Genomic DNA, 87,855 nt, shown 5'->3' with positions numbered 1-87,855 from the left:
GCCGGCCGCGGCGCCGCGCGCCGCGAGCGCGAACGCAAGCGCGGCCGGCGCCGGGCGGCCGCCGCCGCGGGCCTCGCCGTGGTCGCCGTCACCGGCGGCACCTTCTACCTCACCACCGGCCCCGACGGCGACCCGGATCCGGCCGACGTCACCACGGCCGCCGCGCCCGACACCGCCGCCGGCACCTCGATCAGCCCGGACGGCGCCGACCCCGCCACCACCTCCAGCAGCCCCACCGCGAGCCCCTCCGCCCGGCCCTCCAGCCACCCGCCCAAGCCCTCGCCCAGCCGCACCACCACCAAGCCCGCCCCGCCGCGCACCACCGCGCCCGCGCCCCGCCCGCAGCCCACGCGTCCGACCAGCACCTCGGGCAGCGGCGGCGGCACCAGCGACCCGAACGCCACCGAGGCCCAGCAGGTCATCGACCTCACCAACGCCGAACGCGCCAAGGCGGGATGCGGCCCGGTCACCGCCAACTCCCTGCTCACCCGCGCCGCCCAGGGCCACTCCGACGACATGGCCGCCCGGAACTTCTTCGACCACACCAACCCCGACGGCGCCGACCCCGGCGACCGCGTCACCGCCACCGGCTACCGCTGGTCCACGTACGGCGAGAACATCGCCAAGGGCCAGCGGACCCCCGCCGAGGTCATGGACGCCTGGATGAACAGCCCCGGCCACCGCGCCAACATCCTCAACTGCTCCTTCAAGGAGATCGGCATCGGCATCCACGACGCCGGCGGCCCCTACTGGACGCAGGTCTTCGGCGCGCAGTAGGGATCCCAGGGTCCCGCCGGGGCCTCCGGTCGGCGGATCGTGCCGCGCCGCGCGGCGTGCTCCGCAGGCCCGGCGCGGCAGGGCCGCCTACCGTGATCCGATGCGACGCGTTCCGAGATGGGCCCTGCTGCCGTCGGGCACCGCCCCCGTGGTCCTGGTCGCCGGCTGGACGACCGCGGCGGCGCTCGAAGGCCCTTCCTACGACGCCGTGCGGCAGACCATCAGCGTCCTCGCCGCCTACGGCGCCGCGGGCTTCTGGGTCATGACCAGCGCCCTCTTCGCCGTCGGCGTCTGCCACCTGGGCACCGCCTGGGCGCTGCGCCCCGCCGCCCCCGCCGGGCGGGTCGCGCTGGCCGCCGGCGGCCTGGCCGCCGTGGTCGTGTCCCTGGTCCCCGCGCCCACCAGCGGCGGCTCGCTGCGGCACGGCTCGGTCGCCGCCACCGGCTTCGCGTTCCTCGCCCTGTGGCCGCTGCTCGCCGCCGTACGGGGCGGGGCCCGGGCCCCCTGGGCGCTGCGGCCGCTGCCCGCGCTCCTGGCCACGGCGTCGATGGGCGCCGGCGCGCTCTGGTACCTGGTGGCGACCGACAGCGACGGCCCTGCGGGCGTCGCCGAACGCCTCGTCACCTGCCTGCAGTCGCTGTGGCCGCTGGTCGTGGTCCTCTCCTGCCTGTGGCACCAGCGGCGTGCGGACCCCGGGCCGCCACCGCCCCCACTGGCCCCGCCGCCCCCGCCGCCGCCCCCGCGGGCGGCCGGTTGATCCGGCCGCTGTCAGTGCCCCGTCGTAGGGTCGGCCGCATGAGCACTTCCGACGACGTCCGCGCGCTCGCGCTCGCCCTCCCGGAGACCACCGAGAAGGAGGCCTGGTCGATGCCCACCTTCCGGGTCGCCGGGAAGATGTTCCTGACCCTGCCCGAGCAGGAGACCTCGATGGCCGTGCGCTGCCCCAAGGAGGAGCGCGACGAGCTGGCCCTGGCGGAGCCGGAGAAGTTCTGGGTGGCGGACCACGAGGCGGCCTTCGCCTGGGTACGGGTGCGGCTCGCCGCCGTCGACGACGCGGACGAGCTCCGTGCGATCGTCGTCGACTCGTGGCGGCAGGCGGCCCCGCCCCGGCTCCTCAAGGAGCACCCGGAGCTCGCCGCCCCGGCCTGAGCCGGGACCGCCGGGGACTCAGAGCCAGCCGTTGCGCTTGAAGCCCCGGTGCAGCAGGAAACAGGCCGTCGCCATCACCGAGAGGACGAGGGGGTAGCCGTAGGTCCAGCCCAGTTCGGGCATGTGCTCGAAGTTCATGCCGTAGATCCCGCACACCATGGTCGGCACCGCGACGATCGCCGCCCACGCGGTGATCTTGCGCATGTCCTCGTTCTGCGCGACCGTCACCTGGGCCAGATGCGCCTGCAGGATCGAGTCGATCAGCCCGTCGAAGGCGTTGATCTGCTCGGTGGCGCGCGCGAGATGGTCGGCGACGTCCCGGAAGTACGGGCGTATCGCGGGGTCCAGGACCGCGGGCGGCCGGGCGATCAGCGCTTCGAGCGGGCGGGCCAGCGGCACCGTGGCCCGCTTCAGTTCGAGCAGTTCCCGCTTGAGCTGGTAGATCCGCCCCGGGTCCGGCGGGGTGCCGGTCCGCGGCGCGAACACCTCCGTCTCCACCAGCTCGATGTCGTCCTGGACGGCGTCCACCACCCCGAGGTACTCGTCCACGACATGGTCGGCCAGCGCGTGGAGCACCGCCGAAGGCCCCTGGGCCAGCTGCTCGGGCCGTGCCTCCAGGGCCTCGCGCAGCGGGCCGAGCGAACCGTGCCGGCCGTGCCGGACGGTCACGACGAAATCCGGTCCGGTGAAGACCATGAGCTCGCCGGTGTCGACGACCTCGCTGGTGGCCGTGAGCCGCTCGTGCTCGACGTACGTCACCGTCTTGAACACCGCGAACAGCACGTCCCCGTACTGCTCCAGCTTCGGCCGCTGGTGCGCGTGCACGGCGTCCTCCACCGCCAGCGGATGCAGTCCGAACAGCTCGGCGACCCCCTCGAACTCCGCCTCGCTCGGCTCGTGCAGCCCCAGCCACACGAAACCGCCGCGCCCGGTGTGCTTGCGCAGGTGCCGTACGGTCTCGGCGACTCCGCCCGCGTCCGCGAGCCGCTCGCCGTCCCGGTACCCCACACAGTTGACCACGGTGCTGCCGAGCGGCGAACGGGCCGGGTGACTGAGGTCCACCCGGCGCATCCGGCGCGCGAGCCGGGCCATCCTGCGCAGGCCGCCGACCATCGACATACGGTCTCCTTCGCTGAGGTGGCCGCTCAGTCTGCCAGGCGATCCAACGGGAGCGCCGCGTAGGCCGCCCGGAGCTCCGCGAGCACCGGATCGTCGGCGGGGAAGCGGTGCCCGTCCACGGCGTGGACGGTGCGCACGCCGATCGCCGCGTTGGTGGCGAACGCGGCCCGCAGGGCGGGCAGCTCGCCCATGCGGACGGGCCGGACGAGCGCGCCCGGGTGGGCCTCCCGTAGCAGTCGCATGGTCACCCCGGGCAGCACGTCCGCCGCCGGCCACACCACCCGGCCCGCCGCGTCCACGAACCCCACGTTCCAGGTGCAGCCCTCGGTGACCAGCGCGTCCCCGCCGTGCCCGGTCCCGGTCCCGGGCCCCGGCCCCGGCTCGGTGAACAGCACGTCGTCGAACCCGGCCCGCCGCGCCTCGCGCCGCAGCGCCAGCGGCCCGAAGAGCCCCACGTGCTTCACGGCGGGCACATCGCGCCGGTACGGCCTGGCCGTCACCCGCAGCGGCGGCGGAAACAGGCCACCGGCCGGCCGTACGGTCACCAGCACCCGCGGGTCCGCGGCCGGCTCCGCCGGGCGCACGATGTCGAGCGCCGGATCGAAGACGGTCACCCGCACGTTCAGGGCCCCGGACCGGCCGTCCGCCGCCTCCCGTACGCACGCCGCCCGTACGTGGCCGCGGACCCGCTCCGGATCGAGCGCCGCCCCGAACACGGCGGCGCAGTCCCGCACCAGCCGCTCCAGGTGCAGCCCGAGGCCGCGCACGCCGCCGCCCTCCTCGACCCGCAGGGTGGTGAAATGCCCGTAGTTGGTCAGGGCGAGCGCCGCCAGCTGGGCGGTGGACGCGGGGACTCCGTCGACAGTTGCCATGCGCCCAGTCTGGCGAAGGGCGAGAAACAATCCCATGATCCGCTCGCGTGTTACCTACGGGTACGGAATGATGGGGCGACCAGGCACAGGCATGCGGACGGGCGGGGGCTGAGGCAGCGGTGACGACTTCCGAGGAACGGACCAGGGTGCACGCCTTCCGGGACGACGCCCTGGGAGAGCGCGACGCGGTGGGACTCGCCGCCGCCATCCGCAGCGGCGAGGTCGGTGCCGCCGAGGCCGCCCGGGACGCGGCGGCGCGGGTCCGCGAGGTCGAGGCCCGGCTGCACGCCGTACAGGTGTACGCCGAGGACGCCGAGACCACCGCGTCCGGCTCCGGCGACGGCGCCTTCGCCGGCGTGCCCAGCTTCGTCAAGGACAACACCGACCGGCGCGGACTGCCCACCGGCCACGGCAGCGCGGCCTTCACCCCGCGCCCGGCCCGCCACGACGCGCCCTTCGCCCGCCAGTTCCTCAGCACCGGCGTCACGGTCCTCGGCAAGACCCGGCTGCCCGAGTTCGGCTTCAGCCCGACCACGGAGTACGACGACGCCGAACCCGTCCGCAACCCGTGGCACACCGACCACTCGGCGGGCGGTTCGTCCGGCGGCAGCGCCGCCCTCGTCGCCGCCGGCGCCGTGCCGATCGCCCATGCCAACGACGGCGGCGGCTCCATCCGCATCCCGTCCGCCTGCTGCGGACTCGTCGGCCTCAAGCCCACCCGCGGCCGGGTCGTCGCCAACGCGCAGAGCGGCCGACTGCCCCTCGACCTCGTCACGGACGGCGTCGTCAGCCGTTCCGTCCGCGACAGCGCCGCGTTCCTGGCCGCCGCCGAACGCCACTGGCGCAACCCCGCGCTGCCGCCCGTCGGCCTCGTCGAGGGCCCCTCCGGACGCCGGCTGCGGATCGGCCTGCTCCTCGACTCGCCCAACGGCGTGCGCCCGGACGCCGCCACCCGCGCCGCCGTCACCGAGACCGCGACCGCCCTCGAACGGCTCGGCCACACCGTGGAACCGGTCATGCCCGCCATCGACCCCCGCTTCACCGAGGACTTCCTCACCTACTGGGGCCTGCTGTCCTTCCTCATCGGCACCACCGGCCGCACCCTCGGCGCCGGCTTCGACCGCCACCGCATGGACCCGCTCAGCCGCGGCCTGCGCGAGACCTACGTCGAGAACTGGCACCGCACCCCCGGCGTGCTGCGCCGGCTGCGCCGTACGAAGCTGGCGTACGCGGCGGCCTTCCGCGGCCACGACCTGCTGATGTCGCCGGTGCTCGCCCACACCACACCGCCGATCGGCCACCTCAGCCCCTCGGTGCCGTACCGGACCCTGGTCAAGCGGATCCTCGCCTACGTCGCGTACACCCCGATCGACAACGTGGTCGGCACCCCCTCCCTGTCCCTTCCGTCCGCCGCGACGACCGACGCCGGACTGCCGATCGGCGTGATGTTCTCGGCCCGCCCGGGTGCCGAACGCACCCTGCTCGACGTCGCGTTCACCCTGGAGGCCGAGCGGCCCTTCCGTCGCATCCAGGACGGTGCCGGCCGATGAGCATCCCCGCCGTACGCGTCGAGCGGGACGGGCCGGTGACGACCGTCGTGCTCTCGCGGCCGCAGGCGCGCAACGCCGTCGACGGCCCGACGGCGGCGCTCCTTGCCGATGCCTTCCGGGAGTTCGAGGCCGACGACGACGCCTCGGTGGCCGTCCTGTGGGGCGAGGGCGGGACCTTCTGCGCGGGCGCCGACCTCAAGGCGGTCGGGACGGCGCGCGGGAACCGGGTGGATGCCGGCGGGGACGGGCCGATGGGGCCGACCCGGCTGCGGCTGAGCAAGCCGGTGATCGCCGCGGTCGCCGGACACGCCGTCGCCGGCGGCCTCGAACTCGCCCTCTGGTGCGATCTGCGGGTCGTGGAGGAGGACGCCGTGTTCGGCGTGTTCTGCCGCCGCTGGGGCGTGCCGCTGATCGACGGCGGCACGGTGCGGCTGCCCCGGCTGATCGGGGAGAGCCGGGCCATGGACCTGATCCTCACCGGGCGGCCGGTGCCCGCCGCCGAGGCGCACGCCATCGGGCTCGCCAACCGCCTGGTGCCGCCGGGCGAGTCCCGCGCCGCCGCCGAGGAACTCGCCCGGCGGATCGCCGCGTTCCCGCAACTGTGCCTGCGGCACGACCGGATGTCCGTCCTCGAACAGCACGGGCTGCCCGAGGGCGAGGCCATGGCCGGTGAACTCGCGCACGGCATGGTGCCGTTGACCGCCGGGGAGACCTCGGCGGGCGCCGCCCGCTTCGCCTCGGGGGCGGGCCGCCACGGCACCTTCGCCGACTGACTCCCTGTGTCCGACGGTCAGTTGACCGAGCGGCCGAAGAACTCCAGCTCCGCGACGGCGACCTGCTTGCGCGGGTCCGCCCGCCAGGCCGTGCCCAGGACCAGCCGCACCGACAGGGCATCGCGGACCCGCAGGTCGAGGCGCTGTGTGCCGCCGTCGTTCAGGCGGTGGTGCGTGACGCGCGTGGTGCCCGAGGAGTCCGTGACCGCGAGGTCGAAGGTGCGCGGGGCGGCCTGCCCGTCGGCCTGCGTGGTGTTCTTCGAACTGCCGGGCGTGATCAGGACGTTCAGCAGATCGGTGGGCTCGCCGAAGCGCGCCTCCAGGAACTGCCCGGCCGAGTCGCCCCCGTACCCCGTGCCCCACCAGGTGTCGGAGTAGCCGTCGCCCGCGAGCTTCGCGTCCCGCTTCGGCGCCGTGTGCGAGGCCGTCCAGGCGACCGGATGCACCGGGACGCGGGTGGCGAAGTGGTCCTGCACGGCCCGCGCGGCCGGCGGACCGCCGACGATGCCGCCCACCACCACGGCCACCACGCCCGCGCCGATCAGCGCCCGCACGATCCAGCGGCTCCGGTCGCGCACCAGACCCGGGCGCCGTCCCGCGTACGGGCCGTCGGCCGTGTCCAGGGTCTCCGGCACCATCGGCGTCGCGCACGACCGGCAGAAGTGCCGGCCCCGCTCGTTGACGCTCGCGCACGCCGGGCACGGCACACCGTCCCGTACCGGCGCGGGCGCCGCGGCGGCCCGGACCGCCGGCGCCGCCGCCCCGGGCCGGGCGGGCAGCACGGGCGCGGCGACCGGCGGCGCCTCGTCCCCGGCGTGCTCCGGCACCGGTACGAGCAGCGAGCGGGCGACGGTGTTCCCGGCGCCCGACGCGGGAACCACCGGGTCGGCCGCGGGCGTGGCCGGCAGCGGCGCCGTGTCGTCCTCCGCGCCGGCGGGCGGCCCGGGCTCCGAACGCACCGGATCCGAACGCACCGGCTCCGGATCCGGTTCCGGATCAGCCGCTTCCGCCGGATCCGCCGCCTCCGGGGCGGGGCCCGTCGAGCCCGACGCGGGCGTGTCCCAGCGCAGGAACGCCCCGCAGCCGTCGCAGAAGGACTGGTCGTGCTTGCGGACGGGGTTCCCGCACTCCGGACACGCCCGGGCGGGGGAGGGGGACGGAGGGGCGGACGAGGTCGCGTCGCTCATGGGGTTCAGGCTCCTTCGGAGGTACGGGACGTGGTCACGGCGACCGTGAACGGCAGGTGGGCCGGGCGGGCCGCGGCCACCACCGCGCGCAGCCGGTGCGGGTCCACCGCGGCCGGGTCGGCGACCCGGAGGACGACGTGCACCCCGGCCGCGGGGCTGCCGGGGAACGGGCCGAGCGGCCGGGCCGACCAGCTCGCGCCGCCGCTCTCGGTGATCTCGGGATCGACGCCGAACGCGAGGCGCACCGCAGCCGCGAGCCCCTGCCGGGTGCCGCGGACCCGGTGCAGCGCCACCGCCGAGGCCACCGCCTGTCGGCGCAGCGCCAGCGGCTCGGTGCCGGTCAGCTCGGTGCCCACCCAGCCCGCCAGGTAGTCGACGAAGTCGGCGGGCGCCAGCCACGGCGAGAAGTACGCCTCCAGGGAGTCGAGCACATGGAACAGCGGCGCCAGGACCACGTCGAGACCGGCGACGAAACGCTGCCCGAAGTCGTCCTCCGCGTACACGGCGGGCAGCGCCGCCCCCAGCGGGTGCGGCGTCGCGAGCCCCGGCACCGTGCCCCGCGCGGATCCGCTCACCGGGCCTCGACCACCCGGACGCGGTGGTCGAACGGGAAGAGCAGCGCCGAAGGCGCCAGCTCGATCCGGTCGGTCGCGTCGCCGCGCCGCCCGGTCAGCGGGTCCGCCGGGTGCAGCAGTACCTCGTCCACCAGCTCCACGCCCGGCACCCGCTGCAGCGCGGCGAACACCTCGCCCGCCCGCAGCGGCCGCCCGAACGGCCAGCCCTCGCCGTGCGCGCCGCCGGTCAGCGGATCCAGGTACGCGTAGAGGGTGTCGAGCGCGTCGGCCCGCACCCGCTCCGCCTCCGCCGCCCGGAAGGCGTGCAGCGTCGCCACCACGGTCACGCCCTGGTAGTACGGGGGACCCACGGCCAGCCGGGTGCCCAGCGGGCGCCGCTCGTCGAGGAACCCGGTCACCCGGGCGAGCAGTTCGTCGCCCGGCACCAGCTGCTCGAAGCGCAGCCGCCCGCCCCGGTCCGGCACCGCCTGCGGCACCACCAGGACCCGCACCGCGTTCTCCCCGACGCCCGACTCGGCCCCGGACGCGGCCGTGTCCGCCGCCAGGCAGGCGATCCGCGCGGTCTCCGGCGCCGCGCGCCGCGCCAGCTCCTCGTAGTCGCGGGCGGTCACCGCCCGCTCCTGGGCGCGCAGCGTGATGGGCGCCCGGGCCTTCGCCTCCTCGACGGTCTCCCCGTCGACGCCGCCGCGCGCCGCCTCGCGGTTCTCCACCCGCGCGATGTACGGGATGGAGCTGCGCAGCACGGTGATCGTGCCCCGGGCCACATTGCCCGCCCGGCCGCCCCCGGTGCCGTACCGTACCGCCCGGATCGCCGCGCCCTTCGGTGGAACGGCGCCGAACTGCCGTACCGTACCGTCGGGTTGGCGCACCGCCGGGCCGAAGGCCAGCTCGCCGGTGGCCGCGTCCAGGGTGAAGTGCCGGTCGCCGGGGCGCGAGGCGGCGAAGTCGGCGACCGCCGTCCACTCCTGCCAGCCCGACTCCGGGGCGTCCTCGTCCGCGCCCCCGCCGGCCCGCTCGGCGACCTGGAGCAGCAGCGGCGGCCGGTCCACGACCGGCGCGTGTGCGAGCCGCAGCCGCTGCCCCGGCACGCCCTCCGACGCGCCGAGCCCCTCGTCCCGCACGGTCTCGGCGTGCGCGGCGCGCACCGTGCCGCCGATGGTGAACGCCCGGGCCGAGCGCACCGTCGGCGACTCGGAGTACGCGGGCAGCCCGGCCGCCGCCTCCACCACCCGGCAGCGCACCCAGCCCGCGTCATGCCCGCCGAGCCGCGACACCGCGTGCCCGGACGGCATGTGGAGCACCACCTCGCCCGGCCGGTTCAGACCGCCGGTGGAGTCCTCGTCGACCTCGACCTCCGTCCAGCCGGCGCCGGTCGTCCACGCCTCCCACACCAGCGGCGGACGGCGCGGATCCACGCCGACGCCGTCCACCCGGCTGTCCAGGTCGAGCACGAGCACACAGTCCGGCACCGCCGCCGAGAGACCGAACAGCAGCGCGTCGCCCACCTGTGGAAGCGCCGTGAACGCGGGCACGTCCTCCCCGCCGAGCACGTCCTGCGAGCGGTCCTCGGGCGTCCCGCCCGCCTCGTGCCGCAGCATCCGGTCGAGGGCGCAGGGCACGACGGTCAGATCGGCGGTGGTCGCGAAGACGACCGCCTCCTCCGTCTCCGTACGCCCCGTCGCCACCTCCGTGCCGGTCGGAAGGAGCACCGGCTCGGGCTGCGGCGCCGACAGCCGGAACGTGATGTCGGCCCGCGCCGCGGCGGGCGGGAAGAGCGTCACGCCGAGCAGGTCGAGGAAGGCCAGATGGTTCTTCTCCGGCACCCGGTTGAGCCGGTAGACCAACTGGTCCGCCATGTGCGCGACGGCCTCGATGAGGGTGACGCCCGGGTCGGAGACATTGTGGTCCGTCCACTCGGGACACGCCTGCTGGACATAGCGCTTGGCGTCGTCGACGAACTGCTGGAACCGCCGGTCGTCGAGATGGGGTGAGGGCAGGGCCATGGCGGATCTTTCAGTCCTCGGAGGGGATGACGTAGAAGGGGAAGACGAGATTGCGCGGGTTGTTGGCGCCGCGCACCCGGTAGCGCACGTCGATGTGCAGGGTCGTCGGTTCGCCCGGCGCGGGCGCGACCGAGACCTCCTCGACCTCGATCCGCGGCTCCCAGCGGTCGAGCGAGGACATCACCTCGTACCGGATCCGGCCCATCGTCGCGTCGTTGACCGGCGCGAACACCAACTCGTGGACCGCGCAGCCGAATTCGGGCCGCATCGGCCTCTCGCCCGGCGCCGTCGCCAGGACGAGCCGCATCGACTCCTCGATCTCGCGGTCGCGCCGCACCAGGGCGATCGCCCCGCTCGGCCCGGTGCGCAGCGGGAACGCCCAGCCGGCGCCGACGAAGTGCTCACTCATCAGGGATCTCCTCGGACTCCTCAGAACGGCAGGTTGGCCGCGACCGGGTTCGGCATCGGCACGGTCGAGGTGATCAGGGCGGGCGCGTTCAGGACCGCCTGGGTCAGCGCCGTCACCTTGAACTTCGCCCCGGCCTTGATGTCCACGCCGAGCTTCGCGTCCATGTTGATCCGGCCGCGCGCCGACAGCGTCAGGTCCCCGCCCGAGTCGACCGTGACCCCCCGGGCGCCGGTGATGGTGACCGTGCCGTCGCTGTCGATGGTCAGGGTCGTACGGGCCTCGTTCAGCTCGATGCTGAGCTTGCCCTGCCCGGTGCGCAGCCGCACACCGTGCGAGGCCCGGGTCCGCCCGGCGTTCTCGCGCAGCTCGACCGTGTGCCCGGAGCGCGAGGTCAGCGCCCGCCACTGCACCCGGCCGCTCGTCGGATCCACCGCGGCCGCCTGGTCGGTGGCCGGAGTGTGCCGGTCCACCCCGTTGTAGAGCCCCGCCAGGACGTACGGATGCTCCAGCGACCCGCGGTCGAAGGCGCACAGCACCTCGTCGTCCACCTCCGGGAGCATCAGCCCGCCGCCGCCCCGGCCGCCGAGCTGCGCCACCCGGCACCAGCCGCTCTCGTACGTGTCCGAGAGCCACGGGAAGCGCAGCCGCACCCGGCCCAGGTTCAGCGGGTCCTTGGTGTTGGTGACCAGGGCCACCGCCACCCCCGGCATCGGCGGCGCCGGCTCGCCGCCGCCCGAGGCCGTCCCGTACAGCGAACGGAACTGCCGCCCCGAGACCGTCAGCCAGGTCGCGAACTGCCGCCCCGACGTGAAGACATGACGCACGCCGGTCGCCGTGTAGCGCCCCTCGAACGGGAACCCGGCGCCCTTCACCGCCACCGGCTGCCCCGGCTTCAGCGCCGGATTGCCCGTGACCGCCACCTCCACCTCCGCGAACGAGCCCGTCACGTCGTCCGCGAGCGCCGAGGCCGCCTGCTTCACCTCCGACTGCGTGGTGAACGGCGTGCCCGTGGCGGTGAGTTCGGCCGGGCCGAACGGCGTCGACAGCTGCGCCGGAGTGATGTCCGAGACGATCTCCCGGCTCGCGAGCGCGGGTGTGGGGGAGGACAGCGCCTGCTTCGTTCGCGGATCCCAGCCCCGCACGTCGACCTGGCGGACCTGCCCCGCGGCCGTCACCGACACCCTGCTGTGCAGCGTGTTCGCCCCGAAGTCCAGGACGTACGGGCTCTGCGCCGCCGGCGTCGTGTCGGCGGGCGCGCCCGACGCCGGCGCCAGGGCGGCGAAGACGAGCCGGCCCGCCGGGTCGAGCGACAGCCGGACGTCGTTCTCGCGGGCGAGGCGCGACAGGAAGTCCCAGTCGGTGAGGTTGGGTTGGGTCGCCAGCTCGTACACCGAGGGCGTCGCGTCGATCCGGCCGACCGGAACGCCGTTCAGCGCCGCCAGCTTGCGCGCGATGTCCGAGGCGGTCATGTTCGGATAGCCCGCGACCCGCCGGTTGCGCAGCAGCCGGTGCCCCGGATCGTATCCGCGCAGGATCAGATAGCGCCCGTGCCCCGGCGCCGCGTCCACCTCGACCGCCGTCACCTCGCCCGTCAGCATCGGCTCGCCCCGCTTGCCGTCGGCGAACGGCGAGAGCACCGCCATCGCACCGACCTTCAGGAACCGGTACTTCTCGGTGAGCGTGCCGTCCTTGTCCGCGAACGTCAGCTGGAACGCCGACGGCACGTTCACGCTGGAGTCCACCCAGCCCTCGGTCAGCCGCGCCGCCAGCGGCTCCGGCAGCGGAGTGCCGTCGAGCTGGACGTGGAGGACGGTGGTGAAAGTCTTCTCGCTCATGCGGTGCCCTCGGTTTCCGGCGTGTCATGGGGCGTGTAGTGGGGCGTGTAGGGGTGGGGCCTGTGGTCGGGCGAATAGTCGGGTGTGTCATGGGTGGACGGCAGCAGCAGTTCCGTGCCCGGGCGCAGCCGCATCGGGTCGTCGATCCCGTTCGCCTCGGCGATCAGCCGCCAGCGCGTAGCGTCCCCGTACTCCCGCCAGGCCAGGGACGCCAGCGAGTCCCCGGCCACCGCCCGGTGCACCCGCCGCGCCGACAACGCGCCCGAGGTCGGGTTCTGACGCTTCGTCGCCGACGAGATCTCCGTCAGCGACAGCGCGCACGTCGCCCGCAGCGGCACCCCGCTCGGGCTGAACAAGGTGTACGTCGCCGACACCGAGGTCACGTAGGCGACCAGCCGCACCGTCGAGAACGACCCCCACGAGAACGACACCCAGGGAGGTGACGGGGCCTTCGCGTCGATGCTCTGCTGCGTCACCTCGCAGCAGGAGAGCAGAAGCTCGACCTGCTGCTGCACCGCCGTCGACGACGGCGTCCCCGACGCGTCGAGGAACACCTCGACCTCCATCGACGCCGGCTCGGCCCCGGTGAACTTCGGCGGCGCGCCCCGGTCGTACGCCACGTTCGGCTCCGTGAACCAGTGTGCCGACCTGCTCAGCCTCAACTGGTCCGGATTGAACTGGAACTTGACCTCGCCCAGCATCCCGCCGAGCCCGCCGTCCAGATCCGTCGGCGGCTGATGGATCGCCAACGACGCCCGCGAGAGCCCGCGCGCCGCCTTCCCGCCCGAGACCGCCGCCATCGCTACAGACCCCCCGCGTCCGTGAACCCGTGATGCGCGATCTCCAGCGACTCCGTCGCCACCCCCGGACTCGCCGGATCCAGCGACGGCCCCGTCCACCGCACCGGCAGCACCTCCACAAGCCCCCACTGCGCCACGACCGACCCGTCGGCGCGCAGCGCCGCGATCTGCGCGGTCGGCCGGGTGATGCCGGTGGCGAGCGACGAGATCCACGCGGCCACGCGGGCGGTGTCCGAGGTCAGCGGCCGTGTCAGCCGGATCGTCGAGAACGTCACCCGTGTCGGCAACTGCCACACGAACCCGTTGTTCCCGCCCTCGTGCCGCTGCTCCACCTCGACCTCCGAGGACAGCCCGTCACAGCCGTTGAACAGACCGAGGTCCTGGCCGTCGATCGTCAGCTTGAAGAAGACGGTGGAAGCGGGGTCCTGGAGCAGGGGCATGGCGGCGGTCTCTCGGTAGGGGGTGGCTTGGTCGGAGGGTCAGTGCTGGTGGTCGCGGAGCCGGCCCACCCGCTCACGGTCCGCCCGCAGCTCGGCGCGGAGCAGCCGGGACAGCGGGGCGACGAGGCGACGGGCCAACTCGTCGAGGTGGGCGGGGGATTCGGCGGGGGCGGGGTTGGGCGCGGGAGCCGGTGGTGTGCTGGTCCGCCGGACGGGGGCGGGCGGAGCGGTTCCCGCGATGGGTACGGAGGTACGGGCGAGGGGCGCGGGCGCGGCCTGGCGCTGCACGGTCGGCACCGCCATCGGTGCGGCTTCCGGCGCGCTCGGCGCGAGCGGCCGCGCCGTGGCCAGTGGCCGTACGGAGCTCCGCTGCACGGCGGGCGCGGTGGCGGGCGCAGGCGCGGCTCGGCGCTGTACGGTCGGCACCGGTGCCGGTACCGCCATCGGTGCGGCCTCCGGCACGCTCGGCGCGAGCGGCCGTGCCGTGGCCAGTGGCCGTACGGAGCTCCGCTGCACGGCGGGCGCGGTGGCCCGCGGCACGTCCGTGACGGTGACGACGGGGAGCGGTGCGGCCGGCACGGGCGCCGGCGGCGCCGGTACCGGGGCCTTCTGGACGGGCGCCGGGGCGGGCGTGACCGGTGCCCCGATGGGGGACCGTCGCGCCGCCTGCGCCTGGGTGTTCCAGTCCGCCCCGGGCGCCCGCCGCGACCTCCGCACAGCGGGCCCCCGACGCGCCGCACCACTGTCGTGAACCCCGGGCCCGGCGGGGGAGTCCGGGCCCGGGGAGTTCTGGATGGTTTCGACAGGGGTGGTCCTGGGCGCCGGCTCTGCCCCGACCGGGTCAAGTCGGCGGGCGGGGGGTACGGCCCGCGCGGAGAGGAGCGGCGAGCGCGGGGTGCTCAGGGGCCGGACGACCGTCTGTGCCGCCCTGTTGGCCGCGCGCCGCTGGACGGGAGCCGTCGGCGCCGGTCCGGGTCCGCTGCCCTGCGGGCCTACGGCCTCACGCTGCGCTGCGGGCCGCGCGTCGGCGGTTGTTCGCGGACTCTCGGCGGCTCGCTGGAGCGGTGCCTTCGGCCTTGCGGCTGCGGTGGGCGTCCGAGGAGTGGCATTGTCGGGACGGGGGTCCCCTGCGGGTCCGGCCCCCTCGGCCCGTGCGGGCCTGCCTGGGGCTGTTCGCTCGTCTTCGACGGCTCGCTGGGCGGGGGCTTGCGGGCCTGGGCCTGTGGCGGGCGTCCGAGGCGCGGCCTTCGGCTGGGCCGGGGCGGCGCGCTGGACGGTGGGTGCCAGCCGCGATGCGCCGCCCTGCGGGCCCTGAGCCCCACGGTGTGCCGTGGTCTCCGGCTGCCGTGTCGGAGACGGGACACCAGGTACGGGCGTGGCCTTGGCCGTGGCAGCTCGCGCGCCCTCCACCTCACGCTGGATCGGGGCCTGCGGCCCTGGGCCTGCGGTGGGCGTCGGAGACGCGGCCTGCGGCTGGGCCGGGGTGGCGCGCTGGACGGTGGGTGCCGGTGTCGGGACGCTGCCCTGTCGGCCCTCGGTACCTCGGCGTGGCATGGCGGCGGCGGTCGGGTGACCGGTTGCGGGTTCGGCCTCGGCCCGGACCGGGCGTGCCACGCCGGGCCGCGTGCCCTCGGCCGCTCGCTGGAGCGGTGCCTGCGGCCCTGTGCCTGTGGCGGGTGTCCGGGGTGTGGGGTTGTTGGGGCCGTGGTCCTGCGCGGCTCCGGCCTGCGGTCGAGTGGGAGTGGCGCGCTGGACGGTGGGTGCCGACGCAGGCTGACCTCCGTGGGATCCCTCGTCCCCACGGCGTGCCGTGGCGTCCGGCAGCTGTGCCGGAGACGGAGCACCTGACACGGGCTTGGCCTTGGCCTCGGTCGGTCGCTGGACCGGCGTCTGTGGTCCCGCGTCTGCGGTGGGCGTCCGGTGCGTCGCGAGGTCGGGTCGGTGGACCTGAGCGGCGCCGGCCTCCGGTCGGGCCGGGGTGGCGCGCTGGACGGCGGGCGCCGGTGCCGGCCGACCGCTCTGCGGGCCCTCGTTCCCCTGGCGCGGCATGGCTGCCGCACTCGGGTGACCGGTTGCGGGTTCGGGCTCGGTCCCGACCGGCCGTGCCGTGTCGGCCCGTGCGCCCTCGGTCGCTCGTTGGACTGTGCCTGTGGCGGGCGTCCGGGGTGCGGTGTTGTCGGGTCGGTGGTTTTGCGCGGGGGTGGCGCGCTGGACGGCGGTTGCCGATGCCGGGACGCTGCCCTGCGGGGCTTCCGCCCCAGGGCCTGCCAGCGGCGCGTCAGCGCTGTTCGGCCCACCAGTCGCAGGTACGGCTTCGGCCCGGGCGGGCCGTGCCGCGCCGGCCCGTGCGGCCTCGGTCGCTCGCTGGATTGTGCCTGTGGCGGGCGTCCGCGGTGCGGCGCTGTCGGGGCGGTGGTTCTGCGCGGGTGCGGCCTGCGGCAGGGCCGGGGTGGCGGGCTGGGCGGGGGGTGCCGGTGCCGGGACGCCGCCCAGCGGGCCCTCGGCGACACGCGGTGCCGAGGACGGCGCGCCCCGCACGAGCTCAGCCGCAGCTGTCCGTGTGCCCTCCACTTCGCGCTGGACCGGCGCCTGCGGCGCCTCCGCCCCGTCCCGTACCGCCCGCTGCACCGACGTGCCCTCCGTACCCGCCACCGGCAGCCGGAACCCCGGCAGTTCGGAGGTGGTCGGCGGCACCGGGCGTACCGCGTCCAGGAGGAGGCCGGCGGGGGCGGCGGGGAGGGAGGCGTGGGTCAGGTGGGTGTGGAAGGAGGGGTTCCAGTGGGTGGCGAGGGATGAGGCGAAGGCGGGTTCCGCGACGGGGGTCGGGGGTGTGAGGACGCGCTGGACGGGGGGCAGGGCCTGCCACGCCGTGCCGGACGCCGTCTCCGGCACCGCAGTCGCCGGTACCGTCACCGGCTCCTCCCGCGAAGCCCGGTTCCGGCGCCCGCGCCATCGGTCGAACACGTTCATCCTCATCCTCTCCAACCCCCCTTCTCCGTAACGCCGTTGTTCCGGTCAGCCCTGCTCCACCAGCGCCCGCGCCCGCGCCACGTACCCGCGCCGGTCCGCGTGCTCCAGGTCGAGGACGGCGTCCATGCCCCAGTGGAAGTGGAAGGCGAGGTACGCGGTCTCCTCCTCGATGAGATCGGCCGCGTACGTCACGATTCCCCCAGGCGGCTCCCGGCCAGCTCGACCTCGAAGGACTCCTCGCAGTGCGGGCAGGCCACGGCGGCCCGGGTGTGGCCCTCCGCGTTGATCTGCCGGTAGAAGTCCTGGAGGAACGCCAGGTCGGAGGCGAACATGTTCTCCACCGTCCCGTCGTGCACCGACGGGAGCGAGCCGAGCCGGGTGATCACCCGGCCGAGCAGGACCACCGACAGGTACGCGGGGTTCTCGCGGACCCGCACGTCCCGCAGCGGCACCAGCTCGTCCCGGGCCGTGGCCAGCCGCATGGCGCCCCGGCGGTGCACCGTGCCCGACTCGTCGACGTAGCCGCGCGGCAGCTCGAACTCGAACTCGGTGCGCAGCGGCTCCTGTCGGGGTTCCGGCCCCGACGGGGCACCCGGCCCCGTTCCTTCGCGTCGCACCGGATCAGCCGAGGGTCAGTTCTTCGAAGGTGATGGTCACCTGCTCGGTGAGCGCCGCGGCGTCACCGGCCTTGGTGCCGCTCAACTCCACCTTCGTGCACCAGGCGTTGCGCAGGTTGTAGCGCTTCACCTCGTTGAGCTCGTAGTCCATGAAGATGATCGACGCGTCCTTGCGGGCCTGGCCCATGTTGCCCGCGATGGAGGCCGCGATCCACTCGGTGAAGGCCTGCGACTGCGTGGCGCCGCGCGTCACCGTGCACTCGCCGGCCTTCTTCACGCCGGGGAGCTTCTTGATGATCGGCTTGCCGTCGGCCGAGACCTGCTGGTACTCGATGACGTCCTGCTCCATGGAGAGGCTGCTGATCTCCTGCAGGGTCTCGACCATGACGCCGTCGATCTGCAGGCCGAAATTGTGTGTGGTGAGCGCGTCACCGGTGTCCAGAGCCATGCGGGGTCACTCCTGTTCGTGCGGGATCTCGTACGGGATGGGGAAGGGGAAGCAGAAGGTTCGGGCGGAACGGCGGGGGGCTACTCCTCCAGCTCCCCGCCACCGCCCTGGAACTGCGCGAGCCGGAACACCACGAACTCGGCCGGCTTCACCGGCGCGATGCCGATCTCGCAGACCACGCGGCCCAGGTCCACGGACTCCGGCGGGTTCGTCTCGGCGTCGCATTTCACGTAGAACGCGTCTTCCGCGCGCTGCCCGAACAGCGCGCCCTGACGCCACTCGTTGACCAGGAACGCCGAGATGTTGCGGCGGATCCGCGCCCACAGCGACTGGTCGTTGGGCTCGAAGACCACCCACTGGGTGCCGACGAGGATGGATTCTTCGAGGTAGTTGAAGTAGCGGCGGACGTTCAGATAGCGCCAGGCCGGGTCGGACGCCATGGTCCGCGCGCCCCACACCCGGATGCCGCGGCCCGGGAAGGCGCGGATGCAGTTCACGCCGACCGGGTTGAGCAGGTCCTGCTCGCCGCGGGTGATCTGGAGCTCCAGGTCGACCGCGCCGCGCACGATCTCGTTGGCCGGGGCCTTGTGGACGCCGCGTTCGGCGTCGTTGCGGGCCCACACGCCGGCCATGTGGCCGGACGGCGGCACCGTACGCGTCTGGCCGGTGGCCGGGTCGAAGGACTTGATCCACGGGTAGTAGAGGGCCGCGTAGCGGGAGTCGTAACCGGCCGTCTCCTGGCGCCACTTGCGCACGTCCCGCGCGTTGAGGCCCGGCGGCGGGTCGAGGATCGCCATCCGGTCGCCCATCAGCTCGCAGTGGGAGATCAGGCCGAGCTGCACGGCCTTGACCTGCTCCGCGTCGATCAGTCCCCGCTCGTACGCGGCCATCAGGTCCGGCACGGCGACCATGCTGATCTCGTCGAAGGCCTCCAGGCCGCCGAAACCGGTCCGGTCGGCCGAATCGCCGATGAAGCGGGCGGAGTCGAGGGCGGCCACCGCCCCGGTCGCCGCGCCGGCAGCTCGGTCCCCGGCCCGGGCAGGGAGCGCGGCCGGCGCCACCGGCGGGGCGAGCGTCACCGACTGGGCGTCCGGGCGGGCGAGTTGTCCGCCGGCCGCCGCCTCCTCGACCACGATCGTCTTGGAACGCTGCTTGACCTGCGTGACGACATAGGTCCGCGAGCCCTTCTTCGCGGACGCGTCGAAGCTCTCGACGACCTTCTCGCCGTCCTTCACGAGCAGCTTGAAGCGCTCGCCGTCCCCGCCCTCGACGTCCTGCACCTCGACGGTCAGGGCCCCACCGGCCTCCGAACCGGCCGCGATCGCCGCCACCTTGAAGGTGCCGAGCGCGACCGCCTCACCGGCCACCAGCTCACGCGGCGCCCCGGCCCCAGCTCCGGCACCCGCCGCCGCGACGGCCGTCCCCGCCCCGTCGGCCTGCTCGTCACCCTGGGCGTCCCCGCCGCCGACCCGTACGACGTACGCCGCCGTGCCCCCGTTGTCGAAGAAGCCGTACACGGAGTGCGCCAGGTAGTGGCCCTCCGTGAACTCGCCGAACGACGCCACATACTGCGTCCAGTTGGTGACGAGCACCGGCTCGTTCAGCGGGCCGGTCGGCGCGAGGCCCACGAACGCGGCGACGGAGGTGCCCACGCCCTCGATGGGGCGGGAGCCGCTGGCGATTTCCTCGACGTAGACACCGGGGGACAGATAGGTGGGCATGGGCGATCGCTCCTAGGGGAAGAACGTGCGGGTGCGGGCCGGCGGCCGGCCGGCCCCGTGGCCGTCGTCGGCGTCCGTGACGCGTACGCCATCGACTCTTCCCGCCGCGCGCGCCCGTGACCAGGGAGGCAAGGGCCGTCACGAGGGCAGGGCCCACCGCTTCGGCCGGCGCGTCAGGGCATCCGAGCGTGCCCCCGACCGGGGACTTTCGGGCAACCGCCGGGGCCCTCCGGGCACTTAGCCTGCGCCCATGACCATGTGGACCTCTCTGGACCCGGCCGACGTGACCGTCGAGCCAGGGACCCGGACCTCCGCTCGGCTGCGTGTGCGCAACACCGGGGACACCGTCGAGGAATACCGGCTCTCCCTCGTCGGCAAACCCTCGGGGTGGTCCCGGGTGGAGCCGGACGTCCTCCGCCTCTACCCGGGCAGTGAGGGGACCGCCGAGATCTCGTTCGCCCCGCCGCGCTCGCCGGACGTGCCGGCCGGACCCCTCCCGTACGGCATCCGCGTCGAGCCCCGCGAGAACGCCGCCGCCCGCGACGTCGTGGAGGGCCGGCTGACCGTCACGCCCTTCACCGAGGTGCGCGCCGAGCTGCTGCCGCCCGCGCTCACCGGCCGCTTCCGCGGGCGGGCCCGCGTCGCCGTCGACAACCTGGGCAACACCCCGCTGACCGCCTCGCTGCTCGTACGCGACGAGGCGAACCGGCTCACCTTCGACATGCGGCCCAACGCCGTGCAGATCGCGCCCGGCCGGGCCGCGTTCGGCGACCTCGTGGTGCGCCCGCAGGCCGTACGGTGGACCGGCGGCGAGGAGTCGCACCGCTTCACCGTGGCGGTGCGCCGCTCCGGCGACGACACCTCGCTCGACATCGACGCGACCTTCGATCAGCGGCCCGTCCTCGGCGCCTGGCTGATGGTCGCGGCCGGCCTCCTCGTCACCGGCGTCATCGCCTTCGTCGCGCTCTGGATGAGCTTCTCCCCGAAGATCACCAGTGCGGCGAAGGAGACCCGGGCGACCGGCGCCCCCGCGCCGCTGCCGCAGGGCGACGGCGACAAGCTCCCCGACGCCCCGCCCCCGCCGAGCACGGCCGGCACGCCGCCGCCCGACGCGAACCAGACCGGCGGTGGCGGGGACCTGCCGCCCGGTGACGGCGGCTCCGGGTCCGGCGACGGCGGAGGAGGCGACGGCGGCGGTTCGGCCTCCGGGGGCGGCGGCGGTGGCGGCACCGGAGGCGGTGGGCAGGCGCCCCCGCCGCCGAGCGCCCCGCGCGAGGTCCCGCCGTGGGGCCCGGGGTACCCGAAGGACGTCGTCGTCGAGTTCGCCCAGCAGCGCCTGGCCGCCCTCAACAACGACTGCACCCTCAAGGGAAGTTGGAGTCCGGGTGTCATCGACGGACCGACCCGTGCCTCCCTCGTCTGCTACCAGCGCAAGGTCGTCTCCGTCGGGCAGCGGGACGGCACCAACACGGCCGCGATCTTCAAGACCGACACCGAGGGCATGCTCGGCCGCGCCACCCTCACCTCCCTCTGGGCCCAGGGCATCACCCCCGACGAGGTGAAGGCGGGCAGCCGCACCTGGGAGAACACCGCGCTGATCGCCGCCTTCTGGTGGGCGATCAACCGTGACTTCACCGACCCCGGTGACATGGACCGGGCCCGCAACCAGGCCCGGCTCGGCATCGCCCACTTCCGCTCCGGCCAGGACACGACGACGACCTACACCAGCCAGGTCGCCGACCACATCCGCACCTATCAGCAGGCCGTCGGCCTCCCGGCCACCGGCACGGCCGACTGGAAGACGCTGAACGCGATGGTCGGCGGCAGCGTGAAGTAGCGGCGGCGGAAAGCAGATCGGGGGGCGGTCCGTACGCGGACCGCCCCCCGACTCGTATCGCTTCGAGGCTACGTTACGGGGACCAGGGCGCCGCCGTGTCCGCGACGAGCCGCCCCGCCTTCCGGTACTCGCGACGCGCCCCGGCCCGCAGGTCCTCGCCCGTCACCACCGCGCCGGAACCCCGGGCCGCCGCGAGATAGCCGGCGGTCACCGCGGCCGAGCGGATCGCGCCGCCCGCGAGCTCGAACTCCTTGGCACAGCCCAGGATCTCCTCCGCCAGGCCCTCCGCGCGCGGCACGCCCGCGAGGCAGGAGTGCCAGAGCGCGACCCGCTGCTCGGCGTCCGGGAACGGGAAGTCGACCACGAGGTCGAGCCGGCGGGTGAAGGCCTCGTCGATGTTGGCGCGGAGGTTGGTGGTGAGCACCGCGATCCCGTCGAAGGCCTCCAGGCGCTGCAGCAGATAGGCGCTCTCCAGGTTCGCGTACCGGTCGTGCGAACTGCGCACCTCCGACCGCTTGCCGAAGACGGCGTCCGCCTCGTCGAAGAGCAGCACGCAGTCCGTGCGGTCGACCTCGGCGAAGATCCGCTCCAGGTTCTTCTCGGTCTCGCCCACGTACTTGTCGACCACCGACGACAGGTCCACCACATAGAGATCCAGGCCGAGTTCGCCCGCGACGACCTCCGCGCCCAGCGTCTTTCCGGTGCCCGACTCGCCGGCGAACAGCGCGACGACACCGCGCCCGCGCCCGCCGCCGGTGCGCAGCCGCCACTCGCCGAGCACCCGGTCCCGGTGCCGGGCCCGCCCGGTCAGCTCGCGCAGCAGGTCCAGCGGCTCCTCCGGCAGCACGATGTCCGCGAACCCCACCGCGGGCCGCACCCGACGGGCCCGGCTGTCGAGCAGCGGCGCCGACACGAGCCGCGCGCCCCGCTGGACGTGGGCCCGGGTGAGCGCGCCGCCCTCGAACGCCGCCAGGGCGCGGGCCGCGCTCGCCGCGCGCCGGATCTGCTCCCCGCCGAGGCGGTACGGCGCGACCGCCTCGGCCAGGTCGAAGTCGCCCCGGCCGGAGCCGGGTTCGCCGCCCAGCGCGTGGCGCCACAGCTCGACGGAGGAGGCCTCGGCTGCCCCCGGCGCCTCCAGGGCCACCAGCGCCGCCGCCGGCACCCACGTCGGATCCGGCGCCTCGGCCCCGGCCAGGACCACCGTCGCCCCGCCCGCCGCCAGCGCCCGCACCAGCGGGCCGGGCTCCGGCGGCAGCGGCTCGACGACCACCGCGGCGCCCCGCAGCCGGGCCTCCCGGAGCAGCACCCGGGCCGCCTCCGTGTCCACGCCCTCCGGCCGGTACCGCAGCACCGGCCGCCCGGCCGCCCGCAGCGCGGTCACCACGGCGTCCGTCGCAACCCCGGGCACCCGCTCCCGCAGATGCACGGTCACGGGACCGGCCGCCGCGATCCGCGCGGCGACCTCTCCGACGGCCGGCCCGGCGTCCGCACCGGCGGGCGGCAGCAACTCCACCCCCGCGCCCGCCAGTCGGGCGTCCAGCCGGCTGTCGTCGCCGAGCAGATGGGCGACCACCCGCTCCGGCACCCGCAACGCCCGCCCGGGCAGCGGCCGGCCCTCGTCCTCGTCGTCGACCTGAAGCAGCCCGCCCGCGCGCAGCGGCGCGGCCGGGTGGAAGCGGTCCCGAGCGCCCGCGTCGGTCGGACCGGTCCCGGCCAGGTCGAGCGCCAGCCCCACCGTGGCGCGACGCCGCCCGACATCGTCGTTGAGGTACCCGTACAGCGCCTCGAACCCCCGGTCCACCTCGGGCGCAACCGCTGCGAGAAGCACCTGCACATCGAGCCCTGACAGCCCGAACGCGCGCCCGAGCGCGGCCAGCCGCCCCGTACCGCCCTCATGGCCGGCGGGCACCGGCCCGGCCGTGCCCGGTGTCGCCGTCGCGATCCGCAGCGCCGTCTCCCCGGTCACGTACAGGCCGCGCAGCGGATCACCCGCCGTCGGGTCGTCGGCGCTGCGGGTGGCCACCAGGGCGGCGACCCGGGTGCGCAGAGCGGCGATCAGGTGCAGCAGGTCGTCGCTCATGCCCGGCCCCCGCGTGCCGCGATGCCGCCGCCCGGGCGGCGCAGCATCCGTGGGGACGAGTCGTTCGGGACGCCGTCGAGGCCGCGGACCACGACCTCGGCGCCCTCGGTGACGGGCGGGGCCGCGCCGTACACCGGGGTGACCGGGAAGGGGGTGGTGATCACGACGTCGAGGGAGGGTTTCAGCTCGCCGCCGAGCGCGGACCAGATCTCGGCGAGGGAGCGCGAATCGCCGGGCGGCACCGCGACCGTGAGCGGCAGGGTCGGGGTGATGGCCCGGACCGACTCCGGGACGGCGTCGCCGGACAGGACCTCGTGCGGGAGCAGGAGCGCCAACGCGCCGGAGAGCAGCCGGTGTTCGTCCTCCGGGCGGGCGGTCCAGGCCGTCACCAGGTACGAGAGACGGAACCAGCGCGGCGGCTGGCGGCGGCGGGTGACGACGCCCTGGGCGTCGCGCTCGGCGACGGGGCCGCGTTCGCGGCGGGCGACGTCCTCGCGGATGTCGTAGAGGTACGCGTTGAGGGTGGGCGCGTTGCGCCGGGCCGCCCAGTCGCGGGTCGGCGCCTCGAAGGCGATGTCGCCGGTGACGGCCGGCGCGAGCAGCAGACGCAGCGACGCGTCGATTTCATGGATCATCAGATGTAGCCCTCGCGGAGCGCGTACGCGACGGCATGCGCCCTGTTGGTGAGTTGGAGCCGGGTCATCAGCGCGTGCAGGATGTTCTTGACGGTGCGTTCCGAGTAGGCGAGCTTCTCGCTGATCTGCCGGGTCTCGAAGCCCTCCGCGAGCAGCCGCAGCACGTCGACCTCGCGCGGTGCCATGCCGAAGAGCGGCACGGTGCCGCCCGGGCCGGTGCCGGCGGCCGTGGCCCGCTGCAGCCGCCCGACCTGGTCGAGGAGCCGGCTCACCAGGTCCGGCGGCAGTTCCCCCTCGCCGCGGGCCGCGCTGTGGACGGCGCTCAACAGGCGCTCCTCGGTGGCCTGATGGCGCCAGATGATGGCCCGCACCCCGTATTCGACGACCGTGAGCAGATCCGGCTCGCGCAACTCCCGGGCGACCAGCACGACCCGCTGGTCACTGCCGGCGCGCAGCAGCCGGCGCAGCTCGGCGGTGGTCGGTTCGTCGATCCGGTCGGCGAGCATGACGGCGACCGCCGGCGCGTCCGCCGTCCCCCGCGGCGCCCCGCCGCCGCCGTGGCCTTCGCGGCCGGCCATCACGTCGATCGTCGGCTGGTGCCGCAGATGACTGATCAGCCCGGCCCTGCTGAGCGGATCGGATGCGTGGACGGTGACCGTCACGCGTGTGGTGAGCATTTCCCCTACCTGCTCTCTCGCTCGGCTCGACCCGTCCGTGCGCGGGCCGTCGGGGCACGGGGTCGAGCCGCTGGTCGAGCGGCCGTACGTACCGTGTCCCCGCGGCCGGTGGCATGTGACGTGAGCCCCCCGTGGTGCGTGGTCTGCCGGTCCGTGGCGACGCGTCGGCCACGGTGACCGCGCCAGCCTCGCAGCTCGTACTCACGTTCCACTGCCGTCGCGCTAACGTCCTCCTGCCGCCGGGTGCGCCGGATACGCCGGCGGCACGGACGGAAGGCGGTGGCGGAGCGGTGGTGCGGGAGCTCTACAACGTACGGGTGCTTCCCGGCGAGGGCGCGGGCGAGGACGATGCGGCCGCGACGCCGCTGACGGCGGACGAGGAACGGCGCTACCGCGGGCTGCTCTTCACCGAGCTGGGCAACGAGATCGCGGACCGCGGCTGGGCGCGCCACCCCGCGTACACGCCGGAGGACCGGCGCCGTCTGGTCGACGTGGCCGAACGCCTCACCGCGCACTGGGGGCAGCGGGTCTTCGTCGAGGCCGAGGACCTCACCCGGCTCAGGCTCTGCCTGGCGTCCCACCGCACGCCCTGAGCGGCGCCGGCCGCCGGCCGCGGCCACCGCGAAAATGCGTGGCGTGAACGGCGGCGGGGCCGGACACTCGACCCATGGCTGACATGGGGGCGTTCCGGGAAGCGGTCACCGCGTGGGCGGCGGGCGGCCCCGGCGACCCCGCACGGGAGCTCGCCGAGCTGCTGCCCGTACGGACCGTGGTCCTGCTCGAAGGACTGAGCGACGTGGCCGCCGTCGAGGCCCTGGCCGCCGCCCGGGGACGTGACCTGGCGGCCGAGGGCGTCTGCGTCCTGTCCATGGGCGGCGCGATGAACATCGCCCGCTACGCCCGGCTGCTCGGCCCGCCGGGCCTCGGCCTGCGCCTCACCGGTCTGTGCGACGAGCGCGAGCGCGACTACTACGCCCGCGGCTGGACCCGCGCCGGGCTCGCCGAGGAGGACCACGCCTTCTTCGTCTGCGCTGCCGACCTGGAGGACGAACTCATTCGCGCCCTCGGCCCGGACCGGGTCGCCGAACTGGTCCGCGCCGAGGGCGACGACCGTCCGCTGAGCACCTTCCTCCGCCAGCCCGAGCAGCGCGCCCGCACCCCGCGGCAGCAACTGCGCCGCTTCCTCGGCACGAAGAAGGGCCGCAAGATCCGCTACGGCCGTGTCCTCACCGAGGCGCTGCCCCCGGACGCCGTCCCGGAGCCCCTGGCCGCACTGCTGTCCACGGTCTGACCGCACGGGACCGCACCGGACCACCCCGGGCGAGCGCGCCCGGGGCGGTCCGGTGTCGTCGGGTCCGTGGCCGGCCCGGATCGGGTCAGGCGGTGATCCAGTCGCTGGTGGCGATCACCGGCTGGACGCCGTCACGGTGGATGGTGCCCTCGATCAGGCCGTACATCCGGTCGGCGGCGTAGTACACCTCGTTGTCGTTCTTCAGGCCGAACGGCTCCAGGTCCACGAGGAAGTGGTGCTTGTTCGGCAGGTTGAGCCGCACCTCGTTGACGCTCTGGCAGTTGTCGAGGACCCGCTCGGCCATCGCGTTGAGGGTCTGCTGCAGGGAGTAGCTGTAGGTCTCCGCGAAAGCCTCCAGCATGTGACGGCGCACGGACTTGTACGAGCGGTCCCAGTCGAAGTCCTCGGCGCCGGCGGCGAGCGCGGAGTGCGCCCAGCGGGCCGTGACCTTGGTGGCCAGGATACGGTCGTAGGCCTCCTGGAGGGTCGTGTACCTGTCCTTGATGAAGCCGTGGAACTCGGAGTTGGTCGAGTTCATGACGGTGAGGTCCTTCAGACCGGAGATGACCTGCAGCTGACCGGTCTGGCCGCTGTAGGTGACCTGGGCGGTGCGGACCTCCTGGCCCTTGCGGACGAAGGAGTGCTGCTCGGCGCGGGTGGGCACGGAGATCCGGTCCCAGGCGTACTCCTCGACGCGGATCTGCGCCTCGTGGATCACGGCCTGCGAGTGCACGAAGTGCTTGGCGAGGAGGATCGCGAACGCCTCGGGGGAGGCGATGCCGTGCTCCTTGGCGAAGGCGTAGACCGTGTTCTTGGTGGTGTCCGTCGGCAGACAGTTGGCGTTGTCGCCGGTCAGGTGCACCTGGCGGAACTCGCCGCGCAGGGCGACGGAGACGTTCAGGTCGCGGATCTCGTGCCAGGCGCCCTCGTTGCCCTGACGGGTGATCTTGACGATGCGGTTCTCGGCCTTGCCGTACTGGTTCTGGGCCAGGACGTGCTTGCTCATGGCGATCGCTCCTGCGGGTACGTGGATGGGTTGTCCCCGTACGCCCGGCGTCCAGCGCCGGGCCGAAACCGCCCGCGCTCCCCGCCGTCCGGCCCTCGCGCCCTGGACCGCCCCGGGACTGACGAGCATCCCGGTCCGTAGGTGTTCGTCACGGATTGGAGCACAGGCGCCCGCCGGACGACAAGGGGTCGGGGCGAGGGCGCCCGGATCCGGGACCGACGGGAGGTGAATTGCCGGGGATGCCCGGACCGCCCCGCGCGGGGTGAGCCGTGTCTCACCGGCGGCGCCCGCCTTGCTATGCAACTCGTTGCATAGCAAGATCGGCGGCATGGCGCTCGAACACGCGATCCTCGTCTCGCTCCTTGAGCAACCGGGCTCCGGATACGAGCTGGCCCGGCGCTTCGAGCGGTCCATCGGCTACTTCTGGACCGCCACCCACCAGCAGATCTACCGCGTGCTCAAGCGCATGGAGAACGACGGCTGGGTCGCCGCCCGGGACGTCCCGCAGCAGGGCCGGCCGGACAAGCGCGAGTACTCGGTGGCCGACCTCGGCCGGGCCGCGCTCTCCTCCTGGCTGCACGACCCCATCGAGCCCGAGTCCGTCCGCCACGACCTGGCCGTGAAGATCCGGGGCGCCGCCTTCGACGACCCGGCCGGCCTGATCCACGAGGTGGAACGGCACCGGCAGGCCCACCGGGACCGGCTCGCCCACTACCTCGCCGGTGAGACCCGGGACTTCGGCACCGGCCCCGACGGCGGATCGGACGGCCCCCACGGCGGCTCCTCCGACCCCGGCGACCACTCCTACGGGCCCGCCGACGCCGAGCGCGAGCTGCAGCACGTCGTGCTGCGCGGCGGCATCGCGTACGAACGCATGATGATCGCCTGGCTCGACGACGTGCTCGCCACCCTCCACCGGTTCAACGCCGAGCGCTGAACCCCCCCCACCATCCTCACCGAAAGGCGGCACCCTCCATGGCCGACCCGCTCCTCTTCAACCCGCGCACCTACGACCCCGCGCACTTCGACCCGGAGACGCGCCGGCTGCTGCGCGCCACCGTCGACTGGTTCGAGGAGCGCGGCAAGCGGCAGCTGATCGAGGACTACCGCACCCGCGCCTGGCTCGGCGACTTCCTCGCCTTCGCCGCCAAGGAGAACCTCTTCGCCACCTTCCTCACCCCGGCCTCCGCCGCCGGCGAGGGCGAGACCGACAAGCGCTGGGACACCGCCCGGATCGCCGCCCTCAACGAGATCCTCGGCTTCTACGGCCTCGACTACTGGTACGCCTGGCAGGTCACCATCCTCGGCCTCGGCCCGGTCTGGCAGAGCGACAACACCGCCGCGCGCGAGCGGGCCGCCGAACTCCTGCGCCAGGGCGAGGTGTTCGCCTTCGGTCTGTCGGAGAAGACGCACGGCGCCGACATCTACTCCACCGACATGCTGCTCACCCCCGACGGCGAGGGCGGCTTCCGCGCCACCGGCTCCAAGTACTACATCGGCAACGGCAACGCCGCCGGCCTCGTCTCCGTCTTCGGCCGCCGCACCGACGTCGAGGGCCCCGACGGCTATGTCTTCTTCGCCGCCGACAGCCGCCACCCCTCCTACCACCTCGTCAAGAACGTCGTCGACTCCTCCAAGTTCGTCAGCGAGTTCCGCCTGGAGGACTACCCGGTGGCCGCCGAGGACGTCCTGCACACCGGCCGCGCCGCCTTCGACGCCGCGCTCAACACCGTCAACGTCGGCAAGTTCAACCTGTGCACCGCCTCCATCGGCATCTGCGAGCACGCGATGTACGAGGCCGTCACCCACGCGCAGAACCGGATCCTGTACGGCCGGCCGGTCACCGCCTTCCCACACGTGCGGCGCGAACTGACCGACGCCTACGTGCGGTTGGTCGGCATGAAGCAGTTCAGCGACCGCGCCGTGGACTACTTCCGCACCGCCGGACCCGACGACCGCCGCTACCTCCTCTTCAACCCCATGACGAAGATGAAGGTGACCACGGAGGGCGAGAAGGTCATCGACCTGATGTGGGACGTCATCGCCGCGAAGGGCTTCGAGAAGGACAACTACTTCGCCCAGGCGGCCGTCGAGATCCGCGGCCTGCCGAAGCTGGAGGGCACGGTCCACGTCAACCTCGCGCTGATCCTCAAGTTCATGCGCAACCACCTCCTCGCCCCCGCCGCCTACGAGCCGGTGCCGACCCGACTCGACGCAGCGGACGACGACTTCCTCTTCCGTCAGGGCCCGGCCCGCGGTCTCGGCGCGGTCCGCTTCCACGACTGGCGCCCGGCCTTCGACACCTACGCGCACCTCCCGAACGTCGCCCGCTTCCGCGAACAGGCCGACGCGCTCTGCGAGTTCGTCACCACGGCCGCCCCCGACGAGGAGCAGAGCCGCGACCTCGACCTGCTGCTCGCCGTCGGCCAGCTCTTCGCCCTCGTCGTGCACGCCCAGCTGGTCCTGGAGCAGGGCGCGCTCACCGCGCTCGACGAGGACGTCCTCGACGAGCTCTTCGCGGTCCTCGTCCGCGACTTCTCGGCCCACGCCGTCGAGCTCCACGGCAAGGACTCCGCGACCGCCGCCCAGCAGAGCTGGGCCCTCACCGCCGTCCGCCGCCCGGTCGTCGACCAGGCCCGCACGGACCGCGTCTGGCAGCGCGTGGAGTCGCTGTCCGGCGCGTACGAGATGGCGCAGTAGGCGCGGCCCGGCCACCCCCCTGCCTCCGGCCCGCCCGGACCACCCCCCTGGGCGGGCCGGTGAACGCCCCCGTTCACCGCTCCACGCGACCGGCCTGGCAGGATGCCGTGATGGACTCCTCCCTGGTCGAAGCGTGGATGCGCGGCATCGCGAGCAACTCCGGTGCCCCCGCGGACGTCCTGGTCAGGCTGCTCGACCCCGGCGCGAGCACCGCCTGGAAGACGCTCTGCCAGGAACGGGCCCTGCCCGACGCCGTGACCGAGGCGGTGCTCACGCATCCGCGCCGGGAGGTGCGCCGGGCGTTCGCCCGGAACGGGCACATGGCGCCGGAGCTGCGGGGCCGCCTTGTGCGCGATCCCGACGCGCTCGTGCGGGCCGCGCTCGCCGGAGGGCCCGTACCGCCGCGGGAGCGAACGGAGCCGCTGCCGGACGAGGTCGTGGACGTCCTGCTGACCGCGCGCGACGAGGAGGGGGCGGCCGGGGCGGTCACCGCCGAGGAGATCAAGCAGGAACTCCTCTCCTCCCGGCAGGTCTCGCCCGGCCACGTCCGGGCCATGGCCACCCACCCCGACCCGGCCCTGCGGGCCGTCGCCACCGACGACTGGGCCGCGCTCACCGCCGAACGCCGCGCCGCGCTCCTCGCCGATCCGGACCCGGCCGTCCGCGACCGCGCCCACCGCAACGCCCGCCTCCTGGACCCGGCCGCCACGGCGGCCGATCCGCCGGAGCGGGACGGCCACCACCGCACCGGCCTCCTCGTCGACCACGTCCTCGCCCGCACGGTCGTCGACGCCTGCCTCGGCGCCGGCCGCGACCTGCGGGCCCTCGCCCACCACCCGGACACCCCAGCCGACGCCGTCGCCCGCCTCGCGCGGGACCCCGACCCCGGGGTCCGCGAACGCGTCGCGAGCCGCGCCGACCTCGACCCGGCGCTGCTCCCGGCCCTCGCCGAGGACCCGGACGAGCGGGTACGGACCCGGGCGCGCGTCCAGCCGTACCAGCGCACCTGGGCACGGCGCGCGGCCGTCGACCGAGTCGCGCGCGGCACCGCCGACAGCATCGGCCCGCTCCCGCGGACGGCGCCGGACCCCGACTGGTACGCCGAGTGCGCCCGCTCCGAGCACGCCCTGCTGCGCCGGGTCGCCGCGACCTGCGCCGGGCTCCCCGCCGACCTGGCGGCCCGGCTGGCCGACGACCCCGACCCGGACGTACGGCACCTGCTCGCCCACCACCACCCGCTCGCGCCCGCCGCCACCCTCCTCGCCGCCTTCCTCGCCACGCCCCGCCGGCGCCGCCATCTGCTGACCCTGCCCCGGATGCCCAGGACCGGCCTCGGACACCTCCTCGACCACGAGGACCCGGAGGTACGCGCCCTGGCCGCCGCCGACCCGACGCTCGACCGGCCGCCCGTGCCGCAGCTCGGCGACCCCGACGCCCGGGTCCGCCGGGCCGCCGCCGCCAACCCCGTACTCCCCGGCTCCCTCCTCTCGGCCCTCCTGGAGGACCCCGCCGCGCCGGAGCTCGCCGAAGGCGCCGCCGCGAATCCGCGGCTGACAGCCGCGGAACTCCATGCCCTCCTCGACCGGTGCGGCCTGCCCGGCTCCCCGGCCGCCCACGGCACCGCCGGCCACCACCCCCTGGCCGAGGACGCGATCGCCGCCCGCGAGATCACCGAGGCCTGGCGGCGCGTCACCGACTGGCTCGGCCGGCACGCCCCCGACTCCCGGGCCGCACTCCGCGCCGGCGCGCGCCCCGCCGGGATCGACGCCGTCGAGAGCGAGCTCGGCGGCGTCCGCCTGCCGGCCGCCCTGCGCGCGCTCTGGACCCTGACCGCGGGCGACGACGGCGCCGCGGCCGGCACCGGCGCTCGCGTCGGCTGCCTGCCGGGCGGCATGGCGCTGATCCCGCTCGACGCCGTCGCCGCCGCGTACCGGTCGCTGTCCGGCACGCCCGGCTGGCGGCCCGCCTGGCTCCCGGTGATCTCGCTCGGCCCCGCCGACCGCACCTCCGGCCTCTTCCTGGACACCGGGACCGGGCACCTGGGCCGCTGGACCCGGCACGGCGCGGACGTCGACGAGGACACCCCGGACAGCCTCGGCAGCTATCTGGAGGAGACCGCCGACACCCTTGAGCACCCGGCCCTCGCCACCGGCGCCCGACCCGGGCTGCTCGGCGGCACGGTCGTCTGGGAGAGCGGTACCGGCTCAGCCGCGGAGGCGTCCACCATGCGCGACGGCCGGTAAAGCGCGGTAAAAGTCCTCCCGGGAGCGCTGCGGTTCCCGTACGGAGCATTCACGCCGTCTTGGCGCGTTGTTAACGTCCGATCGCCCCGCCGAACCCGCCCCCGACGACGGATTCCGCAGCCATCAGGCCATTGACCTGCGGATCCGTGCGGGCTTCCATTCAGCCCGGGAGCACACGAACACCCGTCACACCCCACCCCTCACATCACCGGCACCCCACCGGCCGCCCCGGAGGCGATACCGCTCCCGCTCGCAAACGCACCGCACGCATCGATCGGAACCGCCTGATGACCGACACCCTCAGCGCACCACACGCCCTGGCCCCCCAGACGGCCCCCGTGCCACAGAAACTCAAGCGCTCCATCGGTGTCGTCGGCGGCACCCTGCTCACGCTCTCGTGCGTCACCCCCGCCTCGACCCTCTTCGTGGTCGTCCCCGACCTCTTCGGCAGCGTCGGCACCTTCACCGCCCTCACCATCGCGATCGGCTCGCTGCTCTGCATCGGCGTGGCCTTCGTCTACTCCGAGCTCGGCACCCTCATCCCCAGCGCCGGCGGCGAGTACGCGATCGTCTCCACCCTCGCCGGCCGCCTCGCCGGCTGGCTGGTCTTCGTGCTCTCCCTGCTCGTGGTGATGATCGTGCCGCCGGTGATCGCCATGGGCACGGCCGACTACCTCGCGCCGCTCGTCCACATCCCCGCCCCGATCGCCGGCGCCGGCGTCATGCTCCTCGCCACCCTCGCCGGACTGCTCGACCTGCGCGCCAACGCCTGGATCACCGGCATCTTCCTCGTCCTCGAAGTCGTCGCGGCCGGCCTCGTCGCCGTCCTCGGCTTCAGCCACTCCCAGCGCGGCCTCGGCGCCCTGACGCACGGCCAGGTCGCGGGCGACGGCGGCACCCACTCGCTCGTCACCGGCGCCCTCGTCGTCTCCGGCCTCGCCATCGCCCTCTTCGTCACCCAGGGCTTCTCGACCGCCGTCTACCTCTCCGAGGAGCTGGAGAACCCGCGCCGCAGCGTCGCCCGCACCGTGCTCGCCACGCTCGCCATCTCCACCGCCGTCATCCTCGTCCCCGTCGTCGCCATCACCCTCGGCGCCGACGACCTCCAGGCCCTCACCGGCGGCGACATCAGCAGCATGATCACCGCCTGGTCCAACTCCGCCGTCGGCACCTTCATCAGCCTCTGCGTGGCCCTCGCCATCATCAACGCAGGCATCGTGATGGTCATCCAGAACTCCCGCGTGCTGTTCGCCTCCGCCCGCGACAAGGCCTGGCCCGAGCCGGTCAACAACGCCCTGTCCCGCCTCGGCCGCTTCGGCTCGCCGTGGGTGGCCACCCTGGTCGTCGGCATACCCGGCGCGGCCCTCTGCTTCGTCAACCTCGACACCCTCTACGGCGTCACCGGCGTCTCCGTCACCGGCATGTACCTCCTTGTCGCCGTCGCCGCCCTGTTCAGCCGCCGCGGCGCGCACCGCGAGGTCGCGGCCTGGCGCATGCCGCTGTGGCCGGCCGTCCCGGTCCTGCTCATCGGCGTCCTCGCGTACGTCCTGTACATGCAGGACACCGAGTACCTGCTGTGGACCGGCGGCATCACCGCCGTCGCCACCCTCTACTGGGCGCTCTACCTGCGCCCCCGCCAGGACACCCGCTGGCTGGTCAGCATCCCCGAGGACGCCGACCACGTCTGACCCGGCGCGAGCCGTGGAGTGACGGATCGACGGACGGACGGTCGGGACGGCGGACGCCGCCCCGGCCGTCACCGCGTGATCGGCGGCGGCAGCTCCTGCTCGCCCCAGATCGTCTTGCCCGTACGGCTGTAGCGGCTGCCCCAGCGCGTGGTCAGCTGTGCCACCAGGAAGAGCCCGCGACCGCCCTCGTCCGTCAGCTGCGCCCGCCGCATCCGGGGATGCGTGGCGCTCGGGTCGGAGACCTCACAGATCAGCCGGCCCGCCCGGACGAGCCGCGCCTCGACCGGCCCGCCCGCGTACCGGATCGCGTTGGTGACCAGCTCGCTCAGCACCAGCTCGGTCGTGAAGACCAGCTCCTCCAGGCCCCAGGCGCGCAGCTGCGCCGCCGCGGCCTCCCGCACCGCGCCGACCGCCGCAGGATCCGCCTCGACCTGCCAGGTCGCCGTGGACTCGGCGGGCACCTCGCGGGTACGGGCGAGCAGCAGGGTCACGTCGTCCGCGAGCCCGCCGGCGGGGCGGCCCGCCACGATCTCCCGCCCCAGCTCCCGCAGCGGCAGCCCCACGGCACCCGGCCGGGCGAGACAGGCCGCGAGCTCGGCCATCCCGGCGTCCAGATCACCGCCGCGCCCCTCGATCAGCCCGTCCGTGTAGAGCGCGAGGACACTGCCCGGCGCCAGCTCCACCTCCGTCGTCTCGAACGGCAGCCCGCCGACGCCCAGCGGCGGACCGGGATCCACCTGCAGATACGCCACCGAGCCGTCCGGGGCCGCCACGGCGGGCGGCGGATGCCCGGCCGAGGCCACCGTGCAGCGCCGCGTGACCGGGTCGTAGACGGCGTACGCGCAGGTCGCGCCGGTCGGCGACGAGGGATGGCGGACCTGCCAGGCCTCGCCGGCCTCGCTCTCCGCGTCCGCGTCCTCCGCGTCCTCGTCCTCCTCGCCGGTCTCCTCCGGCTCCGCGAGCAGCTGGGTGACCAGGTCGTCGAGATGGGCGAGCAGTTCGTCGGGTTCGAGGTCGAGGTCCGCGAGGGTCCGCACGGCGGTGCGCAGCCGGCCCATCGTGGCGGTGGCCGCGAGCCCGTGCCCGACGACGTCCCCGACGACCAGCGCGACCCGCGCCGAGGACAGCGGGATCACGTCGAACCAGTCGCCGCCGACACCGGTCCTGGTCTCCGCCGGCAGATACACCCCGGAGGTCGTCACCGCCGGCGTCTGGGTCTGCGTCGGCGGCAGCATGCTCCGCTGGAGCCCCACCGCCGCCCGGTGCTCCCGGGTGAAGCGGCGGGCGTTGTCCAGGGCGAGGGCCGCCCGGTCGGCGATCTCCCGCAGCAGATCGCGGTCCGCGTCCGCGTAGCGGCCGAGCGCCGTTCGCCGCCCCACCGTCAGCCGCCCGAGCAGCGTGCCGCGGGCCCGCAGCGGCGCCGTCATCCGTATGGGATGCCCCTCGGCCGGCGCGGCCTCGCCTTCGCGCACGGCGACGAGCACGACGTCCGGCGCGGGTGTCCGGGGGCCGTTGCCGGCGCAGGCGCCGGGCTGGCCCGCGACGGCCGTACGGCGCAGGAGCAGTCGTCCCTCGGCGTCGGGCGCCGGCTCCTCGCCGAGCGGGACCGCGTCGGCGAGTTCGACCACCGCCAGGTCGCCGAGGCCCGGCACGAGGGCGTTGGCCAGTTCGCGGGCGGCGTCCGTGACGGAGAGGGAACTGCCGACACGCGCCGTGGCGAGATGGAGCAGGGCGAGCCGTTCGGCGGCCCGGCGGGTCTCGGTGACATCCGTGAAGAGCGCGGTCACGCCGAGCACTCGGCCGTTGGGATCCTGCAGCCGGAACGCGGAGATCGCGAGGCTCACCCCGCCGCGGGGGTCCTCGATGGTCCGCAGCAGCTCTTCCGCCTGCACCAGCGGCAGCCCGGTCGCGAGCACCATGCGCAGCTTGTTCTCGATGCCCGCCGCGTCCTCGGGCCGCAGGAAGTCGGAGAGCCGGCGCGCGCGCAGGTCGGCGGGCACGCCGGTGTACGGCAGGAGGTGGGTGTTGGTGCGCAGCAGCCGCAGCTCCGGATCGAACACGGCGAGCCCCACCCGGTCCTGGAGGAACAGTTCGCGGATGAAGGCGTGGTCCTGGAACCAGCCCGCGGCCAGCGCCGCCGGTGCGACGAGCACGAAACAGCCCGTGGCGCCGGCCTCGCCCGTCCCCGCGCCGCCCGTGGCGAGGGCCGCTCCGTCCTCGGTGAGGCCGAAGGTCTGGAACACCACCGGCACGTCCTCGCCCCGCCCGGAGCGCAGCACCGCCTCGCCCTCCCGTGCCCCGCGCGCGTACCGCCGTACGAGCTCGCGCCAGGCCGCCGGATCCGCGAGCAGCGCCCGTACCGGACGGCCCACCACCTCGGCGGCGGACCGCCCGAGCAGCTCGCGGGCCTCCGGGGTCCAGGCGGCGACCCGACCGTGGCCGTCGACCAGCGCGCCGGCGATGCCCTCGGTGAAGGGCAGGATGCGGGCGGCCGGTTCCGGGACGCCGTTCACGCCGCTCCCTCCTTCCCGTCCCCGTCCTTGGTGTTGTCCTTGTCCCCGTCCCCGCTCGCGGGGAGGGGGCGCGCCCGCGCGATCAGGAGGGCGACGTCGTCGGGGGCGTCCGGCGCGCGCAGGGCGTCGAGCAGCAGGTCGCAGGTCTCCTCCAGGGAGCGGGGCGGCCCGTCGAGGAGCGCGGTGAGGGCGGCGAGCCGTACGTCGATGTCCTGGTCACGGGTCTCGACCAGGCCGTCGGTGTACAGGACCAGCGAATCGCCCGGCCGGAAGGGAACCTCCTCGGTCTCGAACGGCACACCGCCCACGCCCAGCGGGGCCCCGGTCGACAGGTCGAGGAGGCGGGGCAGTCCGTCGGCGGGGACGTGGACGGGCGGCGGATGCCCGGCGTTGGCGATGCGGCAGCTGGCGCTGCCCGGGTCGTACACCGCGTACAGACAGGTGGCCATCTCGTCCAGACCGGCCACCGTGCGGTCCAGCTCGGTGAGCACCACCGACGGAGCGAGGCCGAGCCCGGCGAGCGTGCGGGCCGCGGTCCGCACCTGCCCCATGGTCGCGGCGGCGTTGATGCCGCTGCCCATCACGTCGCCGACGACCAGGGCGGTCTTCCCGTCGGCCAGCGGGATCGCGTCGAACCAGTCCCCGCCGACCTCGACCGCCGCCGAGGCGGGCTGGTAGCGGTAGGCGGCGTCGAGGCCGTTGAGCCGGGCCGGGCCGTGCGGCAGCAGATGCCGCTGCAGGGCGAGGGCGGTCCGCTGCTGGTGCCGGTACCAGCGCGCGTTGTCGATGGCGACCGCCGCGCGGGCCGCCAGCTCCACGGCGAGCAGCACGTCGTCGCGGTCGAAGGGCACGGCGTTGCGCGCCCGCTTCAGGTCGAGCACCCCGAGCACCACCCCGCGGGCGCGCAGCGGCACCGCGAGATACGAGTGGACGCCCGCCTCGCGCAGCAGCCCGGCGGCGGTCGCGTCGCGGGCGATGTGCGCCAGATCGGCGTCGGTGACATGCGCGACGAGCACCGGCCGGCCGGTCCGCGCGCACCGGGTGACCAGCCGCTCCGCGCCGTAGCGGGCCGGATCGCCGACGGGGTCGGCGGCGTCGCGGGCCACCGTCGGGTACGCCGTCTCCACGGCAAGCGCCCGGAACACCGCGGGCCCCGAGGCGTCGGTGCCGCCCGGCCGGGGCCCGGTGAGGACGTCCTCCAGGACGTCGACGGCCGCGATGTCGGCGAACTCCGGCACCACCAGCTCCGCCAGCTCGTGCGCGGTCAGATCCAGGTCGAGGGTGGTGCCGACGCGCTCCGAGGCGCTCGCGATCACCGCGAGCCGGTTACGGGCGCGGGCCGCCGCCCGTTCCGCCCGGTGCTGCTCGGTGACGTCGACGACGGCGGCGGCGACCCCGACGACCCGGCGTCCGGTGGTCTCCAGGCGGTACAGGGACACCGACCAGACCGACTCGGACTCCGACTCCGCCGCGGCCTCGTCGGTGTCCGGGCGGTCCGTGCCCTGTGGTGCGTCCCGGCCGGCCTCCCGCACCGGGCCCCGCACCCGGCGGGACAGCACCGGCACCCCGGTCTCCAGGACCTCGCGCAGCGCCCGCTCCACGGCCGGTGCGTCGGGCGACGGCACCGCCTGCCCGAAGCCGCGCCCCAGGTGCCCGGTGGCGGGCAGTCCGGTGATCCGCTCCAGGGCGGGGTTGACCAGGACGAACCGGAGGTCGAGGTCGAGCACGGCCAGGCCGATGGGGGAGTGGGCGACGAGCCGCGAGGAGAGCGCCAGGTCCTGCTCCACCCGGCGCACGGTCGCCCGGTCGGTGGCCAGCCCCAGCGCGTACGCCTGCCCCTGGTCGTCCTCGAGGCGCGTGTTGCGGAACTCGACGGGGACCGTACGCCCGTCCCGGCGCCGGATCGGAAAGACCCCGGCCCACGGGCCGCCGCCCGCCATCACCCGGGCGAACAGCGCGAGCACCTCGTCCCGGTGCGCCTCCGCGACCAGCAGGGTCACGGCCGGCCGGCCGAGCGCCTCGGCCGCCGAATATCCGAACACGGTCTCCGCCTGCGGGCTCCACAGCACGATCCGGCCGCGGGCGTCGAGCACCACGGCGGCCACCCCGAGCACGTCGAGGAGTCCACCGGCCTCCATGGCGAACGCGCCGCTCACCGGAGCCGGGCCGCTCACCGGGGCCGGGCCGGCCGGCAGGTCCGCCGTGCTCATCCGGACCGCATCCCTCCTCCGTGTCGCCGCTGCTCGGGGCCCGTACGGGCCCGAAGCCCTCCGGGGTCTCCTCCATCATCCCGGCGGGGCATCCATCGCGCGACGCGTACGGCGCCGCCGGGACCGGCCCGGCGGCGCAGAGTGGGGTCGTGGACGTCGAGCTGATCACCCAGGAGCTGTACGGGCTGCGGCCCGCCGAGTTCGCTGCGGCGCGGGACGCGTATGTCGCCGAGGCGCGCCGCCGCAAGGACCCGGAGACGGCGAAGGCCCTCGCGGCGCTGCGCCGGCCGGTGCTCGCGGCGTGGGCCGCGAACCTGCTCGCCCGGGAGCGGCCGGAGGAGGCGGAACGGTTCCTCGCCCTGGGGGAGACCCTCCGGGTGGCCCACCGCATGCTGGACGGCGAGCGTCTCCGCGAGGCCGCCCGCAAGCAGCACCAGCTCGTCGCCACCCTCGCCCGCACGGCCGCCGACCTCGCCGCCGAGGCCGGCCAGCCGGTCAGCGACACGGTCCTCCGCGAACTCGAACAGACCCTCCACGGCGTCCTCGCCCGCCCCGACGTCGCCCGGGAATGGGCCCGCGGCCGCCTGGTCAAGGTCCCCGAAGCCGCCGTCGACTTCACCGCCGTCGCCCCCGACGAGGGCGCCCTGCCTGTCCCGGAACGGAAGCGGGAAGCGGAGCGCGAGGCGAAGCGACAGGCGGAGCAGGAAGCGGAGCGGGAGGCCGCGCGTGAAGCGGCTCGCGAAGCCGCCCGGGAGGCCCGAGTCGCCGCCGCGGCGCGGGTCGAGCAGACGGAGGCGGAGGTCCGCCGCCTGGAGCAGGCCCTGAAGTCGGCCCGCCAGGCGGCCGAATCGGCGGCGGAGGAGCTGGCCCGGCTCCCGGCCGCCGACGAGGAGTAGCGGCCGGAAGCGACGTCCAGGTCGGCGACGAGGGAGGCGACCCACACGAGTTGGCGTCCCCCGTCCACAAGCACAGGGCGCGCGCGATAGGTTCACCTCGCCTTCACAAACGGAATGCCAGCGAGGAACCATGAGCCAGCAGTACCCCGGGCCGCACCAGCCTCCCCACCCCTCCCAGCAGCCCGGCCCGTGGGGCCCGCCGCCCCCGAAGAAGAAACTGTCCACGGGCGCGATCATCGGCCTGTCGATCGGCGGTGTGTTCGCCTTCCTGGTGGTCCTCGGCGCCGTGGTGGGCGATCCGAAGCAGGACGACGGAAAGCCGGCCGCCAAGGAGGTGACGGCGAGTCCGACCGCCACCAGCGCCCCCGCGCCCACGACCCTGCCCGCCACCACCACGGCACCGGCCACCCCCGCCGCCCCCACCGCCTCCGCCACGCCGAGCAGGAAGCCGGAGACCGGAAAGCTGCCCAGCTTCGTCGGCAAGGGGCTCCAGTTCGCCCAGGACGAGGCCCAGTCCCTCGGCTTCTACGGGCTCCGCTCGCACGACGCCCTCGGCCGGGACCGCCTCCAGGTCCTCGACCGCAACTGGAAGGTCTGCTCCCAGACCCCCGCCCCCGGCACCCACCCCACCGACGTCGTCATCGACTTCGGCACGGTCAAGCTGGAGGAGACCTGCCCCGAGAAGGACGTGGCCGCGCAGCCCGAGACCGAAGCGGGCGGCACCATGCCGGACTTCAAGGGCAAGTCGGTGAACGTGGCCCGCGCCGCGCTCCCCGACAACGCGAGCATCACCGTGACGGACGCCGCCCAGGACCGGATGGTCCTCATGGAGTCCAACTGGAAGGTGTGCACGCAGACTCCGGCGGCCGGAACGAAGATCGACGGCAGGCCGATCACCTTCAAGGCCGTGAAGTTCGAGGAGTCCTGCCCGTAGGAGCGGGGGGAGGGGGGAGACGCGCGGGCGCGCGGGTCCGGTGGGCGCCGCCGCCGCGAATATTGGGTGGCGTCAATTTCCTTACGGACTACGGTGGGAACCACAGCACCTCCCGGTGCGCAGGTCAGCGGCTACTTCTTTCCGAGAAATCTCGCCGTGGACCGCTTTCGATCTCGGGAGGCGCACAGCGCCGGGGTGCCCGGTGCGCAGGCGGGGGATACTTCCACTGTTAATGGAGAGACGCGGGTTCGAATCCCGTCCGACGCTTCGGGCGTCGGTAGCTCAGCGGCCCAGAGCACTACGTTCCCCCACCGATCCGATCTCGGGCACCCCGGCGCTGCCGTCGCCTTCCCTCCCATCCGCGAGGGGATTCCCCATGGCCCGCTTCAACGCGCGCGGCACCCGTCCGTCCGCCGTCTCGCCCGTGACCACCACGGGAGAGCGCACCCGGACGCACGAGGGTGCGGGCGCGCACCTCCGCGACGCGAAGAGCGAGTTGTTCCTGCTGGCCGTCGCCAACACCGTCGGCACCGACACCTTCTACGAGAAGGCCGGCGCCCGCGACGACCGGTACACCGCCCTGATCCGCCGGCTCGCCGTCGAGGACCCGGCCTGGACCGCCGGCCTGCTGCGCTGGCTGCGCGGCGAGGGCAACATGCGGACCGCCTCGCTCGTCGGCGCCGCCGAGTTCGTCAAGGCACGCCTCGACGCGGGCTGCCCGACCTCGATCGACCCCAACGGCACTGACAACACCGGCAGTTGGTCGAACCGTACCGTCGTCGCCTCCGTCCTGCGCCGCGCCGACGAGCCCGGCGAGCTGCTCGGCTACTGGACCGCCCGGTACGGCCGGGCGCTGCCCAAGCCGGTGAAGCGCGGAGTCGCGGACGCCGTCCGCCGCCTCTACGACGAGCGCTCGCTGCTCAAGTACGACACGGAGTCGCGGAGTTACCGCTTCGGCGACGTCCTGGAGCTGGTGCACGCCGCGTCCGACCCGGCCAAGCCGTGGCAGGGCGAGCTGTTCCGGCACGCCCTCGACCGCCGCCACGGCCGCGGCGACACCGTCCCCGAGCCCCTGGCGACCCTGGCCCTGCGCGCCCGCCTCATGGCGCTCCCGGTCGCCGACCGGCGCGCCGTCCTCGGCGACCCCGACGGCCGCGCCGAGCTCGCCCGTGCGGGCATGACCTGGGAGGCCCTGGCCGGCTGGCTGCCGGGCCCGATGGACGCCGCCGCCTGGGAGGCGGTCATCCCGTCCATGGGCCTGATGGCCCTCGTCCGCAACCTCCGGAACTTCGACAAGGCGGGCGTCTCCGACGCCGTCGCCGAGCGGATCGCGGCCCGCCTCGCCGACCCCGACGAGGTCCGCGCCTCCCGCATGTTCCCGTTCCGGTTCTGGGCGGCGTACAAGGCGGCGCCCTCGCTGCGCTGGGGCCACGCCCTGGAGAAGGCACTCGGGCACTCCCTCGCGCACGTGCCCGTGCTCACCGGCCGGACGCTGATCCTCGTCGACCGGAGCCCCAGCATGTTCCCCGGCTACGGCTACTCGACGCCCAACAGCTCGGACATCAGCCTCGCCGAGCAGGCCGCCGTCTTCGGCGCCGCGCTCGCGGTGCGCGCCGAGCGGCCCACGCTCGTGGAGTTCGGGCAGCAGGCGCGGAAGGTGGACGTCCGGCGCGGAGACAGCGTGCTGCGGCTGGTCGAGCGGTTCGGGCAGATCGGCGGCACGGACATCCCGTCGGCGGTCCGGCGGTTCTACGCCCGCCACGACCGGGTCGTCATCGTCACCGACGAGCAGACCCGGCCCGGCTGGCTGCCGTCCAACTGCCACGGCTACGGCGGCATGCCCGAGACCCCGGTCGACGACCTGATCCCGAAGGACGTACCGGTCTACATGTGGAACATGGCCGGCTACCGCGAGGCCGCCATGCCCTCCGGCGGTGCCAACCGGCACGCCCTGGGCGGCCTCACCGACGCCGCCTTCCGCATGATCCCGCTCCTCGACGCGGGCCGCGACGCCCGCTGGCCCTGGGAGTAGCGGACCGGGCGGGCGCCGCGCAGGAACGGTCTCAGTAGCGCAGGGCGCCGGCGATGTGGCCGGCGCCCGCCAGCAGTTCGTCCGGTACGAAGCGCACCTCGGCGCCCGTTTCGAGGGCCTGCTCGACGATCTCGTCGACCATGTCGTCGCGGGTGTCCGCCGTCGCGGCCTCGGCCGGTTCGAGGTGCCCGCCCTCGTCCCGTACCACCGTCTGGTAGTGCTCCTCGACGGCCAGCAGCCGGATGCGGCCGTCCTTCACGGCCTGCCACACCTCGTCGATGCCGCCGGCGAACTCGCGCCGGCCGCGCGCGGTGTCCAGCTCGGCGACGATCGTCGCCGTCGCGGCCGCCTCGCGGGCGGTGCGCAGCGGTTCGACGGCCTCGTGGACGGCGGCGGCCGGGCCCGCCGCGAGCCCGCCGCGCTCGATCGTGAAGGTGTCGCGCGACAGCGGTCCGATCTCGGACAACGCGGCGAGCGCGGCCGACGAGCCGATCACGTACAGCGGACGCGGCTCGGACGCGAGGACCGTCCGCAGCTGCTCGTACGCCTCCCGCAGGAACCGCAGGGTCGTCTCGTCCCGGAAGGTGCTGGGGACGTCCCCGATCTGCTCCTCGCGCTCCACGTCCGGGTTCTCCATGCTGAGCGTCAGCGGGAAGCCGTCGGCCGTGTGCTCCTCGGTGTGCTCGGGGTTGCCGTTCCACAGCGACACCCGGTCGGCGGCCACGGCGAGCGCCCAGTAGGGCTGCTCGGCGGCGTGCGCGGCCACCAGGTTGCGGGTGAGGAAGGTGTCGGCCAGGACCACCCGCTCGGGCACGGTGCGCGCCACCGACCACACATGGTGCTCGCCCTCGGCCACGAAGATCACCAGACCGTCCTCCGCATGGCGCAGGTCGACCTCGGACACCGCCCGGCGCAGCCGGTCGACCAGCTCCATCCGCCGCTCGCGCGAGATCCTCGGGTCGTCCTGCACCGCCTGCTCCGCCTCGGCCAGGAGATTGCGCAGCCGCACCGGGTCCTGGGCGTTGTCCGGCTCCCGGCGATGCGTCGGCATCAGGAGCGACACGGCGGGGTACGGGCGCGGCTGCCGCAGCTTCGCGAGCACGTCCGGGGTGAGCACGGGGTCCATGGCATGGCCTTCCTGACGCTGTGCGGCGGCGGGGCGGGCGGGTCCTGGTCACGCGGCCGGTTCCGCGCACGGAACGCGGCCACCTCCGTCGCCCCGGTCGGGCGCCCGGCCGGTCCGGCGGGCCACCCGGCACGTGGGCGCGACAAGGGCCCACGGAAGACCATCCTGGCTCGAAGCGTGCTGTTCCGCGACTCGTCGCTCACCCCGCGCACACCACACCCGGGCCCTGCTCCGGCCCCGGGTCAGCGGCCCTCGAACGCCCAGGACTCGATGTCGCGGTAGCGGATCGGCCCCGGCCCGCGGCCGAAGTTGCTGCCGACCAGATGCAGCCGGGCGGCCGGCCAGCGGCGGCCGGTGAACCCGGCGAGCGCGGCCGCCGTCCCGGTCACCGGCCCGGTGTCGCCGCGCCGGGCGCGCGCCAGGGTCAGATGCGGGTTGAGCGGCCGGTCCTCGAACGGGATCCCGCACTCCTTGACCACCGCCCGCACCTCGGCCGCCAGCAGCCGCAGCCCCTCGACGTCGCCGTCGACACCGCTCCACAGCACCCGCTCGTCGAAGTGCCCGCCGCCGCTCAGCCCCAGTTCGAGCGGCGGACGGACCGCGGCGAGCCCGGCGAGCGGCGCCCGCAGCGGCGGCACGGCGCCGACCGGCAGCTCGCCGAGGAAGGCCAGGGTGATGTGCCAGTCCTCGATGCGGTTCCAGCGCAGGGACGGGTACGTGTCCCGGGCGGGGCGCAGCTCCCGCGCCAGCTCGTCCTTCGCGTCGTCGGGCGGGGCGAGGGCGATGAACACGCGGGTGGTCGCGACGCCGGTCACGTCCGGGGTCACGGAGCTGGTCGCGTCCGTGGTCACGTCGAGGGGCAGATCACTCACGCCGCCCTTCGTACCCCATTCGGGGGTGTCCGGTCACCTTCGAACGCCCCGGCCGCGCGTTTCGGCGGGCGCGGGCGGGTTACCCGCCGGGCATGACGATCTTCCAGGGTCTCCCGTGGTCCGGTCCGCCCCCGGTCCGCGGGCCCGGCCCCGCGCTGAGGGCGATGGACCGGCTGGCGGCCTCCGCACGGGCCGACGGCGTGATCGACGCGATACGGGACACGGTGCGCCGGCTGCCGCTCGGCGCGGCCCGCGACGTACTCCACGGACGCCCGCTCGGGCACCCCGCGCACCCGCTGCTCGTCCAGCTGCCGATCGGCGCGTGGCTGTCCGCCGCCCTGCTCGACCTGTCGCCGTACGGGCGGCGGGCGGCCCGGCTCCTCGTCGGCGCCGGGCTCGCGACCGCGGGACCGGCGGCCGTGGCGGGCTGGGTCGACTGGGCGGAACTGCGGCGCCCGCAGCAGCGCGTCGGACTCGCGCACGCCGCCGCCAACATCACCGGAGTGCTCTGTTACGCGGTCTCCCTGCGCCAGCGCTGCCTCGGCCGGTACGGGCGGGGCCGGCTCTGGGGCTTCTGCGGCCTGGCCGCGATCGGGACGGGCGGTGCGATCGGCGGGCATCTGGCCTACCGCATGGCCGCCGGAGCCGACCACGCCGAACCCGTCACCGCCCTCGTTCCGCCCGGCTGGCACCCGGTCGAGGAGCTGCCCGACCTCCCGGAGGGCAGGCCGCTGAGCGGACGCGTGGGCGAGGTGCCCGTGGTCGTCGTGCCGACGGCGGCCGGTGACGGGGCGGGGTTCGCGGTGCTCGCCGGCCGGTGCTGCCATCAGGACGGGCCGCTGGCGGAGGGCGAGGTCGTGGACGGTTGCCTGGTGTGCCCCTGGCACGGCAGCACCTTCCGGCTCGCCGACGGCTGGAACGTGACCGGCCCGGCCACGGCGCCGCAGCCCGTCTTCGACACGCGGCTCGTCGACGGGCGGCTCGAAGCCCGGCTCCGCACCCCGTGATGTCACAGTCCCGGCGGCTGTGTCGTCGTATCGCCGGAACCGCAACACCGTCCAGCAGGACGACGTGCGCGCACAGAGGAGACCTCGCATGCCGGCAGCCGAGAACACCCGCCACACCGAGACGCTCGCCCGCTTCCACGCCGCCGTGAACAGCGGCGACCTCGACGTCATCGGCAGGGCGATCGACGAATTCGTCGCGCCCGACGTCGACTTCGTCGCCCCGGTGCCGATGGGGGCGTCGGGGCCCGAGGCCCTGAAGCGGGTGTGGGCAGGGCTGATCACCGCGTTTCCCGACATCCACGTCGCCCTGGAGGACACGGTCGTGGAGGGCGACAAGGTGGCCGCCCGCAACACGGTGACCGGCACGCACCTGGGTACGTACCAGGGCCTCGCGCCCACCGGGAAGAGCGTCCGCTACGGCGAGATGTTCATCCTCCGCTTCGAGGAGGGCCGGATCGCCGAGCTGCGGGGAGTCGTGGACGTCCTCACGATGCTCCGCCAGCTCGGCGCCGGCCCGGCCTGAGAGGGCGGCCGGGCCCGGTTCCTCCCAGGCGGTGCAGATCGAGGGTGGCCTCGGTCGCCGCGAGGAGGGCGGCGGCCGGTACGGCGAGGGCGGCGGCCGGGCCGCGGCGGCCGGGCGTCGAGGACCGAGCGCATACGGCGGGCGGCGAAGCCGGCGTCGTTCGTGACGGGCGCGTAGTGCGTAGGGCCGGCCGCGCGGGGAGTGGCGGAGCATCTCCTTGGCGTGCATCCGGGTCAGGATGGTGACCACGGTGCTGTACGTCAGCTCGCCGTCGAGCCGCTCGACCACCTCGCCGGGCGTCAACGCGTCCCCCTCCCTGCCCCCTCACTCAGACAGGAGCCCGATGAGCGCCATCAGCCTCGGTCAGGCCACCGTTCTCGGCATCGTCGAGGGCATCACCGAATTCCTGCCCATCTCCTCCACCGGGCATCTGAAGATCACCGAGGGGCTGATGGGCATCCCGGTCGACGACCCGGCGGTGGTGGGCTTCTCCGCGGTGATCCAGGTCGGCGCGATCGCCGCCGTCCTCGTCTACTTCTTCAAGGACATCGTCCGCATCGTCACCGCCTGGGTGCGCGGCCTCAGGGACAAGGAGGAGCGCTACCACCACGACTACAAGTTCGCCTGGTGGATCATCTTCGCGACCGTCCCGATCGTGGTCGTGGGCCTGGCGGCCAAGCCGCTGATCGACGGCCCGCTCGCCTCCCTGTGGGTGGTCGCCGCCTCGCTCATCGTCGGCAGCGGCGTGATGTGGGCGGCGGACCGGATGGGCCGGCACAAGCGCGGCGAGGACGACACCGACCTCAAGGACGCGATGCTGGTGGGCGGTTCGCAGATCCTCGCCCTGCTCTTCCCCGGCTTCTCGCGCTCGGGCGCGACGATGTCCACCGCCCTGATGCTGGACCTCGACCGGGTCGCCGCGACCCGCCTCTCCTTCTTCCTCGGCATCCCCGCCCTCACCGGCGCCGGCGTCTACGAGCTCAAGGACGCGGTCGGCACCGGCGCGGCCACCGGCCCGCTGATCGTCGGCACGGCCGTCTCCTTCGTGGTGGCGTACGCGTCGATCGCCTGGCTGCTGAAGTACGTCGCCCAGCACTCCTTCAACGCCTTCGTGATCTACCGCCTGGTCGTCGGCGTCCTCCTCCTCGGCCTCCTGACCACGGGCGTCCTGTCCGCCTGAGCCGGCGGCGCCCCCAAGGTTTCACCGGTCCGACAAATGGCGGCAACGACGCGTGGTTGACGCGCGTCGACCGCGTCGGCCAGCCTCGGGGGCGGCCCGGATGCGCAGCTCGATCGCGCGGGTCGGTTCAGGCTCGTTCAGGCTCCCTCGGTGATGGAGGTCCGATGCCCAGATCCACCGCTCAGTCCCGCCCCGTACGCCTGTTGCTCTCCTTTGTCATGCTCCTGTCGTCCGTCGTGCTCGGGGTCCTCGCGACCGCCGGCCCCGCCCAGGCCGACGCCTGCTACACCTGGTCCCGCACCCTCTCCCAGGGCGCGAGCGGCGCCGATGTGACCGCCCTGCAGATCCGGGTCGCCGGGTACCCCGGCTACGGCGGGGTCCTGGCCATCGACGGCTCCTACGGCCCCGCCACCGCCGCGGCCGTCAAGCGCTTCCAGTCCGCGTACGGCCTGGCCGCCGACGGGGTCGCCGGGCCCGCGACCTTCAGCAAGATCTACGCCCTGCAGGACGACGACTGCACCCCCGCGCACTTCTCGTACGCCGAGCTCAACACCTGCAACACCACCTGGGCCGGCGGCGCGGTGAGCGCGGCCACGGCCAAGTCGAACGCCCTGCGCACCATGTGGAAGCTGGAGGCCCTCCGGCACGCCCTGGGCGACGCGCCGATCCGCGTGACGAGCGGCTTCCGCAGCACGGCCTGCAACGCGGCCGTCGGCGGCGCCAGCACCAGCCGTCACCTCTACGGCGACGCCGCCGACCTCGGCGCGGGCTCGCACTCCCTGTGCACCCTCGCCCAGCAGGCCCGCAACCACGGCTTCAACGGCATCCTGGGCCCGGGCTACCCCGACCACAACGACCACACCCACGTCGACCACCGCCCCAGCCGCTACTGGTCGGCCCCGAACTGCGGCATCTGACGCCCCACCCCGTCCATGGCCCCGACACATGGCCCCGGCCCCGCCCGCGCGGCGGGCCGGGGCCCCGGTGATCCGGTCGGTACCTTCCCCCTGGTCCTTCCACCACGCCGATCGGAGCGCCATGACCAACGACGCCACCACCCCCGGACCCGACCCCGAGACCCGGCCGCGCCTCGTCGACCCCGAACCCGTCACGACGGCCGTCGTCCGCGGGACCGTGGCACCCGCCGAGCTGCGCGGGTTCTTCGACGGGGCGTTCGGGGCGCTCGGGCGGGTGCTGCACGAGCAGGAGATCGCCCCGGAGAGCGCCGCGTTCGGGCTCTACCGGGGAGCGACGGGGGAGAAGCTGGACCTGGAGGTGGGCTTCGCCGTCGGCCGGGAGGTACGGGGCGAGGACGGGGTGGTCCCCGGCCGGCTGCCCGGCGGGCGGGTCGCCCGGGTGACGCACCGGGGCGGGTTCGACGGGCTCGGCGCGGCCTGGGAGTCGCTCGCGGGCTGGATCCGGGAGCAGGGACTGCGGCCCGGCGAGCTGCGCTGGGAGGTCTACGTGACGCGCCCGACGCCCGACATGGACCCGCGGGACCTGCGTACCGAACTCAACTGGACGCTCGCGGACTGACGACGGGCGCGACCGCCGCGACCGGCGCCACGGGCCCCAGGAAGCGGATGTGCGGGCGCCCGTCCGGGTCCGGGCGGGACACGGCGGCGCGGACGCCGTACACGTCGGCGATCAGCTCCTCCGTCAGGACCTCCGCCGGCGGGCCGCTCGCCACCACCCGCCCCGCCCGCAGCACCACCAGATGGTCGCAGTACATCGCCGCCAGGTTGAGGTCGTGCAGCGCGATCACGCTCGTGAGGCCGAGCCCGGTGAGCAGCGCGAGCAGCTCCAACTGGTGCTGGATGTCCAGGTGGTTGGTGGGTTCGTCGAGGAGCAGCTCGCGCGGCTCCTGGGCGAGCGCCCGGGCGATCTGGACGCGCTGGCGCTCGCCGCCCGACAGGGTGCGCCACGCCCGGTCCGCCCGGTCGCCGAGCCCGGTGCGGGCCAGCGCCGCCCGTACCGCCGCCTCGTCGCCCGCCGAGGCCGGCGCCCACGCCCGGCGGTGCGGGACGCGCCCGAGCCGTACGACGTCCGACACCGTCAGATCGACCTGGGTGTCGGCGTGCTGCTCGACGGTGGCGAGCCGGCGGGCGACCGTCCGGCGCGGCAGCCCGGACAGCGGGTCGCCGTCGAGCGTCACCACCCCGGCGTCCGGCGCCAGCACCCCCGCGAGGATGCGCAGCAGCGTCGACTTCCCCGAACCGTTCGGCCCGAGCAGCCCGGTGACCTCCCCGGGGCGCGGCGCCAGGCTCACGCCGTCGAGCAGCAGCGCACCGCCGGCCGTCCGGGTCACCCGCTCGGCCCGCAGCCCCTCCACCGCCACCGGAACCCCCGTCATCGGGCCGTGCCCCTCGCCCGGTAGAGGACGAGGACGAACGCCGGCACACCCACCAGCGAGGTCACCACACCCACCGGCACCTCCTGCGGATCGAGCACGGTACGGGCCAGGGTGTCCGCCCACACCAGGAACACCGCGCCGGCGAGCGCGGTCAGCGGCAGCAGCCGCGAGTGCCCGGGACCGGCGAGCATCCGCACCGCGTGCGGCAGGACCAGGCCGACGAAGCCGATCGCCCCCGCCGACGCGACCAGCGCGGCCGTCAGGAGCGCCGTCACGCACAGCAGCACCACCCGGGTCCGGGCCACCGACACCCCGAGCGAGGCCGCCGCGTCCTCGCCGAACGCGAAGGCGTCCAGGGTCCGCGCGTACCCGCCGCAGATCAGCAGCGCCGCGGCGAGCACGGTCCCGCACACCGCGACGTCCGTCCACCCCGCCCCGGTCAGCGAGCCGAGCAGCCAGAACAGCACGCCCCGCGTCGTCTCGGCGTCCGCCGCCGTCATCACGACGAACGACGTCAGCGCCGAGAACAGCTGCATCGCCGCCACCCCGGCGAGCACCACCCGGTCCGTCGACCCGCCCAGGACATGGCTGAGGAACAGGACGAGCGCGAAGGAGCACACCGCCCCCACGAACGCGCCACCGGTCACCGACACCGCGCCCCCGCCCACCCCGAGGACGACGACCGCGACCGCGCCGGTCGAGGCGCCCGACGACACCCCGAGGACGAACGGATCGGCGAGCGGATTGCGCAGCAGCGACTGCATCACCGCGCCGCAGACCGCGAGCCCCGCGCCGCACACGGCGGCGAGGAGCGTACGGGGCAGCCGCAGGTTCCACACGATCCCGTCCCGGATCGGGCTCAGCACCGCCGTGTCCCCTGTGGCCCCCAGGTCCCCTGCGCCCATATGGGTGAGGACGACCGACCACACGTCGGCCACGGAGATGTCCGCCGGGCCGATCGTGATCGCGACGGCCACCGACCCGCACAGCAGCGCCAGTCCGCCCGCCCCCGAGAGGGCGGCGACCCGGCTCACTTGGCGAGCCCGTACGACCGCAGGGCGGCCGCGACCTTCTCGACGCCCTCGACGGTCCGGACGGTCGGGTTCATCGCCTGGCCGCTGAGGATGACGTACCGCTTCCCCTTCACCGCCGTCATGTTCCTCGTGACCGGATGCGACTCCAGGAACTCGATCTTCTTCGCGGCGCTCTCCGCCGACTGCGCCTGGCGCGTCAGATCGGCGATCACCAGCACGTCGGGATCGCGGTCGGCGACCGTCTCCCAATTGATCTGCGGCCACTCCTCCTTGGTGTCGTCGAAGACGTTCCGCACCCCGAGGGTGGTGCTGACGATCCCGGGCGCACCGCAGCACCCCGCCATGTACGGACCCTGGGAGTCCGAGAACCAGTAGAGGACGGACGCGCCCTTGAAGTCCGCGCCCGCGCGGGCCTTCGCGACCCGCGCCCTCAGCTCGCCGATCAGCTTCTCGCCGCGCTCCGGCACGCCGAACACCCGTGCCAGATCACGTACTTCGCCGTACACCGTCTCCATCGTCAGCGGGCGCGTCCGCACGCCGTCGCCGTCCCCGCTGTTGTCCTTGTCGACGCAGTCGGTGGGGGAGAGGTACGTGGGAACGCCGAGCTGGGTGAAGCGCTCGCGCGGCGCCACGCCGCCCTTGCCGAGGGTGTAGAGGAAGGAGGCGCTGACGAAGTCCGGATCGGTGTCGAGCACCTTCTCGAAGGAGGGGTAGCGGTCGGCGAGCCGGGGCACGGACGCGTTCGCCTTCTCCAGGCCCTTCAGGACCGGGTCCGTCCAGGTCGCCGTGCCCACCATCCGGTCGGCGAGGCCGAGGGACAGCAGAATCTCGGCCGAACCCTGGTCGAGCGCCACGGCCCGGCGCGGCGGCGCGGTGACCGTGACCCGCTGCCCGCAGTTCTCCAGGGTGATCGGATAGCCGCCCTTCGCAGCCCCCTGCACGGAGGACTTGGCGGGCCCGGACGGATCGGAGCCGGCCGGGCCGCCGGTGCCGCAGCCGGCGACGAGCAACGCCCCGGTCACGAAGAGCACGGCGGAACGAAGGGCACGGGCGGGGTGTGCGAAGGGCACGCGGGAATCCTCTGCGTCCACGGCTCATACGCGGAGCCTGTCGTACGGTCCTTCCCGGACGACGTCGGTACCGTGCCGGGGCCGCCAGCAGGTCTTCGGACTCGGGGTCACCCGGACGGGACGCCTTCCCGGGTGCGTACGTCGTACGACCTGCCCAGTGGCCGATGCCCCGCCCGTCACCCTCACCGCTGCGCGTCAGCTCCGGATTCCCACCGGATTCCCTGACCCGTGCACGTGACGGCCGCTCACGCGGCGTACGCGCAGAGGTACGACTGGCCACGGCAAACTACCACAGGGCGATCATGGTGCCTGGGGCCGGTCCGCCCCGCCGAGCCCCGGCGCGCCCCAGACCGGGAACCAGCGCTCCATGTCCGGCTCCAGGGCCAGGTCGCCCGCGAGCAGCGACCTGACCTGCAGCTCCAGCGCGTTGTCGCGGGTCTCGGCGCGATCGGCGCGCGGCGCGAAGGGATAGAACGTACCGCGCTTGTAGAGATAGACGAGGGCGAGCTCCCGCGCCCCCCGTCCGTCGGCCCCCGGCGCGTGGAACCCGGTCAGCGAGCAGAGCAGGTTCGGCCCGAAGCCCGCCTCCTCCAGAAGCGAGTTGACCGCGTGCAGGTCGTTGACCAGCGTGATCAGATCCTCGGCGGGGCGGCGGACGGTGAGCCATGTGTAGCCGTACGCGTCCGAGGCGTACGTCACCGGGCCGGTGGCGGTGTCGGCCGCGTCGGTGTCGAGCAGCTCCCGTACCTCCTCCTTCAGACGTGCGAAGGTCCCGCCCTCCACCGCCGCGAAACACACCGACCCCGCACCCGTCGGCACGAAGCCGGTGCCCGCCTGGAGGGTGAGGGCCGCCGCCGGGAGCCCGAAGAGCCGATCGAGATCCGGCCGCACCGGCCGGCTGCGCCCGAGGATGCTGTCGAGGAGTCCCACCGCCGACCCGCCTCACGCCTCGCCGAGCTGCGCAGAGATCCGTGCCAGCTGCTCGAGCCGCTGCTCCAGGGTGGGGTGGCTGGAGAGCAGCCGGCTCAGGCTCTCCTTCGAGGAGAACGCGGGCGCGAACCAGAAGGCGTTGTACGGCTCCGCCTTGCGCAGGTCCTTCGTCGGGATCCGCGCCATCTCGCCGCTCACCTTGGTGAGCGCGGAGGCCAGCGCCGACGGCCGGCCGGTGAGCAGCGCGGCGGCCCGGTCGGCGGCCAGCTCGCGGTAGCGGGACAGCACCCGGGTGAGCAGGAAGCTGACCACGTACACGACGGCACTGACCACGGGCACCAGGATCACGGCGGCGCCCAGGGTGCTGTCCCGGCTGCGGCCCAGGCCGCTGTAGAGCGCGACCCGGGTCATCATCCCGGCCAGGACCCCGAGGAAGGACGCGATCGTCATCACCGCGACGTCCCGGTGCGCCACGTGCGACATCTCGTGCGCGAGCACCCCCTCCAGCTCCTCCGGCTCGAGCCGCCGCAGCAGGCCCGTGGTCACGCAGACCAGGGCGGTCTTCTCGCCGCGCCCGGTGGCGAACGCGTTCGGCACGTCGCTCTCGGCGATCGCCACCTTCGGCTTCGGCATGTCGGCGAGCGCGCAGATCCGGTCCACCGTGCCGTGCAGCTCCGGCGCCTGCTCACGGGTCACCTCGCGCGCGCCCATCCCGAGCGCGGCGATCTTGTCGCTGAACCAGAACTGCCCGATGAACAGCACGCCCGTGATCAGCAGGATGACCGGCCAGGACCCGCGCAGCAGGACGAGGAGGACGCCGACGAAGACCACATAGAGGAGTCCGATCAGGAACATCGTCGTCGCCATGCGCGTCGCGAGCCCCCGGTCCGGGGCGTAGCGCGAGCGGGACGAGGACCGTGTGCCAGCCATCCGCGCACCCTCTTCCCGGAGCGGGCGGCACCGGCCGTGCCCCGGCCGGGCCCTGCCTACCGCCCCCTCCTGCCAGTGTGCCTCGTCGGTTCCGCGATTTCGGCATTTCGCTTTCGCCATACCGCAGACGGGGCGGCCCGGTCCGCGCTACCGTGGTGGTGGGCCCGGCCTCGCACCTCCCCCGTGTGCGACGGCCGGGCCCACCTGCGTCCTCAGCGTCCTCAGCGTCCTCGGCCCGCCGCCGGAAGGACCGCGGGCGAGGCGGCTCCCGGGACCAGGACGCGCGGGCGGCCGGTGCCGTCGGCGGGCACGGTCCAGACGTCGTCGGTGCCGTCGGCGCGCTGGAGGGCGTACGCGACGGTGGCGTCGTCGATCCAGGCCGCCTGGTCGTCCACGCTCCGGGTCTCGGCCAGTTCGGTGCGGCGCAGGGTGGCGAGGTCGAGGACGGACAGGCGCCAGCCCTTGGCCGGATCGGCGCCGACGGCCTGCTTGAAGGCGATCCGCCGGCCGTCGGGCGACAGCGACGGACACTCGACGTTGTCCGCGAGGGTGCGCAGGGTGCGGGCCGCGATGTCGCCCTCCACCAGGGAGCGCCGGCCGGCGCTGGCGACGGTCGCGTAGAAGCGGTTGTCGTCGGCGGCGAAGGTGACGCCCCAGACGTTGATGTCCGCCGCCCGGTGGCGGCGCCCGTCCCGGAAGACCGCGAACTCCTCCAGGGACGGGATGACGTGGCCGGTGCGCGTGTCGAGGATGCCGGTCCTGGTCGAGAAGCCGCCGCCCGCGTACGAGTCGCCGCCCACGAACAGCGTCCAGGCGACCATGCGGCCGTCGGCCGAGACCCTGGTCCGGTTGGGCAGACCGGTGAGCGGGACGGTGCGCCGGGTCCGCTGCCGCTCGTCGAGGACGAGCAGCCGGGGGCCGCTGAGCGCGCCGGCGGGCGTCAGGCAGGCGGTGGTGCCGCCCGCCGTGTGGACCCGGTCGCAGCGGGTCGTGGTGACCGTGCGCGGCCCGGACGGGTCGGCGAGGGAGACGGTGGAGAGCAGACCGTTGCTGAGGACGCGGAGCCGGTCGCCGGGCCGCCCGGCGGCACCGGCGGGCTGTGGGCGGGCGCTGTCGGCGGCTCCGGCAGGGGCGTCGGCCGCCGCATTCTGCCGGCCGACCACCACGGCGATCGCGGCCAGGGACGCGAGGAGCACGGCGGCGAGCGCGGTGACGAGGATCTTCGTCCGCTGCGTGGGGGCGGTCATGAGGGGGAACCCTTCTGGTCGTCCGTGGAGCGCGGTGACGAGGAGCGGAGCAGGAACGCGGTGGCCACCCCCACGCCCACGACGGCGACCGCCGCCCAGCGGCTCGCCGCCGCGCCGCCCCACTCCTGCCACGCGAGGCCGAACAGGACGGACGAGGCGAGGTACGCCAGGGCCTGGCCGCTCTGGACGAGCGCGATGCCGGTGGTCCGCAGCCGTTCCGGGAGGACCGGGCCGGCGAGCGCCAACAGGACGCCCTCCGTGGCCGCGTAGAACAGCCCGTAGAGGAAGAGGACGGTGCCGAGGAGCACCGGGCCGTCCAGGGGGCCGTGCAGCAGCAGATAGACCGCGGCGAGCACGCCGTACCCGCCGAGCATCACCGGCAGCCGTCCGATCCGGTCGGCCAGCGCGCCGATCGGGGCGGCGAGCAGGAGGTACGACAGGCTGGTGCCGACGGCGAGCAGCGGGAACCAGCCGATGGACAGCGACTCGCGCCGCTGGAGCAGCAGATACACGAAGCCGTCGCCGACCGTGGCGAGCCCGAGGAGACAGGCGGCGCACACCAGACGGCGGACCGGAGCGGTCCGCAGCAGCCGGCCGACGGCGCGCGGCGAGACGGTGCCCGACGGCGGGCGGGCCTCGCGGTGGTCGCGTACGAAGAGGAAGAGGATCAGCAGGCCGAGCGCCGCCACGCAGAAGCTGGTGACGAAGACCGCGTCGAAGGACTGGCCGGCCGCGGTGAGCACGGCAAGGGCCACGAGCGGGCCGGCGAAGGCGCCGACGCTGTCCATGGCGCGGTGCACCCCGAACGCCCGGCCGAGCGAGGCCTCCGGCGCGGACAGGGTGATGAGCGCGTCGCGGGGCGCGGTGCGCAGCCCCTTGCCCGCCCGGTCGGCGGCCACGACGAGGCCGATCGACGCCAGCGAGCCGCCCGCGGCGACCAGGCCGAGCTTGGCGAACGCCGACAGGCCGTAGCCCACTCCGGCGACCGCCTTGCGCCGGCGGACCCGGTCGGCGACATAGCCGCCGACCAGCCTGAGCAGGGCGGTGGCCCCGGTGTGGAGCCCGTCGAGGGCGCCGTACGCGGCGGGGCTGAGGTGCAGGCCGAGGACGAGGTACAGCGGCAGGACGGCCGTGACCATCTCGGCGGAGACATCGGTCACGAGGCTGACGGTGCCGAGCGCGAGGACATTGCCCCCGACCGCCTTCCAGCGGCCCCGCCGGGCGGGGTCCTGCGGGTCGGCCGGCAGGTCCTTCCTGCCGATCGTGGAGAGATACACGGGGGTGACGACCTCCGGGGCGTGACGTGGCGGCGTCGGGCGGGCGGGGGTGGCACCGGACGCCGCGCACGGCGGCGTCCGGGCCCGGGTTGGCGGCGTCAGTGGCAGGTGCCGGAGCCGCTGTCGTTGTACGTCTTGCCCGCCTGCGGCACGAACTGCCAGTCGTAGCCGTTGCTGTGCAGGGTGAGCTTCAGGACGCCGAAGGTGTCGTTGTTGCGGGCCTCGCTGTTCGGCTGGATGGTGCCGAAGCCGTAGAGGGAGGCGCCGCCCATGCCGGCGACGAACTGCCGCAGGCCGCGCGCGGTGTCGAGCCGGCCGCTCGGGTTCTGCGGCGCGAAGCGCTCGTACTGGTGGTTGTGGCCGGTCAGGATGACCTCGGCGTTGTAGTCGTACAGCGCCTGGACCAGCGGACCGGTCGCGGGCTCGGGCGCGTGGCTGGAGCTGGAGGTCCAGCGCGGCTTGTGCCAGTAGGCCACGGTGCACGGCTTGTTGGCGGCGGCGAGGTCGGCGCGCAGCCACTTCTCCTGGGCCGAGCCGACGTTCATGGCGACCTCGGAGTTGAGTGACACCACGTGCCAGTCGCCGAGGTCGTAGGAGTAGTAACCCTGGCCCGACGGGCCCGCGTTGGCGCCGAAGTAGTTGTAGTACCCGGTCGCGCCCGAGGTGTTGTACTCGTGGTTGCCCGGCGCCGGCTTCGTGCGCGCCTTGTGGCGGCCCCAGGTGGGCTCGTAGTAGGTGGTGTAGTCGGAGGCGGAGCCGTTGGGGTAGGCGTTGTCGCCGATCGTGAACACGGTGCCGGGGATGCCGTCGAGGAGGTTCGCGGTCGCGGTGTCGCCGGACCCCGAGGTGGCGATGTCGCCGGCGCCGACGAGGACCGGGTCGCCGGACGGCGGCGGGGTGGTGGTGGCGGTGCTGGTCGGCGTCGGGGTGGGCGTGGGCGTGGTGCCCGTCTCGATCACCAACTGCGGGGCGGTGGCGCCGGTTTCGCGCGCGTCGTAGTCCGCGCCGTTGGTGCTCGACGAGGTGACGCCGATGCCGTAGGTGCCGTTGCCCGTGACGTACGAGGTCACGTCGACCTCGTACCAGGTGTTGCGGGCCACCGAGCCGAGCGTGCCGAGCGTGGCGCCGTCGATCGGCGGACGGTTGTTGTAGGTCACGGACGTCTCGGACCACGAGGTGGTGGACATCGCGCGGAACGTGCCGCCGTTGCCGCTCTCCGCGCCCGCCACGTCGTCGACGTGGATCCGCAGCTTCGCGCGGGTGACCGGCTGGGTCAGGCCGGAGACGTCGAAGCGCAGCACCATCTGCTTCACGGGGCTGTTGTCCACCCCGAGTTGCGTCGAGGTGCCGTAGTTCACGGAGGGGTACTGGCTGTCGACGTAGGTGTCCGCGGTCGCGGTGAACGTGGTGCCCGCCGCCGAGGCGGTGGGCGCGAGCGAGGTCAGGGCGGTGGCGGCCAGGGTGCCGGTGGCCAGTACGCCGACGAGGGCCACCGTGGTGGCCTTGCGACTGGGCATGCCGAACCTTTCGGTCGTGGGACGAGGGCGACACGGAAGGTAGGGCTCGCGGCGAGCGGCCCGGTGTTGCGGTGGGGTGGGACGGGTGGCCGTTGGGTGAACCGCCGACTTCGGGGAGTGACGGGATCCGGCCACGGCCCTCGGGGCGGGCGGCGACTCGTCGCGCCCCGCGGCGTTGTCAGTGCCGGGGGTTACGGTCGCGGGCATGGTCGACAACGATGCCCTGAGCGCCACCCGCGAGGCCTATGACGCCGCCGCCCACGAATACGCGGCGCTGTTCCGCGACTCGCTGCGGGACAGTCCGCTGGACCGCGCGATGCTGAGCGCCTTCACCGAGGCGGTCGGGGCCGACGGCGGGCAGGTCGCGGACCTCGGCTGCGGGCCCGGTCATGTCACCGCGCATCTGGCGGAGTCGGGGCTGGCGGCGTTCGGCGTGGACGTCTCGCCCGCGATGATCGAGCTGGCCCGGCAGGCCTGGCCCGGGCTGCGGTTCGAGGTGGGCTCGATGGGCGCCCTCGACCTCGCCGACGGCGCGCTGGCCGGCATCCTGGCGCGGTGGTCCCTCATCCACACGCCCCCGGCGGAAGTCCCCGCCGTCCTGCGGGAGTTCCACCGCGTCCTGGCCCCCGGCGGCCACCTCCTCCTCGGCTTCTCCGCCACCGACGGACCCTCCCGCCCGACCCAGGTCTTCGACCACGCGGTCGCACCCGCCTACCGCTGGTCGCCCGACCACCTCGCCGGGCTGCTCCACGAGACCGGCATGGCCGAGGTCGCCCGCCTCGTACGGGCGCCCCAGCCCACCGACCGGCGCCAGTTCCAGGAGGTCCACCTGCTGGCCCGGAAGAACACGCCCTAGGGCAGGCCCTAGCCGTCCGTGCCGCCGCCCGCGAGGACCCAGGCCTCGCCGGGGCGCCGGGGCCGGCGGCGTACCAGCCGCAGGCGGGGCACCGCCCGCTCGTCGTCCGCCTCGACGAGGACATGGCCGCGGGCGTGCAGCCGGTGGGTGCGGGCGCGGACGCCGTCGCGGCCGGCGCCCAACTCGGCGTCCAGGCGCAGGTCGAGGCGGACCGCGGCCTCGGGGACCGCGCCGCCGTAGATCGGGCCGAGGCGCCGGACGCGCTCCACGAAGGCGGCGGCCTCGCCCGTGAGGCCGGCGGGGAACGCGTTCGGGTCCTGCGGGGGGATGAACCAGGTGTCGTACGCGACACCCGGCGGGTCCAGCTCCTTCAGGCGGTACTCCAGCCCGTCCCGGCCCGGCTCCTGTCGTCCCATCGGGTCCCTCGCTCTCCGTGTCGTGATGCCCACCACGACAATGGCGCGCCGCGGCCCGCGCGCGAGCCCCGACCGGGGGCGCACAGGCGCACAACCCGGCGCCCACAGCGCGCCGCGCTGCTCGCCTGCATTGCTTTCGGCGTCATCCATTGCAACGCGGTGTTGCGTTCGACGGCAACGTCATTGCATCAATTTCCCTGCGCCTGCCTGCGATTGCCTGATTCTGGTGATTGACCGATCCATGAACGCAACGTAGCTTTCTCGATGTTCAAACACGACATGTCGCGAGCCGACCAGCCGAGGAGTGGCCATGAGTGAATCCCCGCAGACCGTCACGACGCCGACGACGCGCCAGCCCGGCTGCCCCTTCGACCCGCCGGCCGAGCTGACCGAGGCCCGCGAGCGGGGCCCCATCAGCCCCTTCACCCACATCGGCGGCAAGGCCGGCTGGCTGGTCACCGGCCACGACCTCGTCCGGTCCGTCCTCGCCGACCCGCGGTTCAGCGCCCGCAAGGAACTCCTGAACGTGGTCGACTTCGAGATCCCGCCGGCCCCGCCCGGCGAGTTCCTGCTGATGGACGACCCGCAGCACAGCCGCTACCGCAAGCCCCTGGTCAGCCGCTTCACCGCGCGCCGGATGCGGCTGCTCACCGAGCGCATCGAGCAGATCACCGCCGACTGCCTGGACGCGATGGAGGCGGCCGGGCCGACGGCGGACCTCGTCACCGCGTTCGGCAAGCCCATCCCCACCATCGTCATCTGCGAGATCCTCGGCGTCCCGTACGAGGACCGCGCCTCCTTCCAGGAGCAGATCGACACCTTCATGGGCGGTGAGACCAGCGACGAGGACCTGATCGCCGCGTACACGGCGACGCAGGAGTACCTCGCGGAGCTCGTCGCCGCCAAGCGCGCCCACCCCACCGACGACGTGCTCAGCGAACTCACCGAGACCGACCTGAGCGACGAGGAACTGAAGGGGATCTCGCTGATCCTCCTCGCCGCCGGGTTCGACACCACCGCGAACATGCTCTCCCTCGGCACCTTCGCCCTGCTCCAGCACCCGGAACAGCTCGCCGCGCTGCGCGCGGACCCGACGCTGATCGACCAGGCCGTCGAGGAGCTGCTGCGCTACCTCAGCGTCGCCAAGTCCTTCATGCGGACGGCGCTCGAGGACGTCGAGCTCGGCGGAGAGACCGTCAAGGCCGGCACCACCGTGTTCCTCGCGTACAACACCGCCAACCGCGACCCCGAGCGCTTCGACGACCCCCACGTGCTCGACATCCGCCGCAAGCCCGTCCCCGGCGGCCACCTCGCCTTCGGCCACGGCATCCACCTCTGCCTCGGCCAGCAGCTGGCCCGCATCGAGATGCGCGCCGCGTTCACCGCGCTGCTCGACCGCTTCCCGACGCTGCGCCTCGCCGTCCCGGCCGACGAGGTCGCGCTGCGCCCGGAGACCGCCGACATCTACGGAGTGAAGAGCCTCCCGGTCACCTGGGACGCCTGACCGGGCGCCCCGCCCGTCGGCCCCACCCATCGGCCCACCCATCGACCCCACCCGTCGGCCCTGTCCGTGGCAGAGTGGCCGTATGTGCGGCCGATACGCCTCCACCCGGAGTCCCCAGGACCTGACCCAGCTGTTCGGCGTGACCGAGTGGCGCCCCGAGGAGACGCTGGAGCCCAGCTGGAACGTCGCGCCCACCGACCCCGTGTACGCCGTCCTCGAACGGCCCGCCCATGACGGCGGCGAGAAGGGGGAGGTGCGGCGCGAGCTGCGGGCGCTGCGCTGGGGACTCGTACCGTCGTGGGCGAAGGACCCGAAGGGCGGCGCGCGGATGATCAACGCACGGGTCGAGACCGTCCACGAGAAGCCCGCGTACCGCCGGGCCTTCGCCAAGCGGCGCTGTCTGCTGCCGGCCGACGGCTTCTACGAGTGGGACCCGGTCAAGGACGAGGCGACCGGCAAGGTCCACAAGCAGCCGTACTTCATCCACCCCGCCGACGACTCCGTGATGGCGCTCGCGGGCCTGTACGAGTACTGGCGCGACCCCGACGTCGCGGACCCCGACGACCCCGGCGCCTGGCTCATGACCTGCACCATCATCACCACCGAGGCCACCGACGAGGCCGGCCGGGTGCACCCCCGCATGCCGCTCGCCCTCACCCCCGACCACTACGACACCTGGCTCGACCCGCACCACCAGGACACCCACGACCTGCGCGCGCTGCTCGGCAGCCCGGCCGACGGGCGCCTCGACGCCCTCGCCGTCTCCCCGGCCGTCAACAGCGTCCGCAACAACGGCCCGCACCTCCTCGACCCGGCCACCTGATCAACCGTCAGACTCGGTCGCTCGCTCACCTTCTGATCTGCCGTCACCCGCGCGGCGGACGGCTCGATGATCCATCTCACTGCCCCGAGACCTTCAGACCGAGGTCCGGCACCCCGTAGCGTGACGGAGACGAACCGGCCGCTCGCCGAGTGCGACGCGGGTGCGCCCAAGCCGCAGGGTGAAGGGATCAGAGATGTTCCGCAAGGTGCTGGTGGCCAACCGCGGGGAGATCGCGATTCGCGCGTTCCGCGCCGGCTACGAACTGGGGGCGCGCACCGTCGCCGTCTTCCCGCACGAGGACCGCAATTCGCTGCACCGGCTCAAGGCCGACGAGGCGTACGAGATCGGGGAGCCCGGGCACCCCGTACGGGCCTACCTCTCCGTCGAGGAGATCATCCGGGCCGCCCGGCTCGCCGGCGCCGACGCGGTCTACCCCGGCTACGGCTTCCTGTCCGAGAACCCCGAACTCGCCCGCGCCTGCGAGGAGGCGGGCATCACCTTCGTCGGACCGGACGCGCGGACCCTGGAACTGACCGGCAACAAGGCCCGTGCCGTGGCCGCCGCCCGCGCGGCCGGCGTCCCGGTGCTCGGCTCCTCCGCGCCCTCCACCGACGTCGACGAACTCGTCGCCGCCGCCGAGGAGATCGGCTTCCCGGTCTTCGTCAAGGCCGTCGCCGGCGGCGGCGGACGCGGCATGCGCCGCGTCGAGGACCGCGCCGCGCTGCGCGAGTCCATCGAGGCGGCGGCCCGCGAGGCCGAGTCCGCGTTCGGCGACGCCACCGTCTTCCTGGAGAAGGCCGTCGTCGACCCCCGCCACATCGAGGTGCAGATCCTCGCCGACGGCGAGGGCGACGTCATCCACCTCTACGAGCGCGACTGTTCCGTACAGCGCCGCCACCAGAAGGTGATCGAGCTCGCACCCGCCCCGAACCTCGACCCGGCCGTCCGGCAGCGCATCTGCGAGGACGCCGTCCGCTTCGCCCGCGAGATCGGCTACCGCAACGCGGGCACCGTCGAGTTCCTCCTCGACCCCGACGGCAACCACGTCTTCATCGAGATGAACCCCCGCATCCAGGTCGAGCACACGGTGACCGAGGAGGTCACCGACATCGACCTCGTCCAGTCCCAGCTGCGCATCGCCGCCGGCGAGACCCTCGCCGACCTCGGCCTCGCCCAGGAGGCCGTCGTCCTGCGCGGCGCCGCACTGCAGTGCCGCATCACCACCGAGGACCCCGCCAACGGCTTCCGCCCCGACACCGGCATGATCAGCGCCTACCGCTCGCCCGGCGGCTCCGGCATCCGCCTCGACGGCGGCACCACCCACGCCGGCAGCGAGGTCAGCGCCCACTTCGACTCCATGCTGGTCAAACTGACCTGCCGGGGCCGCGACTTCCGCGCCGCCGTCGGCCGTGCCCGGCGCGCCGTGGCCGAGTTCCGCATCCGCGGCGTCTCCACCAACATCCCCTTCCTGCAGGCCGTCCTCGACGACCCGGACTTCCGGGCCGGGCAGGTCACCACCGCCTTCATCGAGCAGCGCCCGCACCTGCTCACCGCCCGCCACTCCGCCGACCGCGGCACCAAGCTCCTCACGTACCTCGCCGACGTCACCGTCAACAAGCCCCACGGCCCCCGGCCCGAGCTCATCGCCCCCACTGCCAAGCTGCCCCGCCTGCCCGACGGCCCGGGCGCCGCGGGCGCGCCGCCCGCCGGCTCCAAGCAGCGGCTCACCGCCCTCGGCCCCGAGGGCTTCGCCCGCGGCCTCCGCGACGCGCCGACCATCGGCGTCACCGACACCACCTTCCGCGACGCCCACCAGTCGCTCCTCGCCACCCGGGTGCGCACCAAGGACCTGCTCGCCGTCGCCCCCACAGTGGCGCACACCCTGCCGCAGCTGCTCTCCCTCGAATGCTGGGGCGGCGCCACCTACGACGTCGCGCTCCGCTTCCTCGCCGAGGACCCCTGGGAACGGCTCGCCGCCCTGCGCGAAGCCGTACCGAACATCTGCCTGCAGATGCTGCTCCGCGGCCGCAACACCGTCGGCTACACCCCGTACCCCACCGAGGTCACCGACGCCTTCGTGCAGGAGGCCGCCGCCACCGGCATCGACATCTTCCGCATCTTCGACGCGCTCAACGACGTACGCCAGATGCGCCCCGCCATCGACGCCGTGCGCGCGACCGGCACCGCCGTCGCCGAGGTCGCCCTCTGCTACACCGCCGACCTCTCCGACCCGGCGGAGCGCCTCTACACCCTCGACTACTACCTGCGGCTCGCCGAGCAGATCGTCGAGGCCGGCGCCCACGTCCTCGCCGTCAAGGACATGGCCGGCCTGCTCCGCGCCCCCGCCGCTGCGACGCTGGTCTCCGCGCTGCGCCGGGAGTTCGACCTGCCGGTGCACCTACACACCCACGACACGGCGGGCGGCCAGCTCGCCACCTACCTCGCGGCGATCCAGGCCGGCGCCGACGCCGTCGACGGCGCCGTCGCCTCCATGGCCGGCACCACCTCCCAGCCCTCGCTCTCCGCGATCGTCGCCGCGACCGACCACTCCGACCGGCCCACCGGCCTCGACCTGCAGGCCGTCGGCGACCTGGAGCCGTACTGGGAGAGCGTCCGCCGGATCTACGCCCCCTTCGAGGCCGGACTCGACGCGCCGACCGGGCGCGTCTACCACCACGAGATCCCCGGCGGCCAGCTCTCCAACCTGCGCACCCAGGCCGTCGCCCTCGGCCTCGGCGACCGCTTCGAGGACGTCGAGACCACCTACGCCGCCGCCGACCGGATGCTCGGCCGCCTCGTGAAGGTCACGCCGTCGTCGAAGGTCGTCGGCGACCTCGCCCTGCACCTCGTCGGCGCCGGCGTCGCCCCCGAGGACTTCGAGGCGGCACCCGGGCGCTACGACATCCCCGACTCCGTCGTCGGCTTCCTCCACGGCGAACTGGGCACCCCGCCCGGCGGCTGGCCCGAACCCTTCCGCACCAAGGCCCTCCAGGGCCGCGCAGGACCCAAGCCGATGCGGGACCTCACCCCGGACGACCACGACGGCCTCGCCAAGGACCGGCGCGGCACGCTCAACCGGCTGCTCTTCCCCGGCCCGACGCAGGCGTACGAGACGCACCGCCAGGCGTACGGCGACACCAGCGTCCTCGACAGCAAGGACTTCTTCTACGGGCTGCGCCCCGGCAAGGAGTACGCCGTCGACTTCGGCCCCGGCGTGCGCCTGCTCATCGAGCTGGAGGCGATCGGCGAGGCGGACGAACGCGGCATGCGTACCGTCCTGTCCACCCTCAACGGACAGCTCCGCCCCATCCAGGTCCGCGACCGGGCCGCCGCGGCCGACCTCCCGGTCACCGAGAAGGCCGACCGCGCCGACCCCGGCCATGTGGCGGCCCCGTTCGCGGGCGTCGTCACCCTGGCCGTCGCCGAGGGCGACGAGGTCGAGGCCGGCGCGACCGTCGCCACGATCGAGGCCATGAAGATGGAGGCCTCCATCACCGCCCCGAAGTCCGGCCGCGTCTCCCGGCTCGCCATCACCCGCATCCAGCAGGTGGAGGGCGGTGACCTGCTGGTCGAACTGGCCTGACCGGGCTTCCCATTGACCTCCCGGATCCGGCACCGGCGGCGCCGTGCGCCTCCCGGGTGCCTCAGACTGCGCGGGCCCGAGCGGCGGGATTCGGCGGCCCGGCCGGTCGCCGGGCTCCCTGCCCTGGGGCCCGCGGTGGCCGCGGTGCGTGTCGGGCCGTGGCCCCGGGCGGGGGCCGACGCGGATGCGGGGGAGCAGGTGGGCCGGGAGAGGGCGGGGCAGGTCGCGAGGCGGCTCGCCGGCTGAGCGGTCGCCGACGCGGCCGGTCACGACGCGGCACGTCATGGCGCGGCTCGCCGTACGAGCGGGCGCCCGGCGCGGGCCGTTCCCTACCCGGCCGCGCGCAGCGACAACACGTACGTCGCCGTCAGGGCGACGCCCGGGTCCGGGTCCCCGGCAAGCTCCGCCAAGGCGCGGGAGGTCGTGTCGCCGGGGACACCCGCGAGGGCCTGGGTCAGGCGGCGGCGCGCGGACGGTTCGCGGCCGCCGTGGGCCAGGTGGTCGACGAGCCCGGTCGCGATCCGGTCCGCCAGGGCCGGATCGGCGGCCAGCGCGCTCAGGGCGTCGGCGGCGTCGCTGTCGTTCCGTCCCACGACGACCATCTCGACGAGCGTCGGGATCGCGTCGGCCACCCCGCGCGCGCCGAGCGCAAGGGCGGCGTACCGGCGTACCACGACATCGGCGTGGGCCAGAGCATCCGTCAGGAGCGCGGTCGCCGCGTCGCCCGGGAGCTCCGCGAGCGACTGGACGGCCCGCTTCCGTACGGCGGGGGAGGGCGAACCGAGGCCCTGCGCGAGGAGTTCGGCGCCCCGCTCCCCGCCCGACTGCGCCAGGGCCCAGCGCAGTGCCCCGGCCACGTTCGGATCGGCCTCGCCGAGCACGGCCTCGACCAGTGCCTCCACCGGTACGGGCACCTCCTCGGCCGCCGAGAGCGCGGCGCGCTGCCGCGCCCCCGGGCTCGTCGAACCCAGCGCCTGCAGCAGCGCGACGGTCTGGAGGACGTCCTGCCAGCCGGCGGGCTCCGCGACGCCGATCCGGCGCAGCCGGGTCAGCAGCTCCGTCTCGGCCGCGATCCGCTCCTCGGTCCGGCGGACCAGGTCCTCGACGAGCTCCGCCGGCGCGAAGCCGGGGTCGTCGAGCGCCCGCCCGACATCGCGCAGCGAGAGACCCAGGGACCGCAGGCTCTCGATGTGGAAGATCCGCCGGATGTTCTCGTCGGAGTACTCCCGGTAGCCCGTGCCGCTGCGGCCCGTCGGCCGGACCAGGCCCAGCGCCTCGTAATGCCGCAGCATCCGGGCGCTGACCCCCGAGTACCGCGCGACCTCACCGATCCGCACCCCTACCGTCCCTCCTCGCCTGCCCCGCCGAGGGCCACGACGCGCTTCGCCTCCTCGATCGCGAACTCGAAGCCGGCGTCCGGGTCCCGCCACAGACGCTCCGTGGCGAGCGCGTGCGCCCGCACGTGCGGGTCGGGATGCGTCGTCGCGGCCGCCACGGTCGGCAGCATCACCGTCCCGAGTGCGATGAGCGCCCGGCTCAGGCTCAGCCGGGTCTCGCGCCCGCCGCGCCCGAGTTGCCCGGCCAACACTACGGCCAGCGCACCCTCCTCACCCTCAGGCACGAGCACCACCGCCGCCCGCCAGGCGCTGCGCGCCACCTCGTCGTCGGTGTCGGCGAGCAGCGCCGGAGTGATCACCGGCCACGCCCGCCCGTCCCCGATCTTGGACAGCGTGTGCAGCGCCTGACTCCGCCCTTGACTCCGCGCCCGCCCCCGCTCCGAACGGACCTCGGCGACGAGCAGCGGGACCGTCTCCGACGCCGCGTGCCGGGTCAGCGCCCACGTCAGCATCTCCCGTACCTGGAACTCCGGCTCCACCGCGCACCGTTCGACGAGCGCGCCGACATACCCCGGGGCCGGGCACGAACCGATCGCCAGCGCCGCCTTCAGGCGCACGGACGCGCCGGCGTGCTCAAGTCCGCGCAGCACCGCCGGGTCCGCGTTGTTCGTGGTCATCAGGGCCACCTCCTGGACCGCAGTGAAGACCTTGTCACCGTGTCAAGGTCAAGCGGAGCCGGGACCGGTCGCGGGAACCGCCGAGGGGCCGGGCAGACTCTGGATGTTGTAGACCCTTCGACAAAGGAAGACCCGCGCATGATCACGCTGACCAAGGAAGACGGCCCGGCAGACCTCGACGGGGTGACCCACCTGTCCATCGGCGTCTCCTGGGACCCCACCGCCGGCAGCACCGGCGGAGTGCTGGGCAAGCTGCGCCGCAAGACCGGCACCGACCTCGACCTGATCGCCGTCGCCATGCAGGGCGCCGACCCGGTGCGCCTGGCCGGCCTCGACTCGCTCGACCCGATGGGCAACGGCTCGCTGATCCACAGCGGCGACAACCAGACCGGCCACGGCGCGGGCGACGACGAGACCGTCACCGTGGAGTTCGCGCGGATCCCGGCCAACATCACGTCGATCGTGTTCGTCGCCGCCGCGTACAAGAAGGGCAGCTCCTTCCAGAAGGCCCGCAACATCAGCTTCAAGGTGTACGACGCGACCGGCGGCAGCTCCCAGCAGGTCGCCGACATCTGGCCGAGCCTGCTCACCCAGGACAACGGCTGCGCGGTGGCCAAGGCGATGCGCGTCGGCACCTCCTGGAAGCTCGAGGTCATCAACGTCACCGGCAAGATCAAGCAGGGGGACGAGCACGCCCTGATGCGCTTCGCGGTCAGCAAGTAGGCGTGGGTGTGTCGGTCCGGCGAGAGACGGGGGTCGTGGTGAGCCGGGTGCTCTATGGCGAGCAGTCGTGGAATCCGCTGGCGCGGACGGTGGAGCTGACCGAGGACGGACTGCGCAGGGGCGGCCGGACCACGCCCCTGGGCGAGCTGAACCTCGCCGCCATGGCCGAGGCGTACCAGCGCGGCCACTGGCTCGGCGGCGGGGGCGCCGAACGCCCGCTGGACCGGCTGCCCCAGGACGCCGGCGCGGTCCCGGTCACCCGGGTGACCGGCACCAGCAAACCGGTCAAGGTCCGCCGGGCCGCCGAGTTCGCCCGCGCGCTGGGCGAACTGGCCCTGCGGCACAGCGGCGGACCGGAGGGCGTGGGCGCCCTGGCGAGCCGTGCCTGGGCCGAAGGCGTACCGCTGTGGATCGCCCGGCGGCACACGGACGGTCCCGCCGGGCCGGTCACCGTCGCCGTGGATCGGCGCCTGGTGCGCGTCGACGTGTGGGCGCCGCAGGCCCCGGTCGTCCGGATCCGGGCACCGCACGGCTTCCACCGCGACGCCGCCGACCCGGCCAAGGGCCTGCGCCTGACCGTCGGCGAGGCCACGGCCCGTCTCGCCCTGCGCAAGAAGCTCCGCAAGTCGAAGAGTTCGGTGGACGTCGAACTGCCCGGCGGCCCGCGCTGGGCACTGCGCCGCGCCGACGCGTCGAGTTCCTGGCTGCTCCGCGACGACCGCCGCGTCGCCCTGCTGACCCGCCCGCCGCGCCGCCCCGCCGTCGAACCGGGCACGGTACTGCTGCCCCTCGCCCCCGTGCGTTACGAGAGCCCCGACCCCCTGGACGCCGTCATGGCCCAGGCCTTCGCCGTCTCCTTCGGCCTCGGCGACACCACCGGCCTGGCCCGCTTCCGCTCGGAGCGCCGGCTCGTGGACGCCGGCGAGCCGGTCGCCACCGACGCCGACTGGGACCGCTCCTGGTTCAGCAACCTGGGTAGCGGCAGCGACGACAACGAGCCCGGCGGAGGCGACGGCTGGGGTTCCGACGGCGGCGACGGGGGCGACGGCGGGGGCGGCGGTGGCGGGGACGGGGGAGGAGACGGCGGTGGTGGCGGAGGCGGCGACTAGCCTGGCGGCCCGGCCGGCCGTGCGGCGCGGGCCCCGGGCCCGCGGCCCGGCCCGGCCCGGCCGCAGGGCCGGGCTCGGCGGCCCGGGCCCGGACTCGCCCGGCCCCTCAGGCCAGGTGGTCGGCGATCAGGGCCGCGAACTCCTCCTCGCCGAGCACCCGGGTGCCGAGCTGCTCGGCCTTGGCGAGCTTCGACCCGGCGCCCTCGCCCGCGACGAGGATGGTCGTCTTCTTCGACACGCTGCCGGAGGCCGTGCCGCCCGCGCGCTCGATGAGCTCGTTCATCGCGTTGCGGTTGAGCCCCGCCAGCGGGCCGTGCATACCGCCGGTGACGACGACCGTCTCGCCCGCCAGCGGCCTGCTGCCCGGGGCGTCCGCCCCGTCGGCCGCGGGCTCCGTCATGTTCACCCCGGCGGCGACCAGCTTGTCGATGACCGGGCCGAGCGCGGCTATGTGGGCCGCGATCTTCGGCGCGTTGGCGGCGGGGAGCTTCTTCACCTCCGCCAACTCCTCAGGCGTCGCCGCCCGGACGGCGTCCATGGTGCCGAAGTGCCGGGCGATCTCCCGCGACAGCGTCCGCCCGGTCCGCACCACGCCGAGCGCGCAGAACACCCGGTTCAGCGGCTGCTCCTTCGCCCCGGCCAGCCGGCCGATCAGCGCATCGGCGCGCTTGTCACTGCCGGTGGCCTCGGCGAGCTGCTCGCGGGTGAGGAAGAACAGATCGGCGACGTCGTCCACGAGCCCGGCCTCGACCAGCGCCTCCAGATAGGTCACGCCGAGCCCGTCGATGTCGAGCTGGTCGCGGCCCACCGCGTACCGCAGCGCGGGCAGCTTCCCGCAGCCGCCGCTCGCCCCGCCCGCGCACTCCCACCGCTCGCCGGACGTGTCGATCTCGCCGCCGCACCCCGGGCACGCCTCGGGCAGCGGAATCTCGGTCTCCGCGCCCGTGCGCAGCGCCACGACCGGCGCCTCCACCCGCGGGATGATGTCGCCCGCCTTGTAGAGCACGACGGTGTCGCCCACCATCAGGCCGGTGTTCCGGATGAACGCCGGGTTGTGCAGCGTCGCGTACGTGACGGTGCTGCCGTCCACCTCCACCGGCTCCAGGACCGCGCGCGGCGCGATGTGCCCGGTGCGGCCGATGTTCCACTCCACGGCGAGCAGCTTCGTCCGCGCCTCCACCGGCGGCAGCTTGTACGCGATGGCCCAGTGCGGGTGCCGCGTACCGGAACCGGCGGCGTCCTGCTCGGCGTGGTCGTTCGCCTTGATCACCACCCCGTCGATCCCGAACGGCAGCTCCGCCCGCAGCCGCTGGATCTCCTCGACCCGCGCCTGCGCCTCGGCGAGCGTGCCGTACACGCGCAGCCCGATCTCGGTCGCGGTCGTGGTCTGCACCCCCAGCGCCGCGACCCGCGCCATCACGGCTTCGTGGCTCCCGCCCGCTCCCGCGAGGAAGCCGGCACCGTCCAGCTCCACCGCCCCGTACGCGAAGAAGGTCGTCTCGATCGTGTAGGGCCGGTCCTTGGCCCGCAGGGTGCCGGCCGTGCCGTTGCGCGGGTTGGAGAAGGGCTTGGCGTTGTGCGCGGCCCGTATCTCGTTCGCCCGCTCGAACTGCTCGCGGGTCAGCAGCACTTCACCCCGTATCTCCACCGTGGCCCCGCCCGGCACCTCCGTGGGCAGACCCACGATCGAGCCGATCGCATGGCTCAGGTCCTCGCCCTGCGCACCGTTCCCCCGCCCCACCAGCTGCACGAGCCGCCCGTCCCGGTACCGCGCGGCCATCGCCGCCCCGTCCAGCTTCGGCTCCACCGCGTAACCGCCCGCCACCGGGTGGTCGATCCGGCGGGCCAGCGACGCGTCCCACTTCACCAGGCCCTCGGCGTCGAAGACGTTGTCCAGCGACAGCATGGCCACGGTGTGCGCCACCTCGCCCACCGGCGCCACGCCCCCGCCGACCTTCCCGGTCGGCGAGTCCGCCCGCACATGCTCCGGATGCGCCAGCTCATAGCCGGCGATGCCCCGGGCGAGCGCGTCGTAGGAGGCGTCGTCGAGCGTCGTCTCCCCGTCCCCGTAGTACGCGGCGCTCGCGGCGAGGGCCTGTTCGACCGCGCTCTCGTAGGCGGCACGGTCGGTCAGCGAAAGGGCAGGTGCAGCAGTCGTCGTCATGTGTTCGATACTGACGCAGGGGTCTGACAATGGACTTCGGGACGGGAACGGGGCGCCGTCGCCGACCCGCCTACAGCCGGTCCGTCCGCTCCGCCAGCTCCGCGCGTTCCGCCAGCTCCGCCATCACGGCGGGCGGCAGGGCCGGATTCGCCGCCGCGGCCTCGACCACCTGCCCGTCCGCGTCCCCGAGCAACTCCACGATCACCGCCGCCGGCAGCGCCGGATGCCCGGCCGCGACGGGCCGCGCCTGCCGCTCCTCCAGACACGCGAGCAGCGCCGACGCCGTCGCCCGCGGGTGCCCGGCCACCACCCGGAACACCTTCCGCACCGGCGGCTCGTGCCGGACCAGGTCCTCCAGGAGCGCCGCGGAAACGTCCGGCCGGGCGGCGACCTTGGCCAGAATCCGGCGGCCGTGCCCTTCGATCAGCGCCCTCAACTGCAACTCCGTCAGACCGGGATGCCCGGCCACGGCCTGGAGCACCTTCGCATCGGTGTCACCGGCCAGCCGATCACGCACCTCCGCCGGCAGATCCCGCCGATGGGCCACCAGCCTGCGGGCCGCCGGCTCCGCCGCCCCGGCCAACTCCACGACCTCGGCGGGCGTCGCCGCCGTGACCCGGGGCAGCGGCACTGCCGCGAGCCTGGTGGTCCGGGCGAGCCGTACGAGCACGTCGAGGGGTATGCGGGGGGTGATGGGCGACCGCACGCCGTACGTCCGTGTGCGGGTCGTCGGCCAGCCGCCGGATCAGCTCCTGGTCGAGCGCCGGATGCGTCGCGACATCCGCGCGCACCCCGGGAACGGGGTCCGAGACGAGCCGTACGCAGGCCTCCCGCGGCAGATCCGGACGGGCCGCGAGCGTCCAGCGCAGCCCCGCCGACGGATGCTCCGCGAACCCGACGAGCGCCTCGACGGGCGTCGCCGGATTGCGCAGCGCCGCCTCCCACAGGGCGTGCACCGTCGACTGGTGCGAGCCGTCGCAGGCGGCCCCCGACGGCAGTGCGCAGTCGAGCCGCGGGCACTCGCGGTCGTGCACGAACGGGATCTCCTCCTGGTCGCACACCAGACACCGCAGTGCGGCCGGCCCCTCCCCGGCGACCAAGGCGGCCAACACCCACGGTGGCGTCGCCTCGTTCCCCGCGACCGCCCGCCGCACCTCGGCATGCGGATGCCCCGCGAGCCGCGCCGCCGCCTCTGCCGTCGCCGACAGCGCGAGCTCGGCCACCACCCGCGGCTCCGGGTCGGCCGCCAGCACCTCCACGACGTCCTCCGGCAGGCCGGGACAGGCCGCGAGCCGCTCCCGTACGCCAGGATCCGGATGCCCCGCGAGCAGCCGGGCCCACCCGGGTCGCCCGATCCCCTGGTCGAGCAGCGCGCACGCGGCATCGGGCCGCGCAGCCGGATCCACGTCCTCCGCCGCCAACCGCCCCTCGTACGCGAGCTCCACGGCGCTTCCGGGCACCCGCCCGGCCAACGCGAGCGCCTGCGCCCGACCGAGGTCGGCCCGGCGCGCGAGACGCGTGGCGATGTCCTCGTCGGCGACGGCGACGAGCCGGTCGAGCAGCGTGGCGGGGAGGGCGGGATTGCCGGCGAGTCCGCAGAGGATGTGATGCACCAGGGCATCCTGCCCGGAGCCCCTGGGATGCGCCCCGGATTTTCCGTGCCCGCCGCCCGCCGCCCGCCGCCCACCGCCCGGTGTCCCGGTGCCTGGTTCGTGCGGCGGTCATGGGCATGATGCGGCCGTGTACGGGCATGCGCCCTGGCGGGTGCGCACCCGAAAAGCCGCCGTCCGGTCTTCCCCCCTCCGGGCGGCGGTGTCGGGTCGGGTGTCGTGTCCGTGCGGTGCGTCAGCCGACGGGATCCGGCAGTTCGAGGAGGTCCGCGCAGGCCTGTTCGCAGGCGCGGCAGGCCTCCGCGCAGATCCGGCAGTGCTCGTGCCGGTCCCCGTGCCGCTCGCACTCGGCGGCGCACGCGGCGCACGCGGTACGGCAGGCGAGGAGGACGGACCGGGTGACGTCGCCGTTGCGGGCGGTGCGCCGGGTCACGACAGCCGCCGTGGCCGTACACAGGTCCGCACAGTCCAGATCCCTGGCGACGCAGCAGGCCAGATCACGGAGCTCGGTCTCGGCGAGGCAGGCGTCCGCGCAGGCCGCACACGCCTGGGCGCAGGCCATGCAGTGCTCGATGCACCGGCCCAGCGCGTCGGCGTCGGCCGGGGCGATGGGGCCGACGGGATGGATGTTCAGCATGCCGCGAACGGCGGTCTCCATGACACACCTCCACTGAACGGCGGGGTCCCCCGTCCCCCGGGGCAGTCATCCCCACCCCGTCGCCTACCCGGCGCGACCGCCCGCACGCCCCGGCTCACCGAGCCTCCAGCGCCTCCGCCGCGGTCCTCAGATCGGTGACGAGGCCCTCGTACATGCCCTCCCGGTCCCCGTCCCGCGCCCGCAGCACGGCCGACGGATGGACGGTCGCGAGCACCCGCACATCCGTCCCGTCACCCGCGCCGTCCTCAATCTCGGTCAGCGGCCTCGGCACTCCACGGTCGGTGCCGACCCGGAAGGAGGGCCCCAGCAGGGAGCGGCCCGCCGTGGCGCCGAGGGTGACCACCAACTCGGGGGAGACCAGCCGGAGTTCCGCCTCCAGCCACGGACGGCAGGCCGTCATCTCGCGCAGGCTGGGCGGTTTGTGAATGCGCCGCTTCCGGGGTTCGTCCCGCCGGAACTTGAAGTGCTTGACCGCGTTGGTGAGGTAGATCCCCTCCTCGTCGATCCCCGCATCCCGCAGCGCCCGGCTGAGCAGCCGCCCCGCCGGCCCCACGAAGGCGACCCCCTCACGGTCCTCCTGGTCACCGGGCTGCTCCCCGACCAGCATCAGCCGTGCGTCCGGGGCGCCGCGTCCGAAGACGGTGCCGGTCGCCTCCCGGTACAGCGGGCAGCCGCGGCAGTCGGCCGCGGCCCGCCGGTGCGCGGGGAGGCGGCCGCGTTTCGGCAGGAAGGGAGTGGCGTCGTACGGTTCGGGGCCTGCTCCGTCACCCGCGCCGCCGCCACGGGCGGTGTTCGCCGCCGGATCCGGGTTCATCGGGAACCTCCTGCACTCCCTGCACCGCCCCGCACCTCCTGCTCACGCAGGCGGCTACCCCTCATCCCCACGCCCACGCGCAAGCCCACGACCGAGCCCTCGCCCACACCGTCACTCGTGCGGAACGAGGACGACCGGTGCCCGGCTGTGGTGCAGGACCGCGTGGGCCACGCTGCCGATGTGGGTGCTCAGCGGGGAGCGGCGGATGCGGCGGCCGATGACCGCGAGGGAGGCGTCGGCGGCGGCGCGGACGAGTTCGGGGCCGGCCGAGGCGGGCACCACGCGGGCGGTGACGGAGAGCTCCGGGTACTTCGCGCGCCAGGGGAGGAGCAGGTCGTCGAGGGCGCGCTGCAGCTCCGGGGGTGCGGACCGGCGGGCGTACGTCACGTGCAGCGGGCCGCGGCGGCGGGCGGCCTCGTCGAAGGCGAACCCCAGGAGACCGTCGGCCGGTTCACGCAGGTCCACACCGACCGAGACGGGGCCGTCGAGGGGGCCCGGCGGGTCGCCTTCGCGGACCAGGACGACGGGCCGTTCGACCAGGCCCGCGACCGTCATGCCGACCGAGCCGAGGAAGTAACCGGCCACGGCGCCCAGCGCGCGCGAGCCCAGGACCAGCAGGTCGGCGTCGTCGGCGGCGGTGACCAGACCGGGCACGGCGTCGCCGGGCAGCAGCGCGGTGGTCACCGGCAGCCCCGGCCGGCGCTCCCGCAGAGCCGCCGCCGTACGGGTGAGCAGCTCCTCGGCCCAGGACTCGACGGGCTCCCGTGACACGAAGGGCACCAGGGCGTCCGGCGACGGCACCAGCACGTGCACCAGGCGTACCGCCGCACCGCGCAGCACCGCCTCCTCCGCCGCCCACGCGGCGGCGGCGCGGGCCTGCTCCGTACCGTCCAGGCCGACCACGATGCTCCGCGTCACGACCGGTCACCTCCCGTGGACCCGTTCCCTCCATCATTCGTGCCGCCTTCGCCACGGGCCACCGGGGCCGACCGGCCCTACCCCTCGGGCCCGGCCGGTGCGAGGGTGGCAGGAGAGCACCTCACGCGGCGGAAGGCGGTGGGCGCGATGGGATCCCCTCTGGTGACAGCACCCGTGGTGGTGGGAGTCGACGGTTCCCGGGTCAGTCTCGCGGCCCTCGACTGGGCAGCCGACGAGGCCGCGCGCCACGGGCGGCCGCTGCGGGTCGTCCACGCCTCGCTCTGGGAGCGGTACGAGGGCGTCGAGCCGGCCGGGTCCGCGCACCGCCCCTCCGGCCAGGTGCTCGCCGAGACCGTCGTCGCCTCCGCCGCCGACCGCGCCCGCCTCCGCTCGCCCGCCGTCACCGTCACCGCCGACGTGCTCGCCGAGGACCCGGCGAGCGCCCTGCTCCGCGAGGGCCGGGAGGCCGCGCTCCTCGTCGTCGGCTCCCGGGGACGCGGCGCGTTCGCGGACCTGCTCCTCGGCTCGGTCGGCTTTGTCGTGGCGGCCCGCTCGACCGGGCCGGTCGTCGTCGTCCGCGGCGACCCGTACGCCCTGGAGGGCCGCCACGGGCGCGTGCTGCTCGGCATCGGCGAGCACGACGTGGACTCGCCGGCCGTGCGGTTCGCCTTCCGGGAGGCGGCCGTACGCGGCGCCGAGCTGGATGTCGTACGCGTCTGGCGGCGCCGGGGCCACGAAGCCGCCGGTCACCCGCTGCTGACCGGCGAGGGCGGGGCGCAGGCCGAGCACGAGGCCTCCGACCTGCTCGACAAGACCCTCGATGCCGCGGCCGGGGAACATCCGGACGTCCGGCTGCGCCGCACCACGGCCGAAGGCCACGCCCACCGCGTCCTCACCGAACGGTCCGCCGCCGCCGACCTGCTGGTCGTCGGCGCGCGCCGCCGGGACGGACTCGTCGGCCTGGAACTCGGCAGGGTCGCCCACCGCGCCCTGCACCACGCGGCGTGCCCCGTCGCCGTCGTACCGCAGCGGCGCCCGGGCCCTCCGGAGGAGGCGCCATGAGCAGCGAGGAAGCGCCATGAGCAGCGAGGAAGCGCCATGAGTGGCGAGGAAGCGCTATGAGCGGCGCGAGGGAGACGGACGGCGGGCACCCCGGCCGGCAGCCCGAGCGCCCCGCCCGCCCCGAGCTCGGCAACGTCGTCGTGGGCGTCGACGGCTCTCCCGCCGCGCGCACCGCCGCGCTCTGGGCCGCCGCCGAAGCCGCCCGCCGCGGCCGCGCCCTGCACTTGGTCCACGCCGCCGACACCGACCGGCGCGCCCTGTTCGCCGACGCCGAGACCATCCAGTCGGTCCGCGAGGTCGGCCGCGACCTGCTGATCCGCACCGCGGAGGCGGTGTGGGAACGCTTCCCCGGACTCTCCCTGACCAGCGAGCTCGGCCGCCAGGAGCCGGTCGCCGGGCTGCTCGCCGCCGCCGGGCGGCACGGCACGATCGTCGTCGGCCACCGCGGGCTCGGCGGATTCGCCACCCTGATGCTCGGCTCCGTCGGCCTGGGCGTGGCGGCCCGCGCCGACGTGCCCGTGATCGTCGTACGCGGGGAGGACGAGCGCCCCGAGACCGGCACGGTCCTCGCGGCCGTGAACGGCTCCTCGGACCTCGGCTGGCTGCTGCTCGCCGCCGCCGAGGCGGAGGCCCGCAAGGCGTCCCTGCGGCTGCTGAGCGGCTGGAACGTGTTCGCCCATGTCGGCAGCGTGGCGACCATGCTGGACGACCTCGACGGGACCGCCCGGCGCAGGGTGCGGGACGCCAAGGAACTGGCCGACCGCGTCCGGCGGGCCTACCCGGGCCTGAACGTCGAACAGCACGTGGAGCCGGGCACGAGCACCCCGGGCATCCTGATCGAGGCGAGCCACGACGCCGACCTCCTGGTGATGGGCCGCGGCCGCCGGCCGCTCGGCCTCGGGCCCGCACTGGGACGGGTCGCCCACTCCCTGATCCACCACGCCCACTGCCCGGTCGAGATCGTCCCGCACACCTTCACGGCCCCGGGCGCCGACGCCGCCGCCGACGACGCCGCGAACCCGGACGCGCCGTAGCGCTCACTCCGTCACCGGCCGGCGCCCCGCCGTGCCCGTCCCCGCCTCGACGCGGTGGCGGACGACCTTCGTCAGGACCGTCAGCCGGGTCGACGCCGTGGGCGGCGGAGGCACCGGGTCCGTGATGCGCCGGGCCTCCTCCGGGAGCGCGGCGAGATCGGCCTCGAAGCGGGCCCGGGCGGCGGCCGCGGTGTCCGGCGGGTCGGTGCGCAGACCGCCGCGCATCACCGTGCGCAGCAGGGGCTCCGTGCCCTCGGGCGGCTCCTCGTTGGCCAGACCGATGACGTCGCGCAGGCCGGGACCGCGGAAGACCTGCTTGGGGCCGGGCGCCGTCACCTTCGCCGCGGACAGCTTCATCACCGGCCGCCCGTCGTACTCGACGAGCTTGTACGCCATGTCCAGGTACGGCGCGTCGGCGGCCGTGCCCAGCTTCGAGCCCACCGCGTACGCGTCGATCGGCGCCCCCTCCCGTACGAGCCGGTCGACGGCGTACTCGTCCAGGCCGCCGCTCGCGATGATCCGCACCTCGCCGAGCCCCGCCGCGTCGAGCGCGGCCCGCGCCCGGCCGGCCTGCGCCGCCAGGTCGCCGCTGTCGAGCCGGATCCCGCAGCCGGAGCCGAGCCCCAGGTCGGCGAAGACCCGGGCGGCCGTCGCCACCCCGCGATCGGTGTCGTACGTGTCGACGAGGAAGGTCACCGGCCCCGGGTGGGTGCGGGCGAAGGCGCGGAACGCCGCCTCCTCGGACGGGAAGGCCTGGACGTACGAGTGGGCCATCGTGCCCGCCGCCGGGATGCCCCAGCGGTGGGCGGCGGCGACGTTGCTGGTGCCGGCGAACCCGACGAGCGCGCACAGCCGCGCCACCCGAAGCCCGGCCTCCGGCCCGTACGCCCGGCGCAGCGAGAAGTCCACCAGCGGCCGCCCGGCACCGGCGAGCACGCATCGCGCCGCCTTGGACGCGACCGCCGTCTGGTGCGCCACCAGGGACAGCAGCTGCGTCTCGACGAGCTGCGCCTGCGGCAGCGGCGCGGTGACCTCCAGAAGCGGTTCGCCCGCGAACACGAGCCGCCCCTCGGGCACGGCACGGACCTCCCCGTCGAAGGAGAGACCCCGCAAGGGCTCCAGATCGGCGACGGGCCGGCGCAGCACCTCGGCGAACTCCTCGATGTCGGCGCGGCCCACCCGGTAGCGGGAGAGGTGGTCCAGGGCCGCTTCGAGGCCGGCCGCGACGAGGAAGCCCCGGCCGGGCGGCAGGTCGCGCACGAAGAGGCTGAACGTGGCCGGCGCCCGCATGTCCTCCCGCAGGTAGGAGAGCGCCATGGTGACCTCGTACAGGTCGGTGGACGTCACCTCGGACATGTATCGAGGATGCGCGGCCGGCCGGCGGCGCGCACGGCGGGCCCACGAGACACGGCCTACGCTCCGGGGCGCGCGGTGAGCTCGCACCGGACGTCCACCACCCCCTCCACGGCCCGGGCGAGCCGCGCCGCCATGGGGATGAGCGCGCCGTCGCGGACCTCGCCGGAGAGGGTGACGACGCCCGCGTCGACCCGCACCGCGACCCGGTCGCGGGAGAGCGGGAAGAGGTGGTCGACGACGTCCCGGCGCACCTCCGCGACGAGGTCCTGGTCCGGCCGCAGGAACACCTTGAGCAGGTCGGAGCGGCTCACGATGCCCAGGATCGTGCCGTGCTCGTCGACGACCGGCAGCCGCTTCACGTGGTGGGCGGCCATCAGCCGGGCGGCCCGGGGGAGTGAGGCCCCGGGGTCCACGGTGACCGCGGGGGAGGTCATCAGGTCCTCGGCCCGGCGCGATCCGGCCTTGGCGGTGGCCTCGAGGCGGTGCAACTGCTCGACGAGGCCGAGGCGGTGGTCGCGGAACTCCTCCTTCAGGAGCAGATCCGCCTCCGAGACGATGCCGACGACCCGGCCCTCGCCCTCGAGGACGGGCACGGCGGTGATCTTCCACCGCTCCATGGCGGCCACGATCTCCTTGAAGTCCGCACCCGACTGCACGGCGACGACCTTCCGGGTCATCACGTCGGCCACGGTGAACGGCTGCGTGGTCATGACACTCTCCTCACCGGCCGAAGGGACGACGACGGGGACGGGGCAGCGGAACGGCGTGTCAGCGGATCAGGACCGCCTCCCCGGAGCGCGGCACGACGGCCGTCCAGCCCAGCTCGCGGTCGACGCGCTCGCGCAGCGCCTCGGAGGCGGCCGGCTCGCCGTGCACGAGATAGGTGGTGTGCGGGGCGGGCGCGCCGCGCAGCCAGCCGAGGATCTGCTCGGCGTCGGCGTGCGCCGAGAAGTGCGGCACGTCGGCGACCTCGGCGCGCACCGGCACGTACTGGCCGAACATCTTCAGCGCACGCGCCCCGTCCACCAGGTCCCGCGCCCGGCTGCCGGCCGCGGCGAAGCCCACCACGACGACGGAGTTGCGGGGGTCGGGGAGGAGCCTGCGCAGATGGTGCAGGACGCGTCCGCCGGTGGCCATGCCGGCCGACGAGACGATGACCGCGGGGCCGGGCACGCTGTTGATCTCGATGGACTCCTGGACCGTCCGCGCGGCGAGGAACGGGGCCGGACTCAGCGCCGTCTCGCCCGCGGCCAGGATCTCCGGCCGCAGCTCCGGGGACCGCTCGCGCACCGCGTCCCGGTAGACGTCGAGCGCGGCCAGAGCCATCGGACTGTCGACGTACACCGGTACGGAGCCGGGCAGCACGCCCGTCTCGCGCAGCCGGGTCAGCTCGTGCAGCACCACCTCGGTCCGGTCGATCGCGAAGGCCGGTACGACGACGGTGCCGCCCCGCGCCACCGTACGGGCGACCACGTCCGCGAAGGCCGAGCGGCCCGACTCCTGGTCGTGGCGCCGGTCGCCGTACGTCGACTCCATCAGCAGCACGTCCGCGCCCGAGAACGGCTCCGGCGGCAGGAGCAGCGGATGCCCCGGACGCCCGAGGTCCCCGGACACGGCGAGGCTGTGCCCGTCCTCCAGGGTGAGCCGCGCCCAGGCCGAGCCGAGGATGTGGCCGGCGTGGTGCAGTGTCAGCCGGTTGCCGCCCGTGATCTCCACGTCGGCGCCGACCGGGACCGGGTCGAAGAAGGCCAGCGTCTTGTCGACGTCGCCGTCGTCGTACAGCGGCTTCGCCGGACGGTGCTTGGACCAGCCGTGCTCGTTGGCGTGCCGGGCCGCCTCCATCTGCAGCCGGGCGCTGTCGCGCAGCACGATCCCGGCGAGGCGCGCGGTGTGCGGGCTGGTGAGGATCGGCCCGCGGAAGCCCTGCCGGACCAGCCGGGGCAGATAGCCGCAGTGGTCCAGGTGCGCATGGGTGACGACCACGGCGTCGACGTCGGCGGCGTCGCGCGCGAACCGCTCCCAATTGCGCCGGCGCAGCTTCGCGAAGCCCTGGAAGAGCCCGCAGTCGACGAGGATCCGCGCCCGGTCGCTCTCCACCAGGAACTTGCTGCCGGTGACCGTGCCCACCCCGCCCAGGAAGCTGAGCAGGGCCGGGCGCGGCGCGCTGCCGGATTCCGCGCCGGCGCCGACTCCGGTGGGGGCGGGGTTCGGGGCTGCCTCGGACATGGCCGGTACTCCTCGGGATCGGGATCGGGATCGGACGGCGGTACGCGCCGCGCCGCGCATCAGGTGAACGACAGGACCTCGGCGACCGGGCGGCGCGGTGTGGCCTGCCCGCGGGGGCCGTAGCCCAGGCGGATCACCATGTGTACGAATCCGGTCGTGGAGCCCGGGTCGCGGGCCACGGAGCGCAGTTCCGGCCATTCGAGCGGCTGGGACATGAGCGAGGACGACAGTCCGTCGAGGGTGGCCCGGAGCAGCACCCGCTGCATCGCCTGGCCGGCCTTCAGCCAGTCCGCCGGGGTGTCCTCGACGGTGCCGAGGAGCACGATCTGCGGGCTCCGCTCGAAACGCACCGCCGCACGGCCCGGGGCGGGCCGGTCGGGGCCGAAGTCGCGCACCGGGGAGGTCACGTCGTACTGCCGGGGGCCGAGCGCGTACGAGGGGATGCCCTCCTTGCGGGCCTCCTCGCCGCGCGCCTCCGCGTCCTCCTCGCCGGTGTGCACCCAGGCCTCGATCTCGCCGCGCACGGACGGGTCGGCGGCCTCGAAACGGGCCGAGTCCTGGACCAGGTCGAGCACCGTGTCGGCGTGCCAGGCACCCGGCACGACCAGCCGGCAGCCCTCCAGGAACGCGGCCGAGCGGAGCCCGTCGAGGATCTCCGGCGGCACGCGTTCCTCGGTGAAGGGGAACCGGCTGGTGTGCCGCTGCCGGAGGGCCGGGCGCAGCGCGGCGAGTTCCTCGTCGTGCTCGATGACGGCGCCGGCGATCCGGACGTCGGCCAGGTGCCAGGGATCGCCGGGGTCGGGCAGCGGCCGGACCACCGCGTGCCGGCCCCGATGGGCGGCGGCCACCCGCAGGCTGAAGAGGGCGGCGCCGCAGCCGAGGTGCAGGGCGCGGTGGTCGGGGTCCTCGCGCGGCATGGCGCGCGCGGGATCGCCGTACAGCTCGATGGTCCCGGTGTCCGTCCGGTGGACGAATCTCCATGGCTGCGCGTTGTGCATCGAGGGTGCGGTGACGGCGTCCTCGATCAGTGACGTCACGAGCGCGCGGGTGGGAGCGGTGGTGGGCACGGTTCCTCCTGACGGTGAGGTCACTGAAGAACATCGGCGGGTGGCGACGTCCGCGTCGGCACCGGGAGCGGCCGGGCGGCCGGGGCCGTCTGGCCTGAGAGCGGTCGGGCCTGCGGGCCTCGGCCGCGCCCGCGGGCCGCCGGCCGTCACCCGTGTCATCACGGTGCCTCCTCTACGAGCATCCGCCCGACGGACGGTCCCGTGCCACCACGGTCCGCTGCCGGAGGCCCCGCGCGGGAGGGCCGAACGGTCCCCGGGACACGGACCGACAGGGCCCCGGCCTGCCCCCGCCGGCCCTCCGCCCGCCCGTCCGGCGCGTGCCACGGTGGGAGCGGATCGTGACGTTGCGGATCGCGACCTTCCCGCACCAGGAGGAGCCATGGACGGAACCACCGACCGCCCGGCCCCGGCCTTCGGCCCCCGGCCCGGACGGATCGTCGTCGGCGTGGACGGATCGCCGTCCGCCGACGCGGCGGTCGCCTGGGCCGCGCGCGAGGCCGCGCTCTGGCGGACCGGCCTGTGCATCGTGCACGCCACGGACACCAGCGCCCTGTACCTGCGCCCGGAGGAGACGGAACGGCTCGTCGGCGCCGGCCGGGAGCTCCTCGACCGGGCGGCCCGGACGGTCACGGCGCGCCACCCCCAGGTGCCCGTCGTGACGGAGCTCGACGACGGAACCGCCCCCGCCGCGCTGCGCGCCGCCGCGGCGCTGACCGGCATGATCGTCGTCGGTCACCGAGGGCTCGGCGGTTTCTCCTCGCTCGTGCTCGGCTCGGTCGGCCTCGAACTCGCGGCCGCCGCCACGGCCCCGGTGGTCGTGATCCGCGGTACGGACGAGCCGCGGGGCGACTCCGACGCGCCGCAGGAGCCGTACGAGCGGTACGAGCAGCGTGAGCCGTACGAGGAGCCCGCCGAGCCCGCCGAGGCCGGCGTCGTCCTCGCGGCCGTCCGGGACGCGCACGACGAGGGCTGCGCGCGGGCGGCGGCCCGGGAGGCCCTGCTGCGCAAGGTGCCGCTGCGGCTGGTCCACGTATGGAGCACACTGCCGTACCTCGGCGGCCTCAGGGCTCCCGCCGGCGTCGAGCAGGTGCGCCCGCTCACCGGCATCGCCGCCGCCCTCCGGGCGGAGTTCCCGGACCTCACGGTGGACACCGTCGGCGAGAAGGACCGCAGCGTCCCCGGCGCGCTCGTCGAGGCGTCCCGGCACGCCGACCTGCTGGTCGCCGGCGGCCGGCGGGCCCCCGGCTATCTCGGCCCGACCCTCGGCAGGACCACCCTCGGCCTGCTGCAGCACGCCCACTGCCCGGTGGAGCTGATCCCCCGGCACACCACCGCGACCGCGACCGCCCCCGACTCGGTCCTCGAATCCGTCCTCGGAGCCGTACGCGGCCACGGCAGCACGACATGACCGGCCGGACCCCCGGCAGGAACGCCCCGGGCATACGGACTACCGTGAAGGCGGGCGTGACGGGCACGACGGGCGGTCCGCGCGACCGACCGGACCGGACCGGAGGTGCCGATGGGCCGCGAGGACAGCGCCGCGCCGGACGCCCGCGCCCGGCTGCCCCGGCTGCGGCTCGACGAACTCCTCGACGAGCTCCAGTCCCGGATCGACGAGGTCCGGGGCACGCGCGACCGGCTCAACGGACTCCTCGAAGCCGTCATGTCCGTCGGGCGTGAGCTCGACCTGCCGCACGTGCTGCACGGCATCGTGGAAGCGGCGGTCACCCTCGTCGACGCCGAGTACGGCGCCCTGGGAGTGATCGGGGACGACCGGAGACTGTCCGCGTTCCTGCCCGTCGGCATCGACGACGAGCTCAGGGAGCGGATCGGCCGGCTGCCGTCCGGGCACGGCATCCTCGGGGAGCTGATCCGGCATCCCGAGCCGCTGCGGCTCGCGGAACTGTCGGAGCACCCCGCCGCATACGGCTTCCCGCCCCACCATCCGCCGATGCGCTCGTTCCTGGGCGTGCCGATCCGGGTCCGCGACGAGGTGTTCGGCAATCTCTACCTCACCGAGAAGCGGGGCGGGGCGGACTTCGACGCCGAGGACGAGGCCGTCGTCACCACGCTCGCCGTCGCCGCCGGCATCGCCATCGAGAACGCGCGGCTGTACGAGGAGGGCCGGCTGCGGCAACGCTGGCTGGCCGCCGGCTCCGACGTCACCAGCGCCCTGCTGTCCGGCGCGGCGGAGGCCGAGGTCCTCGGCGGCCTCCTCGAACAGGCGGTGGACATCTCGGGCGCCGACCTCGGGGTGTTCCAACTCGTCGACGAGGGAGGGGAGTTGCGGGACACGCTGGCCGTCGGTCACGAGGCCGGCGCCCATCGCGGCTTCGTACGGTCCGGGGTCGACGGGACCCTCGCGGGCGCCGCGCTCCACGCGACGGCCGGCGGCCTCGTCACCGTGCCCGACCTCGCTAGCGACGCCCGCGTCACCGTACGGCCCGAGCGATGGCACGGCTTCGGGCCGGGGGTGGCCGTCACCGTCGGCACCGAGCAGCGGCTCAGCGGCGTGCTGATCCTCGCCCGGCGCACCGGCCGGCCGCCGTTCTCCCGGGCCGAGGTCGGCGCGCTGCCCGGCTTCGCCGGCCAGGTGGGGCTCGCCCTGGAACTCGCCGACCGGCGCCGCGCCGCCGAGCAGGTGAGCCTCCTGGAGGACCGCGACCGGATCGCCCGTGACCTGCACGACCTGGCCATCCAGCGGCTGTTCGCTACGGGGATGACGCTGCAGAGCGCCCGCCGCTTCGTCGACCATCCGGAGGCGGTGGACCGGCTGTCCCGGGCGGTCGACGACCTGGACGCCACCATCAAGATCATCCGCTCGACCATCTTCGGACTCCGCGAGCGCGACCGGACCGGCCGGGCCCCGAAACTCCGCGACCGCCTCGTCCAGGCCGCCGACACCGCCGCCGGCACCCTCGGCTTCGCCCCCGCGCTGCGCATGGAGGGCCTGCTCGACACCGACGTCCCGGACACGACGGCGGACGAGGTCCTCGCGGTCGTCGGAGAAGCCCTCACCAACGTCGCCCGCCACGCCCGCGCCCGGCACGCCGAGGTCGCCGTCGTCGCCGAGCACGGCACCCTCGCCGTGACGGTGACCGACGACGGCGTCGGCATCCCGCCCGGCGCCTCCCGCAGCGGCCTCCGCAACCTCACCGAACGCGCCGCCCACCTGGGCGGCACCCTCACCCTCCGCACCCGCCCGGACCGGACCCGCGGCACCGTCCTCGACTGGCGCGTCCCGCTGCGACGGCCCGAGCAGACCTAGCCGGCGCCGCCCCCGCCCCCGTGCCCGTGTGCGCCGTGCCCGCCCCCGTGCCCGTGTGCGCCGTGCCCGTGCCCGTGCCCGTATTCATGCTCGTGTTCGTGCGCCTCGGCGGCGATCACGGCCGCCTGGACCCGCCGCTCCACGCCCAGCTTCCCGAGCAGCCGGGAGATGTGGTTCTTCACGGTCTTCTCCGAGAGGTAGAGCCGACCGGCGATCTGCCGGTTGGTGAGCCCCTCGCCGATCAGGTCCAGTACGGAGCGCTCCCGCTCGGACAGGGCGGCGAGCCGTTCGTCCTCCGCCGGTTTTGCCGGCTCCGGGCTGCGCAGCGAGTGCATCAGGCGCGCGGTGGTGGCCGGGTCGAGCATGGACTGGCCGGTGGCCACGGTCCGGATCGCCGCGACGAGGTCCGAGCCCCGGATCTGCTTCAGCACGTAGCCGGCGGCGCCCGCCATGATCGCGTCGATCAGCGCGTCCTCGTCGTCGAACGAGGTGAGCATCAGACACGCGAGCCCCGGCATCCGCGAGCGCAGCTCCCGGCACACGGTGATCCCGTCGCCGTCCGGCAGCCGCACGTCGAGCACGGCCACGTCCGGCCGCAGCGCCGGGCCCCTGGCCACGGCCTGGCCGGCCGTCGAGGCCTCCCCGACCACCTGGAGGTCGGGCTCGTCGTCGATCAGGTCCCGCAGGCCCCGCCGGACGACCTCGTGGTCGTCCACCAGGAACACCCGGGTCGCGGTCGTGGCGGCGGCCGGCTGATCGCTCATGGTGCCCCCTGGGCTCGCTGGGTTCCCTGCCCGTTCCTCCAGGCTTCCACCTTCCCCAAGGATGGTCACTCCCTGAGGCACCGGAAGGCTGACCCGCCCCGGGGGAGCAGCAGCGGGGTGGCCAGGACGAGCAGGCCGGCGAGGCCGAGGGCCGGGCGCGGGCCGAGCAGACTGCCGAGGAGACCCCATACGGCCGTGAGGAGCGCGGTCGAGGCCTTGGACGTCACCGACCAGGCGGACAGGGTGCGGGCGACCCGGTCGGGGGCAGTGCGGGTGAGGCGGTAGGTGGCGGAGACGGGGTTGAAGATCCCGCAGCAGAGGATGAGGCCGAGCTCGACGCCGATCACCAGGACCAGCCCGCCGGTGCCCGGCCCGGTGAAGGCCAGGCCGACCGGCCAGATCGCGCGCAGCGCCCCGGCCGTGACCAGCACCTGGCGCTGCCCGTACCGGGCGGCGAGCGGTCGGGCGAGCCGCGAGCCGAGCAGCCCGGCGACGGAGGGCGCGGCGAAGGCGAGGCCGTACTGCCACGGCGCGAACCCGAGCGGGCCGAGCATCAGGACGACGAGGAGCGGCTGGGCGGCCATGACCAGGCCGTTGAACAGGACCGTGTTGAGGAACAGCGGGCGCAGGGTCGGGTCGGCGAGGAGGAACCGCCAGCCGTCGAGCAGGCCCCCGGCCCGCGGGCGCGTGCCCTCCCGGCCCCCGGGCCGCGGCGGCCGCGGCTCCCGACCGTCCGTCGCACGGATGCCCAGGGCCGAGAGCAGATAGCTGACGGCGTCGGCGAGCACCGTCGCCACCGGACCGAGCAGGCCGATCAGCACCCCGCCCAGCGGCGGCCCGACGATCGTCGTGGCCCAGGCCGTCGACTCGAACCGGGCGTTGGCGACGAGCAGCTCCTCGGCCGGCAGCAGCCCCTTCAGATACGCGCCGGACGCGGCCCGGAAGGTGATGTCGGCGGCCGAGACGACCACCGAGACCAGCAGCAGCTGGGCGAAGGAGAGCACGCCGAGCGCGTACGCGACGGGGATGGTGAGCAGCGCCGCGCACCGCACCAGATCCGCCCCGATCAGCACCGGCCGCTTGCGGCGGAACTCCACCCACGGGCCGAGCGGCACCGCCACGGCCGCGCCCACCGCGGCTCCCACGGAGGCGAGCGCGGCGACCTCGGCCGGTCCGGAGTGCAGCACCCGGACGGCGATCAGCGGGAACGCGCCGAAGGCCAGCCAGGTACCGAGCGCGCTGGCCCCGTACGCTCCCCAGAGCCATCCGAACCGCCGGCCGAGCCGGTGCTGCCCGTCACCCATGCCGACGCCCCTCACCTCTCACCCGTACAACCGATCAGCGTTCGGGAGCATCAAAGCGGGCCGTGCGACCAGGGATCAAACAACCAGGAGGCCACTCACCCACAACCCATGGTTGTACCCGTAGGGTGTCCGGCATGGACCTCGACACCGTGCGGACCTTCGTCGCGGCCGCCGACGCGGGACGGTTCCAGGAGGCCGCGGCGGAGCTGTCGGTCACCCAGCAGGCCGTCTCCAAGCGCATCGCCGCCCTTGAGCGCGCGCTCGGGGTGCGGCTCTTCACCCGGACCCCGCGCGGTGCCGAGCTCACCATCGACGGACAGGCCTTCCTGCCGCACGCCCGGGAGCTGCTGAAGGTCGCCGACCGGGCCGTCGCCTCCGTGCGTACCGACCGGCGTCCGCTGCGCGTCGACGTGATCAACTCGCGCGGCGCGGCCTCGGGGCTGCTGCGCGGCTTCCATCGCGCGCACCCCGACGTCGACCTCGACGTCGTGATGCTGTTCGACGTCGACACGGCCGTCGCCGCCATCCGGTCCGGCACCATCGACGCGTCCTTCCGCGCCGTCGCCGCGCCCGGCCGAGCCCTGCCGGAGGACATCGCGTCCGTACGGGTGCTCGACGAGCCGCTCCAGCTCCTCACCGGCCCCGCCCACGCCCTGGCCGCCGCCCGCTCGGTCCGCCTCGCCGAGCTCGTCGGCCACCGGATCTGGATGCCCGGCATCGTCCCCGGCACCGAATGGGCCGCCTACTACGCCGACCTCGTCGCCGAGTTCGGCCTCACCATCGAGGCCACCGGGCCCAACTTCGGCTCCGACGCACTCCTCGACACCATCGCGGACACCCCGGCCCTGGCCACCTTCATGAGCGAACAGACCCGCCTGGTCTGGCCCGCCGGCCACGGCCTGCGCCGCATCCCGGTGACCGACCCGACCCCGGTCTACCCCCACTCGCTCCTCTGGCACCGGGACAACCCCCACCCCGGCCTGACCGCCCTCCGCGCCCACCTCGCCGCGAGCGCGACCGCGACCGCGACCGGCCACGCCGTCCCCGGCACCTGGGTGCCGGACTGGGTGCTCCCGAACTGATCGGGTGCTCCCGAGTCGATGTGAAAGACCCCGAACCCGCCCTCGCCGCCTCGGATCTGCACATGGTGATGTGCTGTGCGCTGTGCACCTTTACCTGTGCGCGGTGCTGAGCTGCGCTGTTCATAGGGGAGTTGAACCCCTGCGTTGCTCATCACGCACCAGAAAGGGGCCGGAAAACCGCCGGCCCTCGGTCTGTGCACGCCTCCGAAGCAGCTACCTGCTCCACATCGTTCCCGTATCGTCCCGTCCCCGTCCGCCGGACCGGGTCAGTCCGCCGGACCGGGTCAGTCCAGCAGATCGGCCTCCCAGTTCGTGCGCTGGATCCGCACGTCGACCTCGCGGATCTCCCGGGCGATCACGTCCGCCTGGGCGCGCAGTTCGGCCACCGGAAGCGCGGACAGCATGAGCAGCTCGGACCGGAGCTGCCGGCCGTAGCCCCGCTCGCCC

Annotated in this window: 75 protein-coding genes, 1 tRNA gene, 2 pseudogenes and 1 riboswitch (1 of these 79 cut by a window edge); of the genes and pseudogenes, 32 read left to right on the top strand and 46 right to left on the bottom strand. The window is 74.5% G+C overall.

Annotation, left to right across the window (positions count from 1 at the left end; genetic code table 11):
• From KV205_RS13265 to KV205_RS13255, 3 genes are all read left to right on the top strand, one after another.
• Window positions 1–777: CAP domain-containing protein (locus tag KV205_RS13265; protein WP_265864443.1), on the top strand; the 777-nt coding region annotated here is incomplete at its 5' end.
• Between the two features lie 100 nt (window positions 778–877).
• Window positions 878–1,534: a DUF998 domain-containing protein gene (locus KV205_RS13260; protein WP_265864441.1), complete on the top strand. Its 657-nt coding sequence runs from the start codon at window positions 878–880 to the stop codon at window positions 1,532–1,534.
• Between the two features lie 38 nt (window positions 1,535–1,572).
• The gene (locus KV205_RS13255) at window positions 1,573–1,926 is read left to right on the top strand and encodes an MmcQ/YjbR family DNA-binding protein (RefSeq protein WP_265864440.1); all 354 of its coding nucleotides are present in this window, start codon (window positions 1,573–1,575) and stop codon (window positions 1,924–1,926) included.
• An 18-nt stretch (window positions 1,927–1,944) separates the two neighbouring features.
• On the opposite strand, the gene KV205_RS13250 is transcribed toward KV205_RS13255, so the two are convergent.
• The gene (locus KV205_RS13250; protein ID WP_265864439.1) at window positions 1,945–3,045 is read right to left on the bottom strand and encodes a magnesium and cobalt transport protein CorA; all 1,101 of its coding nucleotides are present in this window, start codon (window positions 3,043–3,045) and stop codon (window positions 1,945–1,947) included.
• A 26-nt stretch (window positions 3,046–3,071) separates the two neighbouring features.
• A complete protein-coding gene (locus KV205_RS13245) occupies window positions 3,072–3,917 on the bottom strand; it encodes an aminotransferase class IV (protein ID WP_265864437.1) in 846 nt (281 codons plus the stop codon).
• A 119-nt stretch (window positions 3,918–4,036) separates the two neighbouring features.
• Between KV205_RS13245 and KV205_RS13240 the strand changes: the two genes are divergently transcribed.
• A complete protein-coding gene (locus tag KV205_RS13240; RefSeq protein WP_265864435.1) occupies window positions 4,037–5,467 on the top strand; it encodes an amidase in 1,431 nt (476 codons plus the stop codon).
• A complete protein-coding gene (locus tag KV205_RS13235) occupies window positions 5,464–6,240 on the top strand; it encodes a crotonase/enoyl-CoA hydratase family protein (RefSeq protein WP_265864434.1) in 777 nt (258 codons plus the stop codon). The genes KV205_RS13240 and KV205_RS13235 overlap by 4 nt, the downstream gene beginning before the upstream one ends.
• 17 nt (window positions 6,241–6,257) lie before the next feature.
• Here KV205_RS13235 and KV205_RS13230 read toward each other — a convergent pair whose 3' ends face one another.
• From KV205_RS13230 to KV205_RS13175, 12 genes are all read right to left on the bottom strand, one after another.
• Window positions 6,258–7,427: a hypothetical protein gene (locus tag KV205_RS13230; protein WP_265864433.1), complete on the bottom strand. Its 1,170-nt coding sequence runs from the start codon at window positions 7,425–7,427 to the stop codon at window positions 6,258–6,260.
• A 5-nt stretch (window positions 7,428–7,432) separates the two neighbouring features.
• Window positions 7,433–8,002 (bottom strand): phage tail protein, encoded by a 570-nt coding sequence (locus tag KV205_RS13225; RefSeq protein WP_265864432.1) that lies wholly within the window; start codon window positions 8,000–8,002, stop codon window positions 7,433–7,435.
• On the bottom strand, window positions 7,999–10,005 hold the full coding sequence (locus KV205_RS13220) for a putative baseplate assembly protein (RefSeq protein ID WP_265864431.1): 2,007 nt from the start codon (window positions 10,003–10,005) through the stop codon (window positions 7,999–8,001). The genes KV205_RS13225 and KV205_RS13220 overlap by 4 nt, the downstream gene beginning before the upstream one ends.
• A gap of 10 nt (window positions 10,006–10,015) precedes the next feature.
• Window positions 10,016–10,414 (bottom strand): GPW/gp25 family protein, encoded by a 399-nt coding sequence (locus tag KV205_RS13215; RefSeq protein ID WP_265864430.1) that lies wholly within the window; start codon window positions 10,412–10,414, stop codon window positions 10,016–10,018.
• A gap of 20 nt (window positions 10,415–10,434) precedes the next feature.
• Window positions 10,435–12,249: a VgrG-related protein gene (locus KV205_RS13210; RefSeq protein WP_265864428.1), complete on the bottom strand. Its 1,815-nt coding sequence runs from the start codon at window positions 12,247–12,249 to the stop codon at window positions 10,435–10,437.
• Entirely contained in the window at window positions 12,246–13,049 is an 804-nt protein-coding gene (locus KV205_RS13205) for a LysM peptidoglycan-binding domain-containing protein (RefSeq protein WP_265864426.1), read from the bottom strand. Before KV205_RS13205 ends, KV205_RS13210 begins: the two co-directional genes overlap by 4 nt.
• A 2-nt stretch (window positions 13,050–13,051) precedes the next feature.
• Window positions 13,052–13,489 (bottom strand): phage tail protein, encoded by a 438-nt coding sequence (locus tag KV205_RS13200; RefSeq protein ID WP_265864425.1) that lies wholly within the window; start codon window positions 13,487–13,489, stop codon window positions 13,052–13,054.
• A 39-nt stretch (window positions 13,490–13,528) separates the two neighbouring features.
• On the bottom strand, window positions 13,529–14,029 hold the full coding sequence (locus tag KV205_RS13195; protein WP_265864423.1) for a hypothetical protein: 501 nt from the start codon (window positions 14,027–14,029) through the stop codon (window positions 13,529–13,531).
• 2,475 nt (window positions 14,030–16,504) lie between these two features.
• Window positions 16,505–16,651 carry a hypothetical protein gene (locus KV205_RS13190; protein ID WP_265864421.1) on the bottom strand — a complete coding sequence of 49 codons (147 nt, stop codon included), beginning with the start codon at window positions 16,649–16,651 and terminating at the stop codon, window positions 16,505–16,507.
• On the bottom strand, window positions 16,648–17,076 hold the full coding sequence (locus KV205_RS13185) for a hypothetical protein (RefSeq protein ID WP_265864419.1): 429 nt from the start codon (window positions 17,074–17,076) through the stop codon (window positions 16,648–16,650). The genes KV205_RS13190 and KV205_RS13185 overlap by 4 nt, the downstream gene beginning before the upstream one ends.
• 4 nt (window positions 17,077–17,080) lie before the next feature.
• A complete protein-coding gene (locus tag KV205_RS13180) occupies window positions 17,081–17,524 on the bottom strand; it encodes a phage tail protein (RefSeq protein ID WP_265864418.1) in 444 nt (147 codons plus the stop codon).
• A gap of 80 nt (window positions 17,525–17,604) precedes the next feature.
• Window positions 17,605–19,245, bottom strand: a complete 1,641-nt coding sequence (locus KV205_RS13175; protein ID WP_265864417.1) for a phage tail sheath subtilisin-like domain-containing protein — start codon at window positions 19,243–19,245, stop codon at window positions 17,605–17,607.
• Window positions 19,246–19,495: 250 nt separating this feature from the next.
• Between KV205_RS13175 and KV205_RS13170 the strand changes: the two genes are divergently transcribed.
• Window positions 19,496–21,082: a peptidoglycan-binding domain-containing protein gene (locus KV205_RS13170; protein ID WP_265864416.1), complete on the top strand. Its 1,587-nt coding sequence runs from the start codon at window positions 19,496–19,498 to the stop codon at window positions 21,080–21,082.
• A gap of 73 nt (window positions 21,083–21,155) precedes the next feature.
• On the opposite strand, the gene KV205_RS13165 is transcribed toward KV205_RS13170, so the two are convergent.
• Genes KV205_RS13165 through KV205_RS13155 form a run of 3 tightly spaced genes read right to left on the bottom strand, consistent with a single transcriptional unit; the run spans window position 21,156 to window position 24,474 of the window.
• On the bottom strand, window positions 21,156–23,162 hold the full coding sequence (locus KV205_RS13165; protein WP_265864415.1) for an ATP-binding protein: 2,007 nt from the start codon (window positions 23,160–23,162) through the stop codon (window positions 21,156–21,158).
• A complete protein-coding gene (locus tag KV205_RS13160; RefSeq protein WP_265864414.1) occupies window positions 23,159–23,797 on the bottom strand; it encodes a DUF4255 domain-containing protein in 639 nt (212 codons plus the stop codon). The genes KV205_RS13165 and KV205_RS13160 overlap by 4 nt, the downstream gene beginning before the upstream one ends.
• Complete coding sequence (locus KV205_RS13155; RefSeq protein WP_265864412.1) at window positions 23,797–24,474, bottom strand: response regulator transcription factor; 678 nt, start codon at window positions 24,472–24,474, stop codon at window positions 23,797–23,799. Before KV205_RS13155 ends, KV205_RS13160 begins: the two co-directional genes overlap by 1 nt.
• A 293-nt stretch (window positions 24,475–24,767) precedes the next feature.
• Here KV205_RS13155 and KV205_RS13150 point away from each other — a divergent pair, with 293 nt between their 5' ends.
• Both KV205_RS13150 and KV205_RS13145 read left to right on the top strand, forming a co-directional pair.
• Entirely contained in the window at window positions 24,768–25,067 is a 300-nt protein-coding gene (locus KV205_RS13150) for a hypothetical protein (RefSeq protein WP_265864410.1), read from the top strand.
• Window positions 25,068–25,141: 74 nt separating this feature from the next.
• Window positions 25,142–25,765 (top strand): TOPRIM nucleotidyl transferase/hydrolase domain-containing protein, encoded by a 624-nt coding sequence (locus KV205_RS13145; RefSeq protein ID WP_265864409.1) that lies wholly within the window; start codon window positions 25,142–25,144, stop codon window positions 25,763–25,765.
• A gap of 85 nt (window positions 25,766–25,850) precedes the next feature.
• Here KV205_RS13145 and pucL read toward each other — a convergent pair whose 3' ends face one another.
• On the bottom strand, window positions 25,851–26,771 hold the full coding sequence (pucL, locus tag KV205_RS13140; RefSeq protein WP_265864408.1) for a factor-independent urate hydroxylase: 921 nt from the start codon (window positions 26,769–26,771) through the stop codon (window positions 25,851–25,853).
• A gap of 328 nt (window positions 26,772–27,099) precedes the next feature.
• Here pucL and KV205_RS13135 point away from each other — a divergent pair, with 328 nt between their 5' ends.
• The 4 genes from KV205_RS13135 (at window position 27,100) to KV205_RS13120 (ending at window position 33,402) form a co-directional block, all read left to right on the top strand.
• Complete coding sequence (locus KV205_RS13135) at window positions 27,100–27,708, top strand: PadR family transcriptional regulator (protein WP_265864406.1); 609 nt, start codon at window positions 27,100–27,102, stop codon at window positions 27,706–27,708.
• Between the two features lie 38 nt (window positions 27,709–27,746).
• Window positions 27,747–29,471, top strand: a complete 1,725-nt coding sequence (locus KV205_RS13130; RefSeq protein ID WP_265864405.1) for an acyl-CoA dehydrogenase family protein — start codon at window positions 27,747–27,749, stop codon at window positions 29,469–29,471.
• A 110-nt stretch (window positions 29,472–29,581) separates the two neighbouring features.
• Window positions 29,582–31,714 carry a hypothetical protein gene (locus KV205_RS13125; RefSeq protein WP_265864404.1) on the top strand — a complete coding sequence of 711 codons (2,133 nt, stop codon included), beginning with the start codon at window positions 29,582–29,584 and terminating at the stop codon, window positions 31,712–31,714.
• Between the two features lie 287 nt (window positions 31,715–32,001).
• Complete coding sequence (locus tag KV205_RS13120) at window positions 32,002–33,402, top strand: APC family permease (RefSeq protein WP_265864401.1); 1,401 nt, start codon at window positions 32,002–32,004, stop codon at window positions 33,400–33,402.
• A 68-nt stretch (window positions 33,403–33,470) separates the two neighbouring features.
• Here the strand turns inward: KV205_RS13120 and KV205_RS13115 are convergent, their stop codons facing one another.
• On the bottom strand, window positions 33,471–35,915 hold the full coding sequence (locus KV205_RS13115) for a SpoIIE family protein phosphatase (protein WP_265864400.1): 2,445 nt from the start codon (window positions 35,913–35,915) through the stop codon (window positions 33,471–33,473).
• Complete coding sequence (locus tag KV205_RS13110; protein ID WP_374214666.1) at window positions 35,912–38,125, bottom strand: SpoIIE family protein phosphatase; 2,214 nt, start codon at window positions 38,123–38,125, stop codon at window positions 35,912–35,914. The genes KV205_RS13115 and KV205_RS13110 overlap by 4 nt, the downstream gene beginning before the upstream one ends.
• A gap of 20 nt (window positions 38,126–38,145) precedes the next feature.
• On the opposite strand from KV205_RS13110, the gene KV205_RS13105 reads away from it, so the two are divergent.
• The 4 genes from KV205_RS13105 (at window position 38,146) to KV205_RS13090 (ending at window position 41,987) form a co-directional block, all read left to right on the top strand.
• A complete protein-coding gene (locus KV205_RS13105) occupies window positions 38,146–39,021 on the top strand; it encodes a hypothetical protein (protein ID WP_265864399.1) in 876 nt (291 codons plus the stop codon).
• Between the two features lie 130 nt (window positions 39,022–39,151).
• Window positions 39,152–39,955: a hypothetical protein gene (locus KV205_RS13100; RefSeq protein WP_265864397.1), complete on the top strand. Its 804-nt coding sequence runs from the start codon at window positions 39,152–39,154 to the stop codon at window positions 39,953–39,955.
• A gap of 204 nt (window positions 39,956–40,159) precedes the next feature.
• Window positions 40,160–40,222: transfer RNA gene (locus tag KV205_RS13095), tRNA-Ser, on the top strand.
• Between the two features lie 109 nt (window positions 40,223–40,331).
• The gene (locus tag KV205_RS13090) at window positions 40,332–41,987 is read left to right on the top strand and encodes a TROVE domain-containing protein (RefSeq protein WP_265864396.1); all 1,656 of its coding nucleotides are present in this window, start codon (window positions 40,332–40,334) and stop codon (window positions 41,985–41,987) included.
• A 31-nt stretch (window positions 41,988–42,018) separates the two neighbouring features.
• Here the strand turns inward: KV205_RS13090 and KV205_RS13085 are convergent, their stop codons facing one another.
• Window positions 42,019–43,113: a chemotaxis protein gene (locus tag KV205_RS13085; protein WP_265864395.1), complete on the bottom strand. Its 1,095-nt coding sequence runs from the start codon at window positions 43,111–43,113 to the stop codon at window positions 42,019–42,021.
• Between the two features lie 242 nt (window positions 43,114–43,355).
• Window positions 43,356–43,976 (bottom strand): RNA 2',3'-cyclic phosphodiesterase, encoded by a 621-nt coding sequence (gene thpR / locus KV205_RS13080; RefSeq protein WP_274710400.1) that lies wholly within the window; start codon window positions 43,974–43,976, stop codon window positions 43,356–43,358.
• A gap of 101 nt (window positions 43,977–44,077) precedes the next feature.
• Here thpR and KV205_RS13075 point away from each other — a divergent pair, with 101 nt between their 5' ends.
• Both KV205_RS13075 and KV205_RS13070 read left to right on the top strand, forming a co-directional pair.
• Window positions 44,078–44,992 carry a Rieske (2Fe-2S) protein gene (locus tag KV205_RS13075; RefSeq protein ID WP_265864394.1) on the top strand — a complete coding sequence of 305 codons (915 nt, stop codon included), beginning with the start codon at window positions 44,078–44,080 and terminating at the stop codon, window positions 44,990–44,992.
• Window positions 44,993–45,080: 88 nt separating this feature from the next.
• Window positions 45,081–45,515 carry an ester cyclase gene (locus tag KV205_RS13070; RefSeq protein WP_265864393.1) on the top strand — a complete coding sequence of 145 codons (435 nt, stop codon included), beginning with the start codon at window positions 45,081–45,083 and terminating at the stop codon, window positions 45,513–45,515.
• 204 nt (window positions 45,516–45,719) lie between these two features.
• Here KV205_RS13070 and KV205_RS36530 read toward each other — a convergent pair.
• Window positions 45,720–45,764, bottom strand: a pseudogene (locus tag KV205_RS36530) (hypothetical protein); the annotation flags it as partial.
• A 94-nt stretch (window positions 45,765–45,858) separates the two neighbouring features.
• Between KV205_RS36530 and KV205_RS13065 the strand changes: the two are divergent.
• From KV205_RS13065 to KV205_RS13055, 3 genes are all read left to right on the top strand, one after another.
• Complete coding sequence (locus KV205_RS13065; protein ID WP_265864392.1) at window positions 45,859–46,695, top strand: undecaprenyl-diphosphate phosphatase; 837 nt, start codon at window positions 45,859–45,861, stop codon at window positions 46,693–46,695.
• Window positions 46,696–46,859: 164 nt separating this feature from the next.
• Entirely contained in the window at window positions 46,860–47,612 is a 753-nt protein-coding gene (locus KV205_RS13060; RefSeq protein ID WP_265864391.1) for a D-Ala-D-Ala carboxypeptidase family metallohydrolase, read from the top strand.
• 121 nt (window positions 47,613–47,733) lie between these two features.
• Window positions 47,734–48,231, top strand: a complete 498-nt coding sequence (locus tag KV205_RS13055; RefSeq protein ID WP_265864390.1) for a GyrI-like domain-containing protein — start codon at window positions 47,734–47,736, stop codon at window positions 48,229–48,231.
• Here KV205_RS13055 and KV205_RS13050 read toward each other — a convergent pair.
• The 8 genes from KV205_RS13050 to KV205_RS13015 all read right to left on the bottom strand — a co-directional run bounded on the left by KV205_RS13050 (window position 48,209) and on the right by KV205_RS13015 (window position 57,053).
• Window positions 48,209–49,048, bottom strand: a complete 840-nt coding sequence (locus KV205_RS13050; protein ID WP_265864389.1) for an ABC transporter ATP-binding protein — start codon at window positions 49,046–49,048, stop codon at window positions 48,209–48,211. The two genes, KV205_RS13055 and KV205_RS13050, sit on opposite strands and share 23 nt — an antisense overlap.
• Window positions 49,045–50,082 carry an iron ABC transporter permease gene (locus KV205_RS13045; RefSeq protein ID WP_265864388.1) on the bottom strand — a complete coding sequence of 346 codons (1,038 nt, stop codon included), beginning with the start codon at window positions 50,080–50,082 and terminating at the stop codon, window positions 49,045–49,047. Before KV205_RS13045 ends, KV205_RS13050 begins: the two co-directional genes overlap by 4 nt.
• Entirely contained in the window at window positions 50,079–51,152 is a 1,074-nt protein-coding gene (locus KV205_RS13040; protein ID WP_265864387.1) for an ABC transporter substrate-binding protein, read from the bottom strand. The genes KV205_RS13045 and KV205_RS13040 overlap by 4 nt, the downstream gene beginning before the upstream one ends.
• Before the next feature lie 89 nt (window positions 51,153–51,241).
• Window positions 51,242–51,375: riboswitch (cobalamin riboswitch) on the bottom strand.
• Window positions 51,376–51,452: 77 nt separating this feature from the next.
• The gene (locus tag KV205_RS13035; protein ID WP_265864386.1) at window positions 51,453–52,082 is read right to left on the bottom strand and encodes a hypothetical protein; all 630 of its coding nucleotides are present in this window, start codon (window positions 52,080–52,082) and stop codon (window positions 51,453–51,455) included.
• 12 nt (window positions 52,083–52,094) lie between these two features.
• Window positions 52,095–53,012, bottom strand: coding sequence for a zinc metalloprotease HtpX (gene htpX / locus KV205_RS13030; protein ID WP_265864385.1), 918 nt, complete (start codon window positions 53,010–53,012; stop codon window positions 52,095–52,097).
• 221 nt (window positions 53,013–53,233) lie between these two features.
• Entirely contained in the window at window positions 53,234–54,259 is a 1,026-nt protein-coding gene (locus tag KV205_RS13025; RefSeq protein WP_265864384.1) for a hypothetical protein, read from the bottom strand.
• Window positions 54,256–55,536: an MFS transporter gene (locus KV205_RS13020; RefSeq protein ID WP_265864383.1), complete on the bottom strand. Its 1,281-nt coding sequence runs from the start codon at window positions 55,534–55,536 to the stop codon at window positions 54,256–54,258. Before KV205_RS13020 ends, KV205_RS13025 begins: the two co-directional genes overlap by 4 nt.
• Window positions 55,537–55,634: 98 nt before the next feature.
• Window positions 55,635–57,053: a DNRLRE domain-containing protein gene (locus tag KV205_RS13015; protein WP_265864382.1), complete on the bottom strand. Its 1,419-nt coding sequence runs from the start codon at window positions 57,051–57,053 to the stop codon at window positions 55,635–55,637.
• 205 nt (window positions 57,054–57,258) lie between these two features.
• On the opposite strand from KV205_RS13015, the gene KV205_RS13010 reads away from it, so the two are divergent.
• Window positions 57,259–57,909: a class I SAM-dependent methyltransferase gene (locus tag KV205_RS13010; protein WP_265864381.1), complete on the top strand. Its 651-nt coding sequence runs from the start codon at window positions 57,259–57,261 to the stop codon at window positions 57,907–57,909.
• 8 nt (window positions 57,910–57,917) lie between these two features.
• On the opposite strand, the gene KV205_RS13005 is transcribed toward KV205_RS13010, so the two are convergent.
• The gene (locus KV205_RS13005; protein WP_265864379.1) at window positions 57,918–58,325 is read right to left on the bottom strand and encodes a hypothetical protein; all 408 of its coding nucleotides are present in this window, start codon (window positions 58,323–58,325) and stop codon (window positions 57,918–57,920) included.
• Window positions 58,326–58,635: 310 nt separating this feature from the next.
• Between KV205_RS13005 and KV205_RS13000 the strand changes: the two genes are divergently transcribed.
• The 3 genes from KV205_RS13000 to KV205_RS12990 all read left to right on the top strand — a co-directional run bounded on the left by KV205_RS13000 (window position 58,636) and on the right by KV205_RS12990 (window position 64,235).
• Window positions 58,636–59,829, top strand: a complete 1,194-nt coding sequence (locus KV205_RS13000) for a cytochrome P450 (protein ID WP_265864378.1) — start codon at window positions 58,636–58,638, stop codon at window positions 59,827–59,829.
• Window positions 59,830–59,911: 82 nt separating this feature from the next.
• Window positions 59,912–60,652: an SOS response-associated peptidase gene (locus KV205_RS12995; protein WP_265864377.1), complete on the top strand. Its 741-nt coding sequence runs from the start codon at window positions 59,912–59,914 to the stop codon at window positions 60,650–60,652.
• Window positions 60,653–60,845: 193 nt separating this feature from the next.
• Window positions 60,846–64,235, top strand: coding sequence for a pyruvate carboxylase (locus KV205_RS12990; RefSeq protein ID WP_265864375.1), 3,390 nt, complete (start codon window positions 60,846–60,848; stop codon window positions 64,233–64,235).
• Window positions 64,236–64,564: 329 nt separating this feature from the next.
• Here KV205_RS12990 and KV205_RS12985 read toward each other — a convergent pair whose 3' ends face one another.
• Window positions 64,565–65,572: a HEAT repeat domain-containing protein gene (locus KV205_RS12985; protein WP_265864374.1), complete on the bottom strand. Its 1,008-nt coding sequence runs from the start codon at window positions 65,570–65,572 to the stop codon at window positions 64,565–64,567.
• A 2-nt stretch (window positions 65,573–65,574) separates the two neighbouring features.
• Window positions 65,575–66,249, bottom strand: a complete 675-nt coding sequence (locus KV205_RS12980) for a HEAT repeat domain-containing protein (protein ID WP_265864373.1) — start codon at window positions 66,247–66,249, stop codon at window positions 65,575–65,577.
• A gap of 138 nt (window positions 66,250–66,387) precedes the next feature.
• On the opposite strand from KV205_RS12980, the gene KV205_RS12975 reads away from it, so the two are divergent.
• Window positions 66,388–66,972 (top strand): TerD family protein, encoded by a 585-nt coding sequence (locus KV205_RS12975; RefSeq protein WP_265864372.1) that lies wholly within the window; start codon window positions 66,388–66,390, stop codon window positions 66,970–66,972.
• A gap of 8 nt (window positions 66,973–66,980) precedes the next feature.
• Entirely contained in the window at window positions 66,981–68,081 is a 1,101-nt protein-coding gene (locus KV205_RS12970) for a hypothetical protein (RefSeq protein WP_265864371.1), read from the top strand.
• Window positions 68,082–68,187: 106 nt separating this feature from the next.
• On the opposite strand, the gene ligA is transcribed toward KV205_RS12970, so the two are convergent.
• The 5 genes and pseudogenes from ligA to KV205_RS36415 form a co-directional block, all read right to left on the bottom strand.
• The gene (gene ligA, locus KV205_RS12965) at window positions 68,188–70,245 is read right to left on the bottom strand and encodes an NAD-dependent DNA ligase LigA (RefSeq protein WP_265864370.1); all 2,058 of its coding nucleotides are present in this window, start codon (window positions 70,243–70,245) and stop codon (window positions 68,188–68,190) included.
• 70 nt (window positions 70,246–70,315) lie between these two features.
• Window positions 70,316–71,858 (bottom strand): annotated as a pseudogene (locus tag KV205_RS12960) (hypothetical protein).
• Window positions 71,859–72,090: 232 nt separating this feature from the next.
• Window positions 72,091–72,513 carry a four-helix bundle copper-binding protein gene (locus KV205_RS12955; RefSeq protein ID WP_265864368.1) on the bottom strand — a complete coding sequence of 141 codons (423 nt, stop codon included), beginning with the start codon at window positions 72,511–72,513 and terminating at the stop codon, window positions 72,091–72,093.
• Window positions 72,514–72,607: 94 nt separating this feature from the next.
• A complete protein-coding gene (locus tag KV205_RS12950; protein ID WP_265864367.1) occupies window positions 72,608–73,327 on the bottom strand; it encodes a UdgX family uracil-DNA binding protein in 720 nt (239 codons plus the stop codon).
• A 111-nt stretch (window positions 73,328–73,438) separates the two neighbouring features.
• Window positions 73,439–74,245 carry a universal stress protein gene (locus tag KV205_RS36415; protein WP_265864366.1) on the bottom strand — a complete coding sequence of 269 codons (807 nt, stop codon included), beginning with the start codon at window positions 74,243–74,245 and terminating at the stop codon, window positions 73,439–73,441.
• Between the two features lie 147 nt (window positions 74,246–74,392).
• Between KV205_RS36415 and KV205_RS12940 the strand changes: the two genes are divergently transcribed.
• Window positions 74,393–75,307, top strand: coding sequence for a universal stress protein (locus tag KV205_RS12940; RefSeq protein ID WP_265864365.1), 915 nt, complete (start codon window positions 74,393–74,395; stop codon window positions 75,305–75,307).
• 56 nt (window positions 75,308–75,363) lie between these two features.
• Window positions 75,364–76,341, top strand: a complete 978-nt coding sequence (locus KV205_RS12935; RefSeq protein WP_265864363.1) for a universal stress protein — start codon at window positions 75,364–75,366, stop codon at window positions 76,339–76,341.
• Window positions 76,342–76,344: 3 nt separating this feature from the next.
• Here the strand turns inward: KV205_RS12935 and KV205_RS12930 are convergent, their stop codons facing one another.
• From KV205_RS12930 to KV205_RS12915, 4 genes are read right to left on the bottom strand one after another with little or no spacing between them, the layout of a single operon-like run.
• Complete coding sequence (locus KV205_RS12930) at window positions 76,345–77,697, bottom strand: nicotinate phosphoribosyltransferase (protein ID WP_265864362.1); 1,353 nt, start codon at window positions 77,695–77,697, stop codon at window positions 76,345–76,347.
• Window positions 77,698–77,753: 56 nt separating this feature from the next.
• Window positions 77,754–78,407 carry a CBS domain-containing protein gene (locus tag KV205_RS12925; RefSeq protein WP_265864361.1) on the bottom strand — a complete coding sequence of 218 codons (654 nt, stop codon included), beginning with the start codon at window positions 78,405–78,407 and terminating at the stop codon, window positions 77,754–77,756.
• A 58-nt stretch (window positions 78,408–78,465) separates the two neighbouring features.
• Window positions 78,466–79,923 carry an MBL fold metallo-hydrolase RNA specificity domain-containing protein gene (locus tag KV205_RS12920; protein ID WP_265864360.1) on the bottom strand — a complete coding sequence of 486 codons (1,458 nt, stop codon included), beginning with the start codon at window positions 79,921–79,923 and terminating at the stop codon, window positions 78,466–78,468.
• 59 nt (window positions 79,924–79,982) lie between these two features.
• Entirely contained in the window at window positions 79,983–80,990 is a 1,008-nt protein-coding gene (locus KV205_RS12915) for a nitroreductase family protein (RefSeq protein ID WP_265864359.1), read from the bottom strand.
• 379 nt (window positions 80,991–81,369) lie between these two features.
• Between KV205_RS12915 and KV205_RS12910 the strand changes: the two genes are divergently transcribed.
• Window positions 81,370–82,398 carry a universal stress protein gene (locus tag KV205_RS12910; RefSeq protein ID WP_265864358.1) on the top strand — a complete coding sequence of 343 codons (1,029 nt, stop codon included), beginning with the start codon at window positions 81,370–81,372 and terminating at the stop codon, window positions 82,396–82,398.
• 111 nt (window positions 82,399–82,509) lie between these two features.
• Window positions 82,510–84,258 (top strand): GAF domain-containing protein, encoded by a 1,749-nt coding sequence (locus tag KV205_RS12905; protein ID WP_265864357.1) that lies wholly within the window; start codon window positions 82,510–82,512, stop codon window positions 84,256–84,258.
• Here KV205_RS12905 and KV205_RS12900 read toward each other — a convergent pair.
• Together KV205_RS12900 and KV205_RS12895 are read right to left on the bottom strand one after the other, a co-directional pair.
• Complete coding sequence (locus KV205_RS12900; protein WP_265864356.1) at window positions 84,255–85,022, bottom strand: response regulator transcription factor; 768 nt, start codon at window positions 85,020–85,022, stop codon at window positions 84,255–84,257. The genes KV205_RS12905 and KV205_RS12900 overlap by 4 nt on opposite strands.
• A 65-nt stretch (window positions 85,023–85,087) precedes the next feature.
• On the bottom strand, window positions 85,088–86,326 hold the full coding sequence (locus KV205_RS12895) for an MFS transporter (protein WP_265864355.1): 1,239 nt from the start codon (window positions 86,324–86,326) through the stop codon (window positions 85,088–85,090).
• 134 nt (window positions 86,327–86,460) lie between these two features.
• On the opposite strand from KV205_RS12895, the gene KV205_RS12890 reads away from it, so the two are divergent.
• Entirely contained in the window at window positions 86,461–87,408 is a 948-nt protein-coding gene (locus KV205_RS12890) for a LysR family transcriptional regulator (protein WP_265864354.1), read from the top strand.
• Between the two features lie 284 nt (window positions 87,409–87,692).
• On the opposite strand, the gene KV205_RS12885 is transcribed toward KV205_RS12890, so the two are convergent.
• On the bottom strand, window positions 87,693–87,855 hold the 3' portion of the coding sequence (locus KV205_RS12885; protein ID WP_265864353.1) for a DIP1984 family protein. 308 nt of this gene lie beyond the right edge of the window; the window shows 163 of its 471 coding nt (coding positions 309–471); its start codon lies off the right edge, out of view — the gene reads right to left on this strand; the stop codon is at window positions 87,693–87,695.

The sequence above is a fragment of the Streptomyces sp. SKN60 genome (genome assembly GCF_026236535.1).
In the GTDB taxonomy this organism is placed as follows: domain Bacteria; phylum Actinomycetota; class Actinomycetes; order Streptomycetales; family Streptomycetaceae; genus Streptomyces.
The sequence above is the reverse complement of the archived record's forward strand: the minus strand, read 5'-3'. Positions and strand labels throughout refer to the sequence as shown.

Coding starts and splice junctions, on each gene's coding strand:
- KV205_RS13065 (WP_265864392.1), top strand. CDS start 45,859: ATGAGCGCCATCAGCCTCGGTCAGGCCACCGTTCTCGGCATCGTCGAG.
- KV205_RS13145 (WP_265864409.1), top strand. CDS start 25,142: ATGGCTGACATGGGGGCGTTCCGGGAAGCGGTCACCGCGTGGGCGGCG.
- KV205_RS12920 (WP_265864360.1), bottom strand. CDS start 79,923: ATGTCCGAGGCAGCCCCGAACCCCGCCCCCACCGGAGTCGGCGCCGGC.
- htpX (WP_265864385.1), bottom strand. CDS start 53,012: ATGGCTGGCACACGGTCCTCGTCCCGCTCGCGCTACGCCCCGGACCGG.
- KV205_RS13025 (WP_265864384.1), bottom strand. CDS start 54,259: ATGACCGCCCCCACGCAGCGGACGAAGATCCTCGTCACCGCGCTCGCC.
- KV205_RS13120 (WP_265864401.1), top strand. CDS start 32,002: ATGACCGACACCCTCAGCGCACCACACGCCCTGGCCCCCCAGACGGCC.
- KV205_RS12980 (WP_265864373.1), bottom strand. CDS start 66,249: ATGACCACGAACAACGCGGACCCGGCGGTGCTGCGCGGACTTGAGCAC.
- pucL (WP_265864408.1), bottom strand. CDS start 26,771: ATGAGCAAGCACGTCCTGGCCCAGAACCAGTACGGCAAGGCCGAGAAC.
- KV205_RS13075 (WP_265864394.1), top strand. CDS start 44,078: ATGACGATCTTCCAGGGTCTCCCGTGGTCCGGTCCGCCCCCGGTCCGC.
- KV205_RS13215 (WP_265864430.1), bottom strand. CDS start 10,414: ATGAGTGAGCACTTCGTCGGCGCCGGCTGGGCGTTCCCGCTGCGCACC.
- KV205_RS13015 (WP_265864382.1), bottom strand. CDS start 57,053: ATGCCCAGTCGCAAGGCCACCACGGTGGCCCTCGTCGGCGTACTGGCC.
- KV205_RS13135 (WP_265864406.1), top strand. CDS start 27,100: ATGGCGCTCGAACACGCGATCCTCGTCTCGCTCCTTGAGCAACCGGGC.
- KV205_RS13010 (WP_265864381.1), top strand. CDS start 57,259: ATGGTCGACAACGATGCCCTGAGCGCCACCCGCGAGGCCTATGACGCC.
- KV205_RS13100 (WP_265864397.1), top strand. CDS start 39,152: ATGAGCCAGCAGTACCCCGGGCCGCACCAGCCTCCCCACCCCTCCCAG.
- KV205_RS13090 (WP_265864396.1), top strand. CDS start 40,332: ATGGCCCGCTTCAACGCGCGCGGCACCCGTCCGTCCGCCGTCTCGCCC.
- KV205_RS12940 (WP_265864365.1), top strand. CDS start 74,393: ATGGGATCCCCTCTGGTGACAGCACCCGTGGTGGTGGGAGTCGACGGT.
- ligA (WP_265864370.1), bottom strand. CDS start 70,245: ATGACGACGACTGCTGCACCTGCCCTTTCGCTGACCGACCGTGCCGCC.
- KV205_RS12900 (WP_265864356.1), bottom strand. CDS start 85,022: ATGAGCGATCAGCCGGCCGCCGCCACGACCGCGACCCGGGTGTTCCTG.
- KV205_RS13005 (WP_265864379.1), bottom strand. CDS start 58,325: ATGGGACGACAGGAGCCGGGCCGGGACGGGCTGGAGTACCGCCTGAAG.
- KV205_RS13165 (WP_265864415.1), bottom strand. CDS start 23,162: ATGAGCGACGACCTGCTGCACCTGATCGCCGCTCTGCGCACCCGGGTC.
- KV205_RS13130 (WP_265864405.1), top strand. CDS start 27,747: ATGGCCGACCCGCTCCTCTTCAACCCGCGCACCTACGACCCCGCGCAC.
- KV205_RS12950 (WP_265864367.1), bottom strand. CDS start 73,327: ATGAACCCGGATCCGGCGGCGAACACCGCCCGTGGCGGCGGCGCGGGT.
- KV205_RS12995 (WP_265864377.1), top strand. CDS start 59,912: ATGTGCGGCCGATACGCCTCCACCCGGAGTCCCCAGGACCTGACCCAG.
- KV205_RS13245 (WP_265864437.1), bottom strand. CDS start 3,917: ATGGCAACTGTCGACGGAGTCCCCGCGTCCACCGCCCAGCTGGCGGCG.
- KV205_RS13155 (WP_265864412.1), bottom strand. CDS start 24,474: ATGCTCACCACACGCGTGACGGTCACCGTCCACGCATCCGATCCGCTC.
- KV205_RS13110 (WP_374214666.1), bottom strand. CDS start 38,125: ATGAGCACGGCGGACCTGCCGGCCGGCCCGGCCCCGGTGAGCGGCCCG.
- KV205_RS13210 (WP_265864428.1), bottom strand. CDS start 12,249: ATGAGCGAGAAGACTTTCACCACCGTCCTCCACGTCCAGCTCGACGGC.
- KV205_RS13205 (WP_265864426.1), bottom strand. CDS start 13,049: ATGGCGGCGGTCTCGGGCGGGAAGGCGGCGCGCGGGCTCTCGCGGGCG.
- KV205_RS12935 (WP_265864363.1), top strand. CDS start 75,364: ATGAGCGGCGCGAGGGAGACGGACGGCGGGCACCCCGGCCGGCAGCCC.
- KV205_RS13055 (WP_265864390.1), top strand. CDS start 47,734: ATGACCAACGACGCCACCACCCCCGGACCCGACCCCGAGACCCGGCCG.
- KV205_RS13230 (WP_265864433.1), bottom strand. CDS start 7,427: ATGAGCGACGCGACCTCGTCCGCCCCTCCGTCCCCCTCCCCCGCCCGG.
- KV205_RS12955 (WP_265864368.1), bottom strand. CDS start 72,513: ATGGAGACCGCCGTTCGCGGCATGCTGAACATCCATCCCGTCGGCCCC.
- KV205_RS12910 (WP_265864358.1), top strand. CDS start 81,370: ATGGACGGAACCACCGACCGCCCGGCCCCGGCCTTCGGCCCCCGGCCC.
- KV205_RS13250 (WP_265864439.1), bottom strand. CDS start 3,045: ATGTCGATGGTCGGCGGCCTGCGCAGGATGGCCCGGCTCGCGCGCCGG.
- KV205_RS13070 (WP_265864393.1), top strand. CDS start 45,081: ATGCCGGCAGCCGAGAACACCCGCCACACCGAGACGCTCGCCCGCTTC.
- KV205_RS13175 (WP_265864417.1), bottom strand. CDS start 19,245: ATGCCCACCTATCTGTCCCCCGGTGTCTACGTCGAGGAAATCGCCAGC.
- KV205_RS13260 (WP_265864441.1), top strand. CDS start 878: ATGCGACGCGTTCCGAGATGGGCCCTGCTGCCGTCGGGCACCGCCCCC.
- KV205_RS13170 (WP_265864416.1), top strand. CDS start 19,496: ATGACCATGTGGACCTCTCTGGACCCGGCCGACGTGACCGTCGAGCCA.
- KV205_RS12930 (WP_265864362.1), bottom strand. CDS start 77,697: ATGTCCGAGGTGACGTCCACCGACCTGTACGAGGTCACCATGGCGCTC.
- KV205_RS12975 (WP_265864372.1), top strand. CDS start 66,388: ATGATCACGCTGACCAAGGAAGACGGCCCGGCAGACCTCGACGGGGTG.
- KV205_RS12905 (WP_265864357.1), top strand. CDS start 82,510: ATGGGCCGCGAGGACAGCGCCGCGCCGGACGCCCGCGCCCGGCTGCCC.
- KV205_RS13180 (WP_265864418.1), bottom strand. CDS start 17,524: ATGGCTCTGGACACCGGTGACGCGCTCACCACACACAATTTCGGCCTG.
- KV205_RS13000 (WP_265864378.1), top strand. CDS start 58,636: ATGAGTGAATCCCCGCAGACCGTCACGACGCCGACGACGCGCCAGCCC.
- KV205_RS13125 (WP_265864404.1), top strand. CDS start 29,582: ATGGACTCCTCCCTGGTCGAAGCGTGGATGCGCGGCATCGCGAGCAAC.
- KV205_RS13200 (WP_265864425.1), bottom strand. CDS start 13,489: ATGCCCCTGCTCCAGGACCCCGCTTCCACCGTCTTCTTCAAGCTGACG.
- KV205_RS13235 (WP_265864434.1), top strand. CDS start 5,464: ATGAGCATCCCCGCCGTACGCGTCGAGCGGGACGGGCCGGTGACGACC.
- KV205_RS13255 (WP_265864440.1), top strand. CDS start 1,573: ATGAGCACTTCCGACGACGTCCGCGCGCTCGCGCTCGCCCTCCCGGAG.
- KV205_RS13050 (WP_265864389.1), bottom strand. CDS start 49,048: ATGACGGGGGTTCCGGTGGCGGTGGAGGGGCTGCGGGCCGAGCGGGTG.
- KV205_RS13085 (WP_265864395.1), bottom strand. CDS start 43,113: ATGGACCCCGTGCTCACCCCGGACGTGCTCGCGAAGCTGCGGCAGCCG.
- KV205_RS13220 (WP_265864431.1), bottom strand. CDS start 10,005: ATGGCCCTGCCCTCACCCCATCTCGACGACCGGCGGTTCCAGCAGTTC.
- KV205_RS12990 (WP_265864375.1), top strand. CDS start 60,846: ATGTTCCGCAAGGTGCTGGTGGCCAACCGCGGGGAGATCGCGATTCGC.
- KV205_RS12925 (WP_265864361.1), bottom strand. CDS start 78,407: ATGACCACGCAGCCGTTCACCGTGGCCGACGTGATGACCCGGAAGGTC.
- KV205_RS12890 (WP_265864354.1), top strand. CDS start 86,461: ATGGACCTCGACACCGTGCGGACCTTCGTCGCGGCCGCCGACGCGGGA.
- KV205_RS13160 (WP_265864414.1), bottom strand. CDS start 23,797: ATGATCCATGAAATCGACGCGTCGCTGCGTCTGCTGCTCGCGCCGGCC.
- KV205_RS12895 (WP_265864355.1), bottom strand. CDS start 86,326: ATGGGTGACGGGCAGCACCGGCTCGGCCGGCGGTTCGGATGGCTCTGG.
- KV205_RS13060 (WP_265864391.1), top strand. CDS start 46,860: ATGCCCAGATCCACCGCTCAGTCCCGCCCCGTACGCCTGTTGCTCTCC.